This is a genomic window from Comamonas jiangduensis (assembly GCF_030162955.1).
In the GTDB taxonomy this organism is placed as follows: Bacteria; Pseudomonadota; Gammaproteobacteria; order Burkholderiales; family Burkholderiaceae_C; genus Comamonas; species Comamonas jiangduensis.
The window spans coordinates 1-115,074 of the sequence record NZ_JARXOV010000002.1; the positions used below are offsets into that span (position 1 = coordinate 1).

Consider the following 115,074-nt stretch of genomic DNA (forward strand, 5'->3'; position numbering starts at 1 on the left):
GCACTGGCACTGGCACTGGCACTGGCACTGGCACTGGCACTGGCACTGGCACTGGCACTGGCATCTTCCAGCCGGTCCACATCACGCAAGGGCTTGAACACCCGCATCCAGGTGCCCACCACGCCCAAGGTGCACAGGCAGCCGACTATGGCGGCGGGCACAGCGCCTAAAGCGGCAGCCATGGACCCCGCTCGAAACTCGCCCAGTTCATTGCTGGAGCTGATGAACAGCATGTTCACCGCATTCACGCGCCCGCGCATGGTGTCGGGCGTTGAAAATTGCACCAGGGCCGAGCGGATGTACACACTCACCATATCGGCCGCACCTGCCAGCGCCAGCATGGTCATGGACAGCCAGAACCAGTGCGACAGCGCAAACACCAAGTTGGCCAAGCCAAACACGGCGACTGCAGCGAACATCACCTTGCCCACGTGGCGCTGAATGGGGCGGGCACTGAGCCACAGGCCCATGAGCACTTCACCGCCCGCCATGGCCGAGCGCAGCAGGCCCAGACCTTCGGGGCCGGTGTGCAGCACCTCCTTGGCGTAGACGGGCAGCAAGGCGACCACGCCCCCGAGCAGCACGGCAAACAAGTCCAGCGAGATGGTGCCCAACACAATCGGGCGGCTGCGGATGAAGTGGAAACCGTCTGCTGCACGCTGCCACATCGTGCCTTCCAGCACTTGGCGCGGGGCGGCGTACTTCACGGGCACGCGCCACAGCAGCAGCACGGCCAGGGCCAATGCGATGGCGCACACGGCATAGGTCAGTTCACCGCCGCCCAGCCCAAACAGCACGCCACCCAGTACGGGGCGGCAATGGCGGCGCTGCGCATGAGCATGCTGTTGGTGGCCAAAGCCTGGGCCAGATGTTCACGCGGCACGATCTGCGGCAGCAGGCTTTGCATGGCGGGCCCGGTGAACGCGCGGCTGCAGCCAAACAGCACCAGCACGGCGTAGATGCCGCCCACGCCATGCTCGCCCAAAGTGCTCAGCCACAGCAGCAGGGCTGCGCACAGGGCGGCCACGCTCCAGCTGGCTGCCAGCATGCGTTTGCGGCTGATACGGTCGGCCAGATCCCCCGCAGGAATCAGCAGCAAGAGCATGGGCAGAAACTGCGCCAAACCGACATAGGCCAAAGAGATGGGATCGCGGGTAATGCCATACACCTGCCATGCCACCACCACGGCTTGCATTTGCTGGGCAAACATACCCAGCATGCGGGCTGTCAAAAAGGGCAGAAAACCGGGTTGGCGCAAAGCTGCGTTGTGAAGGGGCGTAAAACGGGGCACGGTAAAACCAATGAAGCGCGGCGTGCTGCTGTCAGCGGCAGCGCACAAAAAAGCCGCTGGTGCAGCGGCTTGTGGATGGACTTAGCCCAGGGTGACGACCACGGGGGCATGGTCGCTGGGTTGCTTGTTTTTGCGCGGTGCGCGGTCAACCACGCAGGCCGTGGTGCGGGCCTTGAGCGCGGGGCTGACCAAGATATGGTCAATGCGCAGGCCCCGGTTCTTCTGGAAACCCAGCATGCGGTAGTCCCACCAGGAGAAGCTTTTCTCGGGCTGATCAAACATGCGGAAGGCATCGGTCAGGCCCATATCCAGCAGCGCCTGAAAGTGTGCCCGCTCTTGCGGGGTGTGGTGGATGGTGCCGCGCAGGCCTTCGGGGTCATACGAGTCGCGGTCTTCGGGCGCCACGTTGAAGTCACCCACCAGCACCAGCTGCGGGTGCTGGGCCATTTGCGCCTTCACAAAGGCTTCCAAAGCAGACAGCCAGCGCAGTTTGTAGACAAATTTGTCCGAATCAGGGGCTTGGCCATTCACAAAGTAGCAGTTGATCAGGCGCACTTCACCTTGCGGTGTGTCCAGCGTGGCCGCAATCACACGGGCTTGCTCATCGTCCAAGCCGGGGATGTTGCGCACCACATCACGCATGGGGTGGCGGCTCAGGATGGCGACGCCGTTGTAGGTTTTTTGACCATGGCACACGGCTTGGTAGCCAGCAGCTTGCAGCTCCATGAAGGGAAATTTGTCATCCGTGAGCTTGAGCTCTTGCAGCCCAATCGCATCGACCGGGTTGGCTTGCAGCCAGTCCAGCAACTGCGGCAGACGTACGTTCAGGGAGTTGATGTTCCAGGTGGCAATCTTCATTTTCTAAAAGAATCCTTATTTGGTGCGACTGATAGCAGGGGAGTGGTCAGATTTTTGATCCTGGCTAACCACCTCGCTACCTGATAAAAACAAGTCACAGAGTGACTAATGAAGGCTTTTTTGCTACATCTGCTGAACTAGTAAGTGAATCGACCATCTTTTTCTAGATAGCTTTCAGGTCATGAGCAGACTTCTGCAAAAGCCTCCCCGGATTTATTTTGTATTCTCCGCAAGCTGCACGCGGTTGCGCCCGTTTTCCTTGGCCTGGTACATCGCCTGATCGGCCCTTTCCATCAAACTATCTAGAGTCTCATCACACCCGCGAAACAGAGCTACACCAATGCTGCATGTGCACGCATGCTCAATGGTCGAAACGGCTGGGGTAGGTTGAAGCACATAGCGCTCCGCCAAGCGGGCACGAATTTTCTCTGCCACGGAGATGGCTTGCACATGTGCTTCATCTTGCTGCTGGGACAGTGTACGTAGCAGCACCACAAATTCGTCGCCACCGATACGTGCCACGGTATCGGCGCCACGCACACAACCCTTGAGGCGTGAACCCACCTCAATCAGCAGCAGGTCGCCCATGCCGTGGCCGTGTGTGTCGTTGAGGGGCTTGAAATTGTCCAGATCAAGATAGATCACTGCGCCATAGTAGTGGCTGCGCTTGCTCTCTCTCATCGCCTGATCCAGGTGCTCCAGCAGCAGCCGGCGATTGGCAAGTTGGGTGAGTGTGTCGTGGAACGCCAGCTGGCGCACTTGCTCCTCCAGGCGCTTGCGCTCGGTGACATTGCGCGTGATGCCGTGGTATCCAACCACCTCGCCCTTGGCGTTCAGGTCGGGCTTGACCAGTACCTCACCCCAGACGAGGCTGCCATCCTTGCAAAGCTGCTGGATCTCAAACTTGCGAAAGCGGATTGGGCCCGCCGGTAGCGCTTTTTGTGCGCTGAGATTGATCGCGTGCTTGACCAGTGCGCCCGCCTCTTCGGTAAGTAGATCAAATACCGGGCGCCCGACCACCTCAGCCGCCTGAAAGCCGCGTAGGCGCTCATCCGCCGGGCTGATATAGGTGACGATGAAATCACGGTCCATCTGCCAGTGCACGTCTTCCGCATCTTCCGTGAGCAGGCGGTAAAACGCTTGGCTCTCTTGCAGCGCCCGCGTGCGCTCGGCCACCAGTGCCTGCAAAGCGCGGTTCTCCTGCTGCAGACTCCTGATTGGGTAGATTTCATCGTCGTTTGCGCCATGGAACGGCACGGAATAGCTGCAATGCGTGATCATCCATGCGCCCGCTTCCAGGAGAAATACCAGCACCAGCCTCGTCACATGGTTGGCCATTAAATCGGCGTCATCGGGCAGGTGAATGCGCAAAGTCGCAGCGACAGAGACCACCTCATTGCAGAGGTCCTGCAGCGAGACGTCGTTCACTTCCATGCGAATGGGGCCTGACACCTGCTCAAAATCTTGCCGGGTGATGCGGATCCACTCGTCGTGATCCTGGATCAGCCGCCCCCAGCTGCCGGTGAAACCCGTGAAGTTCTGACTAAAGCGTGTCGTGAGGCGGTCATCCCTGGAGGCATACATGTTGATGTACTCGTGGAATAACCCGCGAATCATGCACCGACGCTGCTGCGGATCGTTACGCATCTCCTCTTGGGTTTGCAGTTGCATACAGTGTTGTCTGAACAGTTATAGAGTTGAGCCCAAAGGGAAGTCACAAAGCTAGCTTTAGTGTCACTGGCTCAATCCTCTCATGCAGTGAGTTTCCAACTAAGCCGGTGTGATTCACCGACTGCATTCTCCAAGCGATACCCCTCATGGAGCACCCGCACCAGGTTGCAGAAAGGGTATTGCAAGCAATGAAACAGTGGTTTTTGGGCTCAAGAATGTGTGCGATAACGCGATTGCTGCACACAGGGGACGGCCACGGCATGATTAGGGGCTTACCATCAGTTACAGCCTAACTGCTGCATAGGTCTATGCCAACTACATCCATTGGTGACTGGTCAAGCCTTGACCTTGTAGCGAACGTCTTTGATTATTTATGACCGAATTAGCTGCCGCCCCTTTGCCGACCGCGCCCAACCCCAGCGTCCGACCCATCAATGCAGATGCCCTGTGGAGGCTGCTGTCCAAGCGGGCTTGGTGTCTGCAACTGAGTTGGAGGCTGGCCTGCGCATACAGCGCCAGGAGCGCAATGAAGGGATTTATCGCAAGATTGGGCAAATTTTGGTGGGAAGCGGGGCATTGACCCAAGAGCAGTTGTGCCAAGTAATTGCCACATGGTTGGGCGATTACACCGTGCATCCGGGTGATATAGCGTCCGAACCTGCCGCTATCGCTTTGGTGCCCCGTACACTGGCAGAGCGTGAATCTGTGCTGCCACTGCTGGCCCGTGACGACGCGCTGGTGGTGCTGATGGCTGACCCTAGCGACCGCGAGCTGCTCAGCGAGTTGCGGTTTCTGACCCAGCGCAGACTCATCGCGCTGCGGGCTGCGCCGGGAACGCTGATGCCCGCCATCCACAAGGCCTATCGCACTCGTCCCAACGATCCGGGCAGCGCTGCATCAAGTGCACGTGCGACTTCGCAAGATCTGCTGAACAGCCTGACTAATGCGCTGCCTGATGTGGAGGCCGACCACGCCGATGTGATCAGCGAATCGGACAACACGCTAGTGCGGCTCATCAATTCGGTGATTGACGAGGCGATCCAGCACCGCGCGTCTGACATTCACATCGAAACCGAGCCAGCACCGAGCAATGTGCGCGTGCGCTTGCGCATCGATGGCGACCTCACACCCTACCTGGTGCTGCCTGCGCGCTATCGCTTCGCGATGGTGGCGCGCATCAAGATCATGGCCAACATGGACATTTCCGAGCACCGCAAGCCGCAAGATGGGAAGATCAACTTTGCCCGTTTTGGAGGCCCCCCGGTGGAGTTGCGTGTGGTCACGGTGCCGACCTCACACGGGCTGGAGGATGTGGTGCTTCGCTTGCTGGCCGGTGCCAAGCCCCTGCCGCTGGACAAGATCGGTCTGAGCCAATCCAACCTGAAGATCTTGCGCCAAGTGGTGCAGAAAAGTTATGGACTCATATTGGTATGTGGGCCCACCGGATGCGGCAAGACAACCACGCTGCACTCGGTGGTCAGCGACATCAATATTGCAGGCCGCAAGATCTGGACGGCTGAAGACCCCATCGAGATCACACAGGAAGGCCTGCGCCAGGTGCAGGTGAATCCGCGCATTGGCTGGACCTTTGCCGCCGCCATGCGTACTTTCCTGCGCGCCGACCCGGACACAATCATGATTGGCGAAATGCGCGACGAGGAAACCGCACGCATTGCGATTGAAGCCTCGCTGACTGGGCACTTGGTGCTGTCCACTTTGCACACCAACTCGGCACCCGAGAGCATCGCACGGCTGCTTGAGATTGGTCTAGACCCTTTCAACTTCTCAGATTCACTGCTGGCCATCCTCGCGCAGCGCTTGGTGCGTCGCCTGTGCACGGCCTGCCGCGAGCCGCATGTGATCGATGAACAGTCGCTGACGGATCTGGCATCGCAGTACCTGAGTAGCGGCGCAAGCAACACGCCCGAATTGCGCCAAGCGCTGGTAGCGCGCTGGCGCCAGACACACGGTAACGCGCAGGGCGAACTGCGCCTTTGGCGACGCGTGGGTTGCCCACAGTGTGACGGCAATGGCTACCACGGGCGACTGGGTATCCATGAACTCATGCTCAGCGACGATACCATCCGCCAGCACATCCGCCACCGGGCACCAGCGTCGGACATCCGCCATTCAGCTTTGGCGGCTGGCATGCACACCCTGCGCCAAGACGGGATAGAAAAAGCGCTAGAGGGGCTGACCGACATGGCGCAAGTGGTGGCAGCGACGAACATGTGACGAGCGTTGTGCCGATACGGGGGTAATAAAAATAAGAGCGATGGGCCCCTGAATACATTGAAAATTAACGGAAATTAATCACTGCAGGTTGAATCGACCAGCTTTTCCTAGATAGCTGCTTGCCTCACAGAATTGCGTCTCTCGAACTCTATGGGAGACAGGCCATCCGCAGACGAATGTCTGCGGATGGGGGTGTAAAACATCTCAATGTAGCTAAACATATCGCTGCGTGCTTCTTGCCTGGTTGCATAGACGTGCTTGCGGATGCGCTCCCGTTTCAGTAATTGGAAGAAGCTTTCTGCCACAGCGTTGTCATGACAGTTGCCTCGCCTGCTCATGCTGGGCTGCAAGTTGTGACTGGCTAAGAACCGCTGCCACTCATGGCTCGTAAATTGGCAGCCTTGGTCTGAATGAACGATGACAGTCTCTCGCGGCCTTCTGCGCCAGATAGCCATATGCAAGGCATCCAAAGGCAACTGTGTATCAATGCGACTCCCGGTTGCCCAGCCAATCACTTGCCGAGAGAACAAGTCAATCACCGTTGCTAGCTACTCCAAATTGGTGTACCACAGTGAAGAAGATTGATACCGCCTGAGAAAAATTTTGGGTTTGGATGCGAGATAGAGGGTGCTTATGGCGCTGCCGTGATTCATGGTGAGACAGCGATTCAAATTGCAGGTGATGATTTTTTTATCGTGCGACCAGCGGCATGGTGTGCGGCTGGTGTGAAGGGCTCTGCAGCGCACAGGGTGGGCTGCGATTGAAGTCGATTGTAAAAGTGCATGCAGCCCCCGGGCGAATGACCATGAAATCATTCGCATTTACGGGCGTGCTTGTGGGCCATTCCCCCAAAACGTGTGCTTACAAATTTAGTTTTTCAAATTTCGGTAATTACTGAAATTTGTGTATATTTCGCACATCGGGTGGGGTTTGCCCGATACGCTTGTTAATTGACAGCCACCTCATTGCCGTGAGGTGGCTTTTTTTCGGCCTATGGGTGGTGCAATCTCAGGCCACAGCAGGCGTGCGCTCTTGCTGAAAGCCGGTGGTGGTGTGGGTGCTGCCGTCATCGAACACCAGGGTGCGCTCGGGCCAGCGCAGGGCTGCCAGTTTCATGTGCGCATGCGGGCGACTGAAGGTGCGTGCCTGAGCGCGCGCGCCCACCGAGTAGTCCACGCAAAACACATTGCCATGCTGGCCATGCCAGGCGTAAGGGCTGACGCTGCGAAACAGCCCTTCGTGGGTGGTTTGTGCGGGCAAGGTCGAGCGCCAGTAATGCCCCACCACCACGGGGGTGGCCTCGCTGTAGTTGTTCCACCAAGCCACGCGTTCCACAAAGCGCCATTTGTTGCCCGCAAAAAATGGCTCGGGGGTTTGGCGCTCCAAGCCGCAGGTCAGTACTTTCAACGGGTTGATCAGGGCTTTGTTGAGCTCGTTGTCGCAGTGCGCCTGCAAAAACGGTGGGCAGCGTTCGCCATCTTCCAGGCTGTGCGGCCAAATGTTTTTTTCTTCGGCCATGCGGTCGGCAATGCGCAGCTGCGCGGCGACCTGGGCGGCCTGCTGCTCCCAGCGGTCATATTCCGCACGGGCGCTGCCCAGGGGCATGGCACGTGCTTTGGCGATATCTGGCGCATGCCAGGCAGCGTGAATGACGCGCAGGTCTTCGCGCTCCAGCCCCAGCGGCAGGCTGTTGAGGAAGGCTTCAATGCGCGCACGCTGCAAGGTGTTGGTGGCGCGAACAAATTGGCTGTATTTGGCCGTGTCGCTGGCCACACGCTCTTCAAAGAACCAGCCAGCGCCGTCTTTGGGGTCGTGGCGCAGCAGGTTGATTTCGTGGTTGCCAGCAATCGCACTGGCGTGGCCGCTCTCGACCAAACGCTGCACCAAGCTCACAACGCCGGGGCTGTCGGGCCCACGATCGACAAAGTCGCCCACAAACACCAGCGTGCGGGACTGCGGGTGGCGGCCATCTTCGTCATAGCCCAAATGGCGCACCAAGTCCTGCAAGGCAGACAGCTCACCGTGGATGTCTCCCACGATGTCAAGCGGGCCGGGGGGCAGGGGCTGGATAAGGCTCATGGCGGCAGTGGCTTTCAACGAAAAAACGCCCGTAAGAAATGCACGGGCGTTCCATATTGTTGCAATGCAGCAATGTCGTCAACCCGTCTTCACCCTGAGCATGTAACGTGTATGACGCATGCTGGGCTCAGCAGGGTAAAAGGTTTAGCGCTTGCGGGTGAAACGTACAAAGCTAAAGGGCAAGCCTTTGGCACTGATCAGGTCTTGGCGTTCGCCCTCCACCCATTCAGGGCCCAACTCTGGCGCAAATGCATCACCCTCAAAGTCTTTGTGGATGATGGTCACTTCCACCACATCGGCCAGCGGCAAGGCTTGGGCGTAAATCTGCGCGCCGCCCATCACCCAGACGGTGTCGCCATGTTGCGCGCCCACATGCAAAGCTTCTTCCAAGCTGCTGGCGCGCACCACGCCTTCGGCGCTCCAGTCGGTGTTGCGCGTGACGACGATATTGGTGCGCCCTGGCAAGGGGCGAAAGCGCTCGGGCAGCGAATCCCACGTCTTGCGGCCCATGACCACGGGGTTGCCGTTGGTCAGTTGCTTGAAATGGGCCAAGTCCTCGGGCAGGTGCCAGGGCATGGTGTTGTTCAAACCAATCACGCCATTGGCGGCGCGGGCGTAAATCAGGTGAATGGCCATGGGCTGCAATCTCTGTACTATCTAAAAAGAGAGCTGCTTGCGCTGACTATTTATAGACTTTGGATGGTTTTGTATCTGAAGTCTATGAATATCAAGCGCTGGCGGCTCTTATTTTTGTGGCGGTTTACACAGCCACCGGGGCTTTGATGGCGGGGTGGTGCTCATAGCCCAGCACTTCGAAGTCTTCAAATTCGTAGTCGAAGATGGAGTCAGGCTTGCGCTTGATGTGCAGCGTGGGGTAGGCAAATGGCTGGCGGCTCAGTTGCGTTGCCACCTGTTCGAAGTGGTTGTTGTAGATGTGGCAGTCGCCGCCCGTCCAGATGAAGTCGCCCACTTCCAGGTCACACTGCTGCGCCAGCATGTGGGTCAGCAGCGCGTAGCTGGCAATGTTGAAGGGCACGCCCAAAAAGATGTCGGCGCTGCGCTGGTACAGCTGGCAGCTGAGTTTGCCGTTGGCCACGTAGAACTGGAAGAAGGCGTGGCAGGGCATCAGCGCCATCTGGTCCAGATCGGCCACGTTCCAGGCGCTGACGATAATGCGGCGGCTGTCCGGGTTGGTCTTGAGTTGTTTGACCACTTCGCTGATCTGGTCGATGTGGCTGCCATCGGCCTTGGGCCAGCTGCGCCATTGCACGCCGTACACGGGGCCAAGGCTGCCGTCCGCGCGTGCCCATTCGTCCCAGATGGTGCAGCCGCGCTCTTGCAGCCATTTGACGTTGCTGTCGCCACGCAGGAACCACAGCAACTCATGGATGATGGATTTGAGGTGCACCTTCTTGGTGGTCACCAGCGGAAAGCCTTCGGACAGGTCAAAGCGCATCTGGTGGCCAAACACGCTGCGGGTGCCGGTGCCGGTGCGGTCACCCTTGCTCACACCATGCTCGTACACATGGCGCATAAAGTCTTCGTATTGCGAACGAACTGGGCGGTTTGTTGTTGTCATTAGCAATTTCTTTGAATTAGGCGGAAAACACTCGAACTGCTGAAGCTACTGAGTAAATAAGTGCAGCAGTACCCGACAAGATGAGATGTGCACGTGTAACAAACAGCGCAGTTAAACGAACTGAGGCTGAATCTTGACTGAAGTGCTTTAGGGGATCTTGCGGATTTTTTGGTATGCGTGGCATATCGAATTTCCTCGAGGGACTTCGCTGATAAGTGCGAAGTGGAATCAATTGTCCACGCAATCTGAAAATGCCATTTTCGCCGAGGATTGTTTTGAATAAAGATTTGGTTTTTTATTACTAATTTGTATCTTGTGTGTTTAGGACATTGGAGGACAGACAAGACTCGATGCTTTTCTAACAATGTGCCGTGGAATGGTAGTGAAAACAAATGTTTTCTTATGTCTAACAAAGCAAGTTAGCTATGTTTTTTATTGGATATGTGGAGAGTTTTTATGAAAAAAGCAATGCTCAGCCCCTGGCACACCATCTGTTTGATCACTGTGGCCGGTGTGCTGGCCGCTTGCGAGCCCGCCGCGCCGCCCCTGCCCAAGGCCGAGCCCCGTGCAACACCCAGCGCTAAACCTGCCGATGCCGCCACCGATGCCGTGCATGGTTTGGGCGCTGATGCCGCGTTGGTGGCTGAAAGCGCGCAAAACGCGCAAGCCCTGCCCAGCCATGCACAGCCTAGTGCCGATGCTTCGCCGCTGGGCGAGCTCAAGCAATACGTGGGCACCTACCCCAGCGACAGCAATCTGAGTTTTCTTGAACAAGGCGTGCTGGCCGAACGCCTCAAGCAGATGCTGGGCAAAGACTATTCCACGCTGCTGGCCAATCTGCGTACCGTGAGTCCCTTGAGCGAAGAGGGCGGGCGCTGGTTCATCACCGGCAATCGCCCGCACGAAGGCGGGACCGAGGCGGCGGCCGTGGTGGTGGATGCGGCCAAAAATGCGGTGCGCGTCTGGATGCTGCACGAGGGCAAGGCCACGGAGTACCGGGACCCCAGCCACATCGATGTGCCCTGGCCGGCTGAAGTGCAGGTCATGCTCGACAACCAAAAGAGCGCAGCCAAGGGTTAAACAACGCCCAGTCCTGCCCCATAAAAAACGCCACGTTAGAGCGTGGCGTTTTTGCTGGGAAAGGCAGGGGGCTCAGGCCTTGAGCACGCAACCGGGGTTCATGAGCCCTTGCGGGTCGAGCGCCTGCTTGATGGCGCGCATCATGCCCAGTGCCACGGGCGATTTGTACTTTGCCAGCTTGTCGGCCTTGAGCGCGCCCACACCATGTTCGGCCGAGAACGAGCCCCCAAACTGGGCGACGGCGTCATACACCAAGGTGTTCACCAGGTCTTCTTTGTCGTTGAGGAAAGCCTTGCCGTCCTGGCCTTCGGGCACCTGCACGTTGTAGTGCAGGTTGCCGTCGCCCAGGTGGCCAAAGTTGACCAGGCGCACACCGGGAATCTCGCGCTGTAAAACGGCATCCGCGTGCTCGACAAACGCCGGAATCTTGGAGGCCTGGATGGAGATGTCGTGCTTGATGTTCAGGCCCTCTTCGGCCTGGGCCAGCGGAATGCTCTCGCGGATGTGCCACAGCTCATGCGCCTGCGCCATGCTTTCGGCCACCACGGCATCCAGCACGCAGCCGTCTTCCAACGCCAGCTCCAGCAGGTGCTCAAAGCGCGCACGGGCATGGGCTTCGGACTCGCTGTCAGAGTTCTCCAGCAGCACGCAGTAGGGCGCATCGGCCATGTCGGCAAACGGCACGCGCAGCTGCGGCATGTGTTTGACCACCAGCGACAGCGCAAATCGCCCCATCACTTCAAAGCCAGTCAGGCCAGCTGCCAGGTGCTGGTGCGCCAAGCCCAGCAGGCGCACGGCGGCCTCCATGCTGGGTACGGCGGCAAAGGCCGTGAGCTGGGCGGCAGGCTGGGGGAACAGCTTCATCGTGGCCGCAGTGATGATGCCCAGCGTGCCCTCGCTGCCAATGAATAGGTCGCGCAGGTCGTAGCCCGTGTTGTCTTTGCGCAGGCCGCTCAAGCCATCCCAGACCTCGCCTTGGGGGGTGACGACTTCCAGCCCCAGGCAGAGCTCGCGTGCATTGCCGTAGCGCAGCACCTGCGTGCCGCCAGCGTTCGTTCCCAGATTGCCGCCGATGGTGCAGCTGCCTTCGGCTGCCAGCGACAGGGGGAACAGAAAGCCCGCCTTGTCTGCCGTTTCCTGCAGGGTCTGCAGGATTACGCCCGCCTCGACGGTCACGGTCAGGTTGTCGGCATCCAGCTGGCGCACGGCCTGCATGCGCTGCAGGTTCAGCACCACCTGCTGGCCCGAGCCGTCGGGGGTGGAGCCCACGGACAGGCCGGTGTTGCCGCCCTGGGGCACGATGCTGGCCCCGGCGGCCGCACAGGCCTTGACCACGGCGGCCACTTCCTGGGTGGTGCCCGGGCGCACGATGGCCAGGGCTTTGCCGTGCACGCGTTTGCGCCAGTCTTGTTCGTAAGCGCTCAAATCGCCTTCGGTGAGGACATGGGCATCGCCAACAATCTGGCGCAAAGTGGAGAGCAAAGCAGTGGAAGTCATGGTGAGCGGGCAGCCGTTGGTGGCGCCAGTGCAAAAAAGCCAGGGGGAAAACAGACCGCATCCTAAGCCTGCGCAGCGCGGCAGGGAGGAAGCAGCGGCAAAGTCTTAAGCCTAGGGGATTGCAAGGGCACAAACAATTGAAATAAATTGCTGCGTTATGCCAGTTTTTCCGAACAATCTCAGCCTGCGCCAGCTGCGCGCGTTTGACGAGGTCGCGCGCCAAGGCGCTTTTGCACCTGCGGCGCGTGAGTTGTGTCTCACGCAGTCGGCCCTGTCCGAATCCATTCGCCAGCTTGAAGAGGCAGTGGGCATGCGCCTGTTTGACCGCACCACGCGCACCGTGGGACTGACCAGCGCGGGTCAAGCCTTTTTGCAGGATGTGCGCCAAGCGTTTGAAACGCTGGAACAGGGGGTGCAGCACCTGAGCGACCTGGCCGCTTTGCGCAGGGGCAAGGTACGGATTGCTGCCGCCCCGTCGGTATTGGCTGTGCTGTTGCTGCCGGTGCTGCCCCAGTTGCGCGCGCAGCATCCCGGTATTGAAGTGGAGTTGACGGAAGACAGTGCCGAAGGCATTGCCCAGCGGGTGCGCGATGGGCGGGTGGATTTTGGTGTGGGGGCGGCCCACCCCGCAGGGGCGGAGCTGTTCATCCAGCCCTTGCTCAGTGACCGCATGGGGCTGGTGGCATGCGCCGAGGAGCCGCTGCTGCACCGGCCCACCCTCCAAGCGCCAGATCTGGCGCACCTGCCCTTTGTGGGCTTGACCACGGATACGGCCATCAGCCAGTTGCTGGCGGCTGCACCCGGCATGCCAGCCAATGTGTTGCAGACACCGCTGCGTGTCTCCAACCCTGCCTTGCTGTTTGATGCCGTGCGCCAAGGGCTGGGGGTGAGTTTGATTCCAGCGCTGACCGCCCAGCACCCGGCGCGCGGGGCATTGGGTTTTCGGGTGCTGGATACGCCGCAGATTGTGCGCCGCACCTTGCTGATTCAGCGCCCGCGCCGCGCGCTTTCACCCGCAGCGCAGTTGCTGTGCAACGCCTTGCGCCAGCAGGTGCTGCAGCTGGCGCAGCAACCGGGCATGGTGCAGGATTGACTCAGGTTTGGGCCGCTGCGATGGCAGCTTTGGCGGCTTTTTGGCGCCAGCGCACATGCAGCGCGCAGGCCACAAACAGCAGCAGGCACAGGGCCACTTCCACCATGGCCAGGTAGTTGCTGGGGGCCTTGTCGCTCCAGGCGCGCACCACCCCTTCGGTGAAATACAGCCACACCACCAGGCTGACCCAACGGTAGGTGTACATGCGGTGCTTGAGCAAGCCCACCAGCGGAATGCACAGCGGCAGGGCTTTGAGCACCATCCAAGACCCTCCGGGGCGCAGCGGCGCAAGCCACAGCTCCCAACAGAGGCTCAGAACAATCAGGCCCAGCAGGCTGCCAACGGCCAGCCAGCGGGTGGCAGCGACGTCGCTGCCCGGAAGGGTGTTGCTTGTGGAATTCATTGGGGTGGCATCATACGACCCATGCCACTGACTATTCACCGTGCCCGACTGCGCGCGCGCCAATTGCGACAAACCTTGCAGTCTTTCCCCTGGCGCAACACCTTGCACACGCTCAAAGCCCGTTTCAGTGAAGACCAGCTGGGCTTGACGGCCAGCAGCCTGACCTTCACCACGCTTTTGGCGCTGGTGCCATTTTTTACCGTACTGCTGGCGGTGTTTACGGCGTTTCCCAGTTTTGGGCGTTTGCAAGCCACCCTGCAGCGCTGGCTGGTGGACAGCCTGATTCCGGTGGAGATTGCTGAGCAGGTGATGGACTACCTGATGCAGTTCACCAGCAAGGCGAGTCAGCTCGGGATTGTGGGTCTGGCCTTTTTGCTGCTGACGGTGGTGAGTCTGATATTGACCATGGACAAGACGCTGAACCACATCTGGCGCGTGCAGCGTATGCGCCCGCTGGGGCAGCGCCTGCTGATTTATTGGGGCGTGCTGACCTTCGGCCCCTTGCTCATGGGCCTGAGCATTGCCACCACGTCGTACGTGCTGTCGGCCTCGCGCGGGCTGGTGGCGGTGCTGCCGGAGAGCGTGCAGATGGGCTTTAATTCGCTGGAATTTTTGCTGCTGTCTGCCGCCATGGCGGCGCTCTACCACTTTGTGCCCAACACGCCCGTCAAGTGGCGCCATGCGTGGGCAGGGGGGCTGTTTGTGGCGGCGGGCATGGCCGTGGCCAAAACGGTGCTGGGCTTGTACCTGTCGACCGTGCCCACGTATTCCGCCATTTATGGCACGTTTGCCACGCTGCCCATCTTGCTGATCTGGATTTACACCTGCTGGGTGATTTTCTTGCTGGGTGCCGTGGTGGCTGCGTATGTGCCCAGCCTGCTGGCTGGCACCAGCCGTGATTTGCGCCAGCCGGGCTGGAAGCTGGAGCTGGCGCTGGAGACCCTTGCCGTGCTGGAGCCGGTGCGCGCCCAGGCACAGCGTGGCCTGCCTGCCATGGCCCTGGCCAAGCGGCTGCGGGTTGACCGGCTACAGCTGGAGCCTGCCTTGAGCGCCCTGACTGCCATTCGCTGGGTGGGCGCCATGCCGGATACGGGCACCGCCTATCTGGAAGAGGGTGAGCCGCGCTACGTGCTGCTGGCAGACCCCGATACCACCCAACTGGCGGTGCTGGTGGAGCATATGCTGCTAACGCACACCCCCAGCACCGACGCGCTGTGGCGCAGCGCAGGCTGGACGCAGACTTTGCTGCGCGATGCCCTGCCACCGGTCGACAGCGTGGGTGACGGCACTGCTGGGGACGGGGCCGCCAAACCGTCGCAACCCTCGTAAGCACCCGCAGCTGCAGCACTGCACCATAAGTATTTGAAGGGGTTAGCCCTTGCTGGGCAAGCGCTAAGTGCTTCATTTTTTGAGATGGCGGGCTAGGTGGTGCATCTGCACGCCAAGCCACTCTCGCGCCTCGCATGTGCTGGCCCAGGGGCGGCGCGCTCCCTGGTTGCAGACCTGTGAGAGCACCGTATGCCTCCATGGTGTGGAGTGCCGCCGCAGCGCGCCAACTGGCGCCGGGCAAAACAAAGCCCCGGTGCTTGCGCGGCCGGGGCTGGTGGCTCCACCTAGACTTGGTGCGAACCGAATACCCACTATGTCGGCAGCCTTCGGGAAAACTTAAGCTTTGAAATTTTCAGTGCCTGCTACAGAGGAATACGGCCGCTGCACATTTGTGCGTACATCTTCCAATCGCCCATAAAGCTGTAGAGCGGGCGTTGAAAACTGGCGGGCTTGTTGTGCTCAAAACCAAAATGTCCTATCCATGCGAAGGCATAGCCCAGCAACACCCCCAGCGCCACCCACCACGGCTGGCGCAGCACGATCGCCAGTGCCAAGCACACCAAGCTCAGGCTGCTGCCGACAAAGTGCAGCCGACGGCAGGTGCGGTTGCTGTGCTCGCTGAGGTAGAAGGGGTAAAACGCTGCAAAGCTGGTGAACGCTTTGGCATCGATGTTGCTGGCGTTGGTGCTGTCAGCCATGGTGGCCTCCGGGGGGCTGCTGGGATAGCAAGGCTTATAGAGGCTGGGCGGGATGTTGTCCCGCGGCAGTGCAACAAGCACCATACCCTTCTGCCCCCACGCCCTGCAGCGTAGGGCGTTAGGGTGGGGTTGAAAGGCAGCTAGCCGTTGAGAAAACCATGCACCGCAAACAGCGTGGCGTCGGGCGACTCCGTCATCTGGTTGTGGCCGTTGGGAATCATCTGCACCTTCACCTGTTTGCCCGCTGCCTTGGCAGCTTCAATCAGGCCCTTGGCCGCCTTGGGGGGCGTCATCTGGTCTTGTTCGCCCAGCACAAACAGCACTGGCGCGGTGATCTGCGCCATGGCGGCTTCACCGCCGCGATAGCTGTCACAGGCGGTAAAACCGGTGTGCAGCAAGTTGGTGTCGGTATTGCTGGCCAGCACACGGCGGCCCAAGGCCATGCCCGCACCAAACACCCAGCTGCCCGCGCCATTCGGTGGGGCAAGTGTGGCGCGCGAGAAGGTGTTGACCAGTTGGATGGCTTGCTCGGGCGTGTGCAGGGCCGACTCCAGCAGCGCGGGCGAGACCTTCATCGGAAAAGCCGTGCCCACCAGCACCAGATGGCTGATGCGGTCTTGCAAGTTGGCGGCTGCCTCCATGGCAATCAGGCTGCCCCAGCTGTGGCCGATGAGGGCAGCTTTTTCCAAACCTGCCGCATCCATGAGCTGGCCGATGAAGGTGGCCGCCGCTTCCACGCTCTGCGGAGCAGTGCCTTGGCTGCGGCAGTGGCCGGGCAGGTCAATGGCCAGCACGTTCCAGCCGTGGTTGGCCAGATAGCGGCTTTGCAGTGCCCACACGCTGTGGTCGCACAGCACGCCGTGAATCAGGATGGCGGTGGGCTTGGCGGCATCGAAAGCCTTGCCACCGGTGTAGGCGTAGATGTTGTCGTTGTTGACTTTGAAAAACATAGCTGTCTCCGCAATATAGATAAGCGCTAGCGGCTGTTTTTGTTATGAATGCATCAGGCTGCTTTCTCTGCAGCTTTGAGCGCGCGCTTGAGGTCGTCGATCAGGTCGTCAGCGTCTTCCAGACCAATCGACAGGCGGATCGTGCCCTGGCCGATGCCGGCTTGCGCCAGTGCCTCATCACTCATGCGGAAGTGCGTGGTGCTGGCGGGGTGAATCACCAGCGAGCGGCAGTCGCCCACGTTGGCCAGGTGGCTGAACACCTTCAGCGTTTCAATGAACTTCTTGCCCTGGTTGCGGTTGCCGGCAATGTCAAAGCTGAACACCGAGCCCGCGCCGCGTGGCAACAGCTTGTTTGCCAGGGCGTGGGAAGGGTGCGACTCCAGCATGGGGTGGCCCACGCGGCTGACCAGCGGGTGGCTGGCGAGGAACTGCACCACCTTTTCGGTGTTGCGCATGTGGCGTTCCATGCGCAGGGGCAGGGTTTCAATGCCTTGCAAGATCAGCCAGGCGCTGTGCGGACTCAGGCAGGCGCCAAAGTCGCGCAGCCCTTCGCGGCGCGCGCGAAGCAAGAACGCGCCGGTGGTGCTTTCTTCGGTGAACACCATGTTGTGAAAGCCGTCGTAGGGCTCGGTCAACTCGGGGAATTTGCCCGACTTGTCCCAGTCAAAGCTGCCGCCATCAACGACGATGCCGCCAATCACCGTGCCGTGGCCCGACAGGAACTTGGTGGCTGAGTGGTAGACGATGTCCGCGCCATGCTCGAACGGCTTGATCAGCCAGGGCGAGGTGAGGGTGGAGTCCACCAGCAGCGGCACACCTGCTTCGTGCGCAATCGCCGACACGGTGGGAATGTCCAGCACATCCAGGCCGGGGTTGCCCACGGTTTCACCAAAGAACAACTTGGTGTTGGGGCGCACGGCGGCTTTCCAGCCATCGATGTCGCCGGGTTTGACGAAGGTGGTCTCAATGCCAAAGCGGCGCAGCGTGTAGTGCAGCAGGTTCTGGCTGCCACCATACAGCGCCGTGCTGGCGACGATGTGGCTGCCTGCGCCCATCAGCGTGGCAATCGACAGGTGCAGGGCCGCCTGGCCGCTGGCTACGGCAATCGCGCCCACGCCGCCTTCCAGGGCGGACACGCGCTGCTCCAGCACCGCATTGGTGGGGTTGGAGATGCGGCTGTAGACGTGGCCGGGTCGCTCCAGATTGAACAGGCTGGCGGCGTGGTCGCTGCTCTCAAAGACGAACGAGGTCGTCAGGTGAATGGGCGTGGCGCGCGCGCCGGTGGCGGGGTCGGGCTGTGCGCCTGCGTGCAGGCTCAGGGTGTCAAAGCCGGGGTCAGAGTAGCCGGGCATCGGGAGTCTCCATGGTTTTTATCGCGAACAGGGGCGATGCTGGCACAGATGCGCGGGGCGGTCAGCACCGTCGGTGACGCGCAGAGCGCAGCAATGCTCTTTTTACAGGAGCGTTGGACGCTCATTGCAGGCTGCTTTTAAATGCAAAATCATCAAAAAGTGTTGATCTGAAAGCGTCAGCAGCTATGTTTTGTATAGTTCTATGCAAAATTTCTCGCTTGTCGCAGACAAACGTCTTCGTGCTTGCGATGTGGGCTATATTGCGCAAAACACTGCTGCGCTGGGATGCAGCAGTCGTAGCTTGGAGATACACGGAATGAAAGTGAGCGACATCCTGCTCCTCAAGGGCAACAGTTTGTATGTGGCGCAGGCCGACGATGCCTTGGCTGACGCGGTGACGCTGATGGCCGAAAAGGACGTGGGCTCGCTGGTGGTGCTGGAGCATGGCGATGTGGTGGGCATGCTCACCTTCCGCGAAGTGATTCAGGCCATTGCCAAAAATGGCGGCAGTCTGGGCACGGTGCGTGTGCGCTCGGTCATGGACGATGCGCCGCTGACCTGCACCTCTGAAACCGAACTCGACGAGGTGCGCCGCATGATTTTGGACCACCACGCGCGCTATATGCCGGTGATGGACAGCCGCCAGCTCACCGGCGTGGTCAGTCTGTACGACGTGGCCAAGGCCGTGGTGGACAGCCAGAACTTTGAAAATAAACTGCTCAAGGCCTATATCCGCGACTGGCCCGAGTCCGAAAGTAGCACGCCGTCTGAAAACTGAGTGCGCCGTGTGTGCTGTAAAAAAGGCTTCCACTAGGAAGCCTTTTTTGTGGGGCGCAGGTGCCTGGAAGCTGCCTGCAGCTTGCTTGGCCGCTCAGGCGGGCTGGGTGATGGCCTGTTTTTGCATCCACTGCGCTATTTCACGGCCCGGCATGGGTTTGGCGAAGTGGTAGCCCTGCAAGATGGGGCAGCCTTGCTCGCTCAGCCACTGGGCTTGGGCGAGCGTTTCCACCCCTTCGGCGACCACGGTCATCCCTAGACTTTGGGCAATATTGAGTACCGAGCGGGTAAGGGCGCTGGCTGCCGCGCTGGTGCAGACGTCTTGCACAAAGCTTTTGTCGAGCTTGAGTTCGGAAATGGGCAGGCGGTGCAGGTAGCTCAGGCTGGAGTAGCCGGTGCCAAAGTCGTCCATGGACAGGCGGATGCCCATTTCGTTCAAGGCCTTGAGGTTGTCCAGCGTGGCCGGGCTGCTGTCGAGCATCACGCTTTCGGTGATCTCCAGCATCAGGTCATGGCAGCCCAGGCCGTGTTGGTGCAAGGTGGCTTGCACGTGCTGGGCAAATGCGGGGTCGTGGAAATTGTTGGTGGACAAATTCACCGCGATGTGCGGAATCCTTAAGCCTTGCGTGCGCCAAGAGGCCAACTGGGCACAGGCTGCGTTGATCAGCCATGTGGTGAGTTGGTGGATCAGGCCTGCGTCTTCCGCCACTGCAATAAAGCGCGGCGGGGCCACCCAGCCCCATTCCGGGTGGTGCCAGCGCGACAGTGCCTCCACGCCATACAGCTGCTCGGGCGCATGGCTGGTGTGGCTGAACACCTGGGGCTGAAAGTGCAACTGCAGCACGCCTTCTGCCAAAGCTTTGCGCAACTCTCGCTCCATCTTGGCGCGCTCTTGGCTGACTTGGCCCATCTCCGGCTGGTAAATCTCCCACAACTGGCAGCCCTGGCTTTTGGCGGCATACATGGCCTGGTCGGCGCGGCGCAGCAGGGTTTCAATGTCGGTGCCGTCTTCGGGGTAGCTGCACACGCCAATGCAGGCATTGGGAATGGTCATGACCCCGTTGATGCTGAAAGGCTCGGCAATCGCATCCAGCATGCGCTGGGCCAGTTCGGGAATTTGTGCAGTGCTGTATCCCGGCATGAGAACGGCGAACTCGTCGCTGGACAGGCGGCCCACCACATCCTCGGGGCGCGTGCAATTGCCCAGACGCAGCGCAATCTCCCGCAGCAACGCATCGCCCGCTGAGTGTCCCAAGCTGTCATTCCACAGCTTGAAGCGATCCAGATCCAAAAAGAACAGCAAACCCGTGTGGCCGCGCATGCTGTGCAGCGCTTGCTCTGCGCACTCATTGAACATGGTGCGGTTGGGTAAATGGGTCAGGGTGTCGTAGTAAGCCAGTTGGCGGATGCGGTGCTTGTTGGCATCGCGCTCCATGGCAATCGCACACAAATGCAGACAGGCCAAAACCAGCTGGCGGTGCAATTTGTTGGGCGTGCGCTCGCTGTCGAAGTACAGCGCCAGCGTGCCCACCACCTGGCCCACGGGGTTTTTGATGGGGCTGGACCAGCAGGCAAGCAGCCCGGCTTGCACAAACAGGGGTGCAGCACCGCACCAGTTCGGGTCTTGGGCAATGTCGTGCGCGATGACTTCGTTGCCCGTGAACGCCGCAACGCCGCAGGCACCCACCTCTGCACCCATGCGCACACCGCGCATCAACTCCACGATGTGGGCGGGCATGCTGGGGGCCGCCAGCGGATGCATGATGCCGTCGGCATCTACCGCCATGACGCTCACGCGGACACGGTGGGCAATGGCTTCCAAGGCCACGCACATGTCCTGGAGTAACTCCGGCAGGGGCTTTTCCATGACCACGTCTTCCAGCATTTGCCGCTGCAAAGCTTCAAAACGCTTGGTAAAACCGATGTCGGTAAACACCAGGACTTCAGCCGTGGCCCCCTCTGTAGGGAATGGATGGCGGTTGAGCGTGTTGACGGTGGCGGCCATCCACACTTGCGAGCCATCAAGGCGTTGCACTTGTAGCTCTCCGTGGTATGCCCCGCTGAGCATGAGCTGCTCGCGGATATGTGCAGCCAGATCGGGCCATGCCTGAATCAGGGTTTCCAGCGGGCGCTTGCCTTGGAGATCTTCTAGGCGATAACCCAGCAGGCGTGTTAACCCTTCGTTGATGTGGATGACATTCAAATCGTCATCCGTAATGATCCACGCGCTATCGCTGCTGTGCAGCGCTTGCAACCAGTCCGGAATTGGTTGGGCCGGCGTCAAGTGTGTCATCAAGCGGCTTTCTTGAAAATTTTTCGCAAATAGTAACAAGCCGTCAGAAGCCCGCCAAGGTGTTCAAGCATCGCGCGGGCATAATCTTGCGCATTATGAGCGGCAATACCTTCGGAACCATTTTCACCGTCACCAATTTTGGTGAATCCCACGGCCCTGCGATTGGCTGCGTTATTGATGGCTGCCCCCCTGGCTTGCCGCTGACTGCCGCGGATATTCAGCACGATCTGGACCGCCGTCGTCCCGGCACCAGCCGCCATGTCACGCAGCGCCAAGAGCCGGATCAGGTGGAAATTCTGTCGGGTGTGTACGAAGGTGTGACGACTGGCACCCCCATCGGGCTGCTGATTCGCAATACCGATCAGCGCAGCAAAGACTACGCCAACATTGCGCAAAGCTTTCGCCCCGGGCACGCAGACTATGCGTACTGGCACAAATACGGCGTGCGTGACCCACGCGGTGGCGGCCGCTCTTCCGCACGACTGACGGCGCCCACGGTGGCTGCGGGTGCGGTGGCCAAGAAATGGCTCAAAGAAAAATTTGGCACCCAGTTTCGCGCCTGCATGACGCAGCTGGGGGAGCTGCCCATCGCTTTTGAAGACTGGGCGCATGTGCCGCACAACCCCTTCTTTGCCCCGGTGGCCGATGTGCAACAGCTGGAAGATTACATGGACGCGCTGCGCAAGGCCGGTGACAGCTGCGGTGCGCGCATTCGCGTACAAGCCACGGGCATGCCGGTGGGCCTGGGCCAGCCGCTGTATGACAAGCTGGATGCCGACGTTGCCTACGCCATGATGGGCTTGAACGCCGTCAAGGGGGTGGAAATTGGTGCAGGCTTTGCCAGCGTGGCGCAGCGCGGCACGGTGCATGGGGACTCGATGAGCCCCGAGGGCTTTCGCAGCAACAATGCGGGCGGCATTGTGGGCGGCATCAGCACGGGCCAAGACCTGGAAGTGTCGATTGCCATCAAGCCCACCAGCTCCATCCTGAGCCCGCGAGAGTCGATTGATGTACACGGTGCCAGCACCGAGGTGATTACCAAAGGCCGCCATGACCCTTGCGTAGGCATCCGTGCCGCGCCGATCGCCGAGGCCTTGCTGGCGCTGGTGGTGATGGACCATACCTTGCGCCACCGCGCGCAGTGCGGCGATGTGCGCCAGGACGTGGCACCCATTCCTGCCTCAGCTGCATAAAAAAGAGCTGCTAGCGCACGTAGATGGTGGATCTCGGATAGAAAATCATCTGAACTCTATGCATAACAAGCGCAAGCAGCTACTGTTTTAAAAGCTACCGAGAAAAAAAGACCGCCTAGGCGGTCTTTTTAGCTGTGGCGGTGCTGGTGGGGGGCGGCTCAGGTACGCACCTCGTCCACCAAGTGTTTGAAGTCATCAATGTCTTCAAAGCTGCGGTAGACGCTGGCGTAACGGATGTAGGCCACTTTATCGAGCTTGCGTAGCTCGTGCATCACCAGCTCACCAATGCGGCTGGAGGGCACTTCCCGCACGCCAGCGGTCAGCAACTGCTCTTCTACGTGTTCAATCGCGTTGTCCACTTCGGCCGAGGCCACGGGCCGCTTGCGCAATGCCAGCGCAAACGAGGCTTGCAGCTTGTCATGGCTGAAGTCAATGCGCCGTCCGTCTTTCTTGACCACCGTGGGAAAGCTCACATCCGGGCGTTCGTAGGTGGTAAAGCGCTTGGCACACGCCAAGCACTGTCTGCGACGGCGGATAAAAGCCCCTTCTTCGGCCACGCGGGTTTCCACAACCTGGGTGTCCGTGTGGCTGCAAAAGGGGCACTTCATGCGCAGTAAAAATTACTTGTAGACAGGGAAGCGGGCCGTCAGCTTGGCCACTTCTTCGCGCACGCGGGCTAAGGTGGCTTCGTCGTTGGGGTTGTCCAGCACGTCAGCCACCAGGTTGGCGGTGATGCGGGCTTCTTCTTCCTTGAAGCCGCGGGTGGTCATGGCTGGTGTGCCCACGCGAATGCCGCTGGTCACAAATGGCTTCTCGGGGTCGTTCGGAATGGCATTCTTGTTGATGGTGATGTGCGCAGCACCCAAAGCAGCTTCCGCAGCCTTGCCGGTGATGCCCTTGGCACGCAGGTCCACCAGCATGACGTGGCTTTCAGTGCGGCCCGACACGATGCGCAGACCACGCTCGGTCAGCGTATCAGCCACCACCTTGGCGTTCTTCACGACTTGCTCTTGGTAAGCCTTGAATTCGGGGGACTGGGCTTCCTTGAACGCCACGGCCTTGCCCGCAATCACGTGCATCAAAGGGCCGCCTTGCAGGCCGGGGAAGATGGCGCTGTTCAGCGCCTTTTCGTGCTCGGCCTTCATCAAGATCACGCCGCCACGGGGGCCGCGCAGGCTCTTGTGGGTGGTGGTGGTGACCACGTCGGCGAAAGGCACAGGGTTGGGGTACACGCCCGCAGCGATCAGGCCGGCGTAGTGGGCCATGTCCACCCACAAAATGGCGCCCACTTCCTTGGCGATCTTGGCAAAGCGTTCGAAGTCGATGCGCAGGGCGTAGGCCGATGCACCAGCGATGATGATACGGGGCTTGTGCTCACGGGCCAGTGCCTCCATCTGCTCGTAGTCGATGGATTCATCGGCGTTCAGACCATAGGAGATGGCGTTGAACCACTTGCCGGACATGTTCAGTGCCATGCCGTGGGTCAGGTGACCGCCTTCGGCCAGGCTCATGCCCAAAATAGTGTCGCCTGGCTTGGCAAACGCCATCAGCACGGCCTGGTTGGCTTGCGAGCCGGAGTTGGGCTGCACGTTGGCCGCTTCGGCGCCGAAGATGGCCTTGATGCGGTCAATGGCCAGCTGTTCCACCACGTCTACGTGTTCGCAGCCGCCATAGTAGCGCTTGCCGGGGTAGCCTTCGGCGTACTTGTTGGTCAGCTGCGAGCCCTGGGCTTCCATCACGGCCGGCGAGCAGTAGTTTTCGCTGGCGATCAGCTCAATGTGCTCTTGCTGGCGGTGGTTTTCAGCCTGGATGGCGGCAAAAACTTCGGGGTCGACGATCTCGACAGTATTGGTGCGTTGGAACATGGTTTGGCAGTCCTGTGAACTTGTATTCCCTTGAAGACAAGGGCTGCCCAGGCGAACGGCTGAAACGCCCGATCTGTCTGGGCGGTACGCTCCCCGGTGGTTGGCGCGGGGCTGAAAAGCCCTTTGCAGCGATTCCACGTCAGTGCAGCGCCGAAAGTATTCATTCGGTGGCACCTATCGCCAGTTGCGTACCCCGCAAGTGTAGCCGAGCAAGCAATGCCTAGAAACAACGAAGCGCAAGCACCGCATGGCTGTTGGGCCATTGCAAGTGCTTGCGCTTGGTGGCGCAAAGCTCAACCGCGTTAGAGGTTGGAGTTCAGAGCAATGTGTTCGTTGTCTTGCACATTGCTGGCAGCCACCGCTTCGGTTGCTGCATCATCCTTCATGGGGGTCACCATACGCTTGGCCACCAAGGTCGGTTTGATCTGGGTCGTCGGCGTGCTGCTGCCTGCAACTTGGCGCAGGCGGCGGTGCTCGGCCAGGACCTTGGCAGCATAGCCACCGTCGGTCTGCAAGTTGGCCGCGCCCACGTAGTATTTCAATGCGCCTTCCACGGAGCCTGTGATCTGAATGTATTCCTTGAGGATGGCCGCACCCACGCGCAGATTGCTGATGGGGTCAAACGCAGCATGGTTGCCCCCGAAGTTGTCGTACTTGTCGGTGTGCACGCGTGTCATCACCTGCATCAAGCCTTGCGCCCCCACGGTGCTTTGTGCAAAGGGGTTGAAGCGGGACTCAATGGCCATCACGGCCAAGATCAGGGTCGGGTCGATCTTTTGCTGGGCACCTTGTTCATAGGCTTCCGCAACGATGGCCGCAATAGGCTCTGCAGCCACTTTGTACTTCTTGCTGATCCAGTAGGCGACAGCCGACTGGTCTTTGGGAAGCTCTTTGGGGTTGGAGGCCGTTGCGCGCTCAATCGCTTCGGGCTCAGGGGTCAAGCCCACATCAGCCACATAGCGGTCTTGCAACCAAGTGCGCAGTTGTACCTCACCTTGCGCGCGCAAATCAGGGTGCGCGAACAAAGCAACGGCAGCAAATGCAACGATCAAACCGATCAATGCAAAGCTGTTGTGGGTTATTTCGAGAAAACCCTCGGTGATATCTGCCGCAATGGTGCGCACAGAAGTCACCCAGTTTCCTGGCTTAGACATGGCGTTTCCTTTCTTGAGGCTGGGGAGGTGTGGCCGTACGAGGTCATGCCTGCAAACCAGCCTGAGATCCGATAGCTACTGTTTCATGCGCTTACTCAGCGCCTAGAGGGCATGAACATCCCCGGTGGGGATTGAAGTAACAACGTTAGACAATCTTGCGATTTGTGAAGTGGGCGGATTCTAAATTTCGTCTAAATTACCAGTCAACACTTAAGGTTGAAATTTTTATTACTTTTATATCTTAATGATCTGTGTTTACATCCATGACGAATGCGGTAACTACCTGTAAACCCTCGGTTTGTGGTGTTTGTCAATGCTTTCTTTGCTATCAAACTGGGTGTTGGTTTGTTGAATTTTTAAATTATTTAATTAAGTTAATAGTTCAAAACTTGGATGGACGGATGCAGCAGATGGGTGGTGCTGCATTCCATACTGAAAACAGTGTCAATTTTTCTCAAGCAGTGAGCGCTAGCGCCTTAAGGCGCGTTAAGGTGCCAAGAGGTAATGACCTTCATACGGAGTATGGATAACAAGATGGCGCAGACAAAACAAGCAGGGCGGGGTGCAGCACTAGGGCGCAAACTGACAGTGGCCGCAGCTGCGGTGCTGGTGGTGTGGGGCGGGTTGTGGCTGGCATTACCGGGGGTGATTGCGCAGCAGTTGCAAGCCCAAGCGACAGAGGCGCTGGGGCGTGCAGTGACGGTGCGCAGCGTGGAGGTGGCGCCATGGTCGCTGGCGCTGACGGTCAATGGCCTTGAGGTTGCAGGTGCAGCGGGGCCAGCGCCAGCGCCAGCGTTGTCGGTAGAGCGCGTTTACATCAACGCTTCATTGAGCAGCTTGTGGCGCTGGGCGCCTGTGCTCGATGCCCTGGAGCTGGATCAGCCGGTGGTGCGCGTGCGCCAAGATGCGCAAGGTCAGTGGGATTTTGCAGATGTACTGGCCAAGCTGCAGCGCAACCCAGAGCCTCCGCAGCCTCAGGCGCAAGGGCTGGCGCGCTTGGCGCTGTACAACATTCAGGTTCGGGATGGCCGGGTGGAGCTGGACGACCAACTGGTGGGGGTGCAGCACAAAATTGAAGCTTTGCAGCTGCAGCTGCCGTTTATCAGTACGCTGCCTTCGCAGCGCGAAGTGAAAGTGCAACCGCAACTGTCCATGCGCTTGAATGGCAGCGAGATTGCCTCGCAAGCGGTGGCAACGCCCTTTGATGCGGCCCACACCACCCAGGCGAAGCTGGTGATTCAGCAGTTTGACCTTGCGCCTTATGCCCCCTATCTGCCAGCGAGTTTGCCCGTGCGCTTGCAGCAAGGGGTGGTGGATGCGCAGGTACTGATAGCGTTTGAGCAGAACCAGCAGCCGACGCTGCAACTGCAAGGCAGCACGCTGCAGCTGTCGGATTTGAAGCTCAACGATACGGCTGGGCAGGCGTTGGCGGGCTGGAACAAGCTCTCTATAGAAGTGGGTGATACACGGCCTTTGCAACAGCAGGTGCGGCTGGCGTCAGCCACTTTGCAGCAGCCATTCGGATATCTCCACCGCCGTGCAGATGGGGGCTTCCTTCCTGCGCCTGTGGCGGTCAAAGATGGTGTCCAAGAAGCAGTGGCCACTGCGCCTTCTGCGGTTGCTGCAGATAAATCAGAAAACATAGCTGCCAAGGCAGAGTGGAAGCTGGCTATCGACCGATTTAATGTTGAATCTGGATGGGCGAACTGGCGGGATGATGTGGGGCAGGTCGGCGCTGCCTTGCGCGTCGATCAGTTCACACTGCATGCGCAAAATTTGGCATGGCCTATGGATGGCGGCGCGCGCTGGCAGCTTGCTGCGCAGTTGCAAGGTGAAGACCGTGCCGCACGTGGCATGGTGCACAGCCGTGGTCAGGGTGGTGTGGAAAGTGGGCAGGCATCGGTTGTGGTCGATAAGTTCGATGCGCAAGCAGTGCACGCTTATGCCCGGCAGTGGCTCCAATTGCCGATAGAGGGATTGGCATCGCTGTCGGCAGGTGTGGCCTGGCAAGGTGGGCGTGTGCATGCTGTGGTGCCTTCGCTGGCTATTGAGTCGGTGGCGCTGGGGCGTGCTGCATCGCCTGAGGTGGCCTGGACTGGCTTGCAACTGCGCAATCTCGTGCTAGATACAACCCAGCAGCAAGTCAATGTGGAGCACATCGCCCTGGAGGCACCGACCGCTCGCGTGCAGCGCAATGCACAAGGGCACTGGATGTATGAGCAGTGGCTGCAGCCTGTGGTGGGTGCACCAGCCAAAGGCAAGGAAACGGTGGCAAGTCCAGCGGGCAAGCCATGGCAGGTGCTGGTGCAAAACCTGGAGTTGGCTGCCGGGCAGGTAGAGCTGACGGACGCATCGCAGGGGGGAATGCCACTGGCCATCAAGCTGTCGGATGTGCAGCTGCGTATGCAAAACGTGGACAGCGTAAAAGGTACAGCCCAGACCAAGTTGTCAGCGCGTTTGGCAGAGCGTACGCGCCGAGGTGGCTGGGGTAAGCCGGGTACTTTGTCCTATGAGGGCGATTTGCAGCTCGACCCGCTGGTGACCAAAGGGCGGGTGCATGTGAATGCGTTGCCGCTACAGGCTTTTGAGCCGTATATGGCCCCGCATTTGAATGTGCGCTTGGTGCGGGCGCTGGCCAGTTTTGATGGCACGGTGCAATATGCCCAGCGCCCCAAGGGGCCGCAGATGCAACTGCAAGGGCAGGGGCGCATCAGTGATGTGCATGTGCAAACGCTTTGGGGGGATGAGCAAGCCGCACAGGCGGTACAGGGCCAGAATGCATCGCCAGCGATGGGGGTAGAAGACCTGCTGCGTTGGAAGCAATTGCGTTTGCAAGGCGTGCAGGTCGCCATGCAGCCTGCACAAGCTCCACATATTCAAGTGCGTAGCACGGAACTGGAAGATTTTTATGCCCGGGTTGTGGTGCTGCCCGAGGGGCGTTTGAATTTGCAAAACCTGCTGAAAAACGCGGCGAATGCAGAGGAGGCCGGTGCTGGCGCCACTGCGGCCGTTGCGCCAGCAGAAGGTGCTCAGGGGGTAGCGGTGGGTGCCTCAGCAGCAGCGCCTGCCGCTACAGAACCTTCAGCACGCGTGGACATGGGGCCAATTGCGCTGCGGGGTGGGGTGATCAAGTTTTCGGACTATTTCATCCGCCCGAACTACAGCGCCGATTTGACGGCTTTGAATGGCAGTTTGGAGGCATTTTCATCCCAGTCAGCGGTGGCTGGTGAGCAGCCTGCGTTGGCCAAGCTGACACTGGCCGGTGTGGCGCAAGGTACGGCACAGCTTGATATCGATGGAGCCATCAATCCGCTGGCCCAGCCCTTGGCTTTGGATGTGCGCGCCCAGATCAAGGGCCTGGATTTGCCGCCTCTGACTCCCTACTCTATTAAGTATGTGGGGCATGGCATTGAAAAAGGCAAGCTCAGCATGGATGTGCGCTACCAGGTGCAACCAGATGGGCAGCTCACGGCAACCAACCAGTTGGTGCTCAATCAATTGACTTTTAGCGATCCTGTGGAAGGTGCGCCAGCATCTTTGCCTGTGCGCTTGGCTGTAGCGCTTTTGGCCGACAGCAATGGGGTCATCGATTTGAACTTGCCGATTAGCGGTTCGTTGAATGACCCGCAGTTCCGCATCGCTCCGGTGGTGTTCAAAATCATCGGCAATATCATCCGCAAAGCGGTGACGGCGCCATTCAGCCTGTTGACAGGGGCTTTCGCCTCTGCCGATGACAAGAGCGACATCACCTTTGAGCCAGGTTATGCACGCTTGGATGCGCAAGCCCAAGAAAATTTACAAAAACTGGCCAAAGCGCTGCTAAGCAAGCCACAACTGAAACTGACCTTGGTGGGACAGGCCGATAGCGCAACAGAAGCGCAGGGATGGAAGCAGGCCCAATTGGAGCAACTGTTGAGCGGCGGTGTCGGCGATAAGGATGAGGAAGAGGCACCGGTGCGTACGGAAAAGCAAAAGCTGGCTGCCCTCAAGCAGGTTTATCGCAACACCGTCAAAGAGCGTCCGCGCAATGTGCTGGGCTTGGCCAAGGAGTTGCCCGCGGAGCAGATGCGGGCGCTGATTCTGCAAGATATGGTGGTACCGGCTTCTGCGTGGCAAGATCTGGCCGCAGAACGTGCTCGCAACGTACGTGACTATTTGCTGGCCCAAGGGGTGGAGGCGGAGCGTGTTTTCCTGGGAAGTTCTGGCGGCAAGGCGCAAAACCCGGTAACTCCTGCAGTGTTATTGAACATTTCTGTCCAGTGATACTTTAGGTCTTTGCAAATAGCGGCGAAAATACGCCCCAGTCCGTGCGTGTACTTCGTTCAGAGGTGGCACGCCATTGCACCAAGCCCTTCATGCCTTTGGAATGAAGGGCTGTTTTCCTATTTCATGACTCCTAATTTATTCGCAGCAAAATGTCCGACGCACCTGAAATGAACCCGTCCCCAGCCAAGCACACTGAGGCTCATCCGCTGGATGCTCTGACTGGTGGTGCATTTTCGGCCGCCACATCGGGCGATCGTGCTGCTTGCATTCGCGAGTGGTTGGCCAAGCAGCCTTCTGAAGAGCATTTGCAAGAAGTGTTTAAGGAGCTGAGCGTGCGCGACAAGAGCGTAGCGCGCTTGGTGCGTGAACGCATGGATGACCTGCGCCGCGCCAAAGACCAAGAAGTGATTGCCGTGGAGTGGGCGCAAAAGGCCAATGATCTGCTGTCGGCATCGACACTGAATGTGGCAGAAGCGGTGGCATGGCAGCGTGATGCGGCCAAAGCAGGTGCGCCTTTGTCGCGCGAGCCTTTGTCTGCCTTGAAGCAGCAATTGGTGGAGCGTGTCAAAACCATTGAAGACTTGCAGCACCGCGTCCAAGTGCAGCGTGAAGCCGCTGTATTGCTGGCTCAGCGCATTGAGGTGCTGTCCACCAAGCCTTGGCGCGATGCGCAAGCGGCCCAAGAGGGTTTGCGCAGCGATGTAGCCCACTGGCAGGAGCAAGCGGTCGCGTTGACCAATGACGCCAGCTGGAACAGCGTAGATGGCCGTTTCCCCCCGCTGCTCGACGCTTCGCGTGCGCAGTTGTTGGTGGTGTGGGAAGCCTACCAATCCGCTCTGGCCTTGACCCAAGCGGCGGCTGCGGATGAGCAAGCAGCGCTGCCCCCAGTGCCTGTGTGGGCCGATGAAATTCGCGTCGCACGTGGCTTGCCTTCGGAGTTGGCCGTTGCCGCACCAGTCAAGGCTGTTGTGAAAGTGGATGGCGCACACAAGCAGCAAGCCGCTGTTCAAGCGTTAACGCCTGCGCTGAAAGTGCTGGCTGCAGCGCCGGAAGGCAAAAAAGGCCAAGCCATTCAAGCATTGCGTGCTGTGCTCAAGCAGCATGGCCGTTGGCTGGATGATGCAACTGCTCAGCAGGTGCATGAGCAGTTGCTGGCGGCCGGAGATGCGCAGGGCTGGCAGCCTCAAAGTGTTGATCGTTTGCGTGAAGAGTTGCTCGCCAAGGCGGAGGCACTGGTCAACCGACCTGAAGGACAGGCTTTGGGCGGGCGCAAACTGCAAGATTCGCTGCGCCAACTGCGTGAGCAATGGAAGCTGGCAGACCAAGGTGCTGCGCCCAACCATACGTTGTGGAAAAAGTTTGATGAAGCGTGCAATCTTGCATACAAGCAAGTGGAGGCATGGCTAGAGCGTGTGCGCGCCGAGTCTTCGCAGCACAAAGCCTCGCGTTTGGCTTTGATTGAAGAGGTTAGGGCTTGGGCGGCAGCGCATGCTGACACGCAGGACTTGAAGGGCGTTTCGCGTGCTTTGCGTCAGTTCTCCGAGCGCTGGCGCGATAGCGGGCATGTGGGTGAAAAAGTGTTTGCGGAACTGCAAACGGCGTGGAAGCAGGCCATCACTTTGGCAGAAGCGCCTTTGCATGCCGCGCAAAAAGCCAGCTTGGATCGCCGTCACGCCATGATTGCGGAAGCGCAGGCGTTGGCTGATGCGCCGGTGCTGCGCATTGATGCAGTCAAGGCATTGCAGCAACGCTGGCAGGCGGAGGCGCAGGCCGTGCCTTTGGATCGCAAGCATGAACAAAAGCTGTGGGATGCTTTCCGCAAGCCTTTGGATGAGGCATTCAATCGCAAGGGGGTTGAGCGTGGCCGCGCGGCCCCTTCGTTGGAAAATTTGTCCGAGCATGACCGTGTGGTGCTGGAGGCTTCCAAAGCCTTGCAGGCAGCGAATGCATCGGGCGATGTGCAGCAGATTCGCACAGCCATGGCGGCCTTGGAAGATGCAGTGCGAAATCAGCCGCTAGAGCAGGCTGCTAGTGCGTCTGCAGCTCCTGTTCAAGAAGCGGCGGCTGCGGAGGCGCCTAAGCTGGACAAGCCTGTGGTCGCGGTGCGTGGTGATGATCGCCCGGGTGCAAAGAAAGAGGTGGCTGCGCCTGCTGCGCGTGATACACGTCCCGCGCGTGAGCGCAAAGATGCGCGCCCTGTGCGTGCAGAGCGTGCACCTCGCTTGGGGGATGTGGCGTTTCGCGCGCAACGCGATGCGCTGGAGAGTGCGCAGTTTGCCCTGCGTAAACTGGCAGCCCAAGCGCATGGAGAGGCGTTGAGCAAGCTGGTGGAAGCATGGAGCAAGCGCGATGCGCAGGTGCTGCCTTCTGCTCAGGAGTTGGGTGGGAAAGTGACCGCTCAGGTGCGCAATGCTTGGGCGCAAGCCGTGGCAGCGCCCGTCGCCGCAGCGGACGCGGCAGAAGCATTGCTGCGCCTGGAAATCGCATCGGACAGTGCAACGCCTGCCGAGCACATGGCGGCGCGCCGTATGTTGCAGCTGCAATTGTTGACACGCCGTAATGCCGCAGCTCCCAGCGAGACATGGGGACAGGATGCGGCTGCGGTTCTGGCATCGGCCCACAGCGATGTGCAAGCGCGTCGATTGCAAAACGTGCTCAAGACTTTGCTGCGTAAGTAAATCGCACTGCACGGCTGCTTGTGTGGCCTGCAGGGCGGAAGAACTAAAAGCCAGCGCTTTCGGGTGCTGGCTTTTTTTATGTCGAATGCAGGAGGGATGTTGAAGATGCTTGGGTGAAAAGGCCCAGCCAACAAAAAAGCCGTTGTATGTACATACAATGGCTTGCTGTGTTTGGTGCCCAGGAGAGGACTCGAACCTCCACGGAATTACCCGCTAGTACCTGAAACTAGTGCGTCTACCAATTCCGCCACCTGGGCAAAGCTAGTTGTGTTTTGATGAGTGAGGTAGCACTCGACAAGCTATCTTTGTCGGCATACAAACAAATATGCCTATCTAAATTTTGGTGCCCAGGAGAGGACTCGAACCTCCACGGAGTTACCCGCTAGTACCTGAAACTAGTGCGTCTACCAATTCCGCCACCTGGGCAAAAGACAAATTGTTTTTAGATAAGTGAGGTAGCACTCAACAATTTGCTTTTGTTGATGCGTGCTGAACAAAGCATGCATCGCAAATTTTGGTGCCCAGGAGAGGACTCGAACCTCCACGGAGTTACCCGCTAGTACCTGAAACTAGTGCGTCTACCAATTCCGCCACCTGGGCTGATATTTACTGAAGACACCAAGGTCTTTCAATAAATTTCATATTTCGCTGAAAAGAGAAGTTTACTTCTAAACAAAACGTTCATTTGGTAATTTATGAACTTTTTGTTTTCCAACACTGCAAGCAGTTGTCGTTAAACTTGGTGCCCAGGAGAGGACTCGAACCTCCACGGAGTTACCCGCTAGTACCTGAAACTAGTGCGTCTACCAATTCCGCCACCTGGGCTTTTCAGGAAAGATTTAGATTGTATAGCAAAAAAATGGACCCTCGCACCAACCCACGCACTTCGCCAAAAGAGATTGAAGGGATTGTGCAGGGGCATCGAGACGGGCACGGTTTTGTCATTCGTGATGATGGCGATGCCGATATTTTCATTCCAGCCAACGAAATGCGTGCGGTGCTCCACAAGGATCATGTGCGCGTCAACATCGTGCGGCAAGACCGGCGCGGCCGCCCCGAAGGGCATATTGTTGAGATTGTCGATCGCCCCACCAAAACCTTGATTGGCCGTTTGCTGCAAGAAAGCGGTGTGTGGCTGGTGGCGCCTGAAGACAAGCGCTATGGTCAAGATGTGCTGGTGCCGCAGGGCGCGACAGGCGATGCCAAAACAGGCCAAGTGGTGGTGGTGGAACTGACAGAGGCGCCGGCCCTGTTTGGTCAGCCCGTGGGGCGCATTGTGGAAGTGCTGGGGGAGATGGATGACCCTGGCATGGAAATTGAAATTGCCGTGCGCAAATACGGCGTGCCGCATATTTTCTCTGAAGCCTGTTTGGCAGCAGCCAAGGCCTTGCCTGACAAAGTCGTGGCCAAGGATCGCAAAGGACGGGTGGATTTGCGCGATGTGCCGTTGTGCACCATCGATGGCGAAGATGCGCGCGACTTTGACGATGCGGTGTACTGCGAACCTGCCAAGGTGGGACGTGGCAAAGGGTGGCGATTGTTGGTGGCGATTGCGGACGTGAGCCACTATGTGCAAAACGGCAACGCTATCGATATCGATGCCTACGAGCGCGCTACCAGCGTGTATTTCCCGCGCCGCGTGATTCCGATGCTGCCGGAGAAACTCTCCAACGGTTTGTGCTCCTTGAACCCCGATGTAGATCGTTTGTGCATGGTGTGCGACATGCTGGTGACGGCCAAGGGGGAGGTGCATGCCTACCAGTTTTACCCCGGTGTCATGCACAGCCATGCGCGCTTCACTTATACGGAAGTCGCGGCTATTTTGTCGAACACGCGCGGGCCTGAAGCCAGCCAGCGCAAGGAGCGTGTGCCTGATTTGTTGAATTTGCACGGCGTCTTCCGAGCGCTGCTGCAATCGCGTCAGCAGCGTGGGGCGGTGGACTTTGACACCGTAGAGACGCAAATCGTGTGCGATGAAAACGGGCGCATTGAAAAAATTGTGCCGCGCACGCGCAATGATGCGCACCGGCTGATTGAAGAGTGCATGCTGGCGGCCAATGTGTGCGCTGCAGACTTTATTGAGCAAAACGGCCGCACTGCACTCTTCCGTGTGCACGACAAGCCTTCGGCAGAGAAAATTGATTTGCTGCGTGGCTATCTCAAGGCCACGGGGGTCAATATGTCGGTGAGCGACTCTCCCAATCCGGCGGAGTTTCAGGCGATCGCCGATGCCACCAAGGATCGGCCAGACGCGCCACAAATTCACACCATGTTGCTGCGCACCATGATGCAGGCCATGTACATGCCAGACAACGGCGGGCATTTTGGTTTGGCATTTGATGCGTACACGCACTTCACCAGTCCGATTCGCCGTTACCCCGACTTGCTGGTGCACCGCGTCATCAAATCTATTTTGATGGATGCGAAGTACAAGCTGCCCCAGCTGCCAACGCCCGGTGAGGCGCAAGAGAAGCTGGCCAAGCGCTTGGTGGGCCGGGTGGCAGAGCCGCCAGTGAGCCCACGCAGCAAATTGCAGCAGGCAGAGCTGCAGGCCTGGGAAGCAGCGGGCCTGCACTGCAGTGCCAATGAACGACGGGCAGACGAAGCCAGCCGTGACGTAGAGGCTTGGCTCAAGTGCAAATACATGCGCGACTTCCTGGGTGAGGAGTTTGCGGGCACGGTCACTGCGGTCACCAGCTTCGGCATTTTTGTCACGCTGGATGCGATGTATGTGGAAGGCTTGGTGCACATCACGGAGCTGGGTGGCGACTACTTCAAGTTTGATGAGCAGCGCCAGGAGTTGCGTGGGGAGCGCTCTGGCGTGCGCTACACGATTGGCACGCGTTTGCAGGTGCAGGTGGGGCGCGTTGATCTGGATGGACGCAAGATTGACTTTCGCATCGTGCAAGATGAGGCGGATGCTGCACAACCGCGTGCGGCTGCCGGTCGCTCTGGGCGCCAGCGCGGCACGGATTCCCGCCGTGAGCGTCGTGAGGCGCAGGCGCCCTCTTCCTCCGTTTATGCAGAGCCTGCGCCGCGCGCACGTGCGCAAGAAGACAGGTCAAGCAGAAGGCGCGATGCTGACAAGTCGGTGAAGGCTGTAGGCGCTGCAGCGTGGGTAGATCCTGCTGCCGCAGCATTTGGCGCAGTGCGCGGCCAAAAAACGGGTGCCAGCGGCCAGGGCGCCAAGGCGGCAGGCAAGACTGCAAAAAAGCGCCGCTAAGGCGTTCAAGGTGCCTAGCCTCACATAAAGAGAGCTGCTAGCGCTGATGTTGAGTGCATTTCAGATGGTTTTCTATCTGAAGTGACCGAATATCAAGCGCTGGTAGCTCTCTTTTTTTATTGAAATGGCGTTAGCTGCGCTTGGGCTAGGGCCGAGGCGGTCAGTGCCTGCTGGCTAGGCCATTGGTCAGCCAGTGCGCCATGCTCCCAAGCAGCTTGGCAGGCGGTGCTGTGGCTGTCTGTGCCTGGGCGCCAGCGTGCTGCCACCAGGCCTGCCAGTACATCGCCGGTGCCGCCAATCGCAAGGCGAGCGTTGCCCGTGGGGTTGATGTGCGGGGTGTGCTCGGGGCTGGCGATGATGCTGCCAGAGCCTTTGAGGACGATGGTGGATTGCAGCTGATCTGCCAGCGTTTGTGCGGCAACCAAGCGCTGGGCTTGTACTTCGGCGGTGGTGCAGCCCAGTAGGCGCGCGGCTTCTAGGGGGTGGGGGGTGAGGATGGTGCGCTGCCCGCGTGCGCGGCGCGTTTGCAGGGAGGCGCGCAGTGCTGGTTGGTGTGCCAAAGTGTTCAGCGCGTCAGCATCCAGCACCAGTTGTGGGGTGAGTGTCAGTGCCTCGGCAAGCCAGGGGGCTATGGCCGTGCCGCCGCCACAGCCGCAAACTACGGTGGCATGTGCAAGGTGGGCGTGGGTGCTGGAAGTGCTGGCTTGCATCACATCAGGCAAGGTGCTGCAAATACTCGGGGGGGCAGTATCCAGCAGGTGTAGCAGCGTGCGCCCTGCGCCGTGGTGCAGGGCGGTGCTGGCAGCCAAGATGGCCGCGCCCGTCATGCCGGGTGCGCCGCCAATCACCAAAACATCGCCAAAACTGCCTTTGTGGCTGTTGTGCGGGCGTTGCGTGGGTGCTGGGGCAGCATTCAGCCATGCGCTGGCGGGGTGCAACTGTAGCGCGTTGTCGCAGTCGAGTGTTTCCCACCAAATATCGCCACAGGCATCACGGCCGTCGCCTGTGAAGAGGCCAGGTTTGAGTGTCAGAAGGCTGAGGGTATGGCGGCTGCTGGGGCCCCAGGTGTCTGGCGGGCGGCAGTGGGGGTGCCAAATGCCGTGGTCCGTATCAAGGCCTGTGGGGATGTCAATGGCCAGCGAATGCGCGGGACTGCAGTAGCTGCTGTGCAGCAGTTGTTGCACGGGGTTGGTTGTCGCTGTGGATTGCGCGCGCTGGCCAAGCCCGAGGAGGGCGTCAATCACCACGTCGTCGGCGCTCAGCGTGGGTGTGTCGTGCACCTCCAGCCAATGCAGGGGGCTTTGGCGCGCTTGTTGCCAGGCGCGCAGGGTGTCAGGGCTGCAGTGCTCGGCGTTGCCTAACCAGTGCACCCAAACAGTCAGTCCGCGTTGTGCCAGCGCATGGGCAGCTTCCAGGCCATCGCCGCCATTGTTGCCGGGGCCGCACAGTACCCAGGCTTGGCGTGCATGGGGAGCAATTGCGCAGGCCAGTCGCGCCGCAGCATGGCCTGCGCGTTGCATCAAGCTGGGGTGTTGCGGTGTGGCGAGTGCCGCTTGCTCAATAAGTCTGCTGCTTTGCGCATTCCACAGCGGTAGAGCTAAGGCTTGGTGGGGGTGAATGCGCTGCAGCATGGCTCGTCCTAAAAACGTTGGGGTGAGAAGGCTTGCATGTCGATGGCCGGTGTTTGGCGCTGCACCATGTCAGCAATGGCGCGGGCGCAGCCGGCCGCCAAGCTGATGCCGTGGCTGCCGTGTGCGATATTGAGCCATACATTCGGGTGTCCGCTGGGGCCAACTGCTGGAAGGCCGTCCGGCAAGTAGCCGCGATTTCCACGCCATACCTGCACCTGGGGGGAGGATAAGTGCGCTCCGCCCGGGAACCAGTCGTTAAGCAGGCGGTACATGCGCTGCAGTGTGTGGTTGTGATGTGCAGCGCCTGCATGGCTGCCCATTTCAAGCCCGGCTGTGATACGAATGCGTTGCCCCATGCGGCTGATGGTGGCTTGCTGCGCCCAGTCCATGATGGCCGCGCGCGGCGCTTGCAGTGCGTCGCGCACGGGTGCCGTCACGCTGTAACCCCAAATGGGCATCAATGGCAGTCGCAGGCCCAATGACTCGGTAAGCTGGTGCTTGGCACCTGTACACAGCACGATGGCGTCAAAGGGGTGGAGCTGCCCAGAGATTTCGAGGCCAGTAGGCTGCGTGCTGATTTTCTGCACCGATATACCGGTGCGGAAAATCGCACCCATTGCCTGGGCTTGCATGCGCAGGTAATGCGCCCACAGACGCGGGTTGATGGACTCGCTGTCGGGAAAGTGCAGGGCGTTGAGCCAGGCAATCTCTTGGCCCAGACCTGGCTCTAGGGCTTGGGTTTGGGTGGCGTTGAGGAGTTGGCATGTCACGCCCTGCGCTTGAAGTGACGCAAGCTGAGTGTTCCAGAATGCCACTTCCTGTGGCGTGCGTAGCAAAACCAGACTGCCGGCCTTGTGTTCTGCCGCCATCTCGGTGTCATCACAGTTTTGCCAGCGCAAGCTGGCGCTGTAGCTGCCCAGTGTGTGCAGAGCAGTGCAGAACGGTTGATTCCCTTGCTTGTGCGCAAGCTTTCCGTTTTTTTTCCACTGGCGCATCCAGCGCCAATTTGCTGAGCCCAGCATGCCCGGGGCTTGCAACAGGCTGGCCCCGCTGCGCAAAGATTTCAAGGGCATGCCCGCGCCAGGAGCGGCCAAGCTTTGCGCGACCAAAGGCGACAGCCAGCCGCCAGGAGCAAAGCTGGCATCTTCGGCGGCGGCATTCATTTGTTCGTAGACGGTAACTTGGTGCCCGTCTCGGGCAAATTCCAAGGCCGTGGAGATGCCGGTGATCCCGGCTCCCACGATGGCGATATTCATGGCGTGTAGGCGCTAGTGCGGAACTCATGATTTTGACGTGCAAACACTGTCTCCAGTAGTGCAATTCGCAAAGAAATATAAAGTGTTGATTAGCGTCTCGTGCATCCAGCGATCACAGGCTTGTGAGTACATGTTGGCGATGCGTGCTTCTGTCTTGTGCTAAAATTTTTCGGCTTTGCAGTTGATTGCCTCGTAATGTGCGTGGCATGGCTTGCAAAGCTAATCGCAAATCAGCTCTCATAAGGTGTTGTTGACGCTGTTGTCCACAAAATCGAGTTGCATTTAAGACCTAACCTTTTGGAGAAAATTATGTCCGTTACCATGCGCGAAATGCTGGAAGCCGGTGTCCACTTTGGTCACCAAACACGTTTCTGGAACCCCAAGATGGCCCCGTTCATCTTCGGTCATCGCAACAAGATTCACATCATCAACCTGGAAAAGTCCCTGCCCATGCTGCAGGACGCCCAGAAGTTCGCTAAGCAGCTGGCTTCTAACGGTGGCACCATTTTGATGGTTGGTACCAAGCGTCAAGCCCGTGAGCTGGTTGCTGAGCAAGCTCAGCGCGCAGGCGTTCCCTTCGTGGACCAGCGCTGGTTGGGCGGCATGCTGACCAACTTCAAGACGGTGAAGACTTCCATCAAGCGTCTGAAGGACATGAAGGCCCAGCAAGAAACTGGCCTGGAATCTTTGTCCAAGAAGGAACAGCTGATGTTCGCTCGCGAACTGGAAAAGCTGGAAAAGGACATCGGCGGCATCCAAGACATGGCAGCTCTGCCTGACGCTATTTTTGTGATCGACGTGGGCTTCCACAAGATCGCTATTTCCGAAGCCAAGAAGCTGGGTATTCCATTGATCGGTGTGGTGGACTCGAACCACAATCCCGAAGGTATCGACTACGTGATTCCTGGTAACGACGATTCTGCAAAGGCTGTTGCTCTGTACGCTCGCGCCATTGCTGACGCGATCTTGGAAGGCCGCGAAGCGCGTCTGAACGACGTGGCTAAGGTTGCTGCTGGCGAAGGCTCTGACGAATTCGTCGAAGTGGAAGATTCCGCTGCCTAAGTCCTGGCTGCGCGACGTGTCGCGATAAAAAAGCGGGGCTCTACGTAGCCCCCTTTTTTTAGCTGAAATCCTGTAACGATTTGAACTGAATACGGAGAAACAAGATGGCTGCAATTACCGCAAGCATGGTGGCTGAACTGCGCGCAAAGACTGATGCGCCCATGATGGAATGCAAGAAGGCGCTGACAGAAGCTGATGGTGATATGACCAAGGCGGAAGAGCTGCTGCGAGTGAAGCTGGGCACCAAGGCTGGTAAGGCTGCTTCGCGCGTGACTGCTGAAGGCGTGGTGGCTTCCTTCATCGATGGCAACGTCGGTGCTCTGATTGAAGTGAACAGCGAAACTGACTTCGTGTCCAAGAACGACAGCTTCTTGGCAATGGCTGCAGCTGCTGCGCAATTGGTTGCAAAGCACAACCCCGCAGATGTGGAAGCGTTGGGTGCTGTAGCTTACGAACAAGACGGTTTTGGCCCCACACTGGAAGATGTGCGCAAGGGGTTGATCGGCAAGATTGGCGAAAACATGTCTTTCCGTCGCTTTAAGCGCTTTGAAGGCAATCTGGCTTCGTATGTGCATGGCACGCGCATTGGCGTGATCGTCGAGTTCGAGGGCGATGCAACTGCTGCGAAGGACGTGGCAATGCACGTTGCTGCCATGAAGCCTGTGGCATTGACTTCTGCGGATGTGCCTGCTGAGCTGATCGCCAAGGAGCGTTCGGTGGCAGAAGGTAAGGCAGCTGAATCTGGCAAGCCTGCTGACATCGTGGCCAAGATGGTCGAGGGTTCCGTTCAGAAGTATCTGAAGGAAGTTTCCTTGGCTGACCAAGTGTTCGTGAAGGCTGCTGACGGCAAGCAGACCGTGGCGCAGATGCTCAAGGCTGCCAATACCACCGTAAAGGGCTTTACGCTGTACGTGGTGGGTGAAGGTATTGAGAAGAAGGCTGACGACTTCGCAGCTGAAGTGGCTGCCCAGATGGCTGCTGCCAAGGGCGCCTGATCAGCCTCTGGTGCTGACTGCTCTCGACCGATTTCCAACCCATAACCACTTACAACACCGGAGTTACCCATGACACAAGTTCAACCAGCCCACAAACGCATCCTGCTGAAGTTGTCTGGCGAGGCGCTCATGGGGGACGACCAGTTCGGCATCAACCGCGCCACGATCGAACGCATGGTGGCCGAGATTGTCGAAGTGACCAAGGTGGGCGTTCAGGTGGCGGTGGTGATCGGCGGGGGCAATATTTTCCGCGGCGTGGCGGGCGGGTCGGTGGGTATGGACCGCGCCACAGCGGATTACATGGGCATGCTGGCTACGGTGATGAATGCCTTGGCATTGGCAGATGCGATGGACAAGCAAGGCTTGACCGCACGCGTGATGTCGGCCATTGGCATTGAGCAAGTGGTAGAGCCTTATGTACGCCCCAAAGCGTTGCAGTACCTTGAAGAAGGTAAGGTGGTGGTGTTTGCCGCCGGAACTGGCAACCCTTTCTTTACGACAGATACGGCTGCAGCGCTGCGCGGTGCTGAGATTGGTGCAGAAGTGGTTTTGAAGGCCACGAAGGTGGATGGCGTATACACTGCTGACCCAATGAAGGATCCTACGGCCACTCGTTACACCAAGCTGGCTTTTGATGAAGCCATTGGTCGTAATTTGGGCATCATGGATGCCACGGCTTTTGCTTTGTGCCGCGACCAAAAGCTGCCCATCCGCGTATTCTCCATCGTGAAGCCTGGCGCGCTGCTGCGCGTGGTGATGGGTGAAGATGAGGGCACGCTGGTACACGCTTGATTAATTTAAAGCGACTTTAGGCCTTCCCTGTGCAAGCATGGAAGGCCGTTTGCTTTCAGAGGTAATAAATATGACGATTGCTGACATCAAGAAAACCGCCGAAACCAAGATGGGTCAGTCCCTGGAGGCGTTGAAAAACAACTTGTCCCGTATTCGCACAGGACGCCCCAGCCCTCAGTTGCTGGATGTGATTCATGTCGATTATTACGGCTCCATGGTGCCGCTGTCACAGGTGGCCAATGTGTCTTTGCTGGATGCGCGTACGCTGAGTGTGCAGCCTTGGGAAAAGAACATGGCGGCCAAGGTGGAGAAAGCCATTCGGGAAAGCGATTTGGGGCTGAACCCTGCTTCTATGGGTGACTTGATTCGTGTGCCCATGCCTCCTATGAGCGAAGAGCGTCGCAAGGAGATGACCAAGCTGGCGCGTAACGAAGGTGAGGCTTCGAAGGTGGCTGTACGTAATTTGCGTCGTGATGCCAACGAAGCGGTGAAGCGTTTGGTCAAGGATAAGGAAGCTTCTGAAGACGATCAAAAGCGCTCGGAAGCAGAGATCCAAAAGCTGACTGATAAAAATATTGCTGAGATCGACGCTTTGGTGGCAGCCAAAGAAGAGGAAATCATGGCCGTTTAAGGCTGTGTGAGTGCGCGGGGAAGAACGATGACCCAATTACATGTAATTCCTCGCCACATTGCCATCGTGATGGATGGCAATGGACGCTGGGCCAAGAAGCGTTTTCTGCCTCGCTTGGCCGGCCATAAGCAAGGTGTTGAGGCTTTGCGCCGCTGTGTGCGCTTGTGCATTGCGCGAGGTGTGCGCGTGCTGACGGTGTTTGCGTTTTCATCTGAAAACTGGAATCGTCCGGCAGAAGAGGTTTCAGGGTTGATGAACCTTCTGGCGGGGGCTTTGGCGCGCGAAGTACCCAGCTTGCATGCAGAGGGTGTGCGGCTGCACTTTGTGGGAGAGCGCGCTAGCTTGTCTGACAAGGTGCAATCCGGGTTCGCGCAAGCAGAAGCATTGACAGTAGCCAATGACCGATTGGTGCTGAATGTCTGCTTTAACTACGGCGGTCGCAGCGATATTGTGCAGGCGGCTGCACATGTGGCGGCGCAAGGGCAAACTATGACCGAGCAAAGCTTGAGCGCTGCGATGGGCATGGCGCACGTGGCAGATCCTGACCTGATCATTCGCACGGGCGGAGAGTTCCGGATTAGTAATTTCCTGCTGTGGCAGGCGGCATACTCGGAGTTGTACTTCAGTCCCGCCTTGTGGCCGGATTTTGATGCGGCTGATCTCGATGCCGCGATTGCGGACTATGCGCAGCGCGAGCGCCGCTTTGGTCAAACATCTGAACAAATCACACAGTCGTCGGCATCAGCGGTGGCTATTTAACCCAGGGAGAAACTCCCATGCTCTTGCAGCGTGTCATCACAGCCGTGGTGTTGCTGGCTATTTTGTTGCCAGCCCTTTTTGCCTCTAATCCATTAGCGTTCAACATCATTGTTTTGGTGATGCTGGCAGCGGGCGCTTGGGAGTGGGGGCGGTTGATTGGCTTGCGTGCTGTGGGGGCGGCTGTCACGGGTGTTGTGATGCTGCTGCTGTGCCTGTTGACATGGCAGCAGGGCTGGCTGTTGAATTCCTATCGTGTCTTATGGGTGGTTGCTGGCGGTGCTTGGGTGTTGCTGAGCGTATTGCTCGTTAAGGCTGGGGTGCCTGCTTGGGGCCGGGTGCCGCAATGGATGCGCTGGCTGGCAGGAATGCTGGCACTGTGGGTGGCAGGCTTGGCCATTGTGCAAGCGCGCCAGATCGGGATTAATTTTTTGTTGTCTGTACTGGCCTTGGTATGGGTGGCAGACGTCTTTGCCTATTTCTTTGGGCGCGCTCTGGGGCTGCGTTTTACCAAGCAAAAACTCGCACCAACGATCAGTCCCGGCAAAAGCTGGGAAGGTGCTTGGGGGGGGGCTTTGGGCGTAGTTCTGATGTCATTTGCCTGGGTGTGGATAGATGCCGCTCAGAAGGTAGCGGTTGCAAGCTTTTACACGCGCCTGTACGAGCAAGGTTGGTGGCTGCTGTTGGTGGCAACTTTGTTCATGGCTGCGATGAGCGTGTTGGGTGACTTGGTGGAGTCTTTGATCAAGCGCAGCGCAGGATTTAAGGACAGCAGCCAGCTTTTGCCCGGCCACGGCGGCGTGCTGGATCGTATTGACGCGCTCTTGCCCACCTTGCCGCTGGCCATGATGCTGACTTCTTTGGTGCAATGATGAAACAACGTTTGACGGTGCTGGGCTCTACGGGCTCGATTGGAACAAGTACTTTGGATGTCGTGCGGCGGCATCCGGCAAGCTATGAAGTTTTTGCGCTGAGTGCAGCTACGCAGGTTGATGTGATGTTGGCGCAGTGCGCCGAATTCAAACCGCGGTATGCGGTGATGGCCAGTGCTGTTCATGCCAAGGCATTGGCAGAGAAATTGCAGTCAAATGGGGTTGTAACGCAGGTGCTGCAAGCGCAAGATGCTCTTGAACAAATAGCATCGCATCCAGAAGTCGATGCTGTGATGGGGGCGATTGTGGGGGCAGCCGGCTTGTCCCCCTGCTTGGCTGCTGCCAAAGCAGGCAAACGCTTGTTGCTGGCGAATAAAGAAGCGTTGGTGGTCGGCGGTGCACTCTTTATGGAAACGGTGCATGCCCATGGCTGCACTTTGTTGCCGATTGATAGCGAGCATTCGGCCATTTTTCAATGCTTGCCAGAAGACCGTTCCACATGGCGCGCGCGGATCGATAGCTTGTTGCTAACGGCTTCCGGCGGGCCCTTTAGGCAGCGTGATCCCGCTACGTTGGCAGAGATTACGCCTGCACAGGCCTGCAAGCATCCCAACTTTTCAATGGGGCGGAAAATTTCGGTAGATTCCGCCACGATGATGAACAAGGCCTTGGAAGTTATTGAGGCGCGCTGGCTCTTTGATGTGGAGCCGGATCAAATCAAGGTCGTGATACATCCGCAGCAAATTGTGCATTCCATGGTGCAGTTCAAAGATGCGTCCATCTTGGCGCAGTTGGGAACGCCAGATATGCGTGTACCGATTGCATGTGGGCTGGCGTGGCCAGAGCGTATTGAGAGTGGGGTTGCGCCGCTCGATTTCACCGCTTTGGCAGGGTTGACGTTTGAAGAGGCCGATGCTCAGCGTTTTCCGGGGCTGCATCTGTCGTGGCAAGCGTTGAAAGCACCTGAAGGTACTACCGCGGTGTTGAATGCCGCAAATGAAGTGGCTGTGGCTGCTTTCTTGTCGGGCCAATTGCGTTTTGACCGCATTCATGCGGTGAACCTGGAAACATTGAGTGCGGTGACTCCACCGCAGCCCCGTAATGTGGGTGATTTGCTCGCATTGAACGATGAAGCGCGCAGCGTCGCTGCTGAGGTGCTGGAGCGGTTTGCTGCGTGATGGCTTGCACTAGCTACGAAGGGGAGACAGCATGCTGACCTTGGTTGCCTTCATCGTTGCCCTGGGGTTGCTGATAGCCATTCATGAATATGGCCACTATCGCGTGGCAGTGGCATGCGGTGTCAAAGTGTTGCGGTTTTCGATTGGGATGGGAAAGCCCCTTTTGACCTGGAAACGTGCTGGCTCAGATACGGAGTTCGTGATTGCGCTGTTGCCGCTGGGCGGTTATGTGCGCATGCTGGATGAGCGTGAAGGTGCAGTTCCTGCCGATCAACTGCACCAAGCCTTTAACCGTCAGCCTTTGCGTAAGCGCGCAGCCATTGTTGCGGCAGGCCCTTTGGCTAATTTGCTTCTCGCAGTGGTGCTGTACAGCGTTGTGAACTGGGTGGGCCAGGAGCAGCCCCAGGCAGTGATTGCTGCCCCGAAGGTGGGAACGCTGGCGGAGCAAATGGGGTTGCGTGGCGGTGAACGGGTGCAATCCGTGCAAGTGGGGCAAGATGCTGCGGTTGAGGTGGAGTCCTTTGAGGAACTGCGCTGGCAATTGACGCAAGCTGCATTGAATGGCCAAGATGCGACGCTGACATGGATGGGTGCGGAGGGGAACGACCTTGCGCAAGGTGTCATGCGTCTGTCTACATTAGCGCAAAGTAGCCTAGATCAGACCGCTTTAAAGCGCATAGGGATTGATGCGCCTTGGACCCCTCCTGTCCTGGGTGAGATCATTGCACAGACGCCAGCGCAAACTGCGGGGTTGCAAGTTGGTGATGTGGTGATTGCAGTGAATGGACGCACCATCACAGATGGCACGCAACTGCGAGAGTTGATCAAATCGGCTGCTGCTGATGAAAGCTTGCGCGACCAGGCGTGGAGAGTTGAGCGTAACCAACAATTGTTAACCATTCGGGTGCAACCAGATCTTGTGTCAACGCCAGACGGAGAAATTGGTCGCATCGGTGCTTATGTGGGTGGCCGTCCTGAGATGGTCTGGGTGCAAAAAGGGGCATTTGAGGGGCTTGCTTTAGGCATCCGCAAGACTTGGGAGGTATCACTTTTAAGTCTGCAGATGATGGCAAAGATGCTGTTGGGGCAAGCTTCCTTGGAGAATTTGAGCGGGCCCTTGACGATTGCGGATTACGCAGGAAAGTCAGCAGGCCTAGGCCTGACACAATATGTATTGTTTTTGGCGCTCATCAGCGTTAGTCTTGGCGTTTTGAATCTCTTGCCACTTCCTGTCTTGGATGGGGGGCACCTGATGTATTATCTTTGGGAGGCAGTCACTGGGAAGCCTGTAAGTGACGCTTGGATGGAGCGCTTTCAACGGGTAGGCATAGCCCTTTTGCTGGTGATGATGTCCATTGCTTTATTTAACGATCTCAGCCGCCTTGGGGGCTAATCAACACAGTCAAACTGCCTACTTCGAAGTTGGCGCCTGTATCACAAATGAAATTCTCAAAAAATAGATTTGGCGTTCGTACGGCAACTGCCGTGGCGGCTTGGCTCTGCGCTGCTCAAGCAGCTTGGGCCTTAGAGCCTTTCAAGGTTCAAGATATCCGTGTGGAAGGCTTGCAACGTGTTGAAGCTGGTACTGTCTTTGCTTCCATGCCGCTGCGCGTGGGAGATGACTACAGTGACGACAAAGGGGCCGCAGCCATCCGCTCCTTGTTCGCTTTGGGGCTGTTTAAAGACGTGCGCCTGGAGGCGAACGGCAATGTGCTGGTAGTCGTTGTAGAAGAACGGCCTACGATTGCAGGGGTTGAATTTGTTGGTACTAAAGAATTCGACAAGGAAGCGCTGCAAAAAGCCATGCGTGATGTTGGGTTGGCTGAAGGGCGACCATTCGACAAAGCTTTGGCTGATCGTGCCGAACAAGAGCTCAAACGCCAGTACATCAACCGCAGTCTGTACGGCGCTGAAGTGGTGACGACAGTAACTCCGATCGAGCGGAACCGTGTAAATTTGACGTTCTCTGTTACTGAAGGCGATGCCGCAAAAATTAACGATATCCGTATCGTCGGTAACAAGGCTTTTAGCGAGTCAACACTGAAAAAACAGTTTGACCAAGATACGGGGGGCTGGTTGAGCTGGTACACCAAGTCCAATCGTTATGCGCGCAGCAAACTGAATGCAGACTTGGAAACTTTACGCTCTTATTATTTGCAGCGTGGGTATTTGGATTTTCGAATTGACTCGACCCAAGTAGCAATTTCGCCAGACAAACAAAAAATTTCCTTGGTGGTGAATGTTCACGAAGGTGAAAAATTCGTTGTCTCCGGTGTTGAGTTAGAAGGCAATTATTTGGGGCGTGACGATGAGTTCAAGTCGCTCGTGAAGATTCGTCCGGGACAGGCCTACAACGCAGATTTGGTGGCAGAAACGACCAAAGCTTTTTCGGATCACTTTAGTAATTTTGGTTTTGCATTTGCTCGTGTTGAGGCTGTTCCCGAGGTGGATCGCGAAAACAATCGCGTAGCATTTGTCTTGCGTGCTGAGCCTTCGCGCCGTGCTTACGTGCGCCGTATTCAGGTGACGGGTAATGACCGCACGCGTGACGAAGTGATTCGCCGGGAGTTTCGTCAATTTGAGTCTTCGTGGTACGACGGTGACAAAATCAAGTTGTCGCGTGATCGCGTAGACCGTTTGGGTTATTTCACAGAGGTTGATGTGGATACCCAAGAGATTCCGGGTTCGCCAGACCAGGTTGATCTGGTGGTGCATGTGAAGGAAAAACCCACTGGTGCTGTGACTTTGGGCGCGGGTTTCTCTAGCGCAGAAAAAGTTTCTTTAAGTTTTGGTATCAAGCAAGAGAACGCTTTTGGCTCGGGTAATTATCTGGGTCTGGATGTTAATACCAGTAAGTTCAATCGCACGCTGGTTGTTAGTACTACCGATCCGTATTTCACGCAGGATGGTATTTCCCGCACTATAGATGCTTATTACAGGACTTCACGCCCCTACACAAGTGATTCCTTTGATGTAAATGGAGCAGTCGTGAAAGCTGAAGATATGTACAAGATTGTTTCTAAGGGAGCATCTGTACGTTTTGGTGTGCCATTTACAGAGATAGATACGGTTTATTTTGGTTTAGGCTTTGAACAGACTTCTGTTAATAAGGGCTATGCCATGCCTGTCCAATATGAAGACTACGCAGATAAAAGTAATGTAGCTATACCGCTAACTCTAGGTTGGGGGCGAGATTCTCGGGATAGCGCTCTTGCGCCCAATTCAGGTCGATACCAGCGATTTAATGCAGAGTTGTCTGCTGCAGGTGACATGAAGTATGTCAAAGCTAACTATCAGTTCCAGCAGTACATTCCGGTAACTAAAGCAATTACGTTTGCCACTAATGCAGAGTTGGGGTGGGGCAAGGGATTGGGTGGGAATCAATATCCAATCTTTAAGAACTTCTATGCTGGTGGTTTGGGTTCCGTGCGTGGTTTCGAGCAGGGAAGTTTAGGCCCAGCTTCCGATTGTTATGTTGGAGCATCAGTATGTCCTGTTAATGGATATAGATCCTACCTTGGCGGTGCAAAGAAGGTAGTCGTAAACTTTGAATTAATCGCGCCATTTCCGGGTGCAGGCAATGACAAAACGCTGCGTTGGTTTACGTTTGTCGACGCAGGTGCAATTTATAGTGAGAATGACCCGATGCGGGCTAGCGAAATTCGTGCCTCGGCTGGCATCGGATTGAGCTGGATTTCTCCTTTGGGACCGCTGCGTCTTGCGTGGGCAAACCCTATTCGCAAGAAAAATGGTGATGAGCTGCAAAAGCTTCAATTTCAAATTGGAACATCTTTCTGATGAAAAACATATATCGCACATTGGCAGTATCTGCCTTGTTGGGTAGCCTGACGCTGACTGCTTACGCGCAGGATTTCAAAGCTGGTTTTGTGAATACAGACCGGATTTTCCGTGAGGCAAATTCCGCAAAAGCGGCGCAAAGCAAGTTGGAGCAAGAGTTTTCCAAGCGCGAGCGTGAGTTGGTGGCTGCAGGCAAAACACTGAAAACGGCCTCGGAAGCGTTTGAGCGTGATGCACCTACGTTGTCTGAAAGCCAGCGTATTGCGAAACAGCGTGCTTTGGTGGATCAAGATCGTGATTTCCAGCGCAAGAACCGCGAGTTCCAAGAAGATCTGAATGCACGCAAGAACGAAGAGTTGGCGCGTGTTCTGGAGCAGGCCAATCGCATTGTTCAGCAGGTTGCAGAGGCTGAAAAATACGATGTGATTTTGCAAGAAGCGGTTTATGTTAATCCCAAGCATGACATCACTGACAAGGTGATCAAAGCTTTGAATGGGGCCGCGAAGTAGGATTCTGAGGACATTCTGTGATTGTTCAGCTTGGACAAATCATCGATGCCTTGGGGGGAGAGCTCGTTGGGGGATTGCGAGACCAAGAAATTGCTCGTATTTCCCCGTTAGAGACGGCAGACGCCGCCTCTATTAGTTTTCTCAGCAACCCAAGGTATGCGACGCAAATGGCCGCCTCCAAGGCGGCCTGTGTCATTGTGGCGCCTGCGATGCGTGATGCTGCGGTAATGCGTGGTGCCTGCATTGTGGTTGCGAACCCTTACGTGTACTTCGCGCGTTTGACGCAATTTTGGCGTGCGAAAAAACAAGGGCTTAAACCTTCCGGTATTCACTCGACGGCGGTGGTTGATGCAACTGCGGTTGTTGGCGATGGTGCTTATATAGGCCCCCAATGCGTGGTGGGTGCTGGTGCTCGCATAGGTGCAGGTACGGTGCTGAGCTCTCGCGTGACCGTAGCCGATGAATGTGAGATCGGCGAGCGTTGTTTGCTGCACCCAGGTGTGGTAATCGGCGCGGATGGGTTTGGCTTTGCCAGCGATGGAGCCAGTTGGATCAAAATTGAGCAACTGGGCCGAGTGCGAATCGGGAGCGATGTCGAGATTGGTGCTAACACCTGCATTGATAGGGGGGCACTCGATGACACCATCATCGAGGATGGTGTGAAGATCGATAATCTGGTGCAGATTGCACACAATGTGCATATTGGTGCGCACTCGGTCATTGCCGGTAACGTCGGTATTGCAGGTAGTGCGCGCTTGGGGCGTAATTGCTCCATCGGTGGCGCTGCGAATATTTTGGGGCACTTGACTATTGCGGATGGAACCAGTATTTCGCCGACGTCGATGGTGACGCGCTCTATTCATCAGCCTGGCTTGTACACTGGTATCTTCCCATTGCAAACCAATGAGCAATGGGAAAAAAACGCTGCTTCTTTCAAGCAACTGCATGCGCTGCGAGAGCGCATCAAAAAGCTCGAGAAAGCGCTTGAAGCGCAAAAAAGCAACAACGGAAATTCATAATGGATATTCACGCAATTCTCAAACAACTTCCTCACCGCTATCCTTTTTTGCTGGTGGATCGTGTTGTTGAGTTGGAGAGCAATAAGCGCATTCGCGCAATCAAAAACGTTACTTTTAACGAGCCGTTTTTTCAGGGGCATTTTCCAGGCCGTCCGGTGATGCCTGGAGTGTTGATGCTCGAAGCACTGGCACAAGCCGCAGGTTTGCTGGCCTTTGACGCCATGGGTCAGGTGCCTGATGAAAACAACATCTATTATTTTGTTGGGATTGACTCGGCGCGATTCAAGCGCCCTGTTGAACCAGGTGATCAGCTGATTTTGGAGGCTTCGATTGACCGTGTGCGTGGCGGCATTTGGAAGTTCAAGGGTGTTGCGCGGGTTGGTGATGATGTGGCTTGCGAAGCTGAGCTGATGTGCACCATGCGTTATGTGGGACCTGAAAAGCAGGCTTGATGAGCGCGAATATTCATCCAACAGCCATCATTCACGAAGGGGCAAAACTGCACCCGTCTGTGACTGTGGGGGCGTACAGCATCATCGGCCCCCATGTTTCGATTGGCGCGGGTACATGCGTTGGACCACATTGCGTCATCGAAGGGCACACCTCGATTGGTGTCGATAACCATATTTTCCAATTTGCTTCGTTGGGCGCTCAACCGCAAGATAAAAAATATGCGGGAGAGCCGACTCGGCTTGCAATTGGCAATCGCAACACCATTCGCGAGTTTTGTACCTTCAACACCGGGACTAGCCAAGATGCAGGGGTTACGCGCATTGGCGACGACAACTGGATCATGGCTTATGTGCACATCGCGCATGACTGTGTGGTAGGCAACAACACCATCTTGGCTAACAACGCCACATTGGCTGGTCATGTGCATTTGGGCGATTGGGTCATTTTGGGTGGGCTGACAGGTGTGCACCAATTTGTAAAGATTGGCGCACATGCCATGGCGGGTTTTGCCAGTCGTGTGGCGCAAGATGTGCCGCCTTTCATGATGATTGAGGGTAACCCGCTGGCTGTGCGTGGCTTCAATTTGGAAGGCTTGCGTCGTCGTGGATTCACACCTGAGCGTTTGAAGGCGGTCAAGCAGATGCACCGGTTGCTGTATCGACAAGGGCTGACTTTGGAAGATGCCATGCAAGCGATTGCAGCTTTGCTGCAAGAAATGCCAGAGGCAGCGCAAGACATCGCATTGATGCAGTCTTTTCTTGCTACTTCCACTCGGGGTATTGCGCGCTAAGGCCATGTCTTTTTTACAGAATCAGCAACCGCGTGTTGCCATGGTGGCCGGCGAGACGTCAGGAGACTTGCTCGCCGGTTTGCTTTTGGACGGCATGCGCCAGCAGTGGCCCCAGGTGCAAAGCTATGGGATTGGTGGCTCACAAATGCAGCAGCGTGGCTTTGATGCCTTGTGGCCTAGTGAGCGGCTGGCCGTGCATGGCTATAGCTTCGAAGTGCTGATGCGCTTGTGGGATATTTTGTCGATTCGCAAACAGCTGCGAGGCAAGCTTTTGCAAGATCGACCCGATGTCTTTGTGGGAATCGATGCGCCTGACTTCAATTTGGGGTTGGAGCAGGATTTGCGCGCATCCGGGATCAAGACGGTGCATTTTGTGTGCCCCTCGATTTGGGCTTGGCGCCCTGAGCGTGTACACAAAATTCGCGCTGCGGCAGATCATGTGCTGTGCCTGTTTCCTTTTGAACCAGAGTTGCTTGCTCGGCACGATATTGCGGCCACATATGTAGGCCATCCTCTGGCGCAAGTGATACCGATGGAGCCTGATCGTGCTGCGGCCCGTGTGCGTTTGGGGCTGTCTGCAGATGCGCCAGTGCTGGCATTGCTTCCGGGGAGTCGCCGTGCAGAGGTGCAATATATTGCCAAGCCTTTCATGCAAGCTGCGGCGCTGCTCAAGCAGCAGTGGCCAAACTTGCAAGTGATACTGCCTGCAGTGCCAGCGTTGCATGACAAGCTGATAGCTTTAAGCCATGAGCTGGGCGTGGCGGGCTGGTTGCAGATTGTCCGGGGGCAGTCGCATGATGTGCTGGCGGCCTGTGACTGCACTTTGATTGCCAGTGGTACCGCGACTTTAGAGGCTGCGTTATTCAAGCGCCCCATGGTCATTTCCTACCATATGCATCCTTGGAGCTACCAACTCATGCAGCGCAAGCAATTGCAGCCCTGGGTGGGTTTGCCCAATATTTTGTGCTCTGATTTTGTAGTGCCTGAGTTGTTGCAAAACCAAGCATCGCCACGCGCTTTGGCGGATGCGGTGGCGCAGTGGTTAGATGGCAGCGCCCATGCTTGCGCCAAAATTAGTGCTGTCCAACAGCGATTTACTGCTTTGCACCAAGAGCTGTGCAGAGACACTCCGACCTTGTCTGCCCATGCCATCCAAAAAGTCCTTTCCGCCTGAGCAAAGCTGCCTGCAGTGGCATGCGCCAGGTTTGGTGGCGGGTGTGGATGAGGCAGGGCGCGGTCCGTTGGCAGGCCCTGTGGTGGCTGCTGCCGTGATCTTGGATGATCTGAATCCTGTGATGGGGTTGGCAGACTCCAAAAAACTCACGGCAATGCGTCGCGAAAAGCTGTTTGATGAAATCCGTGCCAAAGCTTTGTGTTTTTGCATTGCCGAGGCATCCGTGGAAGAAATTGACCGCCTCAATATTCTGCAGGCCACCATGCTGGCCATGCAGCGGGCGGTCAATGGACTGCGCCTCAAGCCTGCTTTGGTGCAGGTGGATGGCAATCGCATTCCCTTGTTGGATGTTCATGCAGAAGCCATTGTGAAGGGGGATGCACTGGTGCCAGCCATTTCTGCAGCCTCCATTTTGGCCAAGGTGCACCGGGATCGTTGGTGTGAAGCCTTGGATCGCAGCTACCCACAGTATGGTTTTGCAGCGCACAAAGGCTACGGCACCGCAGCGCACTTGCAAGCGCTGAACGCGCATGGGGCAACTCCTGAGCACCGGCGCAGTTTTGCGCCCGTGACACACGTTATTCATAAATTTGCAGTCCAGCAGGCTGCAGCCGCTACGGCATGAACATCACAGAAATTAGTTCCCGCGACAACGCGTTGGTTAAAGAATTGCGCCGTCTCTCCCGTGAGAGTGGCATGTACCGCAAGCTAGGCTATGCATGGATCGAGGGTGACCACCTGTGCCGCGCCGTACTGGCGCGCGGTTTGCAGCCGAAGGTGGCGGTGTTTGCAAAGTCTTTTTGGCCTCAAGTGCCCGTGGAATGGGCGCAAGCAGCTAGCAAAGTTGTTGTTTTGGATGACGCTTTGTTTGCGGATATCAGTGGCTTGGAGTCTCCTGCGCGCATGGGCTACGTCATGCCGTGGGCGGCGGATGTTCAGGTGCGATCGGGTGTGCCGACCGTGGTGCTTGATCGTGTGCAAGATGCGGGCAATGTAGGGTCTATCTTGCGCTCGGCCTCGGCCTTTGGTTTCCAGCAAATTGTTGCTTTGAAAGGCACGGCTGCACTGTGGAGTCAAAAAGTGCTGCGCGCAGGCATGGGGGCGCACTTTGCCTTGCACCTGGTGGAAGGTGTTGAAGCTGAGGTGCTGGCGCAATTGCAGGTGCCCGTGGTGGTGACCAGTTCGCACCGCGGTGATTTGATTCACCACTCCAGCTTGCCTTGGCCTTGCGCATGGGCCATGGGGCATGAGGGGCAGGGCGTAGGCCCTGCGGTGGAGGCGATGGCGGCACAACACGTGCGCATCGCCCAGCCTGGAGGGGAAGAGTCGTTGAACGTGGCTGCAGCTGCGGCCATCTGTTTGCACGCTAGTGCAGTGAGTCATCTCGATTGAAGGGGTAGGGGGCAATCCCTGTGAAAAGCCAGTAGGGCAACTGGAAGTGGATATAATGAGAGGCTTTTCAGCATTCTTTCCATACGCCTAGCGACGCTTTTCCCGTCATTCATTGCAGACAAGCAAATTCCCTATGCCGCTAGGCAGTAGGGCTCACGCTGGGCGTAACCGTACTTAAAACCGGAGAATCCAGTGCTTTTGTCTCTCAAGGGAAACTTCCCATCCGCCATCTTGGCGCTCGCAGACGGCACGGTCTTTATTGGCAACTCGATTGGTGCGCAAGGCACCACCGTTGGTGAAGTGGTGTTCAACACTTCGCTGACTGGCTACCAGGAAATCCTCACCGACCCCAGCTACTGCCAGCAGATCGTGACGCTCACGTATCCGCACATCGGCAACTACGGTGTCAATCCTGAAGATGTCGAAGCTGACAAGATCCATGCCGCAGGTCTCATCATCAAGAACCTGCCCTTGCTGGCCAGCAACTTCCGCAGCACCCAGACGCTGTCCGAGTACCTGACCGAAGGCAAGACCGTCGCTATCGCCAACATCGACACCCGCAAGCTCACGCGACTGCTGCGTGACCACGGAGCGCAAAACGGCGCTATTGTGGGTTTGGCCGCTGGCGAAGAAGTCACACAAGCCAAGATTGACGAAGCCATTGCCGCAGCCAAGGCCGCCCCCAGCATGAAGGGATTGGACTTGGCCAAGGTGGTGACCACCGACAAATCCTATGCATGGACCGAGACCGAGTGGAAGCTGGGTGAAGGCTACGGCAAGCTCGAAGCACCCAAGTTCAAGGTTGTGGCCTATGACTTTGGCGTGAAGAAGAACATTTTGCGCATGCTGGCCGAGCGCGGCTGCGACGTGACCGTGGTGCCTGCCCAGACGCCCGCCAAGGATGTGCTGGCGATGAACCCCGATGGCGTGTTCCTGTCCAACGGCCCTGGCGACCCAGCGCCTTGCGACTACGCGATTGCCGCTGCGCAAGAGATCATGGCTGCCAAGAAGCCGCTGTTTGGTATCTGTCTGGGCCACCAGATCATGGCCCTGGCCTCCGGCGCCAAGACCTTCAAGATGCAAAACAGCCACCACGGTGCCAACCACCCTGTGAAGGATCTGGACTCCGGTCGCGTCAGCATCACCAGCCAGAACCACGGCTTTGCGGTGGAGCTGGAGTCGTTGCCTGCGAATGTGCGCGCCACGCACATCAGCCTGTTTGACGGCACGCTGCAAGGCTTGGAACGCACCGATGTTCCCGCTTTCTGCTTCCAGGGCCACCCTGAAGCATCGCCTGGCCCGCACGATATTGGCTACCTGTTTGACCGCTTCACAGCGCTGATGGAGAAGAACTAATGCCTAAGCGCACCGACCTTAAAAGCATTTTGATCATTGGCGCCGGTCCCATCGTGATCGGTCAAGCCTGCGAGTTTGACTACTCTGGCGTGCAGGCCTGCAAGGCCCTGCGCGAAGAGGGTTACAAGGTTATCCTGATCAACAGCAACCCCGCCACGATCATGACCGACCCCGCAACAGCGGACGTCACCTACATCGAACCCATCACCTGGCAGACGGTCGAGAAGATCATCGCCAAAGAGCGTCCCGATGCCATCCTGCCTACCATGGGTGGTCAGACCGCGCTGAATTGCGCGCTGGATCTGTGGAAGCACGGCGTGCTGGACAAGTACAACGTCGAACTGATTGGCGCCAAGCCCGAAGCGATTGACAAGGCGGAAGACCGCCTGAAGTTCAAGGACGCCATGACCAAGATCGGTCTGGGCTCCGCGCGCTCCGGCATCGCCCATTCGATGGATGAAGCGTGGGCCGTGCAAAAGCAAATGGGCTTTCCTACCGTGATTCGCCCCAGCTTCACGCTGGGCGGCACTGGCGGTGGTATCGCTTACAACTCGGAAGAGTTTGAGACCATTTGCAAACGCGGTTTGGAAGCATCCCCCACCAACGAACTTTTGATCGAAGAGTCGCTGCTGGGCTGGAAAGAGTACGAGATGGAAGTGGTGCGCGACACCGCGGACAACTGCATCATCGTCTGCTCGATCGAAAACCTGGACCCTATGGGTGTGCACACTGGTGACTCCATCACCGTGGCGCCTGCGCAGACGCTGACCGACAAGGAATACCAGATCATGCGCAATGCCTCCTTGGCAGTGTTGCGCGAGATCGGTGTGGACACCGGCGGCTCCAACGTGCAGTTCTCGGTGAATCCCAAGGACGGTCGCATGATCGTTATCGAGATGAACCCCCGCGTCTCGCGTTCCTCGGCGCTGGCCTCCAAGGCCACGGGCTTCCCGATTGCCAAGATCGCCGCCAAGCTGGCCGTCGGTTTCACGCTGGACGAGCTGAAGAACGAAATCACGGGTGGTGCCACCCCCGCGTCGTTCGAGCCCTCGATCGACTACGTGGTCACCAAGATCCCACGTTTCGCGTTCGAGAAGTTCCCCACCGCCGACAACCGCCTGACCACGCAGATGAAGTCCGTGGGCGAGGTGATGGCCATCGGCCGTACCTTCCAGGAATCCTTCCAGAAAGCCCTGCGTGGCCTGGAAGTGGGCGTGGACGGCATGAACGAAAAGACCCAGGACCGCGAAATCCTGGAAAAGGAACTGGGCGAGCCCGGTCCCGACCGTATCTGGTACGTGGGCGATGCCTTCGCTGCCGGCTGGTCGCTGGACGAGGTGCACGCCATCACCAAGATCGACAAGTGGTTCCTGGTGCAGATCGAAGAGATCGTCAAGATCGAACTCGACCTGGACAAGCACTTCGAAGCCCATGGCGAAAAGGCTTTGACCCTACTGGATGCCACCACGCTGCGCACGCTGAAGCAAAAGGGCTTCTCGGACCGCCGCCTTGCCAAGTTGCTGCACACCACCGACAAGGCGGTGCGCGAAGCGCGCAAGGCGCTGAAGGTGCGTCCCGTGTTCAAGCGCGTGGACACCTGCGCGGCCGAATTCGCGTCCAACACGGCGTACATGTACTCCACGTATGACGAAGAGTGCGAAGCAGCTCCCACGGACAAGAAAAAGATCATGGTGCTGGGCGGTGGCCCGAATCGCATCGGCCAGGGCATCGAGTTTGACTATTGCTGCGTGCACGCCGCTATGGCCATGCGCGAAGATGGTTACGAAACCATCATGGTCAACTGCAACCCTGAGACGGTTTCGACCGACTACGACACCTCCGACCGTCTTTATTTCGAGCCGCTGACGCTGGAAGACGTGCTGGAAATCGTCGATGTCGAGCAGCCTGAAGGCGTGATCGTGCAGTACGGCGGCCAGACCCCGCTGAAGCTGGCCCTGGGCCTGGAAGCCGAAGGCGTGAAGATCATCGGCACTACGCCTGACATGATCGACGCCGCCGAAGACCGCGAGCGCTTCCAGAAGCTGCTCAACGATCTGGGCCTGCGCCAGCCTCCCAACGCCACGGCACGTACCGAAGCCGAAGCGCTGGAAAAGGCCGCTGGGCTGGGCTACCCCCTGGTCGTGCGCCCCTCCTACGTGCTGGGCGGCCGTGCCATGGAAATCGTGCACGAGCAGCGCGACCTGGAGCGCTACATGCGCGAAGCTGTGAAGGTTTCCAACGACTCGCCCGTGCTACTGGACCACTTCCTGTCCAACGCCATCGAGTGCGATGTGGACTGCGTGCGCGATGCCACCGGTGCCGTGTACATCGGCGGCGTGATGGAGCACATCGAGCAAGCGGGCGTGCACTCCGGTGACTCGGCCTGTTCGCTGCCACCTTACTACCTGAAGGCAGAAACTGTTGCGGAAATCAAGTGCCAGACCGCTGCCATGGCGCAAGGCCTGAACGTGGTCGGCCTGATGAACGTGCAGTTCGCCATCAAGGAAGTGGACGGCCAGGACGTGATCTACGTGCTGGAAGTCAACCCCCGTGCCTCGCGCACCGTGCCCTTCGTCTCGAAGGCCACCGGCGTGCAATTGGCCAAGGTGGCGGCACGCTGCATGGCCGGCCAGACCCTGGCCGCACAGGGCGTGACCAAGGAGATCACACCGCCTTACTTCAGCGTCAAGGAAGCTGTGTTCCCGTTCGTGAAGTTCCCCGGTGTGGACACCATCCTCGGCCCCGAGATGAAGTCCACCGGTGAAGTCATGGGCGTGGGCAAGACCTTTGGCGAAGCCTTTGTGAAGAGCCAGATGGGCGCTGGTGTGCATTTGCCAGAAACAGGCAAGGTCTTCCTGTCGGTGAAGAACAACGACAAGGTCCGTGCCATTGCGATTGCCAAGGAGCTGGTTGCCATGGGCTACAGCCTGTGCGCCACCCGCGGTACTGCGGCAGCGATTGCGGAAGCTGGCTTGGAGGTGCAAGCGGTCAACAAGGTGACCGAAGGCCGTCCCCACATCGTGGACATGATCAAGAACGGCGAAATCGCTCTGGTCATCAACACGGTGGAAGAGCGCCGCAATGCCATCGCCGACTCGCGCCAGATTCGCACCAGCGCGCTGCTGGCCCGCGTGACCACCTTCACCACCATCTTCGGCGCAGAAGCTGCCGTGGAAGGTATGAAGGCCATGCGTGGCAACCTCGACGTACATTCCGTGCAAGAGTTGCACGCCATGCTGGCGCACTAAGCGCTGGCGTTTGGCTGCATTCGTCGGGTAATACTTGAGGGCAATGTGCCGTAATCACGGCATAATTAGCCCCTGAACCTAGGAACACCGCCGCGTGGCACTCTGCGCGGCGGTTTGCTTTTGGGGCGTCCCAAACAGCCACGTTGTTGTGGCACTCTGGACATGCCCTCGCGGCGCTACTGTGCTTTTGTTGCGCGTGTACGCCCAGCCGTATGTGGAGAAACTGACATGGCAACCATTCCAATTACCAAGCGTGGTGCAGAAAAGCTCAAGGCTGAATTGCACCAACTCAAGACCGTTGAGCGCCCCAGCATCATCCAGGCGATTGCGGAAGCACGCGCCCAGGGCGATTTGAGCGAGAACGCCGAATACGAGTCGGCCAAAGACCGCCAAGGTTTCATCGAAGGCCGCATCATGGAGGTGGAAGGCAAGCTGTCTGCTGCCCAAATCATTGATCCATCCAGTCTGGATGCCGGTGGCCGCGTGGTGTTTGGCACCACGGTGGAGCTGGAAGACGAAGACAGCGGCGCTGCTGTCACCTACCAGATCGTGGGTGAAGACGAGGCCGACATCAAGCTGGGGTTGATCAATATCTCCAGCCCGATCGCACGCGCGCTGATCGGCAAGGAAGAGGGTGACACGGCCGTGGTGCAAGCGCCAGGCGGTGAGCGCCGCTACGAAATCGTGGCCGTCAAATACATCTAATTGGCTGCTCGGCAGGTTGCAGAAAAACGCAGCACACACATGACCCACAACGCTTCAACCGCTTCCGTGCGCTGGCCCTTGTGGCTGGCGGGCGTGTGGCTGCTGGCCAGTATTGCCACGATTTTTGCGGTGCCGGTGCTGATTGCCACGGTGCCCGCTTGGCATGAGGTGCGTACGTATCTGCAGCAGTTGGGGCAGGTGCATGCTTGGATTGCGATAGCAGCTTGCGTAGGCCTTCTGGTGCTTTCCAAGCGAAAACATGCTGAAACCGAAGAAACGTGGGCGCAAGGTGCTCTGCTTATTTTTGTATTAGGCGGTGTGCTCAGTGTGCTGGTGCTGCAGTTTGGGGTATGGCCCCAGTGGTTGGCACGCTCTAACAGCACCACTTTGCAACTCCAGGTATTTGGCTTGATGGCCGTACACGGTGGGTGCGCCATGTTGACCTGGCGCCGCTTGCGCGCTTGTGCGCGTGGGAAGCTGCCCAGCGATAGCGCTTAGGCAATCGCTGCACTGCACGCTGCACTCCCTCCCAAACCGCTGGTTCTGCCAGCGGTTTTTTTGTGGGGTGCAAGGTGTGGGCGTGGCATGGGCAGCGCGCTGCGGCTGTGCTACAGATTGCCCACCATGTCTTTGGCCACCACCCACTGGTCAAACTGCTCTGCCGTCACATGGCCGCTGGCAATCGCGGCATCGCGCAGGCTGCTGCCTTCGTGGTGCGCTTTCTTGGCGATAGAGGCGGCCTTGTCGTAGCCAATGTGCGGGTTCAGTGCGGTGACCAGCATCAGCGAGCGATCGACCAGCTCGGCAATGCGTTCGCGGTTGGGCTCGATGCCCACGGCGCAGTGCGTGTTGAAGCTGACCATGCCATCTGCTAGCAGGCGCACGCTTTGCAAAAAGTTGTGCGCCACCAGCGGGCGGAACACGTTCAGCTCAAAGTTGCCGCTGGCACCGCCAAAGTTGATGGCGACATCGTTGCCAAAGACTTGCGCAGACAGCATGGTCATGGCTTCGGACTGCGTGGGGTTCACCTTGCCGGGCATGATGGAGGAGCCCGGTTCGTTCTCGGGAATACGGATCTCGCCCAATCCACTACGCGGGCCACTGGCCAGCCAGCGCACATCGTTGGCAATCTTCATCAGGCTGGCGGCCAGGGTCTTGAGCGCGCCATGGGCGTGCACCAGCGCGTCGCAACTGGCCAGCGCTTCGAACTTGTTGGGCGAGGTAATGAAGGGGTAGCCCATCAGCCGGGCCAGCTCGGCCGCCACGCCTTCGGCATAGCCTTGGGGTGCATTCAGCCCTGTGCCCACAGCCGTGCCGCCCAGGGCCAGCTCGTACAAATGGGGCAGGGCGGCGCGCACATGCTGCTCGCCGTGCGCCAACTGTGCCACCCAGCCGGAGATTTCCTGGCCTAGCGTCAGCGGTGTGGCGTCTTGCAAGTGGGTGCGACCAATCTTGACGATATCGGCAAAGGCCTCGCTCTTGGCCTGCAGCGTGGCGCGCAACTGGGTGATGGCGGGCAGCAGTTTTTGCTCAATGGCGGTGACCGCTGCCACGTGCATGGCCGTGGGGTAGACGTCGTTGCTGGACTGGCTTTTGTTGACCTCGTCGTTCGGGTGCACCAAGCGCGCCTCGCCGCGCACGCCGCCCAGCAGCTCGCTGGCGCGGTTGGCCAGCACTTCATTCACATTCATATTGGTTTGGGTGCCTGAGCCGGTTTGCCACACCACCAGCGGAAATTCGCTGGGGTGTAGGCCTGCCAGGACTTCATCGGCTGCGGCGTTGATGGCGGTGGCCTTCTTGGCATCCAGCAGCCCCAATGCGCTGTTCACCGTAGCGCTGGCTTTTTTGACCTGGGCCAGCGCTGCAATGATTTCGCGCGGCTGCTGCTCGCCACTGATGTCAAAGTTCTGCAGCGAACGCTGGGTTTGCGCCCCCCAGAGTTTGTCTGCGGGCACGGCGATCGGGCCGAAGGTGTCTTTCTCGATGCGGGTGGCAGTCATGGCAAGGCAACTCCTGTGGGTACAAAGACCTGACCATCGTAGCGCGTTGTTTGAGAGTCGCTCTCAATTACAGCAATAGCTTGCCGGCCCTTGCCAAGGGGCGGCACGCCTGCTGATACCCCAGCCTTAGAGCAACGGACTGAGCGTGGCCAACAGGTTGTTCCATATACGTTGCCACCACGGCCATGCTTGCACCTGTGCCAGCGTGACGGGGCGCGACTGCGCGATGTACGCGCTCTGCCGTGCACGCACCGCCAGAGTGATTGCGGCATCTTGCAGCAGCACATTGTTTTCAAAGTTCAGGTCAAAACTGCGCAAATCCAGGTTGGTGGAGCCCAGCAGCGTGACTTGCCCATCCACGCACAAGGTTTTGGCGTGCAACAAGCCGGGCGTAAATTCATAGATGTGCACACCGGCCTGCAGCAAGCGGTGGTAGTAGCTGCGGCTGGCGGCTGCAACAAAGGCGGAATCATTGCGTGCCGGGGTGATCAGCGTGAGCTGCACGCCGCGCCAGGCAGTGGCGCACAGGGCGTCGAGCACGGTGGCATCGGGGACAAAGTACGGGGTGGAAATCACCACTTCGTGCTGGGCGCAGGCCAGCAGCACCGACACCAGCTCGGAGGTGGAGCGTGCGCGCTCGGTCGGGCCTTCGGCCATCGTGACGGCGGCAAAGCCTGCCGCAGGCATGTCGCTTGGCGGTGGCAGGGCCAGAGGGGGCGGGGGGGCAAAGGGCTTGGCACCAGACTGGTTCCAGTCGCTGGCAAACACCCACTGCATTTGCTGCACCACCGGGCCTTGCAGGCGCAACATGATGTCCACCCACGGTGCGTAGGCGGCCTTGGGCAAAAATGCCTCGTCGGCGCAGTTCTGGCTGCCGATATAGGTGATCTGGCGGTCAATCAGGGTGATCTTGCGGTGGTTGCGCAGGTCAATGCGGCTGGTCAGCAGCACCCGCACAGGGTGACTCAGCGGCTGGGCCACCGCCACTTCAACCCCCGCCTGCTGCATCTGCTGCCACAGCGGCGAATGCACCATGGCCCGGGAGCCCAGGCCATCCACCATGGCGCGGCATTGCACGCCGCGCTGGGCGGCACGCATCAAGGCGTGGGCCACGTCGCAGCCCGTGTGGTCATCCAGCCAGATGTAGTACAGCACGTGGATTTCATGCTGCGCCGCCTCCATGTCTTGCAGCATGCGTGCGCGGGCGCTTGCGCCGTCAGCCATCAATTCGGCCTGGTGGCCCAAGTTCGGGGTAAAGCCATTGATGGATGCCGCATAGCCAAATGCACTGTGCCAGCGGTGGTCAATGGTGTCGCGCACCGCTTGCGGAGTGGGCAGCAGGTGGGGGTGGCAGCGCTGCTGGTAGTCATGCACGTTGATGTGCTGGGTGCGCCCCCCACGGCGCAGTGCGACTTCGCCAAACAGGTAATACAGCACGCAGCTGACCAAGGGCAGCAGCACCGCCGTCACCAGCCAGCCCATGCGCACGTCGGGGCGCATATCGGTACGCCACAAAATGCGCAGTCCCAGGCCCAGCACCACCACGCCGTGCAAGACGATCAAAAACCATGTCATAGGGCAAGCAGCATACAGGGCAGGCTGGCTGGACTCCAGCGCTGGGGTGACCGTGCAGCAGGTGAACCCTAAAGCCTTCAGTCCTATATAAGACTTGTCGGCTATGGCGCGCAGGTGGTCACAGTTGCGCCGATAATTGGCAAGATTTTTCCGGCGCCTGTGCGTGCCTATAACAAACCGAGAGAAGCTTCACGATGACTACCTCCATCCGCCAGCAAGACCTGATCGATTCGGTCGCAGGTGCCCTCCAGTACATCAGCTACTACCACACGCCGGATTTCATCCAGCATCTGGCACGCGCCTATGAGCGCGAGCAAAGCCCTGCGGCCAAGGATGCGATGGCCCAAATCTTGACCAACTCCAAGATGAGCGCCACGGGCCAGCGCCCCATCTGCCAGGACACCGGCATCGTCAACGTGTTCCTGAAGGTGGGCATGGATGTGAAGTGGGACGGCTTCACCATGGGTCTGGAAGACGCCATCAACGAAGGCGTGCGCCGTGGCTACAACCACCCCGACAACACCCTGCGCGCCTCCGTGGTGGCTGACCCCCACTTTAAGCGCAAGAACACCAAGGACAATACCCCCGCCGTGATCAACGTGCAGATCGTGCCCGGCAATACGGTGGAAGTGACCGTGGCGGCCAAGGGCGGCGGCTCTGAGAACAAGTCCAAGATGATCATGATGAACCCCAGCGATGACCTCGTTGAGTGGGTTTTGAAGACCATCCCCACCATGGGCGCAGGCTGGTGCCCCCCCGGCATGATCGGTATCGGCATTGGCGGCACGGCAGAAAAAGCCGTCTTGCTGGCCAAAGAAAGCCTGATGGAAGACCTGAACATGTACGAGCTGCAGCAAAAAGCTGCCAGCGGTGCAGAGTTGGATGACGTGGAAAAACTGCGCTTGGAGCTGTTCGAAAAGATCAACGCGTTGGGTATTGGTGCCCAAGGCCTGGGCGGCCTGACCACCGTGCTGGACGTCAAGATCAATATGTATCCCACGCACGCGGCCTCCAAGCCCGTGGCCATGATCCCCAACTGCGCCGCCACCCGCCACGCGCACTTTGTGCTGGACGGCTCTGGCCCCGTGTTCCTGGACCCTCCATCGATGGACGTGTGGCCCAAGATTGACTGGGCACCGGACTACAACAAGTCCAAGAAGGTGGACTTGAACAATCTGACCAAGGAAGAAGTGGCCAGCTGGAAGCCCGGCGACACCCTGCTGCTCAACGGCAAGATGCTGACTGGCCGCGACGCTGCCCACAAGCGCATTCAGGACATGCTGGCCAAGGGCGAGAAGCTGCCTGTGGACTTCACCAACCGCGTGATTTACTACGTCGGCCCCGTGGATGCCGTGCGTGATGAGGCAGTTGGCCCCGCTGGCCCCACTACCGCCACCCGCATGGACAAGTTCACCGACATGATGCTGGAGCAAACCGGCCTGATCGCCATGGTGGGTAAGGCCGAGCGCGGCCCCGTGGCAATCGAAAGCATCAAGAACCACAAGTCGGCCTATCTGATGGCTGTGGGTGGCGCTGCTTACCTGGTGTCCAAGGCCATCAAGCACGCCAAGGTGGTGGGCTTTGAAGACCTGGGCATGGAAGCCATCTACGAATTTGACGTGGTCGACATGCCCGTGACCGTGGCGGTGGATGCGGGCGGCACCAGCGCCCACATCACCGGCCCCGCAATCTGGAAGGAAAAGATTGCGACCGGCGAATTCAAGGGCATCAGCGTGGCAGGTGCTTAACGCACAGCCGCCTTAGCCTTCAAAAGCAAAACCGCCTTCTGGCGGTTTTTTTGTGGTTGCATTGTGCGGCTGCGTTGTGCGGTTTCGCGCTATTTACAGTGCATCCAGCGGGCTCAAAATGCCGCGCCCGCCCTTGTTGAGCACGTGGGTGTAAATCATGGTGGTGCTCACATCGGCATGGCCCAGCAGCTCCTGCACCGTGCGTATGTCGTAGCCCGCCTGCAGCAAATGTGTGGCAAAAGAGTGGCGCAGCACATGGGGAGACACCGGCTTGGCAATACCCGCTCTGCGGGCGGCATCGCGCACGGCGCGCTGCACGGAGGTGGGCAGCACGTGGTGCCTGCGCTCCAGCAACTCCCCCGTGCGTGCATCTGGCCGTGGGTCTTGCGAGCGCACCGGGGATGGGAAGACCCACTGCCAAGGCCAGCTGCGATCAGCCTCCGGGTACTTCACCGCCAGCGCATGGGGCAGATACACCCGGCCAAAACCTGCCAGCACATCTTTTTCGTGCAGCGCACGCACTTTTTGCAGCTGGGCTTTGAGTGGGGTGATCAGGTTTTCTGGCAGCACGGTCACCCGGTCTTTGTTGCCCTTGCCCTCACGCACCACAATCTCGCGCCGTTCAAACTCAATGTCTTTGACGCGCAGCCGCAGCCCCTCCAGCACCCGCATGCCCGTGCCATAGAGCAAGTGGCAGATCAGACTGGGGGTGCCTTCCATATGCAGCAGCAACTCGCGCACCTCGCTGGGGGTCAGCACTACCGGCAAGCGCTGCGGTGTCTTGGCTTGCACCACCTCATCGAGCCAGGGCAGTTCGATATTCAAAACCTGCTTGTAGAGGTACAGCAGCGCCGCTTTGGCCTGGTTTTGCGTGGATGCTGCCACTTGCCGCTCCACGGCCAAATGCGTCAAAAAAGCTTCCACCTCTGCCGCGCCCATGTCTTGTGGATGGCGCTTGTGGTGAAAAAGAATAAAGCGCTTGGCCCAATCGGCATAAGCCTCCTCCGTGCGAATGCTGTAGTGCCGCGTACGCAAATGCTCCCGCAGGCGGGTGAGCAATTTAGGGGGAGGAGGGGATGCATCCATCCGCCAATTTTTAGACCGCTCAAAATGTTAGCTATTGGCATTTTCCCTATAGAGCCTGACTAACGTGATTGCATTAGATGGTCAGTATCACTACGATCCATCTCACCTAAATCTAGTTAGACATCATGAGGGAAGCGGTGACCATCGAAATTTCGAACCAACTATCAGAGGTGCTAAGCGTCATTGAGCGCCATCTGGAATCAACGTTGCTGGCCGTGCATTTGTACGGCTCCGCAGTGGATGGCGGCCTGAAGCCATACAGCGATATTGATTTGTTGGTTACTGTGGCCGTAAAGCTTGATGAAACGACGCGGCGAGCATTGCTCAATGATCTTATGGAGGCTTCGGCTTTCCCTGGCGAGAGCGAGACGCTCCGCGCTATAGAAGTCACCCTTGTCGTGCATGACGACATCATCCCGTGGCGTTATCCGGCTAAGCGCGAGCTGCAATTTGGAGAATGGCAGCGCAATGACATTCTTGCGGGTATCTTCGAGCCAGCCATGATCGACATTGATCTAGCTATCCTGCTTACAAAAGCAAGAGAACATAGCGTTGCCTTGGTAGGTCCGGCAGCGGAGGAATTCTTTGACCCGGTTCCTGAACAGGATCTATTCGAGGCGCTGAGGGAAACCTTGAAGCTATGGAACTCGCAGCCCGACTGGGCCGGCGATGAGCGAAATGTAGTGCTTACGTTGTCCCGCATTTGGTACAGCGCAATAACCGGCAAAATCGCGCCGAAGGATGTCGCTGCCGACTGGGCAATAAAACGCCTACCTGCCCAGTATCAGCCCGTCTTACTTGAAGCTAAGCAAGCTTATCTGGGACAAAAAGAAGATCACTTGGCCTCACGCGCAGATCACTTGGAAGAATTTATTCGCTTTGTGAAAGGCGAGATCATCAAGTCAGTTGGTAAATGATGTCTAACAATTCGTTCAAGCCGACCGCGCTACGCGCGGCGGCTTAACTCCGGCGTTAGATTTTCGGAGTAAAAATGAACATAATTTTTAGAATTCTCATTTGCTTTGTTGCTTATTTCGTCGTCTTCATCGGCAACAACGTTTATCGTGAATTGAATAATTTACAGCCGAGTACCGCCCTCAGTACCCAACTCGGTTTCGCGACAATGTTTGCTCTTTGGTTTGTCTTGCCAAAAAAGAAGTAAATTTAAACTTCTAACAAATTTTCAATATATAAAATTTTTCGAATAAATCAATATAAAAAAGAACTAATTTAAACTTATGACACCCCAAATATTATGACCACAAACTCTATTAACCCTCCGGCAAAACTTTTGTTTTCAATTTCAGCAATTATTGCGTTATTTTTATTAACAATTGGTCAATCATACGCATCAGCCGAAGGAATATTGAAATTATCAAATGCCGATTTTGATAATCTAGGCAAATCCATGGCCGAGGGAGTATCAAAGTCCGCGCCGCAACAAATAGATCGAACGACTATTTTGCTTGGCGCTTTTTATTCAAATCAAACGAAAACTTTTATTTATAAATATAAATCAGATATTACAATAAATTCATCTGCGATCAGAAATCATATAATACAAAATTCTTGCGGGAATGCGACGCGACGTGCATTTTTGCAACGAGGTGGATTTTTTGAGCACGCTTATTTGACTCCAAGTGGAGAACAAAAGATAAAAATAAAATTTTCAGATTGCCAATAAAATATATTTCATTTTTAAATGAATATCTGCGAAATAAGTGAAGCCCTTCAAAACTGGGCCAAAAATGAACCCATAGTAACCAAAGTTTACATTTTTGGCAGTCGCCTCAAAGGCACGCATCGACCAGATAGCGATTTAGATATTGCCGTTGAACTTCGCAAGTTGCCTGGCGATGAAGATGTCAACGCTACATGGATTGGAGAGGCTAAACGACTCAAGCATTCAATAGCGAAATTCGTGCCATATAACGTAGATTTACAGGGGTATAACGGAAAAGAAACGCCACATGTAGATGCATATCTAAAGGATCAAATTTTGATAGTTTACAATTCAATAATTTAAACACGCAATTAATCATTTATCGGCTATTTCATTAGTAAATGGCTAGATCCAATTCTAGTTATTCCACTTCAAAGACGTGCAACGCCGAGTCAAAGGCATATGAAAAAATTCTTATATATATTACCATCAATTTTGCTTGCCATATCTACAAACACAAATGCAGGATGGCTTGGCGACAAACTATGCGGCAAAGAGAAGTTGCTGAAAAAGCGGGAGTTTATATTATCTCAAATAGAAATCGAGAAGCGCAATCCAGAAAAAATTGCCATCTCGACATGCCGGAATTATATTGAGCGACATCTAGACTCAAGATCAATTGGGTACACATCAATTTCCGCAGAATTGCGCGGCACAACAAAACGATATATCGGCGTCGGCATTCAAGTCACCGATAGCACCGATAGAGATAATTTCAGTGTCAATTTTTCCTGCATGGTGTCAATAGACGGAACAAGAGTTATTAAAACCGCAACTGAACCACCTTCCAGTCGCGACTCATTTCGCGTCCGCACAAACACTCGACTTCAATCTCTAGAAACAGAGCTTATTGTTGTAGAAGCACAAATTGCAGGCTGTTAAACTTACTCTCAAAATTGTACAAACGTATCTCCGTTGCGCCCTCCGTTTCGACCTTCGGGTCTAACTTTTCGTCGCAGCCGACCGCCTTCGGCGTCGGCTGAACTCAGGGCGTTAGACCACAAAAATCGGAGAGTCGAATGCCATTACCGCTCATTCCCATCATCTCTGCGCTTGCTGCCGGCGGGTCATTAGTTCCGCATGCTGCCGGGGGCATGATCGTTACGTCTGCCGCCGGCTATGTTGCCGGAACTTACCTCAGTACTGCGGCAATTGGTGGGTTACTGACAGCAGCAGCATCAACCCTTGGAGTAGGTGCGCTTTATGTTACTGGAGTTGCTGGGAGCATCATTGGTGGTGCTGGATTATTTGGCACAACTGTCGGCGCCTCAGGCATAACAGGAGCTTTAATGTCAGTCGGCATCATTTCTGCCACGCCTATCTGGATTCCGCTCGCTATTGGTGGAGCAGCGGCAGCCGGTGCAGGCGGACTCGGTTACGGTAGCTACAGGTTGCTTAAGCTGAAGAAGAAAATACGAACGACTGAAGCAGGTCAAGAAGCTCACTTCACCGAATCTGAAGCAAAGATGATTGAGGGAATTGTCAAGCGGTTGAGTCAAAAACAAGATGGATGTAATGAAACCTAACCCGGCGCTCAAGCCGAACCGCATACTGCGGTCGGCTTATCTTGTCCGTTAGCCTGCCTTTTATTCCTACCCATTCAATCCCATGAATATTCAAACGTCATTTGCCTTTGCAAGCATTAAATCGCTGGATATTTGGCGTTGTTTATGGCTTCGCCTTTGAGCGCTTGGGGTGGCTATTTGCTTTGGAAGATAGTGCAGCGAAGCGCTCGGTAGTTCTGAAAGCGGAATTTACAGTCCACAGGTGCGCTATGCCCCAGCGATTTTTGAGTGACTTTGTGGCGGTGGAAAACTGACCTCAGCGCATCCCACAAAAAAATGCATCAAAAAGCCATTTAGCCCATTAGATGCATAGGCAATCAGCTATCAAAAATAAGAAATGAATCGCTGTGCCATGATGCCGCACATGAAGCGCCCTTTTGCCCAAGCTTGCGAAAACAACCAAGCCCCCATTTTTGAAGTGCTGCAGCACGCCTTTGCCCACAGCACGCATGTTCTGGAAATTGGCTCCGGCACGGGCCAGCACAGCGTGTACTTGGCACCGCGTTTGCCGCACGTGATTTGGCAGACCAGCGAGCTGCCCGCGCTGCATGCGGGGATAGCCGCGTGGCATGCCGATTTCCCCGCGCCCAATCTGCGCTTGCCGCTCGACATGGACTTGCGCTGCAGTGACTGGCCCCACACCGCCGATGGCGTGTTTGACGCGGTCTTTACCAGCAACACGCTGCACATCGTGGCGTGGCCGCTGGTGCAGCGCTTGTTCACGCTGCTCGGGCAGCACTTGCCCGCGGGCGGGGTGTTTGCGGTCTATGGGCCGTTTAACTACGGCGGCACCTTCACCAGCGAGAGCAACCGTGCATTCGACGCATGGCTCAAAGCGTGCGATGTGGACAGTGGCATTCGAGACTTTGAGGCCGTGGTGGCGCTGGCCGCCCAGCACGGCCTGCATTTGCGGCAAGACCATGCCATGCCTGCCAATAACCGGATTTTGGTGTTTGAAAAAGCATCGCTCAGTGCATAAGCATCAAACAGGCCTTTAGCGCTTATCTAGCAAGCGATAGCAGCTCTTGTTTTTGATGTTTCTTGAGCAATAGGTTGGCGCGATTTGTAAGCAAAGTTGCTGCGCGCATTGAAAAATGCAGCCAGGAACCTTAGTTAACACGCCGTACTCTTACCGTTTTCTTTGACCTTTCCTTGTCTGGAACCCCTGCATGACACACGACGAAATCCGTGCCACCCTGACTTTGTGTTTGTTGGCATCGTTTGCCGATGGCGAAAAGCACGACCGCGAGCGCGAGCAAATTCGCCAAGTGGCCGAGGGGCTGGCGGGCGACCAAGCCATCAACCTGCCCGGTCTGTACCAAGATGTGTTGTTGCGCCGTGTGAATCTGGAGTCGGCAGCGGCCCGCCTGACCAGCGAGCACGCCCGCCAGCTGGCCTATGAGATGGCGGTGTGCGTGTGTGACGCCGATGGCCACACCAGCCCCAAGGAAGATGCCTTTTTGGCGCAGCTGCGTGCGGCGCTGGGCATGGGCGCAGCATCTGCGGCGGCCTCGGTTGCTCCTGCAGCGGTAGCTGTCAACGCCGGTGCAGCAAGCGCTGCCTCCCAATTTGGGTCCCAAGCCCGTGCCGTGGCCGATGCGCCGGTGCAGGTGGCAGCCGCCCCTGAAGCAGCGGTGCAACTGCCTGCCAGCGTGAGCGTGCCGCACCCTGCGGCGGTGGATGCCTTGCCCCAAACGGCAGCGCAGCGCCGCCCCGGCAGCCTGAGCGCGGCAGAGATGGACAGCAAAATCCTCAAGGCCTCTATCCTCAATGGCGCCATTGAGTTGCTGCCCGAGAACTTGTCCACGCTGGCCATCATTCCGCTGCAGATGCGGCTGGTCTACCAAATTGGCCAAAGCTATGGCTACCAGCTCGACAGCGGCCACATCAAAGACTTTCTGGCCACGCTGGGCGTGGGCCTGACCTCGCAGTACCTGGAGCAAGCGGGCCGCAAGTTGCTGGGCGGTTTGCTGGGCAAGGTGGGCGGTGGTTTGCTCGGTGGCTTGGGCAAGCAGGCGGTGAGCAGCGGCATGAGCTTTGCCAGCACGTATGCGCTGGGCCATGTGGCCAACCAGTACTACGCGGGCGATCGCACGTTGAGCACAGACATGCTCAAAGACGCTTACCAGCACGTGATGCAAGACGGGCGCCAGTTGCAGGCGCGCTATCTGCCGCAGATGCAGGAAACCGCGCGGGGGCTGAACACCGCGAAAATTTTGAGCATGGTGCGCGGCGGCTAAATCCGGCGTGTGCCAGTGAAACACCAAGGGCTGCCTGGTGCAGCCCTTGGTGTTGGTGGATATGCAAAGTGCAAAGCTTGGTGTCAAATATGACTGTGGTGCTTACTGGGCAAGCGCTGGTAGCTATGAAACTTGCGTTTTGCTGATCTGCATCGGGTGCTATTCCACCCCGGCACTGGCCGGCTGGGGCTTGCGTGCAGCCAAGGTGTGCAAGGGGGCGCTGGTTGTTGGGGGGCGGGGTAGCACCGCCTGAGCCCTTGTGGGCCGTGCGAGGGCGCTGGGGGCTACAGCCTGCACCTTGAAGCGCTGCACCAGCTCGCGCAGATGTTCCGACTGCGCGCGCAGGCTGTGTGCGGCGGCGGCACTTTGCTCGACCAGGGCGGCGTTTTGCTGGGTCATTTGGTCCAGGGAACCCACGGCTTCGTTCACCTGGGCCACGCCATCGCGCTGCTCGGCCGCGTTGGTGTTGATGGTGTGCATGACTTCGGTGACGCGGTGAATGGATTGCACCACCTCGGTCATGGTGCTGCCTGCGCTTTGCACCAGGCTGGCGCCGTCGGCAATACGGTCAACCGAAGCCTGAATCAGGGTTTTGATTTCTTTGGCGGCTTGGGCACTGCGCTGGGCCAGCGTGCGCACTTCGGCGGCCACTACGGCAAAGCCCCGGCCTTGCTCACCGGCGCGGGCGGCTTCTACGGCGGCGTTCAGCGCCAGAATATTGGTTTGGAAGGCAATGCCGTCAATCACCCCAATGATGTCGGCAATCTTTTGGCTGCTGCTGTGGATGTCGGTCATGGCCTCCACCACTTGGTGTACCACCGTGCCGCCGCGCTGTGCCACGCCGCAGGCTTGTTGCGCCAAACCTGCGGCGTGCTGGGCGCTGCTGGCGGTTGCTTGCAGGGTCTGGGTCAGTTGCAGCATGGCCGCAGCGGCTTGCTGCAGGTGGCTGGAGGTGACTTCGGTGCGCTGCGACAAGTCTTGGTTGCCCGAGGCGATCTCGCTGCTGGCCAAGGTGATGGCATCGTCGCTTTGGCGCACATCCTCCATCATGCTGGACAGCGACTGGCTCATGCGCTGCAGCGACTGTAGCAACTGGCCAAATTCGTCGTGGCGCACGTCTTCACCAAAATTCGAGCGCAAATCACCTGCGGCAATTTGCTCGGCAATCTGGTTGGCCTGTTGCATGGAGCGGCGAATGCTGCCAATCAGCAAATAGGCGCCCACAGCAATACCCAGCAGCAAAAACACCATGTGGATGGCAGCCGCGCGCACCACGCCTTGGCGGGCAGCGCCCATGTCGGCGCGCATTTGTGCAAGCTGCTGGGTTTGCTGCTGCACGTATTGCTGCAGGGCGCTGGCGTAGGCCTGAGCGGCTTGGCGCAGGCTGCTGCGGGCGGTTTGCAGCTCGGCAGGCGCAGCGCCTGGATTCGTTTTGCTGCGCTGGGCTTGCTCGGTGAGCGACAGCATCGTTTGGCGCAGTTGCGCCAGCTGTTGCAGCGCTGCCTGGTCCTGGCTGCCGGTGCTGCTGGCCTGCAAAGCTTGCTGCAGCGTGGCAATCACTTGCTGGGTGGCGCTGATTTGCGTGGCCAGCTCGGCTGCCTCCTGTGCATCACTGCTGGAGAGCGCGGCTTGTGTGCGTACGATGTTGACCTGGGCCAGCGCACTCCATTGCGCGGCTTGATCCAGCCGCTGCGACAGCAGGCGGTCTTGTTCGTTGAACTGCTTTTGGTGGCTGGCGGAGTTGTAGCCGGCGTGGCCCACGATCACGATGGCGCCCAGCACAATGCTGCCAACGCCGAGCCACAGCTTTGTCGTCACACTGAGGTGCTTCATGGCGGTTTGTCTGGTGGAGGAAATAGCGGCGCTGCACTTGTAAAAGCACGACCGTGCGAAATTGCAGTTGAAACCAAATGTGAGACGGTGCGTATTGGGGCATACGCCCATTGATGCCCCTTGCCGATGGCAAGTGAGAGCGTGGTTTGGCATCTTTGGCAAGGCGCTAGATCAAGCTTTGGTCAGCTTGTTGCAGCGGCTGGTAATGCGCAGCGATGTGCAGATAATGAAACGGTTACACCTTGCTGCACGCCCTGGATTTGCTCATGCATTTGCGCTCTTTCGCCTCTTTGCACTTTTGTTTCACAACCGCTGTCGGTGCCGTTTTGCTGGCGTTCGCGCTGCAACCTGTGGCCTATGCGCAGGCGGGCAAAACCATCACCCAGGCCGACTTGCAGGCGCGCTTGCACGAAGCGCAGGCCAACCCCGAGCTGGGACAAAAGCTTTATGGCCTGGGCAAAAAAGTGGCGGCAGTGTGTGTCAATTGCCACGGTGGTCAAAACGGCCAGGCCATTTTGGAAGTGCCTTACCTGGATGGGCAAAACCCGGCTTATCTGGTGGAACAGATTCGCCAGTTTTCACAGGGCACGCGCAAGAACGCCTTCATGGAAGGCATTTTGAAAGCCATGAACCGCGATGAAATGGTGGGCATGGTGCTGTTTTACGAGAAAGAAAAGCTGGCCCCCCGCCCACCCAAAGATGCGGCAATGCATGCGCGCGGCAAAGCGTATTACGAGCGTATTTGCATCAACTGCCACGCTGCCAACGGCCATGGCAACGAGCGTTTGCCCCGCATTGCGGGCCAGCACGCTGGGTACGTCGATCTCACCTTGAAACGCTACCGTGACGGCAGCAGCGTGCGCTCTGACCCGAACATGGCGTTTGTGACCAAGGGCATGTCAGACCAAGACATTCAGGCCTTGGCCACGTATTTGGAAACCATGCCGTAATTGCCCGCTGCTGCAGGCGATGCACCGTCCACCGCCCCTGCATGGCATGTGCCTGCAGGGGCTTGTCGTTGCTCAGGGCCGCACAGGGCTGTGCACGGGCGCATACTTGGCGGTTATTTGCACAACCCTATTTGTTGCTCCATGACTTTGGCGACCTCGCCGATTGGCGTTTTTGACAGCGGTATTGGCGGCTTGAGCGTGTTGCAAGCACTGCGCCGCGAGTTGCCCCATGAACATTTCGTCTACCTTGCAGACAGCGGCAACGCGCCCTACGGTGAGCGTGGCGATGCCTTTGTGCAGGCGCGTACCCACGCGATTGCCCAGCATTTGCAGGCACAGCACGGCATCAAGGCGCTGGTGATAGCCTGCAACACGGCCACCGCTGCTGCGGTGGAATCCCTGCGGGCGGCCATGCCGCAGTTGCCGCTGATTGGGGTGGAGCCTGCCATCAAGCCGGCAGCGGCTTCCAGCCAGACCCAGCATGTGGGGGTGATGGCAACGCGGGGCACCGTAGAGAGTCGCCGCTTTCGCAAGCTGCTGAGCGAACATGGCCAGAACGTGCAGTTTCATGTGCAAGCCTGCGATGGCTTGGCGCGCGCCATTGAGCTGAGCACTTTGCAGCAGCCAGAAGCGGCGGGCGAAGCTTCAGAAATTGAAGCACTCAGCGCACGCTACATCAGCGCTTTAGGCCAATTTGGCTTGAAAACTGGTGAGATGGATACGTTGGTGCTGGGTTGCACGCACTACATCTTTATCAAAGAGGAGTTGCGGGCCTTGCTGGGGCCGGAGGTGCAACTGATTGACACGGGGGCCCCGGTGGCGCGCCAGACGCGGCGCTTGCTGGCGCAGCAGCAGCGTTTGCGCCCCGAGCCTGCGCAGACTCCCCCCGATGCCTGTGCGCAAGCCCATCAGATCCGGTTGATGACGACGGGCTCTTTGCCCTCGCTGCAAGCGGCGGCCCAGCGCTGGTTGCAGCTGCCGGCCAGCTGCTGCGCGACGGTGCAGGTCTAGCCCGCTTCAGCAGCTGATAGCCGCTGACAGCGGCCATTGCACGGCCGAAGGATGTTGAAACAAATAGATAGCTGCTTGCGTAAGCTGCATCTGCGCTAGAGGCTTATTTAAGCCTCAACCCCATGCGCCGGCAGCGAGCCAATCCGAGTGCCTGTGCAGGGGCGCTCAGTCCATCGCTGCAGTGAGCGGGCGGTTGGCCACCACTTCTTTCATGACCAAGGTGGATGTCATGCGGTGCATACCCGGCAGGGCGGTGAGGCGCTCGTCATAAAAGCGCTGAAAAGCCGGCAGGTCATGTGCCACCACGTGCAGCAGGTAGTCGGGTTCCCCAAATAGGCGCTGGGCCTGCACCACGTTTTCGAGCTGGGCAACGGCCTGTTCAAACTCCGCCACGGCTTTGCTGCCCGTCAGTGTCACAAACACCAGCGCGGCAAATTCCAGCCCCAGCGCCGATGCGTCCAGTTGGGCGCGGTAGCCCCGGATGACGCCGGACTCCTCCAGCGCACGCACGCGCCGGTGGCAGGGCGAGAGGCTCAAGCCCACCCGCTCTGCCAGTTCGGTGACGGTTAATCGCCCGTCGTTTTCGAGTTCAGCAAGAATTTTTCGATCTAAGGCGTTCATGGGGTGAAATTTTCCAAAATCTAGAATTTTTGGGGAAGTTATAGGGAGCACATTTTCCGCTGATCTTCCTATCCTTGCTGCTTTCAAAAACCTGTGTAGGTGTGCTGTGTCAGTGACCATGATGGCCGCGTTTTGGGCCGTTTCCTTGCTTCTTGTGGTGACGCCGGGGGCCGACTGGGCCTATGCCATTTCGGCAGGCTTGCGTGGCCGCTCCAAAGTGGCGCCTGCCGTGCTGGGGCTGGCCTTGGGGGCCATGCTGGCTACCTTGGCGGTTGCGGCAGGCGTGGGGGCGCTGGTGGCCAAGCACCCGCTGGTGCTGACAGCCATTACGGTGCTGGGCGCGGCCTATTTGCTGTGGCTGGGCGTGGCGATGTGGCGCAGCCCGGGTGCCGCCCATGCAGGCCAGGCGCAGGGGAATGACACCTCCTGGCACTGGCTGGCCAAGGGCACATGTGTGAGTGGCTTGAACCCCAAGCAGTTGCTGCTGTTGCTGGCCTTGCTGCCCCAGTTTGTGCAGCAAACCGCGCAGTGGCCGGTGGCGTTGCAAATTGTGGTGCTGGGGGGCTTGCACGCGGCCAGCTGTGCTGTGGTCTATATGGGGGTGGGCCTGGGCTCGCAGCGCGTGCTGGGTGCGCGGCCTGCAGCGGCGCAATGGGTGTCGCGGGTGTCTGGCGGGTTGATGGTGGGCATTGCTGCCATGCTGATGGCAGAGCAACTGTGGCTGGGCGCGCCCCCAGCTCTCTAGGGCGCTGTGTACCGGCGGTGAATGGGCCATGCATCAAAAAAGCGCTCCTGGGGAGCGCTTTTTTTACAGGTGCATGCCCGTGATTACTGGGGCTGCACGCCGGGCAGCAGTTCCATGCCGGTGCGCTTGACCAGCTCTGCATAGCTGATGGGAGGACTCACGCGCTCATCGTCGCGGTTGGCTTGCCAGTGGGCCCAGGCCCGGTTGCTGCTGGCGTCATACACCAGCTTGTACAGGTAGGTGGGGACGGCCACGCGGTTGTCGCCCACGGTGGCAGGCTGTGCATCAAAGACCGGGCCGGTGATGACATACACATCCCCCTTGGCGCGGGCGGCGTAGCGGCGCGTGTCTTTTTCAATCTGCGCCCAAGGGCCACTGTTTTGCTTGATGGACTGGGGCACCATATTGGCCAGCGAAAAGCTTTGCGCCATGGCCTGGGCAGTGGGCATATCGGCAGCCGGGGCCATGTGGCCACGGGAATAGCCAGAGCGCTTGTAGTCGTTCAGTTCTGCACGTTCGGCGCGGGGCAGGCGGGCGTCGGCATAGAACTTGTTGGTGCGCTTTTCATCGGCATCGGCCACCAGCGTTTTGTTCAGTCGCTGTGCCACAAACAGGGGCGTGCGGGTGTTGCCGTTGTGCAGGACGGCAAATGCATCGAAGCACAGGTCACGCAGCTTGGGCTGGGGGGCGATGGCAGGCGGCTCACCGGCCGCAAAAAACTGGCGGCACGCTGAAAAGTGCTGGCTGGTGGCTGGTGCTGCGGCAGATGCATGGGGCGCTGGCGCTGCAGGGCCAGGTGTCGCAGAGGTGGAGGGGGAAGAAGTGTTGCTTAAACAGGCGCTTAACAAAGCGGCGCCCAAAGCGGATGCCACGACAGCGCGTGCACTGCGCGCTGAAAACTTTTGAAAAATCACTGAAATCCCTTGCAGCCATTACGGCTGATGTTCACAAATCAATAGCAAGGGATTGGAGCAGCTTTTGCAAAAAAGTTCCGACGAACGGTTATCTGTGTGCGCACTGTGGCGCAGCATTGTCAGCGCGCTGCAAGCAACGCGCTGACGTTGGGCTAGTTGCCATCCCAGCTGGCACTCCAGCGGTCATTCCATTGGTGGCGCACGCGATCCATGCTGCGGCGATCACGTTTGCTGGGGCGGCCATCGTGTTGCAGTGCGATGTTGCTGGCTGGCTCGGGTGCCAGGCGGTGCTGCTCAGCCAGACGCTCGCGCTCGGCCACACTCTCTGCGGTTTCCTGGTAGAGCTGCTGGGCCACGGGCGCAGGGCCACGCATGGCACTCAAGCCCATCACCCGGACGGTTTTGGGCACATTGCCTTGGCGCAGGGCAATGGTGTCGCCCACACGCACTTCGCGCGAGGCTTTGGCGGCCGCTGCATTCACCGTCACACGGTTTTTGCTGATTTGTTCCACGGCCAAGCTACGGGTTTTGTAAAAACGCGCCGCCCATAACCATTTGTCGAGTCGCATGGAAGAAACTTCACTCATGCGCACATTGTCGTGGATGCCTGCGGCAGTCGTGGCTTGAACGCGGCAGGCATGGCGCCATCCGGGTTTTTACCGGCTGTGCAGATGCCGATGAACGGGATGATGCAGCAGCCCAACAAGCTTGATCCTGCGCAGAGCGGCGCCACGGCACAGGTGGCAGCCTTGCGCTGCATGGTTGGGCAATGCAATCCAGACAAGAAGGTGTGACGTATGACTGAACAAGACGCAGCAGCGCCTGCGCAGACTTTGCAGGAAGAGGCAGGGCCGATGGTGCCACCGCCTGCAGTTGCATGGCAAATTGCGGTGGGGGTGGTGATTGCTGTGGTGGCGGTGGTGCTGGCCTGGGCCACCTGGCAGTTGCCTGCACAACCCCTGCAGCTGGATGGCGGAGCGCGGCTGGTGCCGGGCTTGTGCGCTGGCGTGCTGGGCCTGTGTGGCGGGTGGCTGGTCTGGGAGGCGCTGCATGGGGGCTGGCGCCATCTGCCAGCGTCCACCAGCGCGGCCCATTTTCAGATTACGCCATGGGTGTGGGTGACGGCAGGGCTGCTGCTGTGTGCCTTGCTGATGCGGCAAAGCGGTTTTGTCTGTGCTGCCGCGCTGTGCTACGTGCTGGCTTTGCAGGGCTTGCGTGCTGCAGAGCAGCCAGGGCTGGGTGTGCGTGGCATCCGTTTGGTGACGGATGGGGCGGTCGGGCTGCTGCTGGCTGCCGTGGTGTACGTACTTTTTACGAAGGTGCTGGGCATCAGTTTGCCTGCGGGGTGGTTGCCATGGATGTGATACATGCCTTGTGGCAGGGGCTGGCAGTTGCCACCACCCCTGAAAATTTGGCCTGGGCTTTGGCGGGGTGTGTGCTGGGTACGGCGCTGGGGGTGCTGCCGGGCTTTGGGCCTTCGGTGGCCGTAGCGCTGCTGTTGCCCATGACTTTCCATGTCGACATCACCCAGGCTTTCATCTTTTTTATTGCGATTGCCTGCGGGGGCATGTATGGCGGATCGACCACCTCCATCCTGCTCAATATACCGGGGGAAAGCGCTAGCATGGTCACCGCCATGGAAGGAAACCGCATGGCCTTGAACGGGCGTGCAGGCGTGGCGCTGGCGACGGCGGCGATTGGCTCATGGCTGGCGGGCACGCTGGCGGCGCTGCTGGTGGTGTGGGTGGCACCTTGGGTGGCAGGGATTGCCAGTCGCCTGGGGCCTGCAGAAATCTTCATGCTCATGGTGATGGCGCTGGGTGCTGTCAGCGCGGCGATTGGTAAAAGCACCTTGCGGGGCATGACGGCCTTGTTTGTGGGGCTGGCGCTGGCATGCGTGGGGGCAGAGTCGGTCACCGGGGTGGAGCGCTGGACTGCAGGCTGGCCGTTGCTGCTTGACGGTATCGATATGGTGCTGGTGGCGGTGGGCCTGTTTGTAGTGGCAGAAGTGTTGCATGCCGCCATGTTCGAAGGCCGGGTGCGCCGCACCTTGAATACCGTAGGCCGCGTGCGCATGTCGGCCCAAGACTGGAAGCGTTCCTGGCGACCTTGGCTGCGCGGCACCGTGATTGGGGCGCCTTTTGGTTGTGTGCCCATCGGCGGTATTGATATGCCCACCTATGTGAGCTATGCCTCCGAGCGTTACATGGTGCGCGATGCCTACCGCGCGGAGTTTGGACGTGAGGGCGCGATTGAAGGCGTGGCAGGCCCCGAAGCGGCCAACAATGCCACGGTGACGGCAGCGCTCATACCGCTGCTGGTGATGGGAATTCCCACCAGCAACACCACGGCGGTGATGCTGGGCGCGTTTCAAAACTATGGGGTATTGCCGGGGCCACAGTGGTTTACCAGTGGCCACAGCTTCGTCTGGGTGCTGATTGCGTCGTTGTTCATTGGCAATGCCATGCTGTGGGTGCTGAATATGCCCATGGTGCGGATGTGGACCGTGTTGCTGCGCATACCGCGTCCGCAGCTGTACGCCGCCATGCTGGTGCTGGCGGCTGCCGGTGTTTATGGCATGCGCCAGAGCGTGGGTGATCTGTTGCTGCTCTATGGCATGGGCTTGCTGGGCGTGGCCATGCGGCGCTTTGATTTTCCGCTGACGCCGCTGGTGATCGGTGTGGCGCTGGGCCCGCTGGCCGAGGTGCAACTGCGCCAAGCCGTGGCGGTGGGCAATGGCAGCCTAGCGATTTTTGTGCAGCAGCCCTTGGCACTGACCCTGTTGATGGCCGTGGTGGCGCTGGTAGTGTTGCCGCGGGCACTGCAAGGTTGGGCCAATCACCGTATGGCACAGGCACGCGCTGCGGCGCAGCAAGAGCAGCTGTAGCGAGCTTGCGCAGGCGGCGGGTGCGCTGCAGCGGCATAAAAAAAGGCCTTGGTGCATGCCAAGGCCTTTGTGTGGTGCGCGGTGCTTAGTGGAGCATCAAGGGCTCTTGCTCCTCGGTTTTTGTCGTGCGGCTGGCTTGGGTGCTGGCAGCGCTTGCAGGCGCTAATTGGGGCGACAGCGCCGCAAAGCGTGCCGAGGTGCCGGTGCCCGTTTTGAAGGTGGAGACCAGCTGGTTCAGCTCTGCAGCCTGGTGGCTGAGGCTGCTGGCTGCGGCTGCGCTTTCTTCCACCAAGGCCGCATTTTGTTGGGTGACCTGGTCCAGCTGCGCAATCGCGTCGCTGACTTGGCCGGTGCCCTGGCTTTGCTCCTGGCTGGCGTTGCTGATTTCTTGAATCAGCGTGGAAACGCTTTGCACCTGACGCACCACGTCGGCGATGGTTTGGCCGGTGACACCGACCAAGCGCGTGCCTTCGCTCACTTGGTTCACGCTTTGCTGAATCAGTTGTTTGATTTCCTTGGCGGCTTCGGCGCTGCGGCCCGCCAAAGCACGCACTTCACCCGCCACCACGGCAAAGCCGCGACCTTGCTCACCGGCGCGGGCTGCTTCGACGGCGGCGTTCAGCGCCAAGATGTTGGTCTGGAAGGCAATACCGTCGATCACGCCAATGATGTCGGCAATCTTGCGTGAGCTGGTGGAGATGGTCTCCATGGTGCGTGTGACTTGCTCCATGGCTTCGCCGCCTTGGCTGGCGGTTTGGGCAGCGTCGCGCGCCAGGGCTGTGGCTTGGTGCGCGTTGTCGGTGTTGTTGCGCACGGTCGAGGCCAGCTGCTCCATGCTGGCGGCGGTTTGCTGCAAGTTGCTGGCTTGCTCTTCGGTGCGCTGCGACAAATCGTTGTTGCCGGTCGAGATTTCGGTAGAGCCAGTAGCGATCGATTCGCTGCTCTCGCGGATGCGGTTGACGATACCAATCAGGTTGTCATTCATGCCCTTTAGCGCTTGCATCAAGCGGCCCAGTTCGTCCTTCGATGTGACTTCGATCTTGGAGCTCAAATCACCCTTGGCCACGGTTTCGGCCACATGCACCGCGCTGTCCAGGCTGCGGGTGATGGTGCGGATGATCAAGATGGCGCTCAACAAGGCCAGCACCAGTACCACCACCACGGCAGCAGCCACCAAGATGATGGCGCGCTGCAACTCTGCCTGGGCTTCTTCATAGGCCTGCATGGCCAGCTTTTCTTGCAGCGCGGACAGCTGTTGCAAGTTGGCTGCCAAGGGGCTGACATTGGGGAACAGGCGGTATTCGATGAAAGAGCCCAGCGACTCATGGTCTTGCTGGTCAAACAAACGCAGCAAATCATCAATGCGTGGGGCCAGTGCATCCAGCAAGACACCTACGCGGTCAGCCAGCGCTTTTTCTTCTTCGGTGATATCTGTGGAGAGGTAATCCTTCCAAGCAGCCTCTGCACTGACTTTGATTTTTGCCAGATCTTCTTTGCCAGACTCCGCCAGGATTTGCTGGTTGTACACCTTGTTGGTGACTTCCACGAGCTTGATGCCATAGCCATCGGAGATCAGCTTGAGTTGCTGCATGGGCAACACGCGGTTGCTATAGATATCTTCCAAGCGTTGGTTGCTGGCATGGAGCTGCTGAACCATTGCCAAGGTGATCGCGACTGTCAATACCAGCAGTCCACCGACCAAAAGCCACAGCTTGGCGCGGATACTCAGATCTCTCATTGCTTGCATGTCTTAAACCTGTTTCTCTTCAGTAGTGAGCACATGTGAGTCACATGTGCCGGAGCCTGTGGCGAATGCATAAAGCCTGCCCACGATATGCATGAAATTGTGGCAGATTGTTAATGAAAATGTTCTTTTGGTTACATTGAAAAGGGGTATACCCCCATGTTTTTTTTTGTTTCTTTTGGCGTGAATCGCCGCGTTTGGCCGTCATTTGTACGCAGATTGCGATGAAATCTTCCATCGCGATGCCGCTGTTCTTGAGGGGCGATGTTGCTGGAGGTAGGGGTATTTCGAGGGCGTGCGGGCATAAAAAAGGCCGCAAAAGCGGCCTTGGCTCCGTAGTGGGTAGGTGCTTAGTCGGGCATGGAGCAGTGGCCACCTTGCACGGCCACGCCAGAGCCCGCAGCAATCAGGGGCGCTTCAAAGCGCAAATCTACGGGGGGGGAGGTGTGAAAGTCCCACACCAAGAAAATTACCAGCACCGTCCAAAAGACGGCGCGCAGCGTGTTTGTGTGTGTCATGGCGTCCATCCTTTCTTAAAAGCCAAAATGGCGGCGAATGCGCAGACCCCAAATGGTGCCTGCAAACGCCAGTGGCACCCAGATCCAGCCGTGGATGGAGCCTGTGGAGATACCCGAGAACATGGCGCCCACGTTGCAACCAAACGCCAGGCGCGAGCTGTAGCCCAGCACCAGGCCGGCAATCAGCGCCACCGCCCATTGCTTGCCGCTCAAAGGCTTGCTGCTGGCGGGTGTGGAGGCGCTCACCCACAGGGCGCCGGCCAAGATGCCGATGTTGGTGATGGAGGTCACGTCCAGTAGCACCGTCTCGCTCAGGCGCAGGGCGTTGCCAGGCTGGCTCCAGAACCAGGTGCTGCCCACATCCATGGCACCGGTGGCGTTGGCAATTTTGGCGGCCCACAGACCAAAGCCGTAGACCACGCCCCAGGGCTGGCCTGCAATCACCAGATTCAGTGTGGCCAGCAGGGCCAGCAGCACGGCGCCCACGATCCATTTGCGCACAAACAAAGGCTTGGGTGCGCGCCCCGCTTGCAAGTTGGCGCGCTTGCAGTACAAGCTCACTCCGGCGGCCACCACTGCCAAACCTGCCAGCGTGGCGGCCAAGGCCACATCCCAGCCCCATGCGGTGACCAGGCCCACGGGCGCTGCGCGGCCCAAGTCCAGCCACCAGCCCAGGTGCACGCTGCCCAGGAAGCTGCCAATGGCAAACACCGGCAAGATGGCGGCGTTCATGGGAATGCCCAAGCCTGCCTTGTACAGCGTGCCGCTGCCGCAGCCGTCGGCAATTTGCATGCACAGGCCAAAGACAAACGCGCCGACGATCAAGCTCACGCTGGGCGGGCCCAGTGCTGCGGTCAATTCAGGAAAGTGGCCCAGCAGTGGCATGGCCAAGCAGGCTGCCAATGCCAGCAGCAGCAACTGGCCAAAGACGCCCGAGGGGTCTTTGTCTTCCACCAGCATGCGCCAGCCGGTGGTAAAGCCAAAGCGCTTGCCTGCCAGCACAGCGCCCAGCCCAATGCCCACGGCAAACAACGCCGCCTGGCGCACGGAGACCGACCACAACAGCCAGCCAAAAAACACGGCCATCAGGATGGCCAAAGGTAAACGCTTCATTGCGAAACCGCCTCTCGAAAAATCTTCTTATTCAAAAACATGAGCTGCTAGCGCTTTATTTATCTAGATTTCAAAGTGTTTTATGCTTGAAAACTATGAAATACGTACGCTAGCCGCTCTTTTTTTATTGTTGTGCAATGCGTTCAGTTGAACTTGCGCTCCCACCACTGCTTGGTGGAGCGCAGCAATTGCTCACCGCGGCCGGGAGCGTTTTGCAGCTGGGGAAAGTCGGGCTGCTGCGTCCAGTCCACCATCGATCCAGCGTACAGCTTCACGTTGGGAATACCTGCCACTTCACTCAGGCCAAACCAGTCTGTCGCGGCCCAATGGCCGGTGTTGCAAAACGCGACGGCGCCTTGCCCTTCGGGCACCTGAATTTGGGCGGCAATTTGCTTGGCCTTGGCGGTGTCGACAAAGAGGGCGGTCTTGGGCTCAAACCACTGGTTAAAGTCCAGCTGCACCGCACCAGGCAAGGTGCCCGCCAGCTTGGCGGCAGGTGCCTGGGTTTTGCCTTGGTAGAAGGCATCGGGGCGTGAGTCCACCAGCACCGCATTGCTCAGCTTGAGGCTTTGCTGCACATCTTGGCGGGTGGACAGCCATGTCGCATCGAACGTGGGCGCGTAGCTGCTGGGCGCCACTTTGACGGGCTGCGTAGACAGCGGCAGCTTGGCCGCATTCCATGCTTGCATGCCGCCGTTGACGATGGACAGCTCCTTCAGCCCCAGCGATTTCAAAGTCCAGTACACGCGGGCCATGGCGCCAAAGTCGGTGGCGTCTTTGCCGTTGGAGACCACCACGGCATGACTGTCCGCCTTCAAGCCCAGCGACTGCAGCAGCGCAACCAGCTTGGCGTGGTCGGGCAACTCGCCAGGGTTGGTGGCAGGGCCGCGCCATTGGCCGTAGGGGGCGTTGACCGCACCGGGAATGTGGTTTTCTGCAAAGCTTTTGGGGTCGCGGATGTCGATCACGCGCACGGTGGCGGAGGCTTGGGCTTGGGGCAGCAGCGCGGCCAGTTGCTGCGGTGTGAGCAATGGCTCTGCGGCCAAAGCCCAGCCACTGGCGCTCAGGCACAGCGAAAAAGCAATCAATGTTTTAGAAGAAGGCATGGCGATGGTGTTTGCGTGCAATGCAAGCACTTACAAAAAGACTTATGGCCCCGATTGTCCGCCTTCAGTGCCCACAGAGGAACGACCGATCTATTGCAAACATATAACTTCAAGGAATAAGGGGCCTGCTGTCGGAGTTGGGGTCGGTCAAGTGGTGCAGCAGGGACTGCGCCGCGCTGGGCAGCGCTTCGTAAGAGCGCATGCACAGCACCAGCTGGCGCTGTGCCCAGGGCTCGTCCAGGGCCATCGTCTGCAGGCCCAGGCTGTTGACATACAGCGCCGCACTTTTGCGCGGCAGCACCCCCACGCCCAGGCCCGCAGCCACCATCAGGCACAAGGCGTCGTAGCTGGTGACCTGGATGCGCAGCTTCAGCGGCATCCCCAGCTGGGCGGCGCTGCGGGTGAGCAGGCCATTCAAGGCACTGCCCATGTGTGCGCCGACAAAGTCGTAAGTCAGTGCTTGCTGCATGCGCACCTTGGCTTGCTGGGTCAGCGGGTGGCCACTGGGGGCAACCAGCACCAGCTCATCCGTGCGGTAGGGGGTGTAGCGCAAATCGCCGCCGTAATGCCCGGCATTCAAGATGCCAAAGTCGGCCGTGTTCTGCGCCACGGCCAAGGCAATTTCGCTGCTGATTTTTTCTTGCAAATGCACCTGCACTTCCGGGTGCTGGGCCATAAAGCTTTGCAGCTGGGCAGGCAAGAACTGGGTGATGGCCGAGATATTGGCCACCACGCGCACATGGCCGCGCATGCCCATGCCGTACTCACGCATCTGGCGGCCAATGCCATCCATTTCGCCCAGCACATTGCGCGCCAAATCCAGCAGGGTGTAGGCCGCCGGCGTGGGGGAGATGCCGCGGTTGCTGCGCTCAAACAGCCGCACCTGCAGTTGTGCTTCCAGCTCGCTGAGGCGGCGGCTGGCTGCCGAGGTCGCAATATGTTCGCGCGCCGCAGCACGGGCAATCGCTTGTTCTTCCATCACGGCCACAAACAAGCGCAAAGAGAGAGGGTCCAGTCGCATAGGTCGATTTTGCTGTGCTTAAACAGCAAGGCAGATGTTCTATACGTCAACTTTTCATAAGGGTAAGTACTTGGTTTGGTGGTGGCTATGCTGAAACGCGATGGCATTTTCGCGAAACAGCGTTTTGTAAAACCGTGCTGCTTTTGCATGATGGCCAGCAAGCGGGGCTGCACACGGGGTGTGCTCGCAAGGAGATGCAATGCAAGAGACGGTAAACCCCCTGGCGGGGTTGCAAGAAGGTGCGCTACGCGGTGTGCGCGTGGTGGAGATGGGGCAATTGATTGCCGGCCCTTTTGCGGGCAAAACCCTGGGCGAGTTTGGCGCCGAGGTCATCAAGATTGAAGCGCCGGGCGCGGGCGATCCGCTGCGCAACTGGCGCTTGATCAAAGAAGGCACCTCCGTGTGGTGGCAGGTGCAGTCGCGCAATAAAAAGTCGGTGGCGCTGGATTTGCGCCAGCCCCAGGGGCAGGACTTGGCGCGCCAGCTGCTGCAAGAAGCCGATGTGCTGATTGAGAATTTTCGCCCCGGCACGCTGGAAGGTTGGGGCATGTCGCCCGATGAACTGCATGCCATCAACCCTGGCTTGGTGATTTTGCGCATCAGCGGCTACGGCCAGACCGGCCCTTACCGGGATTTACCCGGCTTTGGGGTGGTGGGCGAGGCCATGGGCGGCCTGCGCCATCTGACGGGTGAGCCCGGCCGTGTGCCGGTGCGTGTGGGCGTGTCCATCGGGGACACGCTGGCGGCCCTGCACGGCACCATCGGTGTGCTGACGGCGCTGTACCACCGCAAGGTCAACGGCGGTAAAGGGCAGGTGATTGATGTGGCGCTGCACGAGGCGGTGTTCAACGTCATGGAAAGCCTGATTCCTGAATACAGCGCCTTTGGTGCGGTGCGCGAGGCCGCCGGCAGTGCGCTGCCAGGGATTGCGCCTTCCAACGCCTACCCCTGCGCCGATGGCTGGGTGCTGGTGGCTGGCAATGGCGACAGCATCTTCAAACGCCTGATGCAGACCATTGGCCGTGACGATCTGGGCAATTCCCCGGATTTGGCCAACAACGCAGGCCGCGTGGCGCGTGTGGCAGAAATTGATGCAGCCATTGGTGCATGGACGCAGACGCAAACCATTACTGCTGTGCTGGAGGCTTTGGCCGCGGCCCGTGTGCCTGCAGGCCGCGTCTACACGGCCAAAGACATTTGCGAAGACCCGCACTACCGCGCCCGCGACATGATCTTGACCCAGACCACACGCGATGGCTACAGCGTAGAGGTGCCGGGCATTGTGCCCAAGCTCTCGGCCACGCCGGGCACCATCCGCAGTAGTGCGCCCAAGCTGGGTGACGACACCGATGTGGTCTTGGCGGGCATGGGCCTGAGCGCCGCACAAATTGCGCAGTTGCGCACGCAGGGGGTGATCCAATGAGTGGCGCCTCTGTATGGCAAGGCGCGGGGCAGCGCATTTACATCCAGGAAGTCGGGCCGCGCGATGGCCTGCAAATGGAGTCCGTATTTGTGCCCACGGCCGACAAGATCGCCATGGTCAATGCCTTGTCTGCGGCGGGCGTGGCCAAGGTGGAGGTGACGGCCTTTGTCTCACCCCAGGCCATTCCTGCGCTGGCCGATGCGCAAGAGGTACTGCGCGGCATTGTGCGCCGCCCCGGCACGGTGATGACCTGCTTGGTGCCGAACATCAAAGGCGCTCAGCGCGCCATGGAGGCAGGGGCAGATGAGCTGAACCTGGTGATGTCGGCCAGCGAAACCCACAATCTGTGCAATTTGCGCATGCTGCGCGAGCAATCGTTTGCCGGGCTGGCCGAGGTGGTGGCCGTGGCGCAGCAAGGCGGCGTGGCGGTGAACGTGTCGCTGTCCTGCAGCTTTGGCTGCCCCATGGAAGGCGATGTGCCAGCTGCCGAAGTGCTGGGCTGGGCGCAGCGCTTTATTGACTTGGGGGTGCAAGGCATCACGCTGTGTGACACCACCGGCATGGCCCACCCCGCGCAGGTGCATGCCCTGGTCAGCGCTTTTAAAGCGCGCTGGCCGCAGACCACGCTGACGCTGCACTTTCACGACACGCGAGCGATGGCGCTGGCCAATGTGCTGGCGGCCATTGCGGCCGGGGGCGATCGTTTTGATGCCTCGGTGGGCGGTATGGGCGGCTGCCCGTATGCACCCGGGGCCAGCGGCAATGCCTGTACCGAAGAGCTGGTGCATGCCTTGCAGCTGATGGGCTATGACACCGGCGTGGATCTGGCCGCACTGACAGCGGTGGCCGCCAGTTTGCCAGCCTTGATTGGGCATGCAACGCCCAGCGCCATCGTGCAGGCGGGGCCAGTCAGCCAGCTGCACCCCGCACCGGCATCCCTGCCAGAGATCCGTGCGCGCGCGCAAGCGCGCTGGTTGGCTTGAGCAGGGCTGCAAGCCAAGCAGGCCTGCGGGGGCAGGCCATGACAACGAGTAGACAACAAGCAAAGGAGACCGTGATGAAGTACATGACACGACAACAATTTGGCCGTTTGGCCCTGGCGAGCGCACTGGGCCTGGGGCTGCATGGTGTGGCAGGGGCGCAAGCGGCTTATCCGACCAAGCCCATCAGCATGGTGGTGCCCGCTTCGGCCGGGGGGACGACCGATTTGGCCGCCCGCATGGCGGCGCAAGCGCTGGGCCCGGTGCTGGGCCAAACCATCGTGGTGGAAAACAAAGGGGGCGGCAACGGCAATATTGCTGCTGCGCAGGTCAAGCGTGCCGAGCCTGATGGCTACACCTTGTTGATGCAGTACTCGGGCTTTCATGTGATCTCGCCGCATCTGGGCAAGTCCAGCTGGGAGCCTGCGGACTTTGTGCCCGTAGCCAATGTGCTGTCTGCGCCGCAAATTGTGGTGGTGCGTGGTGATTTGCCGGTCAACAGCATGCAAGAGCTGGTGGCCTATGCCAAGGCCAATCCCCGGAAGCTGAACTACGCGTCTTCGGGCAACGGCTCTTTGCAGCACGTCACCGGCGTGCAGCTGGAGCAGGCGGCAGGCATTCAGATTGTTCACGTGCCCTACAAAGGCACAGGCCCGGCGCTGCAGGACTTGCTGGGCGGCCAGGTAGACCTGACGTTTGGCACCGCGCCGCCTTTCATGCCGCACATCCAGGCGGGCAAGCTCAAAGTGCTGGCCGTTACCGGCAAGGAGCGCCTGCCCAGCTTGCCGCAAACGCCCACCACGGCGGAAACCGGCCTGCCCGCAGTGAATGCCACGTCGTGGTTTGCGCTGTTTGCGCCTGCCAAGACGCCGGCTGCTGTGGTCAGCAAACTGGAAGCGGATGTCCGCAACATGCTGCGCGATGCGGCTTTCAAGCAAAAAGCCCTGGACCAAGGTGCAACAGCAGACTTTATGGACAGCAAGGCCTTGGGCGCCATGGCGGCGCGTGACCGGGAGATGTGGGCCAAGGTGGTCAAAGAGGCCAACATCAAAGCCGACTGAGAGACGACTCAGTGGTGGCTGTGGTGGTGGCTGCTGCAGCCACCACCACAGCCACCGTTGCACGCGGTGACTTAAAAATAAGAGCTGCTGGCGCATGAATATGCTGGATTTCCAATATAAAAGTATTGGAAGCCCAGGTTTTTCAAGCGCTAGCAGCTCTCTTTTTATGGCTAGGTAAGGAGCAAGGCTTAATGCAGCTCTTTGCCTTTGAGCTCAGGAATCAGGAACACAGTGGCAATCATGTCCAGCACGTAGATGGCGGCCAGCAGCGCAATCGCCATCTGAAAGCCATAGCCCATGGCCACCGCACCCACCACCACCGGGCCCAAACCGCCCACGCCGCGGCCAATGTTAAACAATACGTTCTGTGCCGTGGCACGGGCTTCGGTGGGGTAGGCCTCGCTCATCACGGCGCCCAGGCCGCCCAGCATGCCGTTCACAAACATGCCCAGCACGGCGCCGGCCCAGAGCATGGTGGTGGGGTCAGACAGCTGTGAGTACACCAGCACCATCACCACAGCGCCGAGCTGAAACAGCAAGAAGCTGGGTTTGCGGCCGATGCGGTCGGCCAGATGGCCAAAAATCCAGATGCCCACCATCATGCCCAGCACGGTCACAGCGGTCCACATGGATGATTTGGTCAGGCTGAACCCCAGCTGCTTGGACAGGAAGCCGGGCATCCAAATCATGATGCCGTAGTAGCCAAAGTTCTGTACCGAGGTCAGCACGATCACGCCCAGACTGATTTTGGTGGTGGCCTTGTCTTTGATCAGCAGTTGGAACGCTTTCAGGCGCGCGCCGCGCTCGGTTTGTGGCTTGCGCACAAACACTTCGGGCTCATGGATGCGGTGGCGAATCACCCAGGCCACCACGGCGGGAATCACGCCCACCAGGAACATGCCGCGCCAGCCAATGACGGGCAGCAGCAAAGGGGTGAGCAGTGCCGCCGCCAGCACGCCCACTTGCCAGCCCAGCGCCACGTACGAGGACACGCGTGCGCGGTGGCGGGCAGGCCAGGCTTCAGCAGCCAGCGCCATGCCAATGCCAAATTCACCGCCCAGGCCAATGCCGGCAATGGTGCGGTAGGCCAGCAAATCCCAGTAACCGGTGGCAAACGCGCACAGGCCCGTGAAAATGGCGAACAGCATGATGGTCCAGGTCAGCACACGGATGCGGCCGTAGCGGTCAGACAGGGCGCCAAACACAATGCCGCCAAACACGGCGCCAATCAGTGTCCACGTCACCAGCGAGCCGGCCTGGCCGGTGGTGAGGTTCAAGTCGGCCGAGATGGCGCTGAGCATGAAGCCCAGAATCAGCAGGTCAAAGCCGTCCATGGCGTAGCCGACGGCAGAACCCATCAAGGCTTTCCAGCTGTAGCTGTTGACAGCCGTGGGCTGCCCGGTGGGGGAGGAGGAGAGAGAGGTCATGGCTGTGGTGTTGTTTTTTGATGTGGCACCAAGGAGTGCTTCCACCAAAAGCAAATACCCCAAGGTCCAAAGACTTTGGGGCCAGACATTCAGCCAAGGGGCGGCGCTGCGGCCGCTGAAGTGAGGGGGCGATCCAAGCCTGCGCCGAATGCAGGCCGTAGAAGCCGAGCGTGATTCTATGCAGCACCTGCGGCGGCGTGCTGCGCGGCGCCAAACACCCATGCACAGGCTTGGCGTTTACCGTGGCATTGCCGCAGAGCGCGCGTGTTCATGCCATTCGCGTGCGCGAGGAGCAGGCGGGCAAGGTGATTGCAGATTGCACCTAGCGCAAAGCGGATGTTTTGGGCGTGCGCTGTACGCAATCGAACACTTTCGCGCAAAATCGCTCAGCTTCGAAATTTTGGGTGGCCATGACGGCCTCCTGTTACTTTCTTTCCATCCCATTCCCCTCACTGAATGACCCAGTACCAAGAGCTTTTGGCTCGCAAACGCGAGCTGGACAAGACGATTGAACAAATACGTCGCACAGAGTCGGCAGCTGCACTGAAAACCGTGCATGAGCTGATCGCCACGTTTGGCTTTACGGCGCAGCAGGTGTTTCCTTTCCAGCCTGTGCAAAAGAAAAAAGTGCAGGCCAAGTACTACGACCCTGAAACCGGGCTGTCATGGACAGGACGTGGCAAAGCGCCCAAGTGGATCGAGGGCAAAGACCGCACTGCCTATGAAATTGCTGCGCCGCGCACCGAACCCACCAGCCAGTCTGCGGGCCAAGCTTCGGACAGCGGCAACCCCTTTCCCATCCAATAAGCGGCAACGCGGCTTTCAACAAAAAACCCTGCCTGTAGCAGTACAGGCAGGGTTTCTTTTGTGGGCAGCAGGTGGCTCGGGGGCGTAAGGCTTAAGGCTTTGTGGGCCATCCTTGCAGGTGCTGCTGGGTAATGTCACGCAACGCCCCAATCCAGGCGTTGTGGTCGTTCAGGCAGGGAATAAAGCGGTAGTCCTTGCCGCCTGCGTGCTCAAAGGCTTCGCGCGCTTCTTGGTTGATTTCTTCCAGTGTCTCGATGCAGTCGCTGGTAAAGCCGGGGCACATGATGTCCACGCTTTCCAAGCCGTTTTTGGCCATGTCGATCAGCGTGGGCTCGGTATAGGGCTGCAGCCACTTGGCTTTGCCAAAGCGCGACTGGAAGGTGAGGATGTATTGCTCCTCACTCAGGCCCAGGCGCTGTGCCAGCAAGCGACCTGTGGCGTAGCACTCATCGCGGTAGGGGTCACCCAGCGTATAGGTGCGCTCGGGCACACCATGAAAGCTCAGGAACAGCTTTTGTGCACGGCCGTTTTCCCGCCAGTGTTTTTCTACCGTCTGGGCCAGGGCCTCGATATAGCCGGGGTGATCGTGGTAGCGCTGCACAAAGCGCAGCTCTGGAATGTGGCGCTGGGTTTTGGCCCAGTCGTAGACCGCATCGCACACGCTGGCGGTGGTGGTGCCCGAGTATTGGGGGTACAGCGGCACGATCAGGATGCGCGTTGCACCTTGGGCTTTGAGGGCATCGAGCTGCGAAGCCATCGATGGATTGCCGTAGCGCATGGCATAGCTCACCAGCACATTGGAGCCTGCTTCCCCCATCCAGCCTTGCAGCAGGGTGGCTTGACGCTGGGTGAAATACAGCAAGGGCGAGCCGGTGGCGCCCCCTTGGTTCCACACCGTGGCGTACTTGGCCGCAGAGGCTTTGGGCCGTATGCGCAAGATGATGCCGTGCAAAATAGGCCACCAGGCGAGCTTGGGAAGCTCGACCACTCGGTCATCGGCCAGAAATTGCGCGAGATAGCGGCGCACGGCAGCGGGCGTGGCCTCATCGGGGGTGCCAAGATTGCACAGCAAAACGGCAGTGCGTTCGGGCTGGCCGGCGGGGAGCTTGGGTTCGGGGGCAAAACGAGACAGCATGGCTGCCATTGTGACAAAAGCCGGCTGCTTGTCGCAGGCTTTGGCGTGCAGCCTTAGTGGGCTCCAGTATTCTTGCAGTCTATGCTTGACCCATCTCAAATTCGTGCCGTCACTTTGGATCTGGACGATACGCTGTGGCCCATCTGGCCCACCATTCGCCGCGCAGAAGAAGTGCTCTTGCTCTGGTTAAAAGAGCATGCAGCGCAGACTGCACAAGTGTTTTCATCGCCTGAGGCTTTGCGTGCTATTCGCCTGCAGGTGGAGCGTGAACGCCCCGACTTGCGCCACGATATGAGTGGTTTGCGCAAGGCCTCGATTGCGCAGGCTTTGCGCCAGGCGGGCGACGATGAAAATTTAGCTATCCCGGCGTTTGAGATTTTTTTTGCCGAACGCCAGCGCGTGCAGCTGTTTGACGATGCTTTGCAGGCGCTGGAGTTTTTGGCAGCGCGCTGGCCGGTGGTGGCGGTCACCAATGGCAACGCTGATTTGGGCCAAATCGGGCTGGATCACTTTTTTCAAGACAGCTTTAACGTGCAGCGCACGGGTTTTGCCAAACCCGACGTGCGCATCTTTGATTGCGCAGCGCAGGCGCTGCAAATGCCTTTGTCGGCCATCTTGCATGTAGGAGACGATGCCAAGTTGGACGCCGTGGCAGCGCGGGATGCGGGTATGCACGCTGTTTGGCTCAACCGTGCAGGCTTAGATTGGGCTGTAGAGGATCAGCACCCACCCACAACGGTGGTCAGCCTGTTGGAGTTGTGTGATTTGCTGGCTGCCTGAGTGATGCGCCCCCGCGTGGGGCAAGGAGCAAGCGCATGTCTCAAGCCCTGTCTCGTTCATCCAGCATGGATTTGCCGCTGCCTTTGCGCATTGGCTTGATGCAGCCCCTGTCGTGGCTGGCACTGGGGTGGAAAGATATCTGCCGTGCTCCCGCTTTGAGCTTGGCGCATGGCATGGTCTTAGCACTGTTGGGCGCTTTGATTTTGCTGGTGGGGCACAATCGCTTTTGGCTAATGGCCGGCGCGCTTTCTGGTTTTTTGGTGGTGGGGCCTGTGGTTGCCACCAGTTTGTATGCCATGAGCCGGGCTTTGGAGCGTGGTGAGGCGGTGAACTTGGGGCTGGTGCGGCGCACATGGTCGCACTGGCAGCAAGGGCAGAGCAAGCTGGGCAGCAGCTATTGGTGCTTGGTGCAGTTTGGCCTGCTGCTGGCGGTTTCTGCCACGGGCTGGGTGGTGATTTCGGCGTCGCTGATTACGCTGCTGTCGCCCGTACGGATTGCCTCGCCCATGGACTTCATGCAGCACGTGGTGCTGGCCCCAGACAGCACGCTGTTTTATCTGTGGCTGGGTTTGGGCAGTTTTTTGGCTGCGCCTATTTTTGCGTCCAGTGTGGTTTCTATGCCTTTGTTGCTGGATCGCAAAGTGAGCTTGCAGCAAGCCGTGCTCACTAGCTGGTTGGTGATTTTGCAAAACCCCATCGCTATGGCGCTGTGGGCGGCGCTGATTGTGGTGTTTACTTTATTGGGCTTGGCTTCGTTGTTGCTGGGTCTGGTGTTTGTGATGCCAATGCTTGGACATGCCAGTTGGCATGCGTACCGAGATTTGGTGGATGCATCAGACTTTGCGTTGCGGGAGGCTGCATCGTAGCGACCTGGCCCTGCGGTTTCTAGGACACGTGTCGTGATCTTTGGCTACACAGAAGAACAAATTTCGCATTTTTTTATGACGTATGGCATAGGGGCGTTCATCCTCTTCATGCTGTTCATCATTGGCCACTTAGCCTGGGAGTCCAAGGCGGGCAAGTTCGGCACTTTTGTGCTGTTTTTGGGGCTGGCGGTAGGTTTCACCGGCTTTATCGCCAAAGCCGTGATTCAGTGGTACTTGGAAAAGTAAATGCTTAAAAAAGAGCTGTGAGCGCTTGATGGACAAGGGGTTGGCATGGTTTTTTGCGTCAAAACCACGCTTATCCAGCGCTGCTAGCTATTGTTTTTTAGCTTGCGAATGCGGTCTGCGCCAATGCGTGCGCCACTTGCATGCCGCTGCGCACCGCGCCTTCGAGCGTGGCCGGGTAGGGGCCATCCACATAGTCGCCGCAGGCCCACAAACCAGGAGCAATCTGCATGCCGGGGCGCTGTACCTGGGGTGTGCAGGCAAAGGTGGCACGCTTGTCGATCACGGTTTGAAGCGCTTGCAATTGCGGCAACTTCAACTGCACACGGGCTTGCTGCAGCACCTGGGTTTGCAGCTGTGCTTTGTCATCCGGGCTGGTGCTGACGACCAAGGTAATCACCCCTGCGGGGCCGCCCAGCTGGCCTTTGTCGAACGCAAATTGTGCCGGCGCACCCGCATGGCTGCGCAGTGCGACCATGGGCGCGGGCAGCAGCGTACGGCCTTGTTGGGGCGGGGTGTACGCATAGACTGTGGCAATGGCGGTGTGCGGCAATGCATCTGCTGCCGCAGCCCATGATTGGGTGTGCATTTGCACCGCAGCAGGCGCCTGCGCGTGCTGCACCAAACGTGCAGCAGGTGCACACGCGGTGGCGATCACCACGGCATCGAAGGCCTGGCCGTCAACATGCCAGTTGGCGCTGTCTGCCTGCCACGCCAAGTGCGTGGCTCGCACGCCGAGTCGCAACTGTGCACCTTGGGCTTGCAGCCATTGCGCTGCAGCAGCGGGGTACAGCGTGCTGAGGTCGGTGCGTGGAATCAGCAAGTTAGAGCCACCTTGGCCGCTGAACAAGCCGTCTTGCAGCACCCGCAAAAAAATACGCCCGCTGGCCGCGCAAGCAGGTAGATTCAGCGCGGAGATGCACAGGGGGTCGACAAAATCTTGCATCAAGCGGGCTGGCAAACCGTGGCATATGTCTGCCACGGTGGCGCTGGCTGCGCATTGAAACTGCTGGCTTTGCCAGCGCTGGGCGGTGCGTAGCAGCGCCAGTTTTTCACGCCAGCTCCAACCCCGGGTGCGGGCAATCCCGATGACGGCATCCCACGGCGGTGGCAGGTGGGGCAACTGCAGTCCGGTGCCATCGGCGTAACGCAAATCCAGGGGCAGGCGCTGCAGGGCCTGGTCTGGCTGCACGCCCACTGTGCGCATGGCTTGCAGGCAGGCGCTATAGGCGCCAATCAAGATGTGCTGGCCGTTGTCCAGCGTCCAGTGCTGGCCTTGTGGCCCTTGCACCGTGAGCGCGCGGGCACGGCCCCCCCAGGTGCGGCTGGCTTCCCAGATGTGTAGCTGGTGGCCCTGTTGCTGCAGGCTTGCGGCGGCAGCCATGCCGGCCCAGCCTCCACCAATGATGGCAATACGCAAAGGGGTGCGGCTTGCCACGGTTACATGCGGCCCAAGGCTTGCATTTTCCACGCCAGCCACAGCTTGCGCAGCGGGGTCAGGCCAATGCGCTGGTGCAGTACCTGGAAGTTCTCGGCCTCAATCTCACGCAGCAAGGTGCGATAGATGCTGGCCATCATCAAGCCCGGCTTTTGGGCGCGGCGGTCTTCGGCAGGCAACAGGGCAAAAGCTTCTTCGTAGAGCTGGTGCGCGCGCTGGGTCTCAAAGCGCATCAGCGCGGTAAAGCGCTCCGAATATTCGCGCTTGGTGATTTCGTGCGCCTTGACATCGAACTGCTGCAAATCGCTGATGGGCAGGTAGATGCGGCCTCGCATGGCGTCTTCACCCACATCACGGATGATGTTGGTCAACTGAAATGCTTGGCCCAGCTTGTGCGCATACGCAGTGGTGGCTTCGTTGGTTTGACCAAAGATGCGCGCCGCCACCTCACCCACCACGCCAGCCACCAAATGGCAATAACGCTGCAAGCCGGGGTAGTCCAGATACCGGGTTTGATCCAAATCCATAAGGCAGCCTTCAATCACAGCCTGCAAGTGGCGCTGCTCAATCTGGAACTGCGGTGCGTGCGGCATCAGCGCCAGCATCACAGGGTGGCTGGGCTTGCCAGCAAAGGCTTGCGCCACTTCCTGTTGCCACCATGCCAACTTTTGTGCGGCGACACCGGGGTCTTGAACCTCGTCGACTACGTCATCCACTTCGCGGCAGAACGCATAAAACGCTGTGATGGCAGCGCGGCGGTTGGCGGGCAGGAAAAGAAAGGCGTAATAAAAGCTGCTGCCTGATGCTGCAGCCTTTTGCTGAACGTAGGTTTCCGGTGTCATATAGCGGGGGATTGTCCCATGCCTTGGGTTGGTCGCTGCAATTGCACAGGAAGGTAGGGGTGCTTGATGTGAATCAAGCGTCATCGACGTAGATGGCCCGTTTTTTGCGCAAGCCATCTAAGATGGCAAAGTTGCAATCAGATACATTGAACGAGATGCTCAGCTTCAATTCCCTGCGGTTAACTCAGCGCTACATGCTGGTTTTTGTTGGTTACTTTTTGTCGATGGCTGTCGTTATCGGCATGGGTTGGCATGGATTGATGAGCGCGCGTGACAGCTTGGGGGCGCTGCATGACAAATCGCTGCAGCGTATTTTGCTGGCAGAGTCGATCAATGAAAGCGTGTTGCAGTCGCGCATGCAAATGTTGCTGGCTTTCCAGCACGCACCAGACAGCCCGCTGGCCGGGTTACACGAGCACCCTGTGGGCACTCACCTGGATTTGGTGAAACACAATCTAAAGCAAGGTGCGGAGTGGCAAAAAGAGCTGAACTCCATGGTTGATGCCGGCATCGAAAAAGACATGTTCACCGAAGCCGTGCGTGTGCAAAACGACTGGAACAGCAAGCTGGGCGAGTTGGTGGCACAGATGGAGGCCGGGAATTTCAGCAGCGATTTGATGTCTCGCTTTTTGGCCACGGGCCGTGAAGAAGGGGACATGCTGGTGGCATTGGTGGGCGCCTTCAAGGGCCTGCAAGTGACGCAAGCGGATGAGGCTTACCAGGCAGCGGATGAGCGTTATCACATCAGCATCTGGGTGTTTGCGCTGTGCGTGTTGCTGGGGGGATTGCCCGCGACCTTGCTCTCGGTCTCCTTGCTCAAGCGCATGCAAGCGGGTTTCCAGCAAGCGCATCGCACGGCGCAAGCGATTGCAGCGGGGGATATTTCGCAGCGCGTGAGTTCATCGGGTAAAGATGAAATCACCGAATTGCTGGTGCAAATGGAAGATATGCGCAGCCACCTGCACAACATTATCTCGAAGGTGCGCAGCGGCGCTGAGGCGATTGCTGGCGCTTCGACCCAAGTGGCGGCGGGTACGGGTGACTTGTCCATGCGTACCGAGCAGCAAGCCGCCTCCTTGGAAGAGACGGCAGCGGCGACGGAAGAGCTCTCTAGCACCGTGCAGCAAAACGCCGACAGCGCTATCCGTGCCAGTGAGTTGGCGCGTGGTGCCACAGATGTTGCACAGCGTGGTGGTCACATGGTGTCGGAAGTGGTCGCAACCATGGAGGACATCAACACCTCGGCCAAGAAAATTGAAGCCATCATTGGCGTGATTGACTCGATCGCCTTCCAAACCAATATCTTGGCGCTGAACGCGGCGGTGGAAGCTGCCCGCGCGGGCGAACAAGGCCGTGGCTTTGCCGTGGTGGCCAGCGAGGTACGTTCTTTGGCGGGCCGCTCTGCGGAGGCCGCTAAGGAGATCAAGGTCTTGATCAATGATTCCGTCAATCGTGTGCGCACCGGCAGCGAGCAGGTGCACCGCACGGGCAACACCATGCAAGATATTGTGCAAAGCATCGCCCGCGTGTCCGATATCGTGAGTGAAATTGCGGAAGCCAGCCGTGAACAGTCCAAGGGCTTGGCGCAAATCAATGATGCAGTGGCCAATTTGGATGATGTGACGCAGCAAAACGCTGCCCTGGTGGAGGAGACCTCGGCCGCCTCGACATCGTTGCAAGAGCAGGCCAATCAAATGGCGCAAATGTCGGCAAAGTTTGTGCTGGAGCCCGGTGCAGCTTCGGGCAGCTACGCCAGCCAATCTCGCCGCCCAGCCAGTATTGGCAGCGGTGGGCAAACGGCCGCTGCAGCAGCAAAAAATGCTTCAGGGCCTGCCTTGTCGCACAGCACGAATGAAGAAAGCCTGGGCTAAATCTGCGGCGCTCTCCCTCATCCAAAAAACCGGCTCAGGCCGGTTTTTTCAATTGTGCAGCCCTGGTGCAAATGCTGCGGCCTACATCCAAAGTGCGTTCCACAGCAGGCCCGGAGCATCGGTTTTGCGCAGGGTCTGGCGGGTGTGCAAGCTGCGGCCCGCTTGCGCCTCGACTTTGTCCAGAATGCACAAACCGCCTTGCACCACCAAACGCAGCTCCCAGCCAATGCGCCCGGGCAGGCGGTGCACAAGTTTGGAGCCTTTTTGCATGCAATCCCTTGCCCAATCTACGTTAGAAGCTATGAGTTTTTGAATGCTGGGTGTGACTTTCTGTGCGGCCAATGCCGCGCGTGTCACGCCAAATTGGGCACAGTCTGCATCGGTCAGGTAGTGGCGGCCGCGTGGAATGTCTTCACTCAAGTCCTGCCAAAAATTGATGAGCTGCAGTGCGGTGCACACGGCATCGCTTTGCGCCAGCGATGCTGCGTCGTGGACGCCATATAAATGCAGCAACAGCCGACCTACTGGGTTGGCAGAGCGGCTGCAATAGTCCAGCAGCTCGGTGCGGTCACCGTAAGTCGCGTGATCGCGTGTTTTTTCAATGTCTTGCATGAAAGCGCTGAGCAGATCATCGAGCAGGGTGACGGGCAGATGGTGCTGCAGCAGGTTGTACTGCAAGGGGCCGAAGATGGTGGCCCAGCGTGCTTGAGGTTGCGCCCCACCAGCAATAGCATGTAATTCTTGGCGATACGCGCGCAGTGTTTCCAAACGCTGCGGCGCCAGCGCATCACCTTCGTCAGCGATGTCGTCGGCTTCACGGGCAAAGGCATAAATAGCGGCAATCGGCTGCCGCAGCGGGGCTGGGCACAACCACGATGCGACAGGGAAGTTCTCGTAGTGGGTGACAGCAGCTGCTTGGGTGGGCATGGTGGTGGGATCAGAGGCATTCACCCACGCATTGTCGCTTGACAGTCGGCAAGGCCTTCCCTAGATTGCTAACCAATCAGTCAGTAACTTTTTTTGTTATGTCTTCAAACGCTGTAGTTCTGCCCTTGAGGGGCTTTTTTGCTTGCGCGATCGCGGTAGGCGTTTTAGCGGCTTGTTCCAGGCAGGCGCCCGCGCCTGAGCCCATCCGGGCCGTAAAGCTGGTGGAAGCAGGCGCCCACGCCAGCGCTGCCGAGGTGGAGTATGCCGGGGAGGTGCGGGCGCAGACTGAGTCGCGTTTGGGTTTTCAGGTGGCAGGCAAGTTGGTGCAGCGCCTGGTAGACGTGGGCGACGTGGTGCGCAAAGGCCAGTTGCTGGCAGAGCTGGATGCCCAAGACTATGCATTGGCTGCGCAGGCTGCGCAGGCGCAGGTAGCTGCGGCGAAAACCCAACGCGACTTGGCGCAGGCAGATTGGGAGCGTTATTCGGCGTTGAAAGAAAAAGGCTTTATCAGCGGCGTGGAGCTGGACAGACGCAAAGCCAATTTGCAGTCTGCACAAGCCCAGTTAGAGCAGGCGCAGGCGCAGGCCTCCGCGCAAAACAACCAGAGTAGCTATACGCGTTTGGTGGCCAATGCCTCTGGTGTTATCACTGCAGTGCAGGCTGAGCCGGGGCAAGTGGTGACAGCGGGCGCGCCGGTGGTGCAACTGGCGCACGATGGTGCGCGGGATGTGGTGATTGCGGTGCCTGAAGGTGTTCGCAGCCGGGTAAAACCTGGGCAAGCGGTACAGGTTCGCATTTGGGCGCAGGACAAGACTTTGGATGCATCAGTGCGGGAGGTGGCTGCCAGTGCAGACTCCGTAACACGCACGTACACCGTGAAAGTTCAGTTGCAGGCAGGGGTGCAGCCCCCATTGGGTGCGACCGCGTATGTGTCGATGCAGTCTGCTGACCACGTAAACGACACTTTGATCAAGCTGCCTTCCACGGCGGTATGGGAGCAGTCAGGCGCATCGATGGTGTGGGTATTTGATCGCCAGTCTTCATCCGTGCACGCACGCAAAGTGGAAGTTGCTGGGGTGGATGGCAACGATGTAGTGATTGCGGCCGGGGTTGATAAAGGAATGCAGTTGGTGGCAGCTGGCACCCATGTGCTCACAGAAGGCCAGAAAGTCAGCATCTACCAGCCTCGTCATCCTGATGCAGCGCGTTGAGCTTGGAGAAAACACATGAGTGGATCCAACCAAGCGCCTGAAAAAGAAGGCTTCAATTTGTCGCGTTGGGCGCTGCAGCATATTCCGCTGACGCGCTATTTGATGGTGGTGATTTTGCTGCTCGGTGGGGCAGCCTATTTTCAGTTGGGGCAGGATGAGGATCCGCCTTTCACTTTTCGTGCCATGGTGGTGCGAACCTATTGGCCGGGCGCGTCTGCCCAGCAGGTGGCAGAGCAAGTCACGGACAAGATTGAGCGCACGCTGCAAGAAGTGCCTTACGCAGACAAGATCAGCAGCTATTCCAAGCCGGGTGAGTCGCAGGTTATTTTCCAGCTCAGAGACAACTCTAGGCCGCAGGATGTGGCAGACCTTTGGTATACGGTGCGCAAAAAAGTGGGGGATATGCGCAACACCTTGCCGCAAGGGGTGCAGGGGCCATTTTTTAATGATGAGTTTGGCGATGTGTATGGCGTGATTTATGGGCTCTCTGGGGATGGCTATAGCTATGCAGAGCTCAAAACTTTTGCCGATGACGTGCGCCAGCAGCTGTTGCGCGTTAAAGATGTGGCCAAAGTGGAGTTGTTTGGTGTGCAGAGCGAACGAATTTTTGTGGAGCTCTCCCAAAAACGTTTGGCAGCAACGGGCCTGAATATCAATCAGGTCGTCAACCAGTTGAATCAGCAAAATGCCGTAGAAGGCTCTGGTGTCATTCAAACGCCGCAAGAGCAGGTGCAGGTGCGTATTGCCGGGCAGTTTGATGCGGTAGAGCAAGTGCGCGCAATGCCAGTCATGGCGCCGTCTGGCGTGCAATTGCGCTTAGGGGATATCGCAGAGGTCACGCGGGGCTACGAAGATCCGCCGAGCGTCAAAGTGCGGCATAACGGCCGCGAAGTGATTGCGCTGGGTATCTCCATGAGCAAGGGAGGCGACATCGTTGGTCTGGGTAAGGCTTTGCATGCGGCTGTTGCGCAGATTGCCCAGAAGCTTCCTGTGGGCATGGAGTTGGTCAATATTCAGGATCAACCCAAGGCTGTCACTGAATCCGTCAATGAATTTATCAAAGTGCTGGTGGAAGCCGTGGTGGTGGTGCTGGCAGTTAGCTTTATCAGCTTGGGTTTGCACAAACGTGCAGATGCCACGGTGTGGTGGCGCCGCTGGTATATCGACCCTAGGCCCGGGTTGGTAGTGGCAGTGAGCATTCCCCTGGTATTGGCCGCGACGTTTTTGGCCATGTGGTACTGGGGGATTGGGTTGCACAAGGTGTCCTTGGGCTCGTTGATTATTGCGCTGGGCTTGTTGGTGGACGATGCCATCATTGCGGTGGAGATGATGGTGCGTAAGCTCGAAGAGGGCTATGACAAGATGCGCTCAGCCACGTTTGCCTACGACATCACTGCAAAGCCCATGCTGACGGGAACCTTGATTACGGCCGCGGGCTTTTTGCCAATTGGCATGGCCAAGTCCATGACGGGCGAGTACACGTTTGCAATTTTCGCGGTGACGGTGATCGCTTTGATCCTCAGCTGGTTTGCTTCTGTTTATTTTGTGCCTTACTTGGGCAGTATTTTCTTGAAGGAACCCAAGGCACGGGTCAGTACACCCGGCTTTGCACCAGATCCCCATGAGGTGTTCGATAGCGCCTTTTATCAGCGTTTTCGCAAAGCTGTGTACTGGTGTGTGGAGCATCGCTGGCTCACGATTGGGGCCACAGCATTGGTTTTTGCCCTCGGTATTTTTGGTATGACCCGCGTGCAGCAGCAGTTTTTCCCAGATTCCAATCGCCCCGAAATTTTGCTGGATGCATGGTTCCCGGAAGGCACTTCGTTTGCGGGTAACGAGCAATTGGTGCGCCAGATGGAAACGCATTTGCAAGCGCAAGCGGGGGTAGATGCGGTGACCGTGTGGGTCGGTTCAGGGGTGCCGCGCTTTTATTTGCCTTTGGATCAGGTGTTTCCGCAGAGTAATGTCTCGCAATTTATTCTGATGACAGAGAGCTTGCAGGTGCGAGATCAGTTGATGAAAACGCTGCCTGCGGAGTTGGCGCAAGCGTTTCCTGAGGTGCGTTCACGCACCAAGCTGCTGCCCAGTGGGCCGCCTGTACCTTTCCCTGTGCAGTTTCGGGTGATTGGCCCGGATGCAACGCAGCTGCGCGTATTGGCCGATCAGGTCAAGGCGCTCATGAAACAGCATCCAGACATGAGGGGTGTGAATGACAACTGGAATGAGTCTGTCAAAGTCATGCGCTTGCAGATTGATCAGGAAAAAGCGCGGGCTTTGGGTGTGAGTAGTCAGTCGATTGCGCAAGCTACGCAAACGATGTGGACAGGCACAACGATTGGGCAATTTCGCGAGGGCGACAAGCTGATCAACATCGTGCTGCGCCAGCCTCTGAGTGAGCGTGATGCGATTGCTGACTTGGCTGGGGCCTATGTGCCTACTGCGTCAGGCAAATCTATTCCTTTGGCGCAAATTGCGACGCCTGTGCTGGGTTGGGAGCCGGGGGTGCTGTGGCGCGATGCGCGCACGTACGCGATTACGGTGCAGGGCGATGTACGCGCGGGTTTGCAAGGCGCGACCTTGACGCAGGCTTTGAAGCCCGAAATGGACAGGCTGCAAGCGCAATGGCGTGAGCAGGGTTGGGCGGACTATCGGATTGTGGCGGCAGGTGCCGTGGAGGAAAGTGCCAAAGGTGCAATGTCTATTGCTGCGGGTATCCCGGTGATGCTATTTTTGGTGTTTACCTTGCTCATGCTGCAGCTGCACAGTTTTAGTCGTGCACTGCTGGTTTTTATGACGGGGCCTTTGGGGATTGCCGGTGTTGCTGCAGCGTTGTTGCTGCTCAATCGTCCGTTTGGTTTTGTCGCGCTCCTGGGTGTCATCGCGTTGATGGGCATGATTCAGCGCAACTCAGTGATTTTGATTGACCAAATTGAGTCAGATAGAGCGCGTGGCGTAGCAGCTTGGGATGCGATTGTCGAAGCTGCAGTGCGGCGGCTACGCCCGATCGTGTTGACTGCGGCTGCAGCCGTGCTGGCCATGATTCCTTTGTCGCGCAGTGTCTTCTGGGGGCCAATGGCCGTGGCCATTATGGGAGGGTTGATTGTGGCTACGGTACTGACCTTGTTTGCATTGCCTGCCATGTATGCCGCATGTTTCCGTGTGAAACGTCCTGAACTGGAATACGCAGAAGAAAAATGATGACAGAGAATGTGCGGGAAGGATATTTTCGAGGTTAAAATTGCCGATTGACCTATGACGCAGGTGGGTTTGTTCTAGCCTGTAGTTATCAAAACCGCGCGGGTGGCGAAATTGGTAGACGCACCAGGTTTAGGTCCTGACGGTGGCAACACTGTGCGGGTTCGAGTCCCGCCCCGCGCACCACATTCCAGTGAGACTATGCGGAATACGGTGCAGGCTGTGGACTGCAGTCGGCACAGTCCACTATTTCCCCAGAATTAGGAATCACCATGGCCGTTACAGTTGAAACTCTTGAAAAGCTTGAGCGCAAAATCACGCTGAGCTTGCCTCTTGCTGCAATCCAGACCGAAGTCGAAGCTCGCCTGAAGAAGGTTGCGCGCACTGTGAAGATGGACGGTTTCCGTCCAGGCAAAGTGCCAATGAACGTTGTTGCGCAGCGTTATGGCTATTCGGTGCAGTACGAAGTGCTGAACGACAAGGTGGGTGAAGAGTTCGCAAAGGCTGTCCAAGAAGCAGGTCTGCGTGTAGCCGGTCAACCTCGTATTTCTGAAAAAGAAGGTGCTGCTGAAGGAAATGCTGATTTCGAAGCTGTTTTCGAAGTATTCCCTGAAGTGAAGATTGGTGATCTGGCCGCTGCTGAAGTGGAAAAGCTGACTGCTGAAGTGGACGATTCCGCCATTGAGAAGACGTTGGACATTCTGCGCAAGCAGCGCCGTACTTTTGCGCAGCGTGCTGCTGCTGAAGCTGCAGTGGACGGTGACCGCGTAACTGTGGATTTTGAAGGCAAGATCGACGGTGAAACTTTCGCAGGCGGTAAGGCTGAAGGCTTTCAATTTTTGGTTGGCGAAGGTCAGATGCTCAAGGAATTTGAGGATGCTGTGCGTGGCATGAAGGCTGGTGAGTCCAAGACTTTCCCCTTGGCTTTCCCCGAGGATTACCACGGCAAGGATGTTGCTGGAAAGACCGCTGATTTCTTGGTGACTTTGACCAAGGTAGAGGCTGCTAATTTGCCTGAAGTGAATGAAGCTTTGGTGAAGTCTTTGGGTATTGCTGACGGTTCTGTTGAAGCCTTGCGCGCTGACATCAAGAAGAACCTGGAGCGTGAAGTGAAGTTCCGTCTGCAGGCTCGTAACAAGCAAGCTGTGATGGATGCGTTGGTTTCTGTGGCTGAGTTGGATCTGCCTAAGGCATCGGTGCAAGCTGAAGTTGCTCGCTTGATGGAAAGTGCACGCGCTGATCTGAAGCAGCGTGGCATTAAAGATGCTGACAAGGCGGAAATCCCTGAAGATATCTTCTTGCCTCAGGCAGAGCGCCGTGTACGCTTGGGCTTGGTGGTTGCTGAGTTGGTCAAGGCTAACAAGCTGGAAGCTACGCCTGAGCAGTTGAAGGCGCATGTGGATGAGTTGGCGGCTTCTTATGAAAAGCCTGAAGAGGTCGTGCGTTGGTACTTCGGTGACCGCCAGCGTTTGGCTGAGGTGGAAGCTGTTGTGATTGAGAATAACGTCACTGAATTTGTTCTGGGCAAGGCTAAGGTGAGCGACAAGGCTGTGTCGTTCGAAGAACTGATGGGTCAGGCCTAACAGGCACCCTTGAACATAGCTAACCGCTTGTTTTCTATTGTTGATTACGCGGTTGGGCAAAAAAGTTCTTGATCCGGGGCTTGTGCTTTGCAGCACAAGCCCCATTTCATTTCTTGGTTACAGTATTTGTTCTGTTCCCCGTTTGGAGAAAACATGAGCGCATTGGATATGCAAGGCTTGGGCATGGTGCCTATGGTGGTTGAGCAGTCGGGACGTGGCGAACGTTCCTACGACATCTATTCCCGCTTGCTCAAAGAGCGCGTAATTTTTTTGGTTGGTGAGGTCAATGACCAAACTGCCAACTTGGTAGTGGCTCAGTTGCTTTTCTTGGAGAGTGAAAATCCTGAGAAGGATATTTCGTTCTACATCAATTCTCCAGGTGGCAGTGTGACAGCAGGCATGGCTATTTTTGACACCATGAACTTCATCAAGCCAGATGTCTCCACCTTGTGTTGTGGTATGGCTGCCAGTATGGGAGCTTTCCTGTTGTCAGCTGGCGCAAAGGGTAAGCGTTTTGCGCTGCCTAATTCGCAAGTCATGATTCACCAGCCTTTGGGTGGTGCGCGTGGACAGGCTACAGAAATTGAAATTCATGCCCGTGAAATTCTGAAGACGCGTGAGCGTTTGAACAAAATTCTGGCAGAGCGCACTGGTCAGCCGTTGGAAAGAATTCAGCATGACACAGAGCGTGACTATTTCCTGTCTGCGCAAGAAGCTAAAGACTATGGTTTGGTCGATAGCGTTCTTGAAAAACGCGCCTAATACTTAGCGCTGATCAGCAGCAAGCGGCGCTTTCCCCTTCGGGTAGCGCCGTTTTTTCATTGCTATCATCCTTCTCTCTTATTGACGTAAACAAGGCGTAGCCCCCATGGCCGAGAAAAAAGGCACAACCAGCGAAAAAAATCTTTATTGCACCTTCTGCGGCAAGAGTCAGCACGAGGTCAAAAAGTTGATTGCTGGGCCGTCCGTCTTCATCTGTGATGAGTGCATTGATTTGTGCAATGAAATTATTCGCGATGAAGTTCCTGACAACAGTGCGCGTGAGGCGCGCGGTGATCTGCCTACGCCTTCTGAAATTAAGGCCAACCTTGATAACTACGTGATTGATCAGGAGCAGGCCAAGCGCACTTTAGCTGTTGCTGTTTACAACCATTACAAGCGTCTAAATCACAAGGACAAAGCTGTAAAGGACGATGTTGAGTTGTCCAAAAGTAATATTTTGCTGATTGGGCCAACAGGCTCTGGCAAAACGCTTTTGGCGCAAACTTTGGCGCGTCAATTGGATGTGCCCTTTGTGATGGCAGACGCTACCACGCTGACAGAAGCAGGCTATGTTGGTGAGGATGTAGAAAACATCGTTCAAAAATTGCTGCAAAGCTGCGAATACAACGTCGAGCGCGCACAGCGAGGCATTGTGTACATCGACGAGATCGACAAAATTTCTCGTAAATCGGACAACCCCAGTATCACACGAGATGTGTCTGGTGAGGGGGTGCAGCAGGCGTTGCTGAAACTGATTGAAGGCACGATGGCCAGTGTTCCCCCACAAGGTGGGCGCAAACACCCTAACCAAGACTTTTTGCAGGTCGATACCACCAACATCTTGTTTATTTGTGGTGGTGCATTCCAGGGTCTAGAGAAGGTGATTGAAAACCGTACCGAGGCATCAGGGATCGGTTTTGGGGCTGCAGTTCGTAGCAAGGCCAACCGTTCTTTGACCGAACTATTCAGTGATATTGAACCTGAAGATCTCATCAAGTTCGGGATCATCCCGGAGCTGATTGGCCGTATGCCTGTTGTGACGGCGTTGACAGAACTTAGTGAAGACGCATTGGTGCGCATCTTGACGGAGCCTAAGAATGCCTTGGTAAAGCAATACAGCAAGTTGTTTGCTATGGAAGGTGTTGAGTTGGAGGTGCGATCGTCCGCACTCAATGCCATTGCCCGTAAGGCAATCAAGCGCAAAACCGGTGCGCGTGGCTTGCGTTCCATCTTGGAGCAGTCATTGCTGTCCACGATGTTTGATTTACCCAACCTGGAAAATGTTGAAAAAGTGGTCGTGGATGAGACCACAATCGATGAGGGTAAGGCGCCGCTGTTGGTCTATCGAGAGACTGCCAAAAAGGCATAAGTTGCTTGCAGTTGCTATTTGTAGTGCTTGCAGCGTAAGAGTTAATGAGTTCAAGCACTCGATGGGTGCTTGGGTTGCGAAGGAGTTCTATGTCGGAACCAAAAAAAATAGATCCTGCGGCAGGTGTTGAGCTGCCGTTGCTGCCTTTGCGCGATGTGGTGGTGTTTCCGCACATGGTGATCCCACTGTTTGTAGGGCGTGTGAAAAGCATCAAGGCGCTGGAGCTAGCGATGGAGGCGGATCGCCGCATCATGTTGGTGGCTCAGAAAACTGCCTCTAAAGATGAGCCATCTGTGGATGACTTGTTTGAGGTGGGAAGCGTCTCCACCATTTTGCAAATGTTGAAGCTCCCTGATGGAACTGTAAAGGTTTTGGTAGAGGGGCAGGGGCGTGCAAAGCTGCTACAAGTCGAAGATAAAGAAACGCACTTCGTAGCGCGCTGTGAAGAAATCCCTACCCCCGCACCCTCTGGTAAGCAAGCGAGTGAAATTGAAGCTTTGCGCAGGGCTGTATCGCAGCAGTTTGATCAATACGTCAAGCTCAATAAGAAAATTCCATCAGAAATCTTGACGTCTATCGCCGGGATTGATGACGGCGGCCGTTTGGCGGACACCATTGCAGCCCATTTGCCGTTGAAGTTGGATCAGAAGCAAATTGTCTTGAATCTCTCCGATGTCAAGCTGCGACTGGAGAATTTATTTGAGCAGCTTGAGCGTGAAGTCGACATTCTCAACGTAGATAAAAAAATTCGTGGCCGTGTCAAGCGCCAAATGGAGAAGAGTCAGCGCGATTTTTATTTGAATGAGCAAGTCAAGGCCATTCAAAAAGAATTGGGTGAAGGTGAAGAAGGCGCAGATCTTGAAGAGATAGAGAAAAAGATCAAGGCAGCCAAGATGCCTTTGGCGGCGCGCAAGAAGGCTGAGGCCGAGCTGAAGAAGCTCAAGCTAATGTCTCCTATGTCGGCAGAGGCGACAGTGGTGCGTAACTATATTGATGTGCTAACCGCGCTGCCTTGGAGCAAAAAAACCAAGATCAAACATGATTTGAACTATGCGGAAGAGGTACTGAATGCAGATCACTTTGGCCTAGAGAAAGTTAAAGATCGCATCTTGGAATACCTTGCTGTGCAGCAACGCGTAGACAAAGTAAAGGCGCCTATTTTGTGTTTGGTTGGTCCGCCTGGCGTGGGTAAAACCTCATTGGGTCAGTCGATTGCCAAAGCCACTGGCCGCAAGTATGTGCGTATGGCTTTGGGTGGGATGCGCGATGAGGCTGAAATCCGCGGACATCGACGCACTTATATCGGAGCTATGCCGGGTAAGGTTTTGCAAAGCTTGGAGAAGGCAGGGACACGCAACCCTTTGTTCTTATTGGATGAAATCGACAAGCTGGGCATGGATTTCAGGGGCGACCCTTCCAGCGCTTTGTTGGAAGTCCTGGATCCTGAGCAAAACAACGCTTTTGCTGATCACTATGTTGAAGTCGACTTTGACTTGAGTGATGTCATGTTTATTGCGACCTCGAACTCCATGAATATTCCTTCAGCGCTGTTGGATCGGATGGAGGTAATTCGTTTGTCGGGCTATACCGAAGACGAGAAGGTCAATATTGCCAAACGCTATCTGCTGCCTAAGCAAATCACCAACAATGGTTTGAAAGAGGGTGAGCTAGAGGTGAATGATGATGCGCTGCAGGACATCGTGCGTTACTACACACGTGAAGCGGGTGTGCGTTCTTTGGAGCGTGAGCTGTCGAAAATCTGCCGCAAGGTTGTCAAGGGCTTGCAACTGAAGTCGCTCAAACCCAAGGTCATCGTTGAGGCTGCCAATTTGGCTGATTACCTGGGTGTTCGCAAGTTCACATATGGACGTGCTGAGCAGCAAAACCAAGTGGGGCAGGTGGTAGGCTTGGCGTGGACGGAGGTCGGTGGTGACTTGTTGACCATTGAAGCCGCCACGATGCCTGGCAAGGGTAATATTTTGCGCACCGGTTCTTTGGGCGATGTAATGAAAGAGTCGGTAGAGGCTGCCCGCACTGTAGTGCGCAGTCGTGCTCATGCCCTAGGTATTGAAGATGTGGCTTTTGAAAAGCGTGACATCCACGTTCACGTCCCTGATGGTGCGACGCCTAAGGATGGGCCAAGTGCAGGTGCCGCGATGACAACTGCCTTCGTGTCTGCGCTGACGGGGATTCCTGTGCGTGCAGATGTGGCTATGACTGGTGAAATTACCTTGCGAGGAGAGGTGACCGCCATCGGTGGGCTCAAGGAGAAGCTGCTTGCCGCATTGAGAGGTGGCATCAAAACGGTGTTGATCCCGCAGGAAAATGTGAAAGATTTGCAAGATATCCCCGTGAATGTCAAAACGGATCTTGAGATTGTTCCTGTGCGGTGGATTGACGAAGTTTTGAAGATCGCGTTGGAGCGTATGCCAGTTGCTTTGGATGATGTTGCTGTGGTTGCATCTCCCTCTGTAGCTGTGAAAGCGGCTGCTGCTAAAACGGCGGTAAAGAAAACACGTGCGGTGAAGCATTGATGAAAATTTGTAGCGCGATTTTCTGAAGTGTCAAAAAATTGCGCTACAATTCACTCTATCGCAACGCTGCTTGATTTCTGTTATAGAATCTAAGGCTTCGTTAGATAAGCGGGAATAGCTCAGTTGGTAGAGCGATACCTTGCCAAGGTATAGGTCGTCGGTTCGAACCCGATTTCCCGCTCCAGGTTTTCTGGAGCTTGTTTTGATAAGTTCCAGGGTTTCCAAGAAATTGGAAGCGCAAGCGGGAATAGCTCAGTTGGTAGAGCGATACCTTGCCAAGGTATAGGTCGTCGGTTCGAACCCGATTTCCCGCTCCAGTTTAGGTGCTGCAAAGCTCCTTGGATTGGCGCGATAGCAAAGCGGTTATGCAACGGATTGCAAATCCGTCTAGTCCGGTTCGACTCCGGATCGCGCCTCCAAAATGCGGGAATAGCTCAGTTGGTAGAGCGATACCTTGCCAAGGTATAGGTCGTCGGTTCGAACCCGATTTCCCGCTCCAAATAAAAAGGGAAGCTTATGCTTCCCTTTTTCATGAGGTGGCTAAGTTAGTGGATAGAATTTCTCTATATAAATTAGGTTATGCTCACTAACTTGGCAGCCTGATGATCAGGGTTGCAGCCTCGGTGGTGAAATTGGTAGACACATCAGACTTAAAATCTGCCGCCTATAAACAGGCGTGCCGGTTCGATTCCGGCCCGAGGCACCAAATTTCAATAAGCTTCTTTTGAGAAGCTTTTTTTATTTCGGAAGACACTTGGTTCGTTAGATGTTCTGGCACACCGAAGTCGGCAATTCAAGATGCGTGTCAGAATGGGCACGAATATGCTTGTACGAAGCTCTTTGCTGCGATCTTTAACCAAAGAAAACAATGTCTAGTTACAACGCTCCTTTTGAAATTCACGTTCACGGCCAAGTGCTGTTGCGCGCTGATGTGACCTTTGAGCAGTTGCAAGACGCTCTGCAACCTTTATGGGCTTACGCCGGAGCACGCTCTTTAGCGGCCGGTGCTGCCAGTGCATATGAAGAGGAGCCTGGTATCCAGTTCAACGCCAAAGAACGCACGCTGCAGATCTGTTGGACGGTGTCTGGCGATCAGGATTTTCGCCAAGCATTAGATGACGTCTGCATGGGGCTCAATGAGCTCGCTGAAGAAGGTGCAGCCATTGAAGTCACTTTCTATGATGCGGAGTTCGACGAAGAGGATGGCGACCGTTCTCAGGAAGCGCGAGATGATTTCGTGATGTTGTTTGTGGGTCCTAATCCTGCTGCCATCATGAAGGTTCAGCGCGATATGCTGGTGCAAGATGTGATCCAGATGATGGAGCGTCACTTTGAGGCTTCTGAATTGGTAGGGGTGGTTTCTGAGATTGACAAGTTGTTTATGCAGCGCTTTGACAGTCTTTTAAGTTCTCTGGAGATTGGTAAGTTGCCTCCCAGTGGTGGAGGCAGTGGCTCCAGAGGCGGAAGCGGCCATCGGCCGCGCCACTTGCATTGACTGACTAGATATTTGTTTTTTGGCCTGGCTTGTTAGCCGGGCTTTTTATTAGGGGCATGGATTGTGACGGTGATTGTGTGGCCCTGTCTTAAGGCTTATCGGTAATCCCCCCTTAAACCATTACTCTGAAAAGTAGAGCTATGCGACCATTGCCAGCCACTGTTTGGGGTGCGTGTTTATTTGACGCGCTTAGATGCTGGCGGTGCAAGGATTTGGCGTGCCCGTCATCCTTTTTATTTGGGCGATGCACTGGGTAGCCATGGCTTGTAGGAGGCCAGCAGCGCACTAATTTGTTCTGCGCTGACTGGTTTGCTGAACCAATAGCCTTGCGCTTCATCGCAGCCTTGGTCGCGCAAAAAATCAAGTTGTGCTTGGGTTTCAACGCCTTCTGCGGTAGTTTGTATGCCTAATGCTTGGGCCATACGAATAATGGCATTGACAATCGCACGGTCGTTGCTGTCATGATCCAAGTCGCGAATGAACGACTGATCGATTTTGAGTTTGTAAATTTGAAAGCGCTTGAGCTGGCTGAGTGAGGAATAGCCTGTTCCAAAATCATCAATCGATAGCCAGATGCCACTTTCTCTCAGTGCATCCATAGTCAGCGTAGCGGCCTTGGGGTCGTTGATTGCCACCCCTTCCGTAAGCTCCAACTCCAAGGCATTGGGGGAAATTTCAGATTCCAAAAGAATGCGGCCAATCAGCTCAGGAAGCTGAGGCTGGTGAAATTGAATGGCCGAAAGGTTGACTGCCACTTTAAGCTTTTGGAAGCCTTCTTGGTGCCAGGTTTGTAGCTGGGTAATTGCTTTGCGTAGCACCCATTCCCCAATTTGCAAAATCTGGCCGCTGTCTTCGGCAACGGGGATAAATTCTGCGGGAGAGATCTGCCCTAGCTCAGGTTGGTTCCAGCGCAGCAGCGCTTCAACGCTGCGAATCTCTCCAGTGTGCAAACAAATTTGCGGTTGATAGTGCAGAGTGAATTCATTGCGCTCTAAAGCGCGGCGCATGGCATTTTCAAGCTGCAGTGCACGTACTGATTTGGCATGCATCTGCGGAGTAAAAAAACGATAGGTATTGCGGCCATCAAGTTTGGCGTGGTACATGGCCACGTCTGCAGACTGGGTAAGGCTTTCAATGTTTTCACCATCCTGGGGGAATAAAGCGATGCCCATAGATGGCGCCATACTCAGTTCGTGGTGACCAATTTGGTAGGGCCGCAGGGATGCTTCTTGCAATTTGCCTGCAACGCGCGCTGCACCTTGTGCATTGGCACCGGGTAAAAGAAGAACGAATTCATCTCCTCCCAGGCGCGCCACGGTGTCTTTTTCGCGCACTACCGCCCGCAAACGCTTGGCAATTTCTTGCAGCAATTCATCTCCGACCTGATGGCCCAGAGAGTCATTGACGTGCTTGAAACGGTCTAAGTCTAAAAAAATGACAGCGAGCGGCGTTTGATTGGTGCGGGCTTGAGCAATCGCCTCTTTGCTGCGTTCGGCTAAAAAAGTACGGTTAGGCAAGCCTGTCAGCGGGTCGTAATGGGCCATCCAATGGATGCGCTCTTGTACGCGCTTTCGATCCTCCACTTCTTGGTGCAGGGTCTGAATCGTTTCACTAAGCTGATTGGTGCGTTCAGAAACTTGGCGCTCCAGTTCAGCTTGTGCCTTGGTGAGCATGGACTGAATATGCTTGCGCTCCGTAATATCCATCAATATCCACACTTCTCCCTGAGTGCGATCCAAAGGATCTACCCAGCGACTGCGTGCTTCACACTCAATGTTATGGCCCTGGCGGTGCCGCAGCGTAATTTCTCCCTCGAAGTTGCCTGTGCTTCCCATGCTGATTTGTGCCAGCACACTCAAAGGTGACGTGCCGTAGGCGATGGATACCGGAATGTTGGTGAGCGCCAAAAGACTTTCTGGCTCAAAGCCCAACATGTTTCCAAGGTGGGGATTGCAGCGAGTCAGCGTGCCTTGTTTGAAATAGGCGATACCTACGGCAGCAGTTTCAAACAGCAACTGCTTTTCACGTAAAGCGTTGGACAGCAACGCTTTACGGCGCCGCTGCTCATCGATGTCGTCGATGATCCAGATAGCGCCATCCAGAGGTGTGTCGGGATTGATCAAATGCCCGCTTAGGCTGGCCCAGAAAAGATGGCCGCTGCGACGGCGCATACGGCGCTCTGTTTTGAATGTTTTGCCTTGCACCATGCTGGGATAGGCGGCGCGGCCTAAAGCTTTAAATTCTTCGCGCGAAGGGTGCAAGCTTGCACTGCGAATGCCAGCAATTTGTTCGTGGCTAGAAAAACCAAAAATCTTTGCAAAGTGAGGGTTGCAACGCACCACTGCCCGGTTTCTGATGAAGGCAATTCCAACGCCCGCACTGTTTAACAACGCTTGTTGTTCGCGTAGCAGACGTTCAAGATCGACGTGAGCAGCTGCAAGCGAGAGCTCTTGCTCTGCGGTTCCAGGGGGCAGTGACATGGCAGTGCAATGCAGAAGAATGTGAAGCGCGTCGAAGATCCCCTATGGGCCTCGATAGCGAGTGTGTGAATTATTGACCGCTCAATGGGTGCGATATTGCGTGGCTGCAAACACTGCTTGAACAGCCGCAATGTGTGGCGTGTGAGTCATCAAGCCATGTCAAAGCCTTTAGCAAAAGGCACTTCCATACAGCGATGGATTACATGCCTAGAGATTTCAGCAGTGCTTCTGTCTCACTGTCGGCAGTTGTTTGCTGCGAGACGGCTGCGGTATCGGGGGATGCGTGATTGGGGGCCGCTTGGGCGATGATGGCATCCGGGTCCACCACCTCATTGGCATCAAAGTCGTGCAGCTTAATGAACTCGGTGCTGTCCACCGCCAACTCCAAGTAAAAAATGTTATTGCTGGCGGTGTAGAAGGTGACGCGGCGTGCTTCTGGGTTGTCCAAGTTGGCGTCGACGCTCAGTTGCACCTGTTTGTTGAGCACCAGCATTTTGGGTTGGTTTTGTGTGATGTGAGTTTGCAATTCGCGGCGGATTTTTCCGGTGAAGTCGCCCACCACCTGGTTCATCAACTCGCCCATCACATTGCTGACTTCATCAGACGTATGGGAGCTGGCCAGATCGCTTTCCGACATGCCCATGTTGAGCAGGTAGCTGCGATAAAGCTCCATGGCCGAAGCGGCTGAAAAATTGATGATGACCAAGCCAGAAAAACCGCCATCAAACAAAACGAAGCAACCGATATCAGGCTTGAGGTATGTTTTCTTGATACGTTGAACCATGCCAGAGTACTGCACGTTGCAGGTGCTGGCTACGTTAAGTACGCGGGTGACAGAGTTGCAGAGGCTGACCAGCAGGTCGTCGGTGCCTTGGACAGTGTGGGGGGCTTTGTCACTCATGGAGGGCAGTCGTAAAAAGAAACAGAATGTCTCCGATTATGGGTGCTTTCGGTGTACAGGCACAGATCATCTGCTGCCTGGGTGCTGCTGTTGCACATGGCGTGACCTGGGTCAGGGTGGCTGCCCTGCAAACGCAAAAACAGGAGGGCTAGGCCTCCTGCAA

Annotated in this window: 93 protein-coding genes, 10 tRNA genes, 2 pseudogenes and 1 riboswitch; of the genes and pseudogenes, 64 read left to right on the forward strand and 41 right to left on the reverse strand. The window is 57.7% G+C overall.

Annotated elements, in window-relative coordinates; translation table 11 throughout:
* The 3 genes and pseudogenes from QEP12_RS01480 to QEP12_RS01490 form a co-directional block, all read right to left on the reverse strand.
* A pseudogene (locus tag QEP12_RS01480) lies at positions 1-1,303 on the reverse strand (MFS transporter); the annotation flags it as partial.
* A 69-nt stretch (positions 1,304-1,372) separates the two neighbouring features.
* Complete coding sequence (gene xth / locus QEP12_RS01485; RefSeq protein ID WP_174862545.1) at positions 1,373-2,149, reverse strand: exodeoxyribonuclease III; 777 nt, start codon at positions 2,147-2,149, stop codon at positions 1,373-1,375.
* A 213-nt stretch (positions 2,150-2,362) separates the two neighbouring features.
* A complete protein-coding gene (locus tag QEP12_RS01490) occupies positions 2,363-3,820 on the reverse strand; it encodes a diguanylate cyclase domain-containing protein (RefSeq protein ID WP_284213153.1) in 1,458 nt (485 codons plus the stop codon).
* Between the two features lie 447 nt (positions 3,821-4,267).
* Between QEP12_RS01490 and QEP12_RS01495 the strand changes: the two genes are divergently transcribed.
* Positions 4,268-6,055, forward strand: a complete 1,788-nt coding sequence (locus QEP12_RS01495) for a GspE/PulE family protein (RefSeq protein WP_284213154.1) — start codon at positions 4,268-4,270, stop codon at positions 6,053-6,055.
* Positions 6,056-6,162: 107 nt separating this feature from the next.
* On the opposite strand, the pseudogene QEP12_RS01500 reads toward QEP12_RS01495, so the two are convergent.
* From QEP12_RS01500 to QEP12_RS01515, 4 genes and pseudogenes are all read right to left on the reverse strand, one after another.
* Positions 6,163-6,603 (reverse strand): annotated as a pseudogene (locus QEP12_RS01500) (IS3 family transposase); the annotation flags it as partial.
* 460 nt (positions 6,604-7,063) lie between these two features.
* A complete protein-coding gene (locus QEP12_RS01505) occupies positions 7,064-8,134 on the reverse strand; it encodes a metallophosphoesterase (RefSeq protein ID WP_284213155.1) in 1,071 nt (356 codons plus the stop codon).
* 144 nt (positions 8,135-8,278) lie between these two features.
* Positions 8,279-8,770, reverse strand: a complete 492-nt coding sequence (locus QEP12_RS01510; protein ID WP_174862618.1) for a dihydrofolate reductase — start codon at positions 8,768-8,770, stop codon at positions 8,279-8,281.
* A 124-nt stretch (positions 8,771-8,894) separates the two neighbouring features.
* Complete coding sequence (locus tag QEP12_RS01515) at positions 8,895-9,713, reverse strand: thymidylate synthase (RefSeq protein WP_284213156.1); 819 nt, start codon at positions 9,711-9,713, stop codon at positions 8,895-8,897.
* A 456-nt stretch (positions 9,714-10,169) separates the two neighbouring features.
* Between QEP12_RS01515 and QEP12_RS01520 the strand changes: the two genes are divergently transcribed.
* Positions 10,170-10,793: an Ivy family c-type lysozyme inhibitor gene (locus QEP12_RS01520; protein ID WP_284213157.1), complete on the forward strand. Its 624-nt coding sequence runs from the start codon at positions 10,170-10,172 to the stop codon at positions 10,791-10,793.
* A 72-nt stretch (positions 10,794-10,865) separates the two neighbouring features.
* Here QEP12_RS01520 and QEP12_RS01525 read toward each other — a convergent pair whose 3' ends face one another.
* Complete coding sequence (locus QEP12_RS01525) at positions 10,866-12,290, reverse strand: FAD-binding oxidoreductase (RefSeq protein ID WP_284213158.1); 1,425 nt, start codon at positions 12,288-12,290, stop codon at positions 10,866-10,868.
* A gap of 157 nt (positions 12,291-12,447) precedes the next feature.
* On the opposite strand from QEP12_RS01525, the gene QEP12_RS01530 reads away from it, so the two are divergent.
* Positions 12,448-13,383 carry a LysR family transcriptional regulator gene (locus QEP12_RS01530; RefSeq protein WP_284213159.1) on the forward strand — a complete coding sequence of 312 codons (936 nt, stop codon included), beginning with the start codon at positions 12,448-12,450 and terminating at the stop codon, positions 13,381-13,383.
* 1 nt (position 13,384) lies between these two features.
* Here the strand turns inward: QEP12_RS01530 and QEP12_RS01535 are convergent, their stop codons facing one another.
* Entirely contained in the window at positions 13,385-13,786 is a 402-nt protein-coding gene (locus QEP12_RS01535; protein WP_174862621.1) for a DUF2069 domain-containing protein, read from the reverse strand.
* A gap of 21 nt (positions 13,787-13,807) precedes the next feature.
* Here QEP12_RS01535 and QEP12_RS01540 point away from each other — a divergent pair, with 21 nt between their 5' ends.
* The gene (locus QEP12_RS01540) at positions 13,808-15,115 is read left to right on the forward strand and encodes a YihY family inner membrane protein (RefSeq protein ID WP_284213160.1); all 1,308 of its coding nucleotides are present in this window, start codon (positions 13,808-13,810) and stop codon (positions 15,113-15,115) included.
* Positions 15,116-15,477: 362 nt separating this feature from the next.
* On the opposite strand, the gene QEP12_RS01545 is transcribed toward QEP12_RS01540, so the two are convergent.
* The 3 genes from QEP12_RS01545 to QEP12_RS01555 form a co-directional block, all read right to left on the reverse strand.
* Positions 15,478-15,813 (reverse strand): Mpo1-like protein, encoded by a 336-nt coding sequence (locus QEP12_RS01545; RefSeq protein WP_174862623.1) that lies wholly within the window; start codon positions 15,811-15,813, stop codon positions 15,478-15,480.
* A 140-nt stretch (positions 15,814-15,953) separates the two neighbouring features.
* On the reverse strand, positions 15,954-16,763 hold the full coding sequence (locus QEP12_RS01550; protein ID WP_284213161.1) for an alpha/beta fold hydrolase: 810 nt from the start codon (positions 16,761-16,763) through the stop codon (positions 15,954-15,956).
* Positions 16,764-16,816: 53 nt separating this feature from the next.
* On the reverse strand, positions 16,817-18,115 hold the full coding sequence (locus QEP12_RS01555) for an O-acetylhomoserine aminocarboxypropyltransferase (RefSeq protein WP_284213162.1): 1,299 nt from the start codon (positions 18,113-18,115) through the stop codon (positions 16,817-16,819).
* Between the two features lie 316 nt (positions 18,116-18,431).
* Between QEP12_RS01555 and QEP12_RS01560 the strand changes: the two genes are divergently transcribed.
* Complete coding sequence (locus tag QEP12_RS01560; RefSeq protein ID WP_219162307.1) at positions 18,432-18,893, forward strand: CBS domain-containing protein; 462 nt, start codon at positions 18,432-18,434, stop codon at positions 18,891-18,893.
* Positions 18,894-18,986: 93 nt separating this feature from the next.
* On the opposite strand, the gene QEP12_RS01565 is transcribed toward QEP12_RS01560, so the two are convergent.
* Entirely contained in the window at positions 18,987-21,185 is a 2,199-nt protein-coding gene (locus QEP12_RS01565) for a sensor domain-containing protein (protein ID WP_284213163.1), read from the reverse strand.
* A gap of 95 nt (positions 21,186-21,280) precedes the next feature.
* Here QEP12_RS01565 and aroC point away from each other — a divergent pair, with 95 nt between their 5' ends.
* Positions 21,281-22,378, forward strand: coding sequence for a chorismate synthase (gene aroC, locus QEP12_RS01570; RefSeq protein WP_284213164.1), 1,098 nt, complete (start codon positions 21,281-21,283; stop codon positions 22,376-22,378).
* 158 nt (positions 22,379-22,536) lie between these two features.
* Here the strand turns inward: aroC and nrdR are convergent, their stop codons facing one another.
* From nrdR to QEP12_RS01585, 3 genes are all read right to left on the reverse strand, one after another.
* On the reverse strand, positions 22,537-22,986 hold the full coding sequence (nrdR, locus tag QEP12_RS01575) for a transcriptional regulator NrdR (RefSeq protein ID WP_219162304.1): 450 nt from the start codon (positions 22,984-22,986) through the stop codon (positions 22,537-22,539).
* A gap of 12 nt (positions 22,987-22,998) precedes the next feature.
* The gene (gene glyA, locus QEP12_RS01580; protein ID WP_284213165.1) at positions 22,999-24,243 is read right to left on the reverse strand and encodes a serine hydroxymethyltransferase; all 1,245 of its coding nucleotides are present in this window, start codon (positions 24,241-24,243) and stop codon (positions 22,999-23,001) included.
* A 38-nt stretch (positions 24,244-24,281) separates the two neighbouring features.
* Positions 24,282-24,441, reverse strand: a riboswitch (ZMP/ZTP riboswitch).
* 104 nt (positions 24,442-24,545) lie between these two features.
* Positions 24,546-25,397 carry a lytic transglycosylase domain-containing protein gene (locus QEP12_RS01585; RefSeq protein ID WP_174862753.1) on the reverse strand — a complete coding sequence of 284 codons (852 nt, stop codon included), beginning with the start codon at positions 25,395-25,397 and terminating at the stop codon, positions 24,546-24,548.
* Positions 25,398-25,931: 534 nt separating this feature from the next.
* On the opposite strand from QEP12_RS01585, the gene QEP12_RS01590 reads away from it, so the two are divergent.
* Both QEP12_RS01590 and QEP12_RS01595 read left to right on the forward strand, forming a co-directional pair.
* Positions 25,932-29,660, forward strand: a complete 3,729-nt coding sequence (locus tag QEP12_RS01590) for a DUF748 domain-containing protein (protein WP_284213166.1) — start codon at positions 25,932-25,934, stop codon at positions 29,658-29,660.
* 152 nt (positions 29,661-29,812) lie between these two features.
* Complete coding sequence (locus tag QEP12_RS01595) at positions 29,813-32,341, forward strand: DUF349 domain-containing protein (protein ID WP_284213167.1); 2,529 nt, start codon at positions 29,813-29,815, stop codon at positions 32,339-32,341.
* Between the two features lie 172 nt (positions 32,342-32,513).
* Here QEP12_RS01595 and QEP12_RS01600 read toward each other — a convergent pair.
* The 4 genes from QEP12_RS01600 to QEP12_RS01615 all read right to left on the reverse strand — a co-directional run bounded on the left by QEP12_RS01600 (position 32,514) and on the right by QEP12_RS01615 (position 33,166).
* Positions 32,514-32,598, reverse strand: a tRNA-Leu gene (locus QEP12_RS01600).
* Between the two features lie 84 nt (positions 32,599-32,682).
* Positions 32,683-32,767, reverse strand: a tRNA-Leu gene (locus QEP12_RS01605).
* Positions 32,768-32,856: 89 nt separating this feature from the next.
* Positions 32,857-32,941, reverse strand: a tRNA-Leu gene (locus tag QEP12_RS01610).
* 140 nt (positions 32,942-33,081) lie between these two features.
* Positions 33,082-33,166, reverse strand: a tRNA-Leu gene (locus QEP12_RS01615).
* A gap of 34 nt (positions 33,167-33,200) precedes the next feature.
* On the opposite strand from QEP12_RS01615, the gene rnr reads away from it, so the two are divergent.
* The gene (gene rnr / locus QEP12_RS01620) at positions 33,201-35,564 is read left to right on the forward strand and encodes a ribonuclease R (RefSeq protein WP_284213168.1); all 2,364 of its coding nucleotides are present in this window, start codon (positions 33,201-33,203) and stop codon (positions 35,562-35,564) included.
* 116 nt (positions 35,565-35,680) lie between these two features.
* Here rnr and QEP12_RS01625 read toward each other — a convergent pair whose 3' ends face one another.
* Positions 35,681-37,195: an NAD(P)H-hydrate dehydratase gene (locus QEP12_RS01625; protein ID WP_174862749.1), complete on the reverse strand. Its 1,515-nt coding sequence runs from the start codon at positions 37,193-37,195 to the stop codon at positions 35,681-35,683.
* An 8-nt stretch (positions 37,196-37,203) separates the two neighbouring features.
* The gene (locus tag QEP12_RS01630; RefSeq protein WP_284213169.1) at positions 37,204-38,451 is read right to left on the reverse strand and encodes an NAD(P)/FAD-dependent oxidoreductase; all 1,248 of its coding nucleotides are present in this window, start codon (positions 38,449-38,451) and stop codon (positions 37,204-37,206) included.
* Between the two features lie 309 nt (positions 38,452-38,760).
* Here QEP12_RS01630 and rpsB point away from each other — a divergent pair, with 309 nt between their 5' ends.
* The 20 genes from rpsB to QEP12_RS01730 all read left to right on the forward strand — a co-directional run bounded on the left by rpsB (position 38,761) and on the right by QEP12_RS01730 (position 59,679).
* Positions 38,761-39,513 (forward strand): 30S ribosomal protein S2, encoded by a 753-nt coding sequence (gene rpsB, locus QEP12_RS01635; protein WP_219162297.1) that lies wholly within the window; start codon positions 38,761-38,763, stop codon positions 39,511-39,513.
* Between the two features lie 104 nt (positions 39,514-39,617).
* A complete protein-coding gene (gene tsf / locus QEP12_RS01640; RefSeq protein WP_174862747.1) occupies positions 39,618-40,508 on the forward strand; it encodes a translation elongation factor Ts in 891 nt (296 codons plus the stop codon).
* Between the two features lie 69 nt (positions 40,509-40,577).
* Positions 40,578-41,300 (forward strand): UMP kinase, encoded by a 723-nt coding sequence (pyrH, locus tag QEP12_RS01645; protein WP_042412227.1) that lies wholly within the window; start codon positions 40,578-40,580, stop codon positions 41,298-41,300.
* A 70-nt stretch (positions 41,301-41,370) separates the two neighbouring features.
* A complete protein-coding gene (frr, locus tag QEP12_RS01650; protein ID WP_174862746.1) occupies positions 41,371-41,931 on the forward strand; it encodes a ribosome recycling factor in 561 nt (186 codons plus the stop codon).
* Positions 41,932-41,958: 27 nt separating this feature from the next.
* The gene (uppS, locus tag QEP12_RS01655) at positions 41,959-42,690 is read left to right on the forward strand and encodes a polyprenyl diphosphate synthase (RefSeq protein WP_284213170.1); all 732 of its coding nucleotides are present in this window, start codon (positions 41,959-41,961) and stop codon (positions 42,688-42,690) included.
* 17 nt (positions 42,691-42,707) lie between these two features.
* On the forward strand, positions 42,708-43,559 hold the full coding sequence (locus QEP12_RS01660) for a phosphatidate cytidylyltransferase (protein WP_284213171.1): 852 nt from the start codon (positions 42,708-42,710) through the stop codon (positions 43,557-43,559).
* The gene (ispC, locus tag QEP12_RS01665) at positions 43,559-44,737 is read left to right on the forward strand and encodes a 1-deoxy-D-xylulose-5-phosphate reductoisomerase (RefSeq protein WP_284213172.1); all 1,179 of its coding nucleotides are present in this window, start codon (positions 43,559-43,561) and stop codon (positions 44,735-44,737) included. The genes QEP12_RS01660 and ispC overlap by 1 nt, the downstream gene beginning before the upstream one ends.
* 31 nt (positions 44,738-44,768) lie before the next feature.
* Positions 44,769-46,130 (forward strand): RIP metalloprotease RseP, encoded by a 1,362-nt coding sequence (gene rseP / locus QEP12_RS01670; protein WP_174864292.1) that lies wholly within the window; start codon positions 44,769-44,771, stop codon positions 46,128-46,130.
* 47 nt (positions 46,131-46,177) lie between these two features.
* Positions 46,178-48,535 carry an outer membrane protein assembly factor BamA gene (bamA, locus tag QEP12_RS01675; protein WP_284213173.1) on the forward strand — a complete coding sequence of 786 codons (2,358 nt, stop codon included), beginning with the start codon at positions 46,178-46,180 and terminating at the stop codon, positions 48,533-48,535.
* A complete protein-coding gene (locus QEP12_RS01680) occupies positions 48,535-49,044 on the forward strand; it encodes an OmpH/Skp family outer membrane protein (RefSeq protein ID WP_174863817.1) in 510 nt (169 codons plus the stop codon). The genes bamA and QEP12_RS01680 overlap by 1 nt, the downstream gene beginning before the upstream one ends.
* Positions 49,045-49,061: 17 nt before the next feature.
* Entirely contained in the window at positions 49,062-50,063 is a 1,002-nt protein-coding gene (gene lpxD / locus QEP12_RS01685) for a UDP-3-O-(3-hydroxymyristoyl)glucosamine N-acyltransferase (protein WP_174863819.1), read from the forward strand.
* Positions 50,060-50,515, forward strand: coding sequence for a 3-hydroxyacyl-ACP dehydratase FabZ (fabZ, locus tag QEP12_RS01690; protein ID WP_174863821.1), 456 nt, complete (start codon positions 50,060-50,062; stop codon positions 50,513-50,515). Before lpxD ends, fabZ begins: the two co-directional genes overlap by 4 nt.
* The gene (gene lpxA, locus QEP12_RS01695; RefSeq protein ID WP_284213174.1) at positions 50,515-51,306 is read left to right on the forward strand and encodes an acyl-ACP--UDP-N-acetylglucosamine O-acyltransferase; all 792 of its coding nucleotides are present in this window, start codon (positions 50,515-50,517) and stop codon (positions 51,304-51,306) included. The genes fabZ and lpxA overlap by 1 nt, the downstream gene beginning before the upstream one ends.
* 4 nt (positions 51,307-51,310) lie before the next feature.
* Positions 51,311-52,480 carry a lipid-A-disaccharide synthase gene (gene lpxB / locus QEP12_RS01700; RefSeq protein WP_174862744.1) on the forward strand — a complete coding sequence of 390 codons (1,170 nt, stop codon included), beginning with the start codon at positions 51,311-51,313 and terminating at the stop codon, positions 52,478-52,480.
* A complete protein-coding gene (gene rnhB, locus QEP12_RS01705; protein WP_284213175.1) occupies positions 52,452-53,105 on the forward strand; it encodes a ribonuclease HII in 654 nt (217 codons plus the stop codon). Before lpxB ends, rnhB begins: the two co-directional genes overlap by 29 nt.
* Positions 53,102-53,872, forward strand: a complete 771-nt coding sequence (locus QEP12_RS01710) for a TrmH family RNA methyltransferase (protein WP_284213176.1) — start codon at positions 53,102-53,104, stop codon at positions 53,870-53,872. The genes rnhB and QEP12_RS01710 overlap by 4 nt, the downstream gene beginning before the upstream one ends.
* A 192-nt stretch (positions 53,873-54,064) precedes the next feature.
* A complete protein-coding gene (gene carA / locus QEP12_RS01715; RefSeq protein ID WP_174862742.1) occupies positions 54,065-55,228 on the forward strand; it encodes a glutamine-hydrolyzing carbamoyl-phosphate synthase small subunit in 1,164 nt (387 codons plus the stop codon).
* A complete protein-coding gene (gene carB / locus QEP12_RS01720) occupies positions 55,228-58,476 on the forward strand; it encodes a carbamoyl-phosphate synthase large subunit (RefSeq protein WP_284213177.1) in 3,249 nt (1,082 codons plus the stop codon). The genes carA and carB overlap by 1 nt, the downstream gene beginning before the upstream one ends.
* 228 nt (positions 58,477-58,704) lie before the next feature.
* Positions 58,705-59,181, forward strand: coding sequence for a transcription elongation factor GreA (gene greA / locus QEP12_RS01725; protein WP_219162283.1), 477 nt, complete (start codon positions 58,705-58,707; stop codon positions 59,179-59,181).
* Positions 59,182-59,220: 39 nt separating this feature from the next.
* Positions 59,221-59,679, forward strand: coding sequence for a DUF4149 domain-containing protein (locus tag QEP12_RS01730; RefSeq protein WP_174862740.1), 459 nt, complete (start codon positions 59,221-59,223; stop codon positions 59,677-59,679).
* 110 nt (positions 59,680-59,789) lie between these two features.
* On the opposite strand, the gene fumC is transcribed toward QEP12_RS01730, so the two are convergent.
* Complete coding sequence (gene fumC, locus QEP12_RS01735; protein WP_284213178.1) at positions 59,790-61,181, reverse strand: class II fumarate hydratase; 1,392 nt, start codon at positions 61,179-61,181, stop codon at positions 59,790-59,792.
* A 126-nt stretch (positions 61,182-61,307) separates the two neighbouring features.
* Positions 61,308-62,756 carry a cardiolipin synthase gene (gene cls, locus QEP12_RS01740; protein ID WP_284213179.1) on the reverse strand — a complete coding sequence of 483 codons (1,449 nt, stop codon included), beginning with the start codon at positions 62,754-62,756 and terminating at the stop codon, positions 61,308-61,310.
* A 194-nt stretch (positions 62,757-62,950) separates the two neighbouring features.
* On the opposite strand from cls, the gene QEP12_RS01745 reads away from it, so the two are divergent.
* Positions 62,951-64,504 (forward strand): fumarate hydratase, encoded by a 1,554-nt coding sequence (locus QEP12_RS01745; RefSeq protein ID WP_174862651.1) that lies wholly within the window; start codon positions 62,951-62,953, stop codon positions 64,502-64,504.
* A gap of 93 nt (positions 64,505-64,597) precedes the next feature.
* Here the strand turns inward: QEP12_RS01745 and QEP12_RS01750 are convergent, their stop codons facing one another.
* Positions 64,598-65,590: an integron integrase gene (locus QEP12_RS01750; RefSeq protein ID WP_284213180.1), complete on the reverse strand. Its 993-nt coding sequence runs from the start codon at positions 65,588-65,590 to the stop codon at positions 64,598-64,600.
* A 125-nt stretch (positions 65,591-65,715) separates the two neighbouring features.
* Here QEP12_RS01750 and QEP12_RS01755 point away from each other — a divergent pair, with 125 nt between their 5' ends.
* The 7 genes from QEP12_RS01755 (at position 65,716) to QEP12_RS01785 (ending at position 71,118) form a co-directional block, all read left to right on the forward strand.
* Positions 65,716-66,507, forward strand: a complete 792-nt coding sequence (locus tag QEP12_RS01755; protein ID WP_001206356.1) for an ANT(3'')-Ia family aminoglycoside nucleotidyltransferase AadA2 — start codon at positions 65,716-65,718, stop codon at positions 66,505-66,507.
* A 338-nt stretch (positions 66,508-66,845) separates the two neighbouring features.
* Positions 66,846-67,274 (forward strand): hypothetical protein, encoded by a 429-nt coding sequence (locus tag QEP12_RS01760; RefSeq protein WP_284213181.1) that lies wholly within the window; start codon positions 66,846-66,848, stop codon positions 67,272-67,274.
* 18 nt (positions 67,275-67,292) lie between these two features.
* Positions 67,293-67,616 carry a nucleotidyltransferase family protein gene (locus tag QEP12_RS01765; RefSeq protein ID WP_284213182.1) on the forward strand — a complete coding sequence of 108 codons (324 nt, stop codon included), beginning with the start codon at positions 67,293-67,295 and terminating at the stop codon, positions 67,614-67,616.
* Positions 67,617-67,715: 99 nt separating this feature from the next.
* Positions 67,716-68,195 carry a hypothetical protein gene (locus tag QEP12_RS01770; RefSeq protein ID WP_284213183.1) on the forward strand — a complete coding sequence of 160 codons (480 nt, stop codon included), beginning with the start codon at positions 67,716-67,718 and terminating at the stop codon, positions 68,193-68,195.
* A gap of 212 nt (positions 68,196-68,407) precedes the next feature.
* Positions 68,408-68,839, forward strand: a complete 432-nt coding sequence (locus tag QEP12_RS01775; RefSeq protein WP_284213184.1) for a hypothetical protein — start codon at positions 68,408-68,410, stop codon at positions 68,837-68,839.
* A gap of 394 nt (positions 68,840-69,233) precedes the next feature.
* A complete protein-coding gene (locus tag QEP12_RS01780) occupies positions 69,234-69,857 on the forward strand; it encodes a DUF938 domain-containing protein (RefSeq protein WP_431308052.1) in 624 nt (207 codons plus the stop codon).
* Positions 69,858-70,047: 190 nt separating this feature from the next.
* Positions 70,048-71,118 carry a YcjF family protein gene (locus tag QEP12_RS01785; protein ID WP_284213185.1) on the forward strand — a complete coding sequence of 357 codons (1,071 nt, stop codon included), beginning with the start codon at positions 70,048-70,050 and terminating at the stop codon, positions 71,116-71,118.
* A 159-nt stretch (positions 71,119-71,277) separates the two neighbouring features.
* Here QEP12_RS01785 and QEP12_RS01790 read toward each other — a convergent pair whose 3' ends face one another.
* Positions 71,278-72,951, reverse strand: a complete 1,674-nt coding sequence (locus QEP12_RS01790; RefSeq protein ID WP_284213186.1) for a methyl-accepting chemotaxis protein — start codon at positions 72,949-72,951, stop codon at positions 71,278-71,280.
* A gap of 266 nt (positions 72,952-73,217) precedes the next feature.
* On the opposite strand from QEP12_RS01790, the gene QEP12_RS01795 reads away from it, so the two are divergent.
* On the forward strand, positions 73,218-73,901 hold the full coding sequence (locus QEP12_RS01795) for a c-type cytochrome (protein WP_284213187.1): 684 nt from the start codon (positions 73,218-73,220) through the stop codon (positions 73,899-73,901).
* Between the two features lie 141 nt (positions 73,902-74,042).
* Complete coding sequence (murI, locus tag QEP12_RS01800) at positions 74,043-74,912, forward strand: glutamate racemase (protein WP_219162273.1); 870 nt, start codon at positions 74,043-74,045, stop codon at positions 74,910-74,912.
* 165 nt (positions 74,913-75,077) lie between these two features.
* On the opposite strand, the gene QEP12_RS01805 is transcribed toward murI, so the two are convergent.
* Positions 75,078-75,533, reverse strand: a complete 456-nt coding sequence (locus tag QEP12_RS01805) for an Lrp/AsnC family transcriptional regulator (RefSeq protein ID WP_174862881.1) — start codon at positions 75,531-75,533, stop codon at positions 75,078-75,080.
* Positions 75,534-75,654: 121 nt separating this feature from the next.
* Here QEP12_RS01805 and QEP12_RS01810 point away from each other — a divergent pair, with 121 nt between their 5' ends.
* Positions 75,655-76,278 (forward strand): LysE family translocator, encoded by a 624-nt coding sequence (locus QEP12_RS01810; RefSeq protein WP_431308053.1) that lies wholly within the window; start codon positions 75,655-75,657, stop codon positions 76,276-76,278.
* Positions 76,279-76,361: 83 nt separating this feature from the next.
* On the opposite strand, the gene QEP12_RS01815 is transcribed toward QEP12_RS01810, so the two are convergent.
* Together QEP12_RS01815 and QEP12_RS01820 are read right to left on the reverse strand one after the other, a co-directional pair.
* Positions 76,362-77,150, reverse strand: coding sequence for a DNA/RNA non-specific endonuclease (locus QEP12_RS01815; protein WP_246254109.1), 789 nt, complete (start codon positions 77,148-77,150; stop codon positions 76,362-76,364).
* 194 nt (positions 77,151-77,344) lie between these two features.
* Entirely contained in the window at positions 77,345-77,779 is a 435-nt protein-coding gene (locus QEP12_RS01820) for an RNA-binding S4 domain-containing protein (RefSeq protein ID WP_174862880.1), read from the reverse strand.
* Positions 77,780-77,989: 210 nt separating this feature from the next.
* On the opposite strand from QEP12_RS01820, the gene QEP12_RS01825 reads away from it, so the two are divergent.
* Positions 77,990-78,556: a tripartite tricarboxylate transporter TctB family protein gene (locus tag QEP12_RS01825; protein WP_284213189.1), complete on the forward strand. Its 567-nt coding sequence runs from the start codon at positions 77,990-77,992 to the stop codon at positions 78,554-78,556.
* On the forward strand, positions 78,547-80,079 hold the full coding sequence (locus QEP12_RS01830; RefSeq protein ID WP_284213190.1) for a tripartite tricarboxylate transporter permease: 1,533 nt from the start codon (positions 78,547-78,549) through the stop codon (positions 80,077-80,079). Before QEP12_RS01825 ends, QEP12_RS01830 begins: the two co-directional genes overlap by 10 nt.
* Positions 80,080-80,164: 85 nt before the next feature.
* Here QEP12_RS01830 and QEP12_RS01835 read toward each other — a convergent pair whose 3' ends face one another.
* The 5 genes from QEP12_RS01835 to QEP12_RS01855 form a co-directional block, all read right to left on the reverse strand.
* Entirely contained in the window at positions 80,165-81,826 is a 1,662-nt protein-coding gene (locus QEP12_RS01835) for a methyl-accepting chemotaxis protein (RefSeq protein ID WP_284213191.1), read from the reverse strand.
* A 347-nt stretch (positions 81,827-82,173) separates the two neighbouring features.
* Complete coding sequence (locus QEP12_RS01840) at positions 82,174-82,341, reverse strand: hypothetical protein (RefSeq protein ID WP_284213192.1); 168 nt, start codon at positions 82,339-82,341, stop codon at positions 82,174-82,176.
* Positions 82,342-82,356: 15 nt separating this feature from the next.
* Positions 82,357-83,454 (reverse strand): YeeE/YedE thiosulfate transporter family protein, encoded by a 1,098-nt coding sequence (locus tag QEP12_RS01845; protein ID WP_284213193.1) that lies wholly within the window; start codon positions 83,452-83,454, stop codon positions 82,357-82,359.
* 143 nt (positions 83,455-83,597) lie between these two features.
* Entirely contained in the window at positions 83,598-84,560 is a 963-nt protein-coding gene (locus QEP12_RS01850; protein WP_284213194.1) for a sulfurtransferase, read from the reverse strand.
* A 109-nt stretch (positions 84,561-84,669) separates the two neighbouring features.
* Complete coding sequence (locus QEP12_RS01855) at positions 84,670-85,581, reverse strand: LysR family transcriptional regulator (protein WP_174863429.1); 912 nt, start codon at positions 85,579-85,581, stop codon at positions 84,670-84,672.
* A 199-nt stretch (positions 85,582-85,780) separates the two neighbouring features.
* Here QEP12_RS01855 and QEP12_RS01860 point away from each other — a divergent pair, with 199 nt between their 5' ends.
* The 3 genes from QEP12_RS01860 to QEP12_RS01870 all read left to right on the forward strand — a co-directional run bounded on the left by QEP12_RS01860 (position 85,781) and on the right by QEP12_RS01870 (position 89,045).
* Positions 85,781-87,004, forward strand: a complete 1,224-nt coding sequence (locus QEP12_RS01860; protein ID WP_284213195.1) for a CaiB/BaiF CoA transferase family protein — start codon at positions 85,781-85,783, stop codon at positions 87,002-87,004.
* Positions 87,001-87,987 carry a hydroxymethylglutaryl-CoA lyase gene (locus QEP12_RS01865; RefSeq protein WP_284213196.1) on the forward strand — a complete coding sequence of 329 codons (987 nt, stop codon included), beginning with the start codon at positions 87,001-87,003 and terminating at the stop codon, positions 87,985-87,987. Before QEP12_RS01860 ends, QEP12_RS01865 begins: the two co-directional genes overlap by 4 nt.
* A gap of 74 nt (positions 87,988-88,061) precedes the next feature.
* Positions 88,062-89,045: a Bug family tripartite tricarboxylate transporter substrate binding protein gene (locus QEP12_RS01870; protein WP_284213197.1), complete on the forward strand. Its 984-nt coding sequence runs from the start codon at positions 88,062-88,064 to the stop codon at positions 89,043-89,045.
* A gap of 188 nt (positions 89,046-89,233) precedes the next feature.
* Here the strand turns inward: QEP12_RS01870 and QEP12_RS01875 are convergent, their stop codons facing one another.
* The gene (locus QEP12_RS01875) at positions 89,234-90,472 is read right to left on the reverse strand and encodes an MFS transporter (RefSeq protein WP_217451155.1); all 1,239 of its coding nucleotides are present in this window, start codon (positions 90,470-90,472) and stop codon (positions 89,234-89,236) included.
* Positions 90,473-90,642: 170 nt separating this feature from the next.
* On the opposite strand from QEP12_RS01875, the gene QEP12_RS01880 reads away from it, so the two are divergent.
* Together QEP12_RS01880 and QEP12_RS01885 are read left to right on the forward strand one after the other, a co-directional pair.
* Positions 90,643-90,798, forward strand: a complete 156-nt coding sequence (locus QEP12_RS01880) for a hypothetical protein (RefSeq protein ID WP_174863430.1) — start codon at positions 90,643-90,645, stop codon at positions 90,796-90,798.
* A gap of 130 nt (positions 90,799-90,928) precedes the next feature.
* A complete protein-coding gene (locus QEP12_RS01885; RefSeq protein WP_284213198.1) occupies positions 90,929-91,279 on the forward strand; it encodes an H-NS histone family protein in 351 nt (116 codons plus the stop codon).
* 91 nt (positions 91,280-91,370) lie between these two features.
* Here QEP12_RS01885 and hemH read toward each other — a convergent pair whose 3' ends face one another.
* Entirely contained in the window at positions 91,371-92,414 is a 1,044-nt protein-coding gene (gene hemH, locus QEP12_RS01890) for a ferrochelatase (RefSeq protein WP_284213200.1), read from the reverse strand.
* Positions 92,415-92,495: 81 nt separating this feature from the next.
* Here hemH and QEP12_RS01895 point away from each other — a divergent pair, with 81 nt between their 5' ends.
* From QEP12_RS01895 to QEP12_RS01905, 3 genes are read left to right on the forward strand one after another with little or no spacing between them, the layout of a single operon-like run.
* Positions 92,496-93,194, forward strand: a complete 699-nt coding sequence (locus tag QEP12_RS01895; RefSeq protein ID WP_284213201.1) for an HAD family hydrolase — start codon at positions 92,496-92,498, stop codon at positions 93,192-93,194.
* 35 nt (positions 93,195-93,229) lie between these two features.
* Entirely contained in the window at positions 93,230-94,060 is an 831-nt protein-coding gene (locus QEP12_RS01900) for a DUF2189 domain-containing protein (protein WP_376786597.1), read from the forward strand.
* A gap of 33 nt (positions 94,061-94,093) precedes the next feature.
* Positions 94,094-94,306 (forward strand): DUF2788 domain-containing protein, encoded by a 213-nt coding sequence (locus QEP12_RS01905; protein WP_174863327.1) that lies wholly within the window; start codon positions 94,094-94,096, stop codon positions 94,304-94,306.
* A gap of 97 nt (positions 94,307-94,403) precedes the next feature.
* Here QEP12_RS01905 and hpnE read toward each other — a convergent pair whose 3' ends face one another.
* Both hpnE and hpnD read right to left on the reverse strand, forming a co-directional pair.
* Positions 94,404-95,741, reverse strand: a complete 1,338-nt coding sequence (hpnE, locus tag QEP12_RS01910) for a hydroxysqualene dehydroxylase HpnE (RefSeq protein ID WP_284213202.1) — start codon at positions 95,739-95,741, stop codon at positions 94,404-94,406.
* 2 nt (positions 95,742-95,743) lie between these two features.
* Positions 95,744-96,583, reverse strand: a complete 840-nt coding sequence (gene hpnD / locus QEP12_RS01915; RefSeq protein WP_174863328.1) for a presqualene diphosphate synthase HpnD — start codon at positions 96,581-96,583, stop codon at positions 95,744-95,746.
* A gap of 194 nt (positions 96,584-96,777) precedes the next feature.
* On the opposite strand from hpnD, the gene QEP12_RS01920 reads away from it, so the two are divergent.
* Positions 96,778-98,454, forward strand: coding sequence for a methyl-accepting chemotaxis protein (locus QEP12_RS01920; protein ID WP_284213203.1), 1,677 nt, complete (start codon positions 96,778-96,780; stop codon positions 98,452-98,454).
* Between the two features lie 81 nt (positions 98,455-98,535).
* On the opposite strand, the gene hpnC is transcribed toward QEP12_RS01920, so the two are convergent.
* On the reverse strand, positions 98,536-99,381 hold the full coding sequence (hpnC, locus tag QEP12_RS01925) for a squalene synthase HpnC (RefSeq protein WP_174863434.1): 846 nt from the start codon (positions 99,379-99,381) through the stop codon (positions 98,536-98,538).
* Positions 99,382-99,602: 221 nt separating this feature from the next.
* Here hpnC and QEP12_RS01930 point away from each other — a divergent pair, with 221 nt between their 5' ends.
* The 13 genes from QEP12_RS01930 to QEP12_RS01990 all read left to right on the forward strand — a co-directional run bounded on the left by QEP12_RS01930 (position 99,603) and on the right by QEP12_RS01990 (position 111,530).
* Entirely contained in the window at positions 99,603-100,592 is a 990-nt protein-coding gene (locus QEP12_RS01930; RefSeq protein WP_219162255.1) for an efflux RND transporter periplasmic adaptor subunit, read from the forward strand.
* Positions 100,593-100,607: 15 nt separating this feature from the next.
* The gene (locus QEP12_RS01935) at positions 100,608-103,790 is read left to right on the forward strand and encodes an efflux RND transporter permease subunit (RefSeq protein WP_219162254.1); all 3,183 of its coding nucleotides are present in this window, start codon (positions 100,608-100,610) and stop codon (positions 103,788-103,790) included.
* A 96-nt stretch (positions 103,791-103,886) separates the two neighbouring features.
* A tRNA-Leu gene (locus QEP12_RS01940) sits at positions 103,887-103,973 on the forward strand.
* Between the two features lie 86 nt (positions 103,974-104,059).
* The gene (tig, locus tag QEP12_RS01945; RefSeq protein ID WP_174863436.1) at positions 104,060-105,370 is read left to right on the forward strand and encodes a trigger factor; all 1,311 of its coding nucleotides are present in this window, start codon (positions 104,060-104,062) and stop codon (positions 105,368-105,370) included.
* A gap of 153 nt (positions 105,371-105,523) precedes the next feature.
* Entirely contained in the window at positions 105,524-106,132 is a 609-nt protein-coding gene (clpP, locus tag QEP12_RS01950) for an ATP-dependent Clp endopeptidase proteolytic subunit ClpP (RefSeq protein WP_174863438.1), read from the forward strand.
* A gap of 106 nt (positions 106,133-106,238) precedes the next feature.
* Positions 106,239-107,501 (forward strand): ATP-dependent Clp protease ATP-binding subunit ClpX, encoded by a 1,263-nt coding sequence (gene clpX / locus QEP12_RS01955; protein WP_174863437.1) that lies wholly within the window; start codon positions 106,239-106,241, stop codon positions 107,499-107,501.
* Positions 107,502-107,590: 89 nt separating this feature from the next.
* Positions 107,591-110,035 (forward strand): endopeptidase La, encoded by a 2,445-nt coding sequence (gene lon, locus QEP12_RS01960; protein WP_284213204.1) that lies wholly within the window; start codon positions 107,591-107,593, stop codon positions 110,033-110,035.
* Between the two features lie 108 nt (positions 110,036-110,143).
* A tRNA-Gly gene (locus QEP12_RS01965) sits at positions 110,144-110,219 on the forward strand.
* Between the two features lie 57 nt (positions 110,220-110,276).
* A tRNA-Gly gene (locus tag QEP12_RS01970) sits at positions 110,277-110,352 on the forward strand.
* Between the two features lie 28 nt (positions 110,353-110,380).
* Positions 110,381-110,454, forward strand: a tRNA-Cys gene (locus QEP12_RS01975).
* A gap of 4 nt (positions 110,455-110,458) precedes the next feature.
* A tRNA-Gly gene (locus tag QEP12_RS01980) sits at positions 110,459-110,534 on the forward strand.
* A gap of 118 nt (positions 110,535-110,652) precedes the next feature.
* Positions 110,653-110,741, forward strand: a tRNA-Leu gene (locus QEP12_RS01985).
* A 162-nt stretch (positions 110,742-110,903) separates the two neighbouring features.
* A complete protein-coding gene (locus QEP12_RS01990) occupies positions 110,904-111,530 on the forward strand; it encodes a DUF6806 family protein (protein ID WP_174863439.1) in 627 nt (208 codons plus the stop codon).
* Between the two features lie 233 nt (positions 111,531-111,763).
* Here the strand turns inward: QEP12_RS01990 and QEP12_RS01995 are convergent, their stop codons facing one another.
* Positions 111,764-114,010: a sensor domain-containing protein gene (locus QEP12_RS01995; RefSeq protein WP_174863440.1), complete on the reverse strand. Its 2,247-nt coding sequence runs from the start codon at positions 114,008-114,010 to the stop codon at positions 111,764-111,766.
* Between the two features lie 199 nt (positions 114,011-114,209).
* Positions 114,210-114,911 (reverse strand): DUF3334 family protein, encoded by a 702-nt coding sequence (locus QEP12_RS02000; protein WP_284213205.1) that lies wholly within the window; start codon positions 114,909-114,911, stop codon positions 114,210-114,212.
* Between the last annotated feature and the right edge of the window lie 163 nt (positions 114,912-115,074).

What these genes read in the sequence shown, in the direction of transcription:
- xth (WP_174862545.1), bottom strand. Translation starts at nt 2,149, where the DNA reads ATGAAGATTGCCACCTGGAACATCAACTCCCTGAACGTACGTCTGCCG.
- QEP12_RS01490 (WP_284213153.1), bottom strand. Translation starts at nt 3,820, where the DNA reads ATGCAACTGCAAACCCAAGAGGAGATGCGTAACGATCCGCAGCAGCGT.
- QEP12_RS01505 (WP_284213155.1), bottom strand. Translation starts at nt 8,134, where the DNA reads ATGAGCCTTATCCAGCCCCTGCCCCCCGGCCCGCTTGACATCGTGGGA.
- QEP12_RS01510 (WP_174862618.1), bottom strand. Translation starts at nt 8,770, where the DNA reads ATGGCCATTCACCTGATTTACGCCCGCGCCGCCAATGGCGTGATTGGT.
- QEP12_RS01515 (WP_284213156.1), bottom strand. Translation starts at nt 9,713, where the DNA reads ATGACAACAACAAACCGCCCAGTTCGTTCGCAATACGAAGACTTTATG.
- QEP12_RS01520 (WP_284213157.1), top strand. Translation starts at nt 10,170, where the DNA reads ATGAAAAAAGCAATGCTCAGCCCCTGGCACACCATCTGTTTGATCACT.
- QEP12_RS01525 (WP_284213158.1), bottom strand. Translation starts at nt 12,290, where the DNA reads ATGACTTCCACTGCTTTGCTCTCCACTTTGCGCCAGATTGTTGGCGAT.
- QEP12_RS01530 (WP_284213159.1), top strand. Translation starts at nt 12,448, where the DNA reads ATGCCAGTTTTTCCGAACAATCTCAGCCTGCGCCAGCTGCGCGCGTTT.
- QEP12_RS01535 (WP_174862621.1), bottom strand. Translation starts at nt 13,786, where the DNA reads ATGAATTCCACAAGCAACACCCTTCCGGGCAGCGACGTCGCTGCCACC.
- QEP12_RS01540 (WP_284213160.1), top strand. Translation starts at nt 13,808, where the DNA reads ATGCCACTGACTATTCACCGTGCCCGACTGCGCGCGCGCCAATTGCGA.
- QEP12_RS01545 (WP_174862623.1), bottom strand. Translation starts at nt 15,813, where the DNA reads ATGGCTGACAGCACCAACGCCAGCAACATCGATGCCAAAGCGTTCACC.
- QEP12_RS01550 (WP_284213161.1), bottom strand. Translation starts at nt 16,763, where the DNA reads ATGTTTTTCAAAGTCAACAACGACAACATCTACGCCTACACCGGTGGC.
- QEP12_RS01555 (WP_284213162.1), bottom strand. Translation starts at nt 18,115, where the DNA reads ATGCCCGGCTACTCTGACCCCGGCTTTGACACCCTGAGCCTGCACGCA.
- QEP12_RS01560 (WP_219162307.1), top strand. Translation starts at nt 18,432, where the DNA reads ATGAAAGTGAGCGACATCCTGCTCCTCAAGGGCAACAGTTTGTATGTG.
- QEP12_RS01565 (WP_284213163.1), bottom strand. Translation starts at nt 21,185, where the DNA reads ATGACACACTTGACGCCGGCCCAACCAATTCCGGACTGGTTGCAAGCG.
- aroC (WP_284213164.1), top strand. Translation starts at nt 21,281, where the DNA reads ATGAGCGGCAATACCTTCGGAACCATTTTCACCGTCACCAATTTTGGT.
- nrdR (WP_219162304.1), bottom strand. Translation starts at nt 22,986, where the DNA reads ATGAAGTGCCCCTTTTGCAGCCACACGGACACCCAGGTTGTGGAAACC.
- glyA (WP_284213165.1), bottom strand. Translation starts at nt 24,243, where the DNA reads ATGTTCCAACGCACCAATACTGTCGAGATCGTCGACCCCGAAGTTTTT.
- QEP12_RS01585 (WP_174862753.1), bottom strand. Translation starts at nt 25,397, where the DNA reads ATGTCTAAGCCAGGAAACTGGGTGACTTCTGTGCGCACCATTGCGGCA.
- QEP12_RS01590 (WP_284213166.1), top strand. Translation starts at nt 25,932, where the DNA reads ATGGCGCAGACAAAACAAGCAGGGCGGGGTGCAGCACTAGGGCGCAAA.
- QEP12_RS01595 (WP_284213167.1), top strand. Translation starts at nt 29,813, where the DNA reads ATGTCCGACGCACCTGAAATGAACCCGTCCCCAGCCAAGCACACTGAG.
- rnr (WP_284213168.1), top strand. Translation starts at nt 33,201, where the DNA reads ATGGACCCTCGCACCAACCCACGCACTTCGCCAAAAGAGATTGAAGGG.
- QEP12_RS01625 (WP_174862749.1), bottom strand. Translation starts at nt 37,195, where the DNA reads ATGCTGCAGCGCATTCACCCCCACCAAGCCTTAGCTCTACCGCTGTGG.
- QEP12_RS01630 (WP_284213169.1), bottom strand. Translation starts at nt 38,451, where the DNA reads ATGAATATCGCCATCGTGGGAGCCGGGATCACCGGCATCTCCACGGCC.
- rpsB (WP_219162297.1), top strand. Translation starts at nt 38,761, where the DNA reads ATGTCCGTTACCATGCGCGAAATGCTGGAAGCCGGTGTCCACTTTGGT.
- tsf (WP_174862747.1), top strand. Translation starts at nt 39,618, where the DNA reads ATGGCTGCAATTACCGCAAGCATGGTGGCTGAACTGCGCGCAAAGACT.
- pyrH (WP_042412227.1), top strand. Translation starts at nt 40,578, where the DNA reads ATGACACAAGTTCAACCAGCCCACAAACGCATCCTGCTGAAGTTGTCT.
- frr (WP_174862746.1), top strand. Translation starts at nt 41,371, where the DNA reads ATGACGATTGCTGACATCAAGAAAACCGCCGAAACCAAGATGGGTCAG.
- uppS (WP_284213170.1), top strand. Translation starts at nt 41,959, where the DNA reads ATGACCCAATTACATGTAATTCCTCGCCACATTGCCATCGTGATGGAT.
- QEP12_RS01660 (WP_284213171.1), top strand. Translation starts at nt 42,708, where the DNA reads ATGCTCTTGCAGCGTGTCATCACAGCCGTGGTGTTGCTGGCTATTTTG.
- ispC (WP_284213172.1), top strand. Translation starts at nt 43,559, where the DNA reads ATGAAACAACGTTTGACGGTGCTGGGCTCTACGGGCTCGATTGGAACA.
- rseP (WP_174864292.1), top strand. Translation starts at nt 44,769, where the DNA reads ATGCTGACCTTGGTTGCCTTCATCGTTGCCCTGGGGTTGCTGATAGCC.
- bamA (WP_284213173.1), top strand. Translation starts at nt 46,178, where the DNA reads ATGAAATTCTCAAAAAATAGATTTGGCGTTCGTACGGCAACTGCCGTG.
- QEP12_RS01680 (WP_174863817.1), top strand. Translation starts at nt 48,535, where the DNA reads ATGAAAAACATATATCGCACATTGGCAGTATCTGCCTTGTTGGGTAGC.
- lpxA (WP_284213174.1), top strand. Translation starts at nt 50,515, where the DNA reads ATGAGCGCGAATATTCATCCAACAGCCATCATTCACGAAGGGGCAAAA.
- lpxB (WP_174862744.1), top strand. Translation starts at nt 51,311, where the DNA reads ATGTCTTTTTTACAGAATCAGCAACCGCGTGTTGCCATGGTGGCCGGC.
- rnhB (WP_284213175.1), top strand. Translation starts at nt 52,452, where the DNA reads ATGCCATCCAAAAAGTCCTTTCCGCCTGAGCAAAGCTGCCTGCAGTGG.
- QEP12_RS01710 (WP_284213176.1), top strand. Translation starts at nt 53,102, where the DNA reads ATGAACATCACAGAAATTAGTTCCCGCGACAACGCGTTGGTTAAAGAA.
- carB (WP_284213177.1), top strand. Translation starts at nt 55,228, where the DNA reads ATGCCTAAGCGCACCGACCTTAAAAGCATTTTGATCATTGGCGCCGGT.
- greA (WP_219162283.1), top strand. Translation starts at nt 58,705, where the DNA reads ATGGCAACCATTCCAATTACCAAGCGTGGTGCAGAAAAGCTCAAGGCT.
- QEP12_RS01730 (WP_174862740.1), top strand. Translation starts at nt 59,221, where the DNA reads ATGACCCACAACGCTTCAACCGCTTCCGTGCGCTGGCCCTTGTGGCTG.
- fumC (WP_284213178.1), bottom strand. Translation starts at nt 61,181, where the DNA reads ATGACTGCCACCCGCATCGAGAAAGACACCTTCGGCCCGATCGCCGTG.
- cls (WP_284213179.1), bottom strand. Translation starts at nt 62,756, where the DNA reads ATGACATGGTTTTTGATCGTCTTGCACGGCGTGGTGGTGCTGGGCCTG.
- QEP12_RS01745 (WP_174862651.1), top strand. Translation starts at nt 62,951, where the DNA reads ATGACTACCTCCATCCGCCAGCAAGACCTGATCGATTCGGTCGCAGGT.
- QEP12_RS01750 (WP_284213180.1), bottom strand. Translation starts at nt 65,590, where the DNA reads ATGGATGCATCCCCTCCTCCCCCTAAATTGCTCACCCGCCTGCGGGAG.
- QEP12_RS01755 (WP_001206356.1), top strand. Translation starts at nt 65,716, where the DNA reads ATGAGGGAAGCGGTGACCATCGAAATTTCGAACCAACTATCAGAGGTG.
- QEP12_RS01760 (WP_284213181.1), top strand. Translation starts at nt 66,846, where the DNA reads ATGACCACAAACTCTATTAACCCTCCGGCAAAACTTTTGTTTTCAATT.
- QEP12_RS01765 (WP_284213182.1), top strand. Translation starts at nt 67,293, where the DNA reads ATGAATATCTGCGAAATAAGTGAAGCCCTTCAAAACTGGGCCAAAAAT.
- QEP12_RS01770 (WP_284213183.1), top strand. Translation starts at nt 67,716, where the DNA reads ATGAAAAAATTCTTATATATATTACCATCAATTTTGCTTGCCATATCT.
- QEP12_RS01775 (WP_284213184.1), top strand. Translation starts at nt 68,408, where the DNA reads ATGATCGTTACGTCTGCCGCCGGCTATGTTGCCGGAACTTACCTCAGT.
- QEP12_RS01780 (WP_431308052.1), top strand. Translation starts at nt 69,234, where the DNA reads ATGCCGCACATGAAGCGCCCTTTTGCCCAAGCTTGCGAAAACAACCAA.
- QEP12_RS01785 (WP_284213185.1), top strand. Translation starts at nt 70,048, where the DNA reads ATGACACACGACGAAATCCGTGCCACCCTGACTTTGTGTTTGTTGGCA.
- QEP12_RS01790 (WP_284213186.1), bottom strand. Translation starts at nt 72,951, where the DNA reads ATGAAGCACCTCAGTGTGACGACAAAGCTGTGGCTCGGCGTTGGCAGC.
- QEP12_RS01795 (WP_284213187.1), top strand. Translation starts at nt 73,218, where the DNA reads ATGCATTTGCGCTCTTTCGCCTCTTTGCACTTTTGTTTCACAACCGCT.
- murI (WP_219162273.1), top strand. Translation starts at nt 74,043, where the DNA reads ATGACTTTGGCGACCTCGCCGATTGGCGTTTTTGACAGCGGTATTGGC.
- QEP12_RS01805 (WP_174862881.1), bottom strand. Translation starts at nt 75,533, where the DNA reads ATGAACGCCTTAGATCGAAAAATTCTTGCTGAACTCGAAAACGACGGG.
- QEP12_RS01810 (WP_431308053.1), top strand. Translation starts at nt 75,655, where the DNA reads ATGGCCGCGTTTTGGGCCGTTTCCTTGCTTCTTGTGGTGACGCCGGGG.
- QEP12_RS01820 (WP_174862880.1), bottom strand. Translation starts at nt 77,779, where the DNA reads ATGAGTGAAGTTTCTTCCATGCGACTCGACAAATGGTTATGGGCGGCG.
- QEP12_RS01825 (WP_284213189.1), top strand. Translation starts at nt 77,990, where the DNA reads ATGACTGAACAAGACGCAGCAGCGCCTGCGCAGACTTTGCAGGAAGAG.
- QEP12_RS01830 (WP_284213190.1), top strand. Translation starts at nt 78,547, where the DNA reads ATGGATGTGATACATGCCTTGTGGCAGGGGCTGGCAGTTGCCACCACC.
- QEP12_RS01835 (WP_284213191.1), bottom strand. Translation starts at nt 81,826, where the DNA reads ATGCAAGCAATGAGAGATCTGAGTATCCGCGCCAAGCTGTGGCTTTTG.
- QEP12_RS01840 (WP_284213192.1), bottom strand. Translation starts at nt 82,341, where the DNA reads ATGACACACACAAACACGCTGCGCGCCGTCTTTTGGACGGTGCTGGTA.
- QEP12_RS01845 (WP_284213193.1), bottom strand. Translation starts at nt 83,454, where the DNA reads ATGAAGCGTTTACCTTTGGCCATCCTGATGGCCGTGTTTTTTGGCTGG.
- QEP12_RS01850 (WP_284213194.1), bottom strand. Translation starts at nt 84,560, where the DNA reads ATGCCTTCTTCTAAAACATTGATTGCTTTTTCGCTGTGCCTGAGCGCC.
- QEP12_RS01855 (WP_174863429.1), bottom strand. Translation starts at nt 85,581, where the DNA reads ATGCGACTGGACCCTCTCTCTTTGCGCTTGTTTGTGGCCGTGATGGAA.
- QEP12_RS01860 (WP_284213195.1), top strand. Translation starts at nt 85,781, where the DNA reads ATGCAAGAGACGGTAAACCCCCTGGCGGGGTTGCAAGAAGGTGCGCTA.
- QEP12_RS01865 (WP_284213196.1), top strand. Translation starts at nt 87,001, where the DNA reads ATGAGTGGCGCCTCTGTATGGCAAGGCGCGGGGCAGCGCATTTACATC.
- QEP12_RS01870 (WP_284213197.1), top strand. Translation starts at nt 88,062, where the DNA reads ATGAAGTACATGACACGACAACAATTTGGCCGTTTGGCCCTGGCGAGC.
- QEP12_RS01875 (WP_217451155.1), bottom strand. Translation starts at nt 90,472, where the DNA reads ATGACCTCTCTCTCCTCCTCCCCCACCGGGCAGCCCACGGCTGTCAAC.
- QEP12_RS01885 (WP_284213198.1), top strand. Translation starts at nt 90,929, where the DNA reads ATGACCCAGTACCAAGAGCTTTTGGCTCGCAAACGCGAGCTGGACAAG.
- hemH (WP_284213200.1), bottom strand. Translation starts at nt 92,414, where the DNA reads ATGCTGTCTCGTTTTGCCCCCGAACCCAAGCTCCCCGCCGGCCAGCCC.
- QEP12_RS01895 (WP_284213201.1), top strand. Translation starts at nt 92,496, where the DNA reads ATGCTTGACCCATCTCAAATTCGTGCCGTCACTTTGGATCTGGACGAT.
- QEP12_RS01900 (WP_376786597.1), top strand. Translation starts at nt 93,230, where the DNA reads ATGTCTCAAGCCCTGTCTCGTTCATCCAGCATGGATTTGCCGCTGCCT.
- hpnD (WP_174863328.1), bottom strand. Translation starts at nt 96,583, where the DNA reads ATGACACCGGAAACCTACGTTCAGCAAAAGGCTGCAGCATCAGGCAGC.
- QEP12_RS01920 (WP_284213203.1), top strand. Translation starts at nt 96,778, where the DNA reads ATGCTGGTTTTTGTTGGTTACTTTTTGTCGATGGCTGTCGTTATCGGC.
- hpnC (WP_174863434.1), bottom strand. Translation starts at nt 99,381, where the DNA reads ATGCCCACCCAAGCAGCTGCTGTCACCCACTACGAGAACTTCCCTGTC.
- QEP12_RS01935 (WP_219162254.1), top strand. Translation starts at nt 100,608, where the DNA reads ATGAGTGGATCCAACCAAGCGCCTGAAAAAGAAGGCTTCAATTTGTCG.
- tig (WP_174863436.1), top strand. Translation starts at nt 104,060, where the DNA reads ATGGCCGTTACAGTTGAAACTCTTGAAAAGCTTGAGCGCAAAATCACG.
- clpP (WP_174863438.1), top strand. Translation starts at nt 105,524, where the DNA reads ATGAGCGCATTGGATATGCAAGGCTTGGGCATGGTGCCTATGGTGGTT.
- clpX (WP_174863437.1), top strand. Translation starts at nt 106,239, where the DNA reads ATGGCCGAGAAAAAAGGCACAACCAGCGAAAAAAATCTTTATTGCACC.
- lon (WP_284213204.1), top strand. Translation starts at nt 107,591, where the DNA reads ATGTCGGAACCAAAAAAAATAGATCCTGCGGCAGGTGTTGAGCTGCCG.
- QEP12_RS01990 (WP_174863439.1), top strand. Translation starts at nt 110,904, where the DNA reads ATGTCTAGTTACAACGCTCCTTTTGAAATTCACGTTCACGGCCAAGTG.
- QEP12_RS01995 (WP_174863440.1), bottom strand. Translation starts at nt 114,010, where the DNA reads ATGTCACTGCCCCCTGGAACCGCAGAGCAAGAGCTCTCGCTTGCAGCT.
- QEP12_RS02000 (WP_284213205.1), bottom strand. Translation starts at nt 114,911, where the DNA reads ATGAGTGACAAAGCCCCCCACACTGTCCAAGGCACCGACGACCTGCTG.